Origin of the sequence: Psychromonas sp. SP041, assembly GCF_000470315.2 — a bacterium.
Classification (GTDB): Bacteria; Pseudomonadota; Gammaproteobacteria; order Enterobacterales; family Psychromonadaceae; genus Psychromonas.
The window spans coordinates 1-84,373 of the sequence record NZ_CBRF02000019.1 but is presented as its reverse complement, the minus strand read 5'-3'; the positions used below and the strand labels follow the sequence as shown (position 1 = coordinate 84,373).

Annotated in this window: 71 protein-coding genes and 1 riboswitch; of the genes, 36 read left to right on the top strand and 35 right to left on the bottom strand. The window is 36.4% G+C overall.

From position 1 onward, the window contains the following. The 3 genes from SP041_RS12125 to SP041_RS12115 all read left to right on the top strand — a co-directional run. Positions 1-4,484, top strand: a 4,484-nt coding sequence (locus SP041_RS12125; protein ID WP_137297864.1) for a VCBS domain-containing protein, incomplete at its 5' end; no start/stop codon positions are given. A 103-nt stretch (positions 4,485-4,587) separates the two neighbouring features. Continuing rightward, the gene (locus tag SP041_RS12120; RefSeq protein WP_025563567.1) at positions 4,588-5,928 is read left to right on the top strand and encodes an HlyD family efflux transporter periplasmic adaptor subunit; all 1,341 of its coding nucleotides are present in this window, start codon (positions 4,588-4,590) and stop codon (positions 5,926-5,928) included. Further along, a complete protein-coding gene (locus SP041_RS12115) occupies positions 5,928-8,045 on the top strand; it encodes an HlyD family efflux transporter periplasmic adaptor subunit (protein ID WP_025563568.1) in 2,118 nt (705 codons plus the stop codon). Before SP041_RS12120 ends, SP041_RS12115 begins: the two co-directional genes overlap by 1 nt. A 164-nt stretch (positions 8,046-8,209) precedes the next feature. Here the strand turns inward: SP041_RS12115 and SP041_RS12110 are convergent, their stop codons facing one another. Beyond that, positions 8,210-8,557 carry an antibiotic biosynthesis monooxygenase gene (locus tag SP041_RS12110; protein WP_025563569.1) on the bottom strand — a complete coding sequence of 116 codons (348 nt, stop codon included), beginning with the start codon at positions 8,555-8,557 and terminating at the stop codon, positions 8,210-8,212. A 371-nt stretch (positions 8,558-8,928) separates the two neighbouring features. Here SP041_RS12110 and SP041_RS12105 point away from each other — a divergent pair, with 371 nt between their 5' ends. Both SP041_RS12105 and SP041_RS12100 read left to right on the top strand, forming a co-directional pair. Beyond that, the gene (locus SP041_RS12105; protein ID WP_025563570.1) at positions 8,929-9,864 is read left to right on the top strand and encodes a slipin family protein; all 936 of its coding nucleotides are present in this window, start codon (positions 8,929-8,931) and stop codon (positions 9,862-9,864) included. Positions 9,865-9,874: 10 nt separating this feature from the next. Further along, positions 9,875-10,330, top strand: a complete 456-nt coding sequence (locus SP041_RS12100; protein WP_025563571.1) for an NfeD family protein — start codon at positions 9,875-9,877, stop codon at positions 10,328-10,330. 471 nt (positions 10,331-10,801) lie between these two features. Here SP041_RS12100 and yeiP read toward each other — a convergent pair whose 3' ends face one another. The 3 genes from yeiP to SP041_RS12085 all read right to left on the bottom strand — a co-directional run bounded on the left by yeiP (position 10,802) and on the right by SP041_RS12085 (position 14,030). Further along, positions 10,802-11,368, bottom strand: coding sequence for an elongation factor P-like protein YeiP (yeiP, locus tag SP041_RS12095; protein ID WP_025563572.1), 567 nt, complete (start codon positions 11,366-11,368; stop codon positions 10,802-10,804). Between the two features lie 23 nt (positions 11,369-11,391). After that, a complete protein-coding gene (locus SP041_RS12090; RefSeq protein ID WP_025563573.1) occupies positions 11,392-11,718 on the bottom strand; it encodes a TusE/DsrC/DsvC family sulfur relay protein in 327 nt (108 codons plus the stop codon). A gap of 116 nt (positions 11,719-11,834) precedes the next feature. Continuing rightward, positions 11,835-14,030 (bottom strand): FUSC family membrane protein, encoded by a 2,196-nt coding sequence (locus SP041_RS12085; protein ID WP_025563574.1) that lies wholly within the window; start codon positions 14,028-14,030, stop codon positions 11,835-11,837. Between the two features lie 299 nt (positions 14,031-14,329). Between SP041_RS12085 and folD the strand changes: the two genes are divergently transcribed. Beyond that, positions 14,330-15,184 (top strand): bifunctional methylenetetrahydrofolate dehydrogenase/methenyltetrahydrofolate cyclohydrolase FolD, encoded by an 855-nt coding sequence (gene folD / locus SP041_RS12080; protein ID WP_025563575.1) that lies wholly within the window; start codon positions 14,330-14,332, stop codon positions 15,182-15,184. Positions 15,185-15,274: 90 nt separating this feature from the next. Here the strand turns inward: folD and trxB are convergent, their stop codons facing one another. Next, a complete protein-coding gene (gene trxB / locus SP041_RS12075) occupies positions 15,275-16,225 on the bottom strand; it encodes a thioredoxin-disulfide reductase (protein WP_025563576.1) in 951 nt (316 codons plus the stop codon). A 180-nt stretch (positions 16,226-16,405) separates the two neighbouring features. Then, on the bottom strand, positions 16,406-19,453 hold the full coding sequence (gene rne / locus SP041_RS12070) for a ribonuclease E (RefSeq protein ID WP_025563577.1): 3,048 nt from the start codon (positions 19,451-19,453) through the stop codon (positions 16,406-16,408). Between the two features lie 327 nt (positions 19,454-19,780). On the opposite strand from rne, the gene rluC reads away from it, so the two are divergent. The 3 genes from rluC to SP041_RS12055 all read left to right on the top strand — a co-directional run bounded on the left by rluC (position 19,781) and on the right by SP041_RS12055 (position 22,482). After that, a complete protein-coding gene (gene rluC, locus SP041_RS12065; protein WP_025563578.1) occupies positions 19,781-20,719 on the top strand; it encodes a 23S rRNA pseudouridine(955/2504/2580) synthase RluC in 939 nt (312 codons plus the stop codon). Between the two features lies 1 nt (position 20,720). Beyond that, positions 20,721-21,365, top strand: coding sequence for an HAD-IA family hydrolase (locus SP041_RS12060; RefSeq protein WP_025563579.1), 645 nt, complete (start codon positions 20,721-20,723; stop codon positions 21,363-21,365). 139 nt (positions 21,366-21,504) lie between these two features. Then, positions 21,505-22,482 carry a glycosyl transferase family protein gene (locus tag SP041_RS12055; protein WP_081695356.1) on the top strand — a complete coding sequence of 326 codons (978 nt, stop codon included), beginning with the start codon at positions 21,505-21,507 and terminating at the stop codon, positions 22,480-22,482. Positions 22,483-22,877: 395 nt separating this feature from the next. On the opposite strand, the gene SP041_RS12050 is transcribed toward SP041_RS12055, so the two are convergent. The 3 genes from SP041_RS12050 to SP041_RS12040 form a co-directional block, all read right to left on the bottom strand. After that, positions 22,878-23,759, bottom strand: coding sequence for a CsiV family protein (locus SP041_RS12050; RefSeq protein WP_025563581.1), 882 nt, complete (start codon positions 23,757-23,759; stop codon positions 22,878-22,880). Positions 23,760-23,778: 19 nt separating this feature from the next. Next, positions 23,779-27,258 (bottom strand): transcription-repair coupling factor, encoded by a 3,480-nt coding sequence (gene mfd / locus SP041_RS12045; RefSeq protein WP_025563582.1) that lies wholly within the window; start codon positions 27,256-27,258, stop codon positions 23,779-23,781. A gap of 92 nt (positions 27,259-27,350) precedes the next feature. Next, entirely contained in the window at positions 27,351-27,908 is a 558-nt protein-coding gene (locus SP041_RS12040; protein WP_025563583.1) for a PilZ domain-containing protein, read from the bottom strand. Between the two features lie 377 nt (positions 27,909-28,285). Between SP041_RS12040 and SP041_RS12035 the strand changes: the two genes are divergently transcribed. The 3 genes from SP041_RS12035 to lolE are packed head-to-tail and all read left to right on the top strand — an operon-like array spanning position 28,286 to position 31,429. After that, the gene (locus SP041_RS12035) at positions 28,286-29,512 is read left to right on the top strand and encodes a lipoprotein-releasing ABC transporter permease subunit (protein WP_025566185.1); all 1,227 of its coding nucleotides are present in this window, start codon (positions 28,286-28,288) and stop codon (positions 29,510-29,512) included. Further along, the gene (gene lolD / locus SP041_RS12030; protein WP_025566184.1) at positions 29,505-30,188 is read left to right on the top strand and encodes a lipoprotein-releasing ABC transporter ATP-binding protein LolD; all 684 of its coding nucleotides are present in this window, start codon (positions 29,505-29,507) and stop codon (positions 30,186-30,188) included. The genes SP041_RS12035 and lolD overlap by 8 nt, the downstream gene beginning before the upstream one ends. Then, entirely contained in the window at positions 30,188-31,429 is a 1,242-nt protein-coding gene (lolE, locus tag SP041_RS12025) for a lipoprotein-releasing ABC transporter permease subunit LolE (protein WP_025566183.1), read from the top strand. Before lolD ends, lolE begins: the two co-directional genes overlap by 1 nt. 34 nt (positions 31,430-31,463) lie before the next feature. On the opposite strand, the gene SP041_RS12020 is transcribed toward lolE, so the two are convergent. From SP041_RS12020 to yegQ, 13 genes are all read right to left on the bottom strand, one after another. Continuing rightward, on the bottom strand, positions 31,464-32,063 hold the full coding sequence (locus SP041_RS12020) for an arylesterase (RefSeq protein ID WP_025566182.1): 600 nt from the start codon (positions 32,061-32,063) through the stop codon (positions 31,464-31,466). 332 nt (positions 32,064-32,395) lie between these two features. Then, a complete protein-coding gene (locus SP041_RS12015) occupies positions 32,396-33,055 on the bottom strand; it encodes a Bax inhibitor-1/YccA family protein (protein ID WP_137297863.1) in 660 nt (219 codons plus the stop codon). A 426-nt stretch (positions 33,056-33,481) separates the two neighbouring features. Then, positions 33,482-34,234: a triose-phosphate isomerase gene (tpiA, locus tag SP041_RS12010; protein WP_137297862.1), complete on the bottom strand. Its 753-nt coding sequence runs from the start codon at positions 34,232-34,234 to the stop codon at positions 33,482-33,484. 173 nt (positions 34,235-34,407) lie between these two features. Next, positions 34,408-35,337 (bottom strand): tRNA 2-thiocytidine(32) synthetase TtcA, encoded by a 930-nt coding sequence (gene ttcA, locus SP041_RS12005; RefSeq protein WP_137297861.1) that lies wholly within the window; start codon positions 35,335-35,337, stop codon positions 34,408-34,410. A 273-nt stretch (positions 35,338-35,610) separates the two neighbouring features. Then, the gene (locus SP041_RS12000; protein ID WP_137297860.1) at positions 35,611-37,464 is read right to left on the bottom strand and encodes a GGDEF domain-containing protein; all 1,854 of its coding nucleotides are present in this window, start codon (positions 37,462-37,464) and stop codon (positions 35,611-35,613) included. 258 nt (positions 37,465-37,722) lie between these two features. Continuing rightward, positions 37,723-38,502 carry an ATP-binding cassette domain-containing protein gene (locus tag SP041_RS11995; protein ID WP_137297859.1) on the bottom strand — a complete coding sequence of 260 codons (780 nt, stop codon included), beginning with the start codon at positions 38,500-38,502 and terminating at the stop codon, positions 37,723-37,725. A gap of 2 nt (positions 38,503-38,504) precedes the next feature. Beyond that, complete coding sequence (locus SP041_RS11990; protein ID WP_137297858.1) at positions 38,505-39,515, bottom strand: oligopeptide/dipeptide ABC transporter ATP-binding protein; 1,011 nt, start codon at positions 39,513-39,515, stop codon at positions 38,505-38,507. Continuing rightward, positions 39,515-40,405 (bottom strand): ABC transporter permease subunit, encoded by an 891-nt coding sequence (locus SP041_RS11985; RefSeq protein WP_137297857.1) that lies wholly within the window; start codon positions 40,403-40,405, stop codon positions 39,515-39,517. Before SP041_RS11985 ends, SP041_RS11990 begins: the two co-directional genes overlap by 1 nt. Next, a complete protein-coding gene (locus tag SP041_RS11980) occupies positions 40,392-41,369 on the bottom strand; it encodes an ABC transporter permease subunit (RefSeq protein WP_137297856.1) in 978 nt (325 codons plus the stop codon). Before SP041_RS11980 ends, SP041_RS11985 begins: the two co-directional genes overlap by 14 nt. Before the next feature lies 1 nt (position 41,370). Next, on the bottom strand, positions 41,371-42,975 hold the full coding sequence (locus tag SP041_RS11975) for an ABC transporter substrate-binding protein (protein WP_137297855.1): 1,605 nt from the start codon (positions 42,973-42,975) through the stop codon (positions 41,371-41,373). 133 nt (positions 42,976-43,108) lie between these two features. Beyond that, on the bottom strand, positions 43,109-44,383 hold the full coding sequence (locus tag SP041_RS11970; protein WP_137297865.1) for an MATE family efflux transporter: 1,275 nt from the start codon (positions 44,381-44,383) through the stop codon (positions 43,109-43,111). 56 nt (positions 44,384-44,439) lie between these two features. Beyond that, on the bottom strand, positions 44,440-44,688 hold the full coding sequence (locus SP041_RS11965; RefSeq protein WP_137297854.1) for a YfhL family 4Fe-4S dicluster ferredoxin: 249 nt from the start codon (positions 44,686-44,688) through the stop codon (positions 44,440-44,442). 33 nt (positions 44,689-44,721) lie between these two features. Continuing rightward, a complete protein-coding gene (yegQ, locus tag SP041_RS11960; RefSeq protein WP_137297853.1) occupies positions 44,722-46,065 on the bottom strand; it encodes a tRNA 5-hydroxyuridine modification protein YegQ in 1,344 nt (447 codons plus the stop codon). Between the two features lie 267 nt (positions 46,066-46,332). Here yegQ and proQ point away from each other — a divergent pair, with 267 nt between their 5' ends. The 3 genes from proQ to SP041_RS11945 all read left to right on the top strand — a co-directional run bounded on the left by proQ (position 46,333) and on the right by SP041_RS11945 (position 50,700). Further along, positions 46,333-46,962, top strand: coding sequence for an RNA chaperone ProQ (proQ, locus tag SP041_RS11955; protein WP_137297852.1), 630 nt, complete (start codon positions 46,333-46,335; stop codon positions 46,960-46,962). Between the two features lie 12 nt (positions 46,963-46,974). Next, on the top strand, positions 46,975-48,969 hold the full coding sequence (gene prc / locus SP041_RS11950; protein WP_137297851.1) for a carboxy terminal-processing peptidase: 1,995 nt from the start codon (positions 46,975-46,977) through the stop codon (positions 48,967-48,969). A 69-nt stretch (positions 48,970-49,038) separates the two neighbouring features. After that, positions 49,039-50,700 carry an AMP-binding protein gene (locus SP041_RS11945; RefSeq protein WP_137297850.1) on the top strand — a complete coding sequence of 554 codons (1,662 nt, stop codon included), beginning with the start codon at positions 49,039-49,041 and terminating at the stop codon, positions 50,698-50,700. Between the two features lie 185 nt (positions 50,701-50,885). Here the strand turns inward: SP041_RS11945 and SP041_RS11940 are convergent, their stop codons facing one another. Beyond that, positions 50,886-51,626 (bottom strand): UDP-2,3-diacylglucosamine diphosphatase, encoded by a 741-nt coding sequence (locus SP041_RS11940; RefSeq protein ID WP_137297849.1) that lies wholly within the window; start codon positions 51,624-51,626, stop codon positions 50,886-50,888. A 5-nt stretch (positions 51,627-51,631) separates the two neighbouring features. After that, positions 51,632-52,126 carry a peptidylprolyl isomerase gene (locus SP041_RS11935; RefSeq protein WP_025563144.1) on the bottom strand — a complete coding sequence of 165 codons (495 nt, stop codon included), beginning with the start codon at positions 52,124-52,126 and terminating at the stop codon, positions 51,632-51,634. A gap of 287 nt (positions 52,127-52,413) precedes the next feature. On the opposite strand from SP041_RS11935, the gene cysS reads away from it, so the two are divergent. After that, complete coding sequence (cysS, locus tag SP041_RS11930; RefSeq protein ID WP_025563143.1) at positions 52,414-53,811, top strand: cysteine--tRNA ligase; 1,398 nt, start codon at positions 52,414-52,416, stop codon at positions 53,809-53,811. A 188-nt stretch (positions 53,812-53,999) separates the two neighbouring features. On the opposite strand, the gene SP041_RS11925 is transcribed toward cysS, so the two are convergent. The 6 genes from SP041_RS11925 to SP041_RS11900 form a co-directional block, all read right to left on the bottom strand. Then, positions 54,000-54,170, bottom strand: a complete 171-nt coding sequence (locus tag SP041_RS11925) for a DUF2496 domain-containing protein (protein WP_081695337.1) — start codon at positions 54,168-54,170, stop codon at positions 54,000-54,002. After that, complete coding sequence (gene priC, locus SP041_RS11920) at positions 54,163-54,726, bottom strand: primosomal replication protein PriC (RefSeq protein ID WP_025563142.1); 564 nt, start codon at positions 54,724-54,726, stop codon at positions 54,163-54,165. The genes SP041_RS11925 and priC overlap by 8 nt, the downstream gene beginning before the upstream one ends. Beyond that, positions 54,711-55,493 carry a TSUP family transporter gene (locus tag SP041_RS11915; protein ID WP_025563141.1) on the bottom strand — a complete coding sequence of 261 codons (783 nt, stop codon included), beginning with the start codon at positions 55,491-55,493 and terminating at the stop codon, positions 54,711-54,713. Before SP041_RS11915 ends, priC begins: the two co-directional genes overlap by 16 nt. Before the next feature lies 1 nt (position 55,494). Beyond that, positions 55,495-57,552, bottom strand: a complete 2,058-nt coding sequence (gene dinG, locus SP041_RS11910) for an ATP-dependent DNA helicase DinG (protein ID WP_025563140.1) — start codon at positions 57,550-57,552, stop codon at positions 55,495-55,497. 161 nt (positions 57,553-57,713) lie between these two features. Continuing rightward, positions 57,714-58,349 (bottom strand): two-component system response regulator NarL, encoded by a 636-nt coding sequence (gene narL, locus SP041_RS11905; protein ID WP_025563139.1) that lies wholly within the window; start codon positions 58,347-58,349, stop codon positions 57,714-57,716. Positions 58,350-58,456: 107 nt separating this feature from the next. Then, positions 58,457-59,968: a histidine kinase gene (locus tag SP041_RS11900; protein ID WP_025563138.1), complete on the bottom strand. Its 1,512-nt coding sequence runs from the start codon at positions 59,966-59,968 to the stop codon at positions 58,457-58,459. Between the two features lie 268 nt (positions 59,969-60,236). Next, positions 60,237-60,387, top strand: a riboswitch (molybdenum cofactor riboswitch). On the opposite strand from SP041_RS11900, the gene moaA reads away from it, so the two are divergent. From moaA to modC, 14 genes are all read left to right on the top strand, one after another. Continuing rightward, on the top strand, positions 60,378-61,355 hold the full coding sequence (moaA, locus tag SP041_RS11895; RefSeq protein ID WP_037048114.1) for a GTP 3',8-cyclase MoaA: 978 nt from the start codon (positions 60,378-60,380) through the stop codon (positions 61,353-61,355). (Overlaps the previous riboswitch by 10 nt.) Before the next feature lie 176 nt (positions 61,356-61,531). Further along, positions 61,532-61,999: a ferredoxin-type protein NapF gene (napF, locus tag SP041_RS11890; protein ID WP_240791462.1), complete on the top strand. Its 468-nt coding sequence runs from the start codon at positions 61,532-61,534 to the stop codon at positions 61,997-61,999. 73 nt (positions 62,000-62,072) lie between these two features. Then, positions 62,073-62,348 carry a chaperone NapD gene (locus SP041_RS11885; RefSeq protein ID WP_025563135.1) on the top strand — a complete coding sequence of 92 codons (276 nt, stop codon included), beginning with the start codon at positions 62,073-62,075 and terminating at the stop codon, positions 62,346-62,348. Continuing rightward, positions 62,345-64,840 (top strand): nitrate reductase catalytic subunit NapA, encoded by a 2,496-nt coding sequence (gene napA, locus SP041_RS11880; protein WP_025563134.1) that lies wholly within the window; start codon positions 62,345-62,347, stop codon positions 64,838-64,840. Before SP041_RS11885 ends, napA begins: the two co-directional genes overlap by 4 nt. 118 nt (positions 64,841-64,958) lie before the next feature. Further along, positions 64,959-65,426, top strand: a complete 468-nt coding sequence (locus SP041_RS11875; RefSeq protein WP_025563133.1) for a nitrate reductase cytochrome c-type subunit — start codon at positions 64,959-64,961, stop codon at positions 65,424-65,426. Positions 65,427-65,441: 15 nt separating this feature from the next. Beyond that, positions 65,442-66,020: a NapC/NirT family cytochrome c gene (locus SP041_RS11870; protein ID WP_025563132.1), complete on the top strand. Its 579-nt coding sequence runs from the start codon at positions 65,442-65,444 to the stop codon at positions 66,018-66,020. Between the two features lie 335 nt (positions 66,021-66,355). Beyond that, positions 66,356-66,994 (top strand): molybdenum cofactor guanylyltransferase, encoded by a 639-nt coding sequence (locus SP041_RS11865; protein WP_240791461.1) that lies wholly within the window; start codon positions 66,356-66,358, stop codon positions 66,992-66,994. Between the two features lie 143 nt (positions 66,995-67,137). After that, the gene (gene moaB / locus SP041_RS11860) at positions 67,138-67,656 is read left to right on the top strand and encodes a molybdenum cofactor biosynthesis protein B (RefSeq protein WP_025563130.1); all 519 of its coding nucleotides are present in this window, start codon (positions 67,138-67,140) and stop codon (positions 67,654-67,656) included. Next, positions 67,656-68,138, top strand: coding sequence for a cyclic pyranopterin monophosphate synthase MoaC (gene moaC / locus SP041_RS11855; RefSeq protein ID WP_025563129.1), 483 nt, complete (start codon positions 67,656-67,658; stop codon positions 68,136-68,138). Before moaB ends, moaC begins: the two co-directional genes overlap by 1 nt. Positions 68,139-68,147: 9 nt before the next feature. After that, on the top strand, positions 68,148-68,396 hold the full coding sequence (locus SP041_RS11850) for a MoaD/ThiS family protein (protein WP_025563128.1): 249 nt from the start codon (positions 68,148-68,150) through the stop codon (positions 68,394-68,396). After that, a complete protein-coding gene (moaE, locus tag SP041_RS11845; RefSeq protein ID WP_025563127.1) occupies positions 68,397-68,849 on the top strand; it encodes a molybdopterin synthase catalytic subunit MoaE in 453 nt (150 codons plus the stop codon). 388 nt (positions 68,850-69,237) lie between these two features. Beyond that, positions 69,238-69,957: a molybdate ABC transporter substrate-binding protein gene (modA, locus tag SP041_RS11840; protein WP_025563126.1), complete on the top strand. Its 720-nt coding sequence runs from the start codon at positions 69,238-69,240 to the stop codon at positions 69,955-69,957. Then, a complete protein-coding gene (gene modB, locus SP041_RS11835) occupies positions 69,957-70,643 on the top strand; it encodes a molybdate ABC transporter permease subunit (protein ID WP_025563125.1) in 687 nt (228 codons plus the stop codon). The genes modA and modB overlap by 1 nt, the downstream gene beginning before the upstream one ends. Next, positions 70,636-71,715, top strand: coding sequence for a molybdenum ABC transporter ATP-binding protein (gene modC / locus SP041_RS11830; protein WP_025563124.1), 1,080 nt, complete (start codon positions 70,636-70,638; stop codon positions 71,713-71,715). Before modB ends, modC begins: the two co-directional genes overlap by 8 nt. Before the next feature lie 62 nt (positions 71,716-71,777). On the opposite strand, the gene SP041_RS11825 is transcribed toward modC, so the two are convergent. Together SP041_RS11825 and SP041_RS11820 are read right to left on the bottom strand one after the other, a co-directional pair. Beyond that, positions 71,778-72,656, bottom strand: coding sequence for a U32 family peptidase (locus SP041_RS11825; RefSeq protein WP_025563123.1), 879 nt, complete (start codon positions 72,654-72,656; stop codon positions 71,778-71,780). A 36-nt stretch (positions 72,657-72,692) separates the two neighbouring features. Continuing rightward, on the bottom strand, positions 72,693-73,706 hold the full coding sequence (locus SP041_RS11820) for a peptidase U32 family protein (RefSeq protein WP_025563122.1): 1,014 nt from the start codon (positions 73,704-73,706) through the stop codon (positions 72,693-72,695). A gap of 208 nt (positions 73,707-73,914) precedes the next feature. Between SP041_RS11820 and SP041_RS11815 the strand changes: the two genes are divergently transcribed. Together SP041_RS11815 and SP041_RS11810 are read left to right on the top strand one after the other, a co-directional pair. Further along, on the top strand, positions 73,915-74,451 hold the full coding sequence (locus SP041_RS11815) for an SCP2 sterol-binding domain-containing protein (protein ID WP_037048109.1): 537 nt from the start codon (positions 73,915-73,917) through the stop codon (positions 74,449-74,451). Between the two features lie 96 nt (positions 74,452-74,547). Then, a complete protein-coding gene (locus SP041_RS11810; RefSeq protein WP_037048107.1) occupies positions 74,548-74,850 on the top strand; it encodes a YkgJ family cysteine cluster protein in 303 nt (100 codons plus the stop codon). Positions 74,851-75,094: 244 nt separating this feature from the next. Here SP041_RS11810 and epd read toward each other — a convergent pair whose 3' ends face one another. After that, entirely contained in the window at positions 75,095-76,114 is a 1,020-nt protein-coding gene (epd, locus tag SP041_RS11805; RefSeq protein ID WP_025563119.1) for an erythrose-4-phosphate dehydrogenase, read from the bottom strand. 490 nt (positions 76,115-76,604) lie between these two features. Between epd and SP041_RS11800 the strand changes: the two genes are divergently transcribed. After that, positions 76,605-78,185, top strand: coding sequence for a BCCT family transporter (locus SP041_RS11800; protein WP_025563117.1), 1,581 nt, complete (start codon positions 76,605-76,607; stop codon positions 78,183-78,185). 712 nt (positions 78,186-78,897) lie between these two features. Here SP041_RS11800 and SP041_RS11795 read toward each other — a convergent pair. Next, positions 78,898-79,614 carry a 3'-5' exonuclease gene (locus SP041_RS11795; protein WP_025563116.1) on the bottom strand — a complete coding sequence of 239 codons (717 nt, stop codon included), beginning with the start codon at positions 79,612-79,614 and terminating at the stop codon, positions 78,898-78,900. Positions 79,615-79,623: 9 nt separating this feature from the next. Beyond that, positions 79,624-81,501, bottom strand: coding sequence for a DUF294 nucleotidyltransferase-like domain-containing protein (locus SP041_RS11790; RefSeq protein ID WP_025563115.1), 1,878 nt, complete (start codon positions 81,499-81,501; stop codon positions 79,624-79,626). A 310-nt stretch (positions 81,502-81,811) separates the two neighbouring features. Between SP041_RS11790 and SP041_RS11785 the strand changes: the two genes are divergently transcribed. The 3 genes from SP041_RS11785 (at position 81,812) to SP041_RS11775 (ending at position 84,157) form a co-directional block, all read left to right on the top strand. Further along, positions 81,812-82,507, top strand: a complete 696-nt coding sequence (locus SP041_RS11785) for a CDP-alcohol phosphatidyltransferase family protein (protein WP_025563114.1) — start codon at positions 81,812-81,814, stop codon at positions 82,505-82,507. Further along, entirely contained in the window at positions 82,500-83,432 is a 933-nt protein-coding gene (locus SP041_RS11780) for a phosphatidate cytidylyltransferase (RefSeq protein WP_025563113.1), read from the top strand. Before SP041_RS11785 ends, SP041_RS11780 begins: the two co-directional genes overlap by 8 nt. A 71-nt stretch (positions 83,433-83,503) precedes the next feature. Further along, positions 83,504-84,157: a lysophospholipid acyltransferase family protein gene (locus tag SP041_RS11775; RefSeq protein ID WP_025563112.1), complete on the top strand. Its 654-nt coding sequence runs from the start codon at positions 83,504-83,506 to the stop codon at positions 84,155-84,157. The last annotated feature ends 216 nt before the right edge of the window (positions 84,158-84,373 follow it).

Sequence of the window (84,373 nt, the reverse complement as noted above, 5' to 3'; positions counted from 1 at the left end):
TTAGCTTCACGGCAACTGATCCTGATGGCCAAGCAGTGACACAAGCAATTGTATTTACTGTTAACCCAGTAAATGATGCACCGACCTTAGCGGATGTGACGACTGCCATTGCTGATACAGCAGCAGCGGATAGCTTCGATGCAACTACCGGTACGTTAACAGCAAGTGATATTGATGACACAGCCTTTACTTACGACTTCACTGACGGCACTGATACCCATGTGGGTACGTACGGAACATTAACTTTAGCAAGCGATGGCAGTTACAGCTTTGCGCCAAACGCAGGAGCGATTGATGCGTTATCAAGCGACACCACTGAAACCTTCACGGTCCGTGTCACTGACAGTGGCGGCGATACTGGTATTGATAATGCGTTAAGCGATACTGCGACGTTTACGATAGATATTACGGCAGTGAATGATACGCCTGTTGGTAGCACAACTATTCCTGACCAAACACAAAACGAAGACTTTGCTGATTACACAGTTGATTTAAAAAATTATTTCTCTGATGTTGAAACCTCAACAGATGAGCTAATTTATAGTGCAATAGGTAATGAAAATATTGGGATTAGTATCGTTGATGGTATTGCAACTATTAATAGTACAACTGAAGATTTTACTGGTGTTGAAACCATTACTTTCTTTGCAGAAGATGCTAATGGTTCATTAGTATCACAAGATGTTACATTTACTATTACACCTGTTAATGATGCGCCAACTATTATCATCGATGATGTTGAAGGTGAGATCGTTGCTGGTGAGCTTAGCGATAGTGGTTCAATTTCATTTGCTAATGCTGATGAATCAGAAACATTAACCGTATCTGATCAAGTTGAATCTATTGTTGCCTCTTCACAAAATGGTGACTCAATTTTACTAACAGAGGAACAAGAAACTCAATTAAGTGATGCATTTACTATTATTACAACAAGCTTTAATAGCAGTGAAGGTATTGTTAATTGGGATTATACATTACCTGAAGGTCAATTAGACTTCTTAGATGAAGGTGAGTCAGCAACTGCTACGTTTACAATCACAGTAACGGATGATTTAGGCACTGCTTCGAGTCAAAATATTAGTATCACATTATCAGGTACTGGCGATACACCCGTTATTCAAGCAATTGATGTTGTTGGCGGCGTTACTGATGGTGCAGAAACACTTAATGATAGTGGGTTTATTACATTTACTGATGCGGATTCATCTGCAACATTAGATGCAACGGAAACAATTAAAGCGATCACTGCTTTAGATAGAGATGGTGAATTACTGGTACTCACCGGTGATCAACTAAGTAATATCAGCAATGGTTTTAGTATTACAGAACCTGCATCAAATACGAATGATGGTACTGTCAATTGGGATTACTCATTAGCTGATGATGTATTAGCGTTCCTCGGAGAGGGCGAAGAAATTACAGCCGTGTTTACTATTATTGTTACTGATAATAATGGCGAAGAAGCGAGTCAAGATATTACACTTACTTTATCTGGAACAGGTGATAAGCCTGAAATCCAAGTAGTTGATGTAGTAGGAGAAATAACTGACGGACAACTTAGTGATAATGGTTCAATTACCTTTACTAATGATGATTTATCAAATCGTCCTATTGCCTCGGATATCGTTAAAGGAATTGAGGCATTTAATGTATCAGGCGAAGCACTTACATTAACTGAAACTCAATTGGCTGATATTGGTAATGCATTTAGTGTGAGTGAATTATCATCAAATACCAATAATGGCACAGTAAATTGGGATTACACTTTATCTGAAGGTCAACTCGACTTTTTAGATGAAGGGGAAACAGTTACTGCGACATTTACTATTATTGTCACCGATGACCTCGGTACCACAGATACTCAAGATGTGGTTGTAACGTTAACAGGAACTGGGCATCATCCTGAGATTCAACCTGTAGATATAGAAGGTGAAATAGTCGATGGCCAAGGTGGATTAAATGATAATGGCTCTATCACCTTTACCGATGTTGATTTATCAGCAATATTAAACGCGTCAGAGGTAACGAAATCAATTACCGCTGCGATTATTAATGGCGAAGAGTTTTTATTAACCGACGCTCAATTAGCTGAGATCTCAAATGCATTTAGCCTTACTGAGGGAGAGTTAAATACTAATGAAGGTACAATCAATTGGGACTACACTTTAGAAGATGGCGCATTAGCATTTTTAGGTGAAGGCGAAACAATAACCGCTGTATTTACTATTATTCTGACTGATAATAATGGAGGAACTGATAGCCAGGATATTACTATTAGTATGACTGGTATTGGTGACTCCCCACAAATAGATATCGTTGATGTTACTGGTGAAATAGCCTCAGGAGAGCTAAGCGATAGTGGGTCTATTACCTTTACTAACGCAGAGCTATCAGAAACAGCTGTTGTGTCAGATAAAATTAAGTCTGTTATAGCGACGACTGAGGATGGTGAATTAATTGCCTTGTCCGATGAGCACTTTGCTCAATTAAGTGAGGCATTTAGTATTATAACAACTAGCTTTGATAGTGGTGAAGGCGTTGTTAATTGGGATTATACATTACCTGAAGGGCAATTAGACTTCTTAGATGAAGGGGAATCTGCAACTGCCACTTTTACTATTATTGTGACAGATGATTCGGGAGCAGCAGCTAACCAAGATATAACTATTACGTTATCTGGTTCAGGAGATGCGCCTGTTATTCAGCCAATTGATACTGTTGGTGAAATTGTTGATGGAGCAGAGACACTTACAGATAGTGGTTCGATTACCTTCACTGATGCTGATTTATCGGGAACCTCTGATGCAACAGAAGTGACGGAAGCGGTTGTTGCATTAAATCAAGCAGGAGAAGTACTCACATTAACCGAAGCGCAATTAATCAGTATTAGTAATGGTTTTAACATTACAGAAGCTGATTCTAATACCAATAACGGGACAGTTAATTGGGACTATGCCGTATCACAAGATACGTTAGCATTTCTAGGTGAAAATGAAACGGTTACTGCTACCTTCACTATTATTGTCATTGACAACAATGGTGAAGAAGCTAGTCAAAATATAACCGTTACATTAACTGGCACTAATGATGTCCCAGAGATACAAGTTATTGATGTAGTAGGTAATATTGTTGATGGAGAAAGTATCAATGAGAGTGGAACGATTACGTTCACTGATGCTGATTTATCTGCTACTGCTACCGTTTCTGAAGCGACGAATTCACTCAGTGTGACGAGTTCAGATGGTGAAGAGATCCTTCTAACACAAGAACAATTAACTGAATTCAGTAACGCATTTACTATTTCTGAAGATCCATTAAATACAAATAATGGCATAGTTAATTGGAATTATACATTAGCTGATGGAGCAGCCGCTTTTCTTGGTGAAGGTGATGTTATTAATGCAGTGTTTACCATTACCGTCATGGATAATAATGGAGAAGCAGTTACTCAAGATGTCAGTATTAATTTGGTTGGTAGTAATTCATCAATTGTTGTATCAAATGATAATATAGACCTTTCTGAGTTAGCATTTGGTACTGATTTAACAGTAGATGTATCATCACAATTTACAGATATCGATTTAACCGATGAAATTTCATTTGAGGTGTCAGGTTTACCTAATGGATTGGTCTTTGATCCACAAACAGGCGTGATATCTGGCAGCTTAGATGATATCGGTGTCTTTGATATTGTAATAAGTGCTAGCGATGGATCTGAAGTAGTTAACAAAGAGTTTTCAATTGAAATAATTGCTCCATCGATCGTTGTTCCAGATATTACTGAATCTACTTCAAATGATACGCCATTCATTGCAGAGGAAGCAGGGGAAAGTGATAGTGGATCATTTAATACTAATTCGGACTCTGTTGATGCAAATGAACTTGAGATAGACATTGTTAGAGAAGGGAATGATGAAGAAATAGCCACTGAAGTGGTTGTATTAGATGAGGTTGCCTCTACTAATACATTACAAGCAGACTTCAAAGGAAGAGCTTCGGAAGGAATTGTTAGAAGCGACAATGTCATTGTTTCTGTTAATGAGAGTGGTCAGATTAGTTTTGACGATACTGTTGAAACAGTGGATTTCAAACTTCAAAAAATTGGTTTTGAATCAGGTATCATTACTATTGATATCAGTGATGATTATCGTTCACAACAGGAAGTGTACACGGGTAGTTATGGTGAAGAAGGTAAAGCTTTACCAGATGGTTTATTTATCAACTACTTGACTGGGCAAATTTCGGGCACTATTCCGGATGAGATTTTAGATGAAGAGGGCAATGTTGAATTAATTATTTCTGCTTATAATGATTCAACAAATGAGACACGAATTTTAATCATTAAAATCAATATGGAGCAAATAAAACAAATTACTACTGAGTCAGATAATTCAGCTTATGTGCCATTGAGTGAGCAATTGAATATGCAAAACGACAAAGTTAATCAATATGGCCATGATTTAGAAAAATTATTTAGTGCGTAATCAATAACTTGAACTATGCTTGAAGATACGGTGCTTTGACGTTTATCGCTGAGCACCGTCTCTATGTTTAACATGTTAATTCAACTTATTGAAAGGGCTTAATTTGAAAAATATTGCTCAACTATTACAACTTGAGGAAAACTGTCGTAACAGCGAAGAGATAAAAGAGCTAGCTTATATTATTGTCAATGAAACCAGAGAACTGGTGTCGTACGATCAAGGGATATTATTATCACATATGGATAATAAGTTAACTGTTGAAGCTATTTCAGATGTATCAGTTGTTGAAACAACATCTCCATTCACGCAATGGATTAATGATGTCGCTAAACGCTTAGTTAAACTTGATAGTTCATCGTCTTTACGTGTTGTCAATGTAGAGAAAGATTTAACCGAACAACAAAAAACTGAAATGAAAGATTTTAGCCCAATGAATTTGTTATGGGTGCCGTTAAAAATGACACGACAAAATATCGAAATTGAGTATTATCTTCTTTTATTTAAAAATACTGTTTGGCAAGATAAAGAAAAAGCACTGCTTAAACATATTGCATCTTCTTACCGTTATTTCTTATTCTCATTATATAAATCTAATTTTAAGCTTTGGCGTAGAAGTAGTTCTTTCATCAGCAAATATGCCAAATTTTTTGTCATCATTATTATTTTACTGATGTTCTTACCCATAAGACTTACTGTTTTATCACCGTTAGAAGTCAAAGCTAAAGATCCTGTTGTTGTTACGTCTCCATTAAATGGAGCTGTAGATACAATTACAGTACTACCTGATCAAGTAGTTAAAAAAGGTGATTTATTAGTTAAATTAGAAAGTGTAGATTTTAAAAATAGTTATATTATTGCAGAAAGAACGTTTGAAGTCGCGAAGGCTCAATTACATACAACTAAGCAGAACAGTTTTATAGACTATAAATTAAAATCTAAAATTGCTGGTTTCGAAGCCGAAGTTAAATTAAAAAAAGCTGAAATGGACTTTGCTAAAATTCAATTTGATAAAACGATTATTAAAGCTGAAGATAATGGCACTATTGTAATTAATGACCCAAATGAATGGAGTGGTAAACCTGTTGTTGTTGGTGAAAAAATATTGCTAATTGCAAATAAACAGAAGATACAAATTCAAATAATGCTACCAGTGACGGATGCCATTTTTTTAAATGACAATGCACTAGTTAAAATATTTTTCGATAACGATCCGTTAAATACTTGGAATGGCAAAATATCTCAAATTTACTACGAGCCTGAATTAACCCCACAAAGCATCTTATCTTATAAAATTATTGCTGACTTTGATCAGATTGATGAAAATGGGTATATCCCTAAAATTGGCCTTAGAGGGACGGCTAAAATATATTCAGACAAAGTTACCTTATTCTTTTATTTATTTAAGAAACCCATTACTTCAATAAGACAATGGGTTGGTTGGTAATGGAGCAAGTAGACGAACCTGCTCTTCCTAAATTGAGACAAGATTTAAAAGTTCTCGAAACTTCTGCTGGCGAAGATGGATCAAAAAGGTGGTTACTTTTTGATCCTATTCAAAATAAATATTTTACAATTGCCATTGATACTTTTCAGTTGATTTCAAAATGGGATAATAATAAAACGGCTAGTGAATTAATTGCTGACTTACTCGTTCAAGGTTATGAACTTGATCAAGCGAGTTTAGATGTGTTTATTCAATTCATTGTTGGTAGTGGATTAACCGTTACCGATAACTACCAAGGTGTTTTAAGACTGATAAATGTAGGTAATCGTAACCATCGTAATGCTTTTAAATGGTTATTACATAATTACCTTTTTATTAGAATTCCCCTTTTTAAGCCTGATAGATGGCTTAGTAAGCAGTTACCTACTGTCACGTTTTTTTATAGCCAACTTTGGCAGAGTATTGTCTTCCTTATGGGATTTATCGGGGTTTTCTTAGCTTTAAGAAATTGGGATGTTTATATAACGACATTTCAATCCTTCTTTTCTAAAGAAGGATTATTCTTCTACATCATTTCCCTCATATTCATAAAAAGTCTTCATGAGCTGGGACATGCTTTTTCTGCCAAAAGGTATGGTTGTAAAGTGCCTTCGATGGGTGTTGCATTTTTAGTATTATTTCCTGTGTTGTACACGGATACAACAGATTCTTGGAAGTTACGATCAAGATATCAACGTTTAAATATAGTGTTAGCCGGTGTAAAAGTAGAATTATATATCGCCATGATCGCTACTTTCCTTTGGTCATTTACACCTGATGGCGTTTTAAATAGCATTTTGTTCATGCTTGCTACAACAAGTTGGATCACTTCAGTGTTATTAAATATTAGCCCATTTATGCGGTTTGATGGTTATTACGCTTTGTCAGATTGGAGTAATAGTGAAAATTTGCAACCACGTTCTTTCGCAATGGCTAAATGGTATATCAGAAAAAGAGTATTGGGTTTAGTAGAAGAAGCACCTGAATATATTAATCGCGGTAAACGTAATTTTTTTATTATTTACGCAATATTAACAGCAATATATAGATTCTTTTTATTCTTAGGTATCGCTATTCTAGTTTATTATTTTGCGTTTAAAGTATTAGGTATTATTCTTTTTATTGTTGAAATAATTTGGTTTATATTGTTGCCAATATATAAGGAGTTAACCATCTGGTGGAATAAAAGAGATAAAGTCTCACTCAACAAAAATAATGTAATATCGATGCTCGTTATTTTAACTATTCTTCTTGCCCTTTTTATTCCTTGGAATAACAAAGTTTATTTACCTGCTATTTTACAAGTTAAAAACTATGCTGATATTTATCCTAGTAAAGATGCACAAATTACTTCGATAAATTTTAAAAGTGGAGAGCAAGTAAAAAAAGGTGATGTGTTAGTGACGTTGAACTCTCCAGTTCTATCGTTATCTATTGAAAAAAATAGACAACAAATATCATCTATCAAACAGGAGTTGAAAAAAAATGCGAGTTCAAGAGAGGTCTTGTCACAAAGCTATTTATTAGCAGAGAGTCTAGTACGTAAAGAAAAGGAACTAGAAGGGTTACTTGAACTGAAAAATAATTTGACCATGACAGCGCCTTTCGACGGGTACATTTATTTTAATGATAGCTATAACGTTAACCAATGGGTAAATACTAAGCAATCTATCCTGTCAATTTATAATGTAGATGATTTAAAGATAAGGGCATTTTGTCCGGAAAATAGAATAAAAGATATTGATATTACATCTACGTCCTACTTTGTCTCCAATATTGATGAAGTAGATACAATAGAAGCTGATATTTATTCTTTGTCTCAAGTTTCAACACCTTATTTATCTTACCTTGAGCTAAGTTCTGAATATGGTGGTGATATAGCAACGAGAAATGATGCACATAAAAGAATGTATAGTGAAGATGCCTATTACCAAATAAATGCAAATGTACTTAATAATAATAGATTATTTAAAATGAGAACCAAAGGTACGTTGGTTGTAAGTGGTGTTAGACGTAGTGTTGCTGAAATATTTTTTGTAAAAACAATGTCTGTGTTAATAAGAGAAAGTGGTTTTTAAGCGCTAATATATTTATAAAGGATATAAAGCAGCTGAGATTGGTTACATATCGTTAATAACTAACTTAAAAGCTTACTTACCATATAATACCAAGCGCCTGTAGATATTATTTAGTATTATATGGTAGGTAATAACTTACCTTTATTTAAACATTACTGTCTAGATTATAAATTAGGTGCGTCATAATTTTTTGGTTGATCGCTATATACACATACATTGTGAGATTCGACTAAGCCATCCTCTGCAACACATTGTTGTTCAAAAAATGCAACAATCTCTTTGCGCTGACAGTGCGCTTCAAAAGCCGTTTTATTTGCCCAAATTTCATTAAATACTAAAGGAAAACTTTCTCCTGCCGCAAAGTCACTTTGTATATGACGGGTTGCTAAGTATTGAATACAACCATCTTCTCGTTGTGAGTTAGGCTCAAGTGATTGTAGTATTTTAAATAATGCCTCTTCTTGACCAGGTTTGGCTCTAAACATTGCAATGCAGTAAATTTTTTGTGACATGTTACTTTCCTAATAAAATGGGTGTGATAGTTAGATATCTTTAATGTAAGGGGATCCTATTCGCTTTAACCTCGCTTATTTCAACTTAAGTATTTATGTGACTTTTATGTCGATAATCTGCGTATAGTATTAATTGTAATGAGAATCTGATTGATAATGATATCTTGCCATACCTGCTTTAAGCTTTGATGTTGACGGATTATTGCCATAGTTTGACATAAATAATGGCAACATAAAAACTAATGTAGTGCACGAATCACAATATTTAAGTGCAACATTTTATGTTAACGATAGAGAGTAATGAGTTGTGTTATTTAATGAGGCAACACGTTATTATCACTTAATTATATAATTTTACTAAAGGAATTAATATGGACCTCTTATTTGAATACATCTTCAATATACAAGTTTTTATCCTAGTGTTAGTTGTTATCATCTTAAAAAAATCAATTATCTTTGTGCCACAAAATCGTGCCTTTTTAATTGAACGGTTTGGTAAATATCAATCGACTCGTGAAGCAGGTCTAAACTTTCTTGTTCCTTTTATTGACCATATTGGTGCAGATCGTTCGTTGAAAGAACAAGCTGTTGATGTACCAAGCCAAAGTGCTATCACTAAAGACAATATTTCGTTAAGTGTTGATGGTGTGCTGTTCTTCAGAGTGCTAGATCCACATAAAGCAACTTATGGTATCGATGATTATGTTTTCGCGGTAACGCAGTTATCACAAACAACGATGCGTTCTGAATTAGGTAAAATGGAATTAGATAAAACGTTCGAGGAACGCGATGTACTGAATACTAATATTGTTGCATCAATCAATGAAGCAGCAGGCCCATGGGGTATTCAAGTGTTACGTTATGAAATTAAAGATATTGTGCCACCGGCAACCGTGATGGAAGCGATGGAAACACAAATGAAAGCGGAGCGTGTTAAACGAGCTCAAATTTTAGAATCTGAGGGTGATCGTCAAGCGGCTATTAACGTTGCTGAAGGTCAAAAACGTTCAGTAGTCTTAAAAGCAGAAGCTGAAAAAGAAGAACAAGTACTGCAAGCTCAAGGTGAAGCAGAAGCGATTATTGCTGTTGCAACGGCTCAAGCAGAAGCATTAAATCGAGTTGGTGAAGCTGCTAATACTGACGCAGGTCAAAAAGCTATTCAGTTAGATCTAGCGACTAAAGCGATTCAAGCTAAAGCTGCCATTGCTAAAGAATCATCAGTGGTATTATTACCTGATAGTGGTAATGATGCGGCGTCTATGGTTGCACAAGCAATGACCATTATTACTAGCTTAAATAAAAAATAAAGGCTGATATATGGAATATATTCTTTTACATTTACCGCAGGCTTTAGTGGTACTGGGTCTTATTCTTTTAGCAATTGAAGTACTGGTTTTGGGGTTTTCAACATTCGTTTTATTTTTTGTTGGGTTCGGTACGATTATTACTGGTATTTTGATGGTACTTGGTGTTTTACCGGCGACGATGCTTAATGCTTTATTGGCAACCGCTATTATATCGACAATCGTTGCTTTAATTAGCTGGCAACCGATGAAACGATTACAAAATAAAGGTGAAGTGCACCAAGTAAATAATGGCATGATTGGCGAGCAGTTTACATTGTCTGAAGATCTTTTAATGGGAAAAACGATTAACCATCGTTACTCAGGCATTGATTGGAAAGTGAAAGCAAATGAACCTTTGAGCGCTGGCACTGAAGTAAAAATTACGGCTATGCAAGTGGGTTTATTGACCGTTGAACAAGTTATTTAGGTTGTAAATATTGTAAATGTAGAAATATGGCACTGTTGTACTTAATAACACCAAACTACAACAGTGCCTGAAATATACAGTGTTATGACGTAAACAAGTGGTTTACGTTGTATCACTTTCTTACCGTTAATCCTGCTTATTTATCCTTTCTTTTGTAAAAACTAATTTTTAATACAACTTAATATTCTTTCACTTTCTTTTTAGCTCTTTGTTTTTAAAACCATCTTATTTAAAGGGATTGTATGTCGAAGGAGGTACTCGTTGTGATTTTATACTCATTTTAATTTTTCTATAAAAATGATTTAAAGAGTAGGGCGTTGACATTTATATATAGAAGGTAAATGTAAGTAGATAAGCGTGAAATGGCTATAAAAAAGCCGATAAAATTATCGGCTTATGAAGGTTAATCAACGCATTATCTGCAAGCTTTCTGGTGAACAAAACGAGCTTACAAAATAGCGCTACATGAGGTTATGCACGGCCCATGAATTTCTTTTCGGTTGTATTAACACGGATTTTGTCGCCCGTTGAAATATGCTCAGGTACTTGCACTGTTAAGCCAGTTGATAAAATAGCTGGTTTTGTACGAGCAGTTGCAGAGCCACCTTTAATAGAAGGGTCTGTTTCTACAATCACTAAATCAACACTTGCCGGTAATTCAACACCTACTGGTGCACCATCAACAATAACAACTTGTAAACCTTGTGTATTTTCATCAATAAATAAAACTTCATCAGCGATGCTGTCTTTATTTAAGTTGTATGGCGTGTAATCTTCGCTATCCATAAAGACTAGTTCATCACCATCAAGGTATGAAAACATAACATTACGGCGAATTAAGTCTGCTAATGTAAGCATGTCACTGTCTTTGAATGTTTCATCTGTTTTTGCACCAGAAACAACATCGTACATACGCATACGATATAAACTACCGCCTGCACGACCTTGAGGTACTGAACGTTCGATGTCTTTAATAATGTAAACACTGTTGTTAAATTCAACTGCAGTATTCTTTTTGATATCACTTGCCTTAGGCATATTAACTTTCCTTTATATTGTGCTTATATACATCGCGCTGGTTTAGGTAAACCAGCAATTTTAGTGGCTTGCTTCGCTGGGCCATCTGGGAATAATCTGTATAAATAACGGCTATTGATTTTTTCTTTACCGTATTTGTTTTGCATCGCTTTGACCAGTGCTCGAATTGCTGGTGAAGTATTAAATTGCTCATAAAAATCACGAACAAAATAGATAACTTGCCAGTGTTCATCTGTCATTGCTATCGTTTCTAATTGTGCTATTGCATCTGCTAATGCTACATCCCACTGTGTTGAGTCGAGTAAGTAACCTTGTGCATCTGTTGCAATTTCTTGACCATTAAATATCAAGTCTAATTCCTTTACCTAGTGAGCGCTTTATTGGAGCAAAATTCTATATTAAAAGTGATAAATTGCCTATCCTAAAAAGAGCAATCTTTTACATTGTTTACACTTGTACAAGTTATTCAGGCAAGCGAAGGTGATTCGCGCTGTGCTCTACGTTCAATTTTTTGTAAAAGTGCTTGTATATCTAACGCGGTAAAAGCAATCAATCGTAATTGTTCAACAATTAATTTAGATTCATCTGACATTGTCTCTTTATATAATTGAAATGACTCAATTTCAATTTTTTCAATCGCAGTCTCTTTTAATTCAGGGCGGTAGGTATATAAAATTTGCTCTGAAGTGGCGACAAAAAGTTGCTTTAATAGCGCTAAATCCTGTTCTGATTCAATCTTATGGCGATGTGAAGAGAGGGCTGCAATATAGCAATTTAATGCATCACAACGATTAACTAAACCAAAGACTTCTTGTTTTAGATGTTGTTTTGAATTAGGTTCAAAAAGCATGCTCTGCCAAGCAGAAGTCAATGCAGCATCCGATTTGAATGATGCAAACCGAGTTTGGCGGAATATAATGCTTTCACTTCGCCCAAACTGATATTGCTGTGCTATTTGTTTAAAATAACGACTACTATTGAGCAAATGATTATTTACTAAAGCAGGGAAGCGTTTGAATTGCCAATCAGGGTAAATAAAGCTAATCGCTAAAAAGCTTAATACACAACCAATTAACGTTTCATAAATGCGTGCGTATAAAACATCAATACCGGAAGGAGCCAGGAGATTAGTTAATATCATTACAAATAAAGTAATAAATATAACGGCTAAACCGTAATTTGTTCGTACGTAGTTAATGAATAAGAATGCTGAAACGACCATTAATATTGATTGTAATATCTCATTTTCAATCATGATAAAAACTGGAAAGCTCAGTAGTATGCCTAATAGTGTACCAAAACTTCTCAATGTAAGACGTTTACGTGTTTCACTGAAACTAGGCTGACAAACAAATAACACGGTTGATAGGATCCAAAAACCATTGTTAAGTTGAAACTGCACTTGGATAAGGTAAGCAATTACTAATGAGAGACTAATACGCACGGCATGTTTAAATACCGGTGTTTTTTGTTTATAGGCTTTTCGGATTGTTTTCCAGAAGTTAAGAGGTTGCTTTTTCTCGCTATCGACAACAATCACTGGGTTTTCTTTATTATTAATAGTTAAAGAATGCAGCAGGTTATCTATCCCATTCAGGTTGTCGTAAATAGCTTGTAAAGCTTGCATGGCCTCTTGATTATTATCGAATAATTGTAATTTTTGTTTTAATACATAAAGTTGATCAGCAAGGGCTTCTATTGTCCACTTTAAACGACGTGAATGTTGGTATCGTTTTTTTTCACTAATATTTGCCCCTACTTGATGACAATCGGTACTTAATTGTAAAAGTAGTTGGTGAAACCCTTCTAGTATTTGGCTTCGACCAAAGGTATTTTCTAATTGACTATATAAATATTGGCTAGCACTAATACGCTCATGAATTTGTTCTGCGACTAAATAATATTGGTTCAATAAACTTAATTCTTGTTGTCGTCTATTCGCTTTGTATTGACCTTTTATCATGCTTTTAGAGGATTCTAAACGCGCCATAATACTGATGTTTAAAACGGCTAGTTTCTGTCTCGTATCAATAATGGCTTGTTTGGAATTGCCTTTTTGTGCATCAAATAAGTCTGACTTTTGTAATTGATATCGGCTTATCGCATAAAATAGCTGTGAGAGTTGTTCTCGCAAGGTTCTGTTAGGACTTAAATGCGACCAATAAATCGCAAATAAACCATACCAGAGTGCGCCGATAGCTAATAAAAGAGGTTGTTCAAACCAAACGACGTTAGCTTTGTGCCCTATCATGGTATAGATAGCGATTAAAATCGCACCAAAACCAATCTTAGTATAATGCGTCCCAAGACTTGCTAACATCATAAAAGCAAAGCTAGAAATACCTAAACCGAGGGCAAAAAAAGTAGGGTAGGGTAATAACAATTCAACACTTGAGGCTGCAATAAAGAAGCAAGCGATAACCGTCGCAATGAATTTCTTTCTCTCCTTAGTGTTTTCATCAACTTCAACAATCGCACTGGCCATTACACCCAAACAAAGTGACAGTGAAACCGCTAAATTAGATTGTTCAAATAAGCCTAGATGAAAGTCAAATAATGCAGGTATAAAGGTGCATGCCATTGCAATGACAACACGAAATCCAGAGTGTGCGTTAGAGTCAGAAATTAATCGTCTAAGCATTAAAGCAAAAGAGTATTGCATGTACTATTTCTCATTAGCGTGGTTAATAGCAATCAGTGTCGGCACAGGATCATTGCTATTGATAAAATACTTGGGTTAAGTGTTAATAACCTATATCGAGCTCGTATAGTTAACTTATCATCATTATCGATGACTTTATAAAGCTGAATCACAGCATAAAAAAAGGTTGTGAATCAAAGAGTTGATTTTAACCTTAATTCTTAAGCTTAAGTTACTAATTTTTGTATCTTTGATGTGACATTTTAAGTGAGTTTTGCGACAATAGCGTCGAATTTTTTAACTAAAAAGAGTAATGTTTGATGTCTGCACAAATCATTGATGGAAAAGCGATTGCTGCTAAGGTTACTGATAAAGTAGCTATTGGGGTTCAAGCCCGTAAAGACAAGGGGTTACGTGTACCTGGTCTGGCTGTAGTGTTAGTGGGCGGAGATCCTGCTTCGCAAATTTATGTACAAAGTAAACGCCGTACCTGTGAAAAAGTAGGATTCACTTCTAAAGCATTCGATTTACCAGCAACGACATCTCAACAGGACTTATTAGCACTTATCGATGAACTGAATGAAGATTCAACGATTGATGGTATTTTGGTGCAATTTCCATTACCTGAAGGTTTGGATGAAACATCAGTGATTGAACGTATCAAACCAAGTAAAGATGTCGATGGCTTTCATCCTTACAATGTTGGCCGTTTAGCACAACGTATTCCATTATTAAGATCATGTACACCACGCGGAATGATCACGATGCTTGAGTCAATTAATATTGATTTACATGGTAAACATGCGGTTGTTGTTGGTGCATCAAACATTGTGGGTCGCCCAATGACATTAGAGCTTTTGCTCGCAGGTTGTACAACAACGACGTGTCATCGCTTTACTAAAGACCTTGAATACCATGTACGACAAGCTGAGATATTAGTCGTTGCACGTGGTAAAGCTAACTTTATCCCAGGTGACTGGATCAGAGAGGGCGCTGTTGTCTTAGATGTGGGTATTAATCGTTTAGAGAACGGGAAAATCACCGGTGATGTAGATTTTGAAACGGCAAAAGAAAAAGCGGCTTGGATTTCGCCTGTACCTGGTGGGGTTGGTCCAATGACAGTTGCCACGTTAATTGAAAATACATTATTCGCTTGTAACGAATATCATTCTTAAAATGAATAGCCATTAAAATAAAAAAGACTGCAAATGCAGTCTTTTTTTATATTTGGCTGTGTATCTAAATATCTCTCAATGATCTAGGATTTATAGATTATCTAAATATCTTTCAGCATCTAACGCAGCCATACAACCCGTTCCTGCAGAAGTGATTGCTTGACGGTAAATATGGTCAGAAACATCACCCGCAGCAAATACACCTGGAATAGTGGTTTGAGTTGCGTTACCTTCACTACCTGTTTGTACTTTCAGGTAACCGTGATTCATCTCTAATTGATCAACAAACATATCAGTATTTGGTTTATGACCAATAGCAATGAATACGCCCATTACTTCTAATTCTTCAGTTTTATCAGATAATGTATCTTTTAAACGTAAGCCTGTTACGCCCATATCATCACCTAATACTTCATCTAAAGTACGGTCTGTATGTAACACGATGTTACCGTTTTTAACTTTTTCGTTTAAACGGTCTAATAAAATTTTCTCTGAACGGAATGTAGTACGACGATGTACTAAATGCACTTCAGAAGCGATGTTAGAAAGGTATAGCGCTTCTTCAACAGCGGTATTACCACCACCAACAACCGCTACTTTTTGATTACGGTAGAAAAATCCATCACAAGTTGCACATGCCGAAACACCACGCCCTTTAAATGCTTCTTCTGAATCTAGACCTAAGTAACGTGCAGAAGCCCCTGTTGCAATGATTAATGCATCACAAGTATACGTGCCTGTATCACCTTTAAGTGTAAAAGGAGGCTTAGTTAATTCAACTTCGTTGATATGATCAAAAATGATCTCAGTATCAAAACGTAAAGCATGTTCTTTCATACTTTCCATTAAACCTGGACCTGTCATATCAGCTGCACCGCCTGGCCAGTTTTCAACTTCAGTTGTCGTTGTTAATTGTCCACCTTGTTGCATACCTGTAATTAATACTGGTTTAAGGTTAGCACGAGCTGCATAGACGGCAGCTGTATAACCTGCAGGGCCTGATCCTAAAATCAATAATTTGTTATGTATAGTTTCGCTCATATCGTTACCTTGAATAATGAAAAAACAGATCAGCTAATGTGTCATGCTGACCTTAATAATTAATAAATTATGCTAATACTAAACTTTTAGCACATAAACTTCAGTAAAAAAAAACGGATACTTCATAGAAATATCCGTTTTTATTAATAGGTATCACCTACTAAAATGTTACCTACTAAGTTATAGCGATGTTTTTACTGTGTCACTACTTGCTTTATTACTTGCAAATGAACTACCAGCTTGTTGTGTTGCTTTTACAATTGCTTGGCGTTCTGTTGCTGCAACAATTGTAATCTCTTTAGATAAATCTAATGGCTCTGAGATTGTCTTCACCGTTGCTGATGTAGATTGACCTTTAGCGATACTAACTGTTCCACTTTTACTTGCTGGCACTGTCGTTGCTTTAGGTGCTTCAGTTGCTTCAGTTTTTGCAGGCGTCACATTGACTTCTTCTGCTTTAACTTCAACTTCTTCCACTTTAGGAGCTTCAACAGCGGCTTCAGCCATTGCTGGTACTTCAACTTTAGGCTCTTCAGTTTTTGTCTCTTCAACAGCTGCTTCAGTAACCGCAGGTGCTTCAACTTTAACTTCTTCAACGATAGGTGCCGTTGTTTCAGTGGCAACAGGAGTAGCAATTTCTTCTACTTTAGCTGTTGTTTTAGCTTTTTCTACTGGCAAGATCTTTTGTGCTTGTGTCACAGGAGATTGCTCAGCGATTTGTTGAAGTTGTTCAACTTCTTGCTGTGGTGTTTTATTGTCAGCAGTTTCATCAACTGTTTTAGCAACGGGAACGGTTGCTTTTACATTTGCTGTATCAGAGTCTGAGTTCGTATCCGTTTCTGGGTAACGACTTGTCACTGCTTGAGCTTGTTGATCATCTTGCTGATCACGCTTGTTACGTTGTCCATTATTACGTAAATAACGAGAACGACGCTGCGGAATCTCAACAGGTGTGTAACCTTCATCATTTGATGATGGTACGTTATCTGTAGTCTCTGTTTCAGCTGAGTTGTCTGCAGTAACAGGCGCTTGATTTGCTTCAACTTTTTTAGCTGCTTCAGGTGATTTTCTCACTTTAGCTTTAGGCTTTTTAGTGTCAACGTTTGCTTTAGGCTGAATTGTTACATCTACATTAGTATCAGCTACTTCTGAGTTGTTATTTTCAACTGTGCTTTCTGCTACGTTTTCAGGCTGTTGAACACGAACTTTTTTACGCATGTTACGACGTTTGCGACGAGCCACAACCACTTCTTGAGTATTCGTCTTTTCAGTACTTTCTGGAGAAGGTTTTACTTCATTCTCATACTTTTTAGTTTGTTGTGTTGGTTTACGATCCGAAGGCTTACGATCTGAAGGTTTACGGTTACCGCGACGTTCAGTTGAGCTATCCGCTGGTTTTTCATTGCGGTTACGGTTTGGGTTACCTTTCGTATTACGAGGGTTACGCGGAGTACGGTTCGGTTCAGTTTTTGGTTCGGGTTTTGCTTGAACTTCTGTTTTAGCTTCAACTTTTGAATCGTCACTGAAGAATTTCACTATTGCATTAATAACCTTAGTGACTAAAGACTCTGAATTATCAGGGGCTTTTGTTACTGGTGATGCTTTAGTTTCAACTTTAGCAGCAGGTGTTTCTTTAGTTGGTGCACTAAATCCGCTTAATAAAGGCTCTTCTAGTTCTTCATGCTCTTTTTGAGCAATATTAGGAACATAAACTGTATGTTGCTTTTCTAACGCATCGTAATTGATGTCTTCTTTACCATCTTTACGTGTACGTTTAACTTCGAAATGAGGCGTTAATAAGTTTGCATCAGGTACGATGTAAACTTCACATCCATGACGGTTTTCAATTTTAGCCACTGCTTTACGTTTTTCATTAAGTAAATAAGCAGCGACGGCAACGGGTACTCGAGCTTGGATTTGAACTGTATTTTCTTTTAAGCCTTCTTCTTCAATTAAACGAAGAATAGCTAAAGATAATGAGTCATTATCACGAATAGTACCTTGGCCATGACAGCGAGGACATACACGAGAAGCTGATTCACCTAGAGAAGGGCGGATACGTTGACGAGACATTTCCATTAAGCCAAAACGAGAAATTCGACCTAATTGGATACGTGCTCTATCTTGACGTACTGATTCACGCATTCTATTTTCAACTTCACGTTGATGGCGAGCAGGTGTCATATCGATAAAATCGATAACCACTAAACCACCTAAATCACGTAAACGTAGTTGACGCGCGATTTCTTCTGCTGCCTCTAAGTTCGTGTTGAATGCTGTTTCTTCGATATCACCACCACGTGTTGCACGTGCAGAGTTAATGTCGATAGAGGTTAATGCTTCAGTCGGGTCAATGACAATTGAACCACCAGACGGTAAACGTACTTCACGTTGGAAAGCTGATTCAATTTGGCTTTCTACTTGGTAATGTGTAAATAGTGGGATTTCACCTTGGTATAATTTAAGGCGATTTACGTAGTCTGGACGCACCATTTCGATATGACTTTTAGCCGTTTCAAATGTTTTTGCGTTATCGATAACAATTTCACCGATATCACGACGTAAATAATCACGAATTGAACGTACAATGACGTTACTTTCACGGTGAATTAAAAAAGGAGCTGATTTAGTTTTTGACGCTTGGTCAATCGCTTGCCAATGATTAACAAGGACATTTAAATCCCATTCTAATTCTTCAGCTGATTTACCAACACCAGCAGTACGAACGATTAAGCCCATGCCATTTGGTAGTTTAAGGTCGGATAAAGCGGCTTTTAATTCAGAACGTTCATCCCCTTCGATACGACGAGAGATACCGCCAGCACGTGGATTGTTTGGCATTAATACTAGGTAGCTACCAGCTAAACTAATAAAGGTAGTTAAAGCTGCACCTTTATTGCCACGTTCTTCTTTTTCAATTTGAATAATAACTTCTTGGCCTTCTTTAATAACATCTTTGATGTTAGGGCGGCCTTTGAATGAATATCCTTCTGGGAAGTAGTTGCGAGCAATTTCTTTAAGCGGTAAAAAACCATGGCGCTCAGCACCGTAATCTACAAATGCAGCTTCTAAACTTGCTTCAACACGTGTGATTTTACCCTTATAAATATTTGCTTTCTTTTGTTCGTGACCAGGACTTTCGATATCAAGATCATACAGCTTTTGCCCATCTACTAGGGCTACACGTAACTCTTCTGCTTGAGTTGCGTTGATTAACATTCTTTTCATTTGTGAACTCTTGTTTAATTTTTTCGTTGTTTTTATATGTACTAACTGTTTTTTGCATGCTGACCTCATGTCTGGTTATACAATCTCTCGACTGGAAGTATTCTGAGGTGCGTTAAAAGCGGATACAAAAAATGTTAAATCAAAATTAATTTAACATGGCAGCGTTACATTCTAATCATTTGATTTGCTTTCATAATAGCTATGCCTACCAGCGACTTTATAGTCATAAAATCACGAGGCATTAACTTTGTTATTGTCGCATTTATATCTACTTACAAGCAACAAAGTTTTTATATATTATGCGATCAGGCGTGATAAACTTAACGAATGGAACAGATAAATCACTCAGTACGCATTATTGACATCGCTCAAGAAAATGCACAACAACGCATCGATAACTTTCTTCGCTTACATCTTAAGGGCGTGCCTAAAAGCATGATCTATAGAATAGTGCGTAAGGGAGAAGTTCGAGTAAATAAAAAACGCATTAAACCAGATTATAAATTACAGGTTGGCGACAGTGTTCGTATCCCGCCTGTTAAAGTTGATCCTGACAATGCGTTACCGTCACCTAAACTTAACATTATTAAGAACTTAGAGTCAGAGATTGTTTATGAAGATGAAGGTTTAATCATTCTTAATAAACCATCAGGACTCGCCGTTCATGGTGGAAGTGGTTTGGACTTTGGCGCCATCGAAGGATTACGCGCATTACGACCTGACGCTCGATTTTTAGAATTAGTACATCGTCTTGATAAAGCAACGTCAGGGTGTTTATTAATTGCTAAAAAACGCAGTGTGTTACGTGCATTACATGAACAACTTCGTCAAAAAACCATGAAAAAGCAATATTTTGCTTTAGTAAAAGGGCAGTGGAATATAAAAGACCGCTTAGTCCGTGAACCTCTATTAAAAATTCCTCAAGATTCCGTGGTTAAAGTGAGTCCGTTAGGAAAAGCATCAGAAACACATTTTAAAATTGTTCAACGTTATGACGGTGCTACATTAGTTGAAGCGAGCCCAGTGACTGGCCGAACACATCAAATTCGTGTTCACGCGGCTTGTAAAGGACATAATATTGCTTGTGATGAACGTTACGGCGATAAAACCTTTGATAGTAAAATGAAAGCATTAGGGTTGAATCGACTATTTTTACATGCAGCTCATATTACTTTCTTTCACCCTGTGCTTGAGAAAAGAATGACCGTAAGTGCGCCACTTTGCCCTCGTTTAGAGGAATTATTAGAGAAGTTACAGCGAAGCTAATATGAGATATCAATTAATTATTTTTGACTGGGATGGAACCTTAATGGATTCCATTGATAAAATTGTTCTGTGCATGCAACAAGCTGCCAAACAGCAAAAGCAAACAATACCTGCAGAACAGGCGGTGAAAAATATTATTGGTTTAAGTTTATTAAAAGCGATGCAACAACTTTTTCCAAACGGTTCATTAACTGAACATGCGTTATTAGTTGAAGCGTATCGAGATCAATATAATAGAATGCATGACATCGACACGCCTTTTTATGATGGTATTGCTGAGTTATTAATTAATCTGAAAGTACAAGGGTATACGCTTGCTGTTGCAACAGGTAAAGGGCGTAATGGGTTAAACCGCATGATGAGCAAAACAAATACTGAACATTTGTTTTCAGCCACAATATGCGCTGATGAATCTAGTTCGAAACCAGATCCATCGATGATTTACGCCTTATTAACAGAATTGAATATAAACCCATCGGAAGCTTTGATGGTGGGTGATTCAAGTTATGATTTAGATATGGCTGCTAATGCCAGTGTAAATAGTCTAGGCGTTAGTTATGGCGTGCATGGTCGCGATATCTTAATGTTGTCTAAACCCGTTGCGGTTGTTGATTGCTTAGCGACGCAACTATATGACTACATTTAATCACTGTTTTTAACTGTGCTGTGACCGGATCATTAGTCAATAGCTGTTACTGACAAATAGTTAATAGTTAATAGTTAATTGTTAGTCGATCTTTTAACTTACGTCTTTGTGAAATATTCATCGATTAAAAGGAATGATAATGTTTAGTGAATATATTAAATTAACGGGTCGTGGTGAAAAAGGCCGTCGTCCTTTAACCATGGATGAATCAAAACAAGCCTTAACTGATTACTTAAATGGCGATGCTACTTTATTACAGTTAGCTGTATTGTTGATGTTACAACGTGTTCGTTGTGAAACTCCCGAAGAAGCTGCCGGCTATATTGCAGCACTGCGTACTAAAGTTTCAAATGATTGGCATAGATTAACACCTGATCTTGATTGGCCATGTTTTGCGGGCAAAAAAAGACAGCCACCTTGGTTACTGTTAGCCGCTAAGTTGCTTGCTGCCAATGGCGTGAAGATATTTTTACACGGTCACATGACGGTTGATTTAGTGAAATACCAAGTTGAGTCAGCCTGTCCTTTACTTAACATTGCTATTGCCGACACACCTGAGAAAGCTAAAATTGCGTTAGAAAATGATTCATTGGTGTATGTGCCTTTATCAGCTTATTGCCCTGAACTCATTGAATTATTGGCACTACGCGAGCAAGTTGGTTTACGTACTCCACTTAATACGGTTGCTAGAAGCGTCAATCCAAGTAATGCGCCCTACAGTATTCATGGCGTATTTCATAAAAGTTATGAAAAGATTCATGCACAAGCTGCATTATTAAATAATGAACACAGCATTATTGCATTCAAAGGAGAAGGTGGAGAAAGTGAAGTTAATCCTCGTGTTTCTACTTTGGCTTGTGGTGTAACGCAAGTAAATGGAAAAGCTCAATACGTTGAGCAAGATTGGCCAACGTACTTAGAAGATTTTTCAGGTGCTCATACAGAAGTGTCTGCCGAGTACTTGTTGAAGGTTTGGAATAAAGAGATTGAAGATGCTTATGGAGATGCTGCTGTTATCACTACTGTTGCAATGGTATTAAAGCAAATGCAGCCCGATAGTTCGCAAGATGAAGCATTACAAAAAGCAAAAAAACTATGGGAAAGTCGAACGGTTTAAGGCTTTCCAGTGAGTGTAGAAATAAAAAAGGAAGCTAATTAGCTTCCTTTTTTATGATAGCCCTGACTTATCTTAAATAAGATTTATTATATTAGAGCTCGTAGATTAGGCTTATTATATTACACCTGTTACCGCTCAAGGAGCTTTATTCAGTTGTTAGCTTGGACTTCAAATCAAGGCGCAACATGATGGCAATGTCGATTCCTTATTGAAGGTTGCAACGCAGAGTTGGTTTTAAAGCTAACAACCCAGTGGGAAAGCGGTAAAGCAAACACATTGGTTGTTATAAATTGTCGATTTAACCCGTTAGAACTTCCTCTTTCTACCTAGCATCTGTTCACTTCACTGCTTTATGAATTATGCACCTTGAATGGTAACGGGTATAACTTTAAAAACTATCTTCGTATCTGGATAATAATACCAAAGAGAGGGTGGTCTAAATAATGAATTTCACCGCTCTTTAAACGTCTTGTTTGATCAAACAACGTTTCTGTTATTACTTTCTCTGTTCTAACATTTCTTTTAGGAACGGGTTCTTGAGCAACAACTTCTGCCGTTGCATCCGTATCAACAGTTGGCGCTTCAGTTGCTAGTACTGATACTGATGAAGAGACTGGTTTTTCTGTTTCTGTTCTAACAATGAGCTGTGCATCTATTTGTAAATAATGTTGAACATAAATCAAAAAATTACCATCTATTTCATATAGATCTTGTAGGGTTTCATCTTTTTGTAGTGACGCTAATACATCTAACTTTTTAGAATCTGCTGTCAGTTCATTTGATACTGTTGTTGCTTGTGCTTTTTCAAGCTTAGCTGATTGAGGCATATCTAATGCATAGTTTTTACCTGCAAACAAATGAATAGGTAATGCATCTTGTTTATTTTGAATCGGCATACGCCATGCAGTATGTAATAGTGGCGTAAATAATTGATGATTATTAAGTCTTCTAAGTTGCTCTTTAAGTCTTAACTCTTTTAATAATATAAGTCTATTGCCTTCCTTTACCATTTCATTATCAGTTATTTGAACTGGGTTTTGTTTATGTAAGCAAGGTTGTCCTGCTAAACAACTTGTTGCAGGCTCTGCTTTAATGACTTCTAGGCGATCACGTTGTTTTAAATAAACATTATTCTGATCTAACTGTTCACTGACATTTTTTACATCAACATTGCGTTTAAAGACAATAATTTCAACATCAAACCAACGATCTCCTGCTTGTACATTAAATGAACATGTTGTTGCGATCAGTAATGGTAAAATATAACGTAAATTCAAAGCTTATCCTTTCTGGGATTTATTTAATTAGGTGTAATTTAAAGCTATCAAGTAATTGTTTCAACCAATTTAGGCGCTCTGCGCTATTTTCTAGTGCCATGGTGAATTTCAGTTTACTTGGACCGTCTAGTTTAAAGGTATTTGATTGAGTTTGCAGTAACGAAACAAGAAACATCGGCTCTACTTTTGAATGTTCAGTAAAGGTAACTGCACCACCTAAAGCATGTGCTTCAATGCGTGCAATGCCCAGTTTTGAGCAACGTTGTTTGATAGCGGTTACCGCAACTAAGTTTTTTGTTGAGTCAGGCAACAAGCCAAATCTATCAATTAGTTCAACTTGAATCTCATTTAGTTCATTATTATTTTTACTATTCGCAATACGTTTGTATAAAGAAAGGCGCATATTAACGTCTGGAATGTAATCATCTGGTATCAGTGCCGGTATACGTAACTCAACCTCTGCTTGTGTGGCTAACAGGTGTTCTAAACTTGGTTCTTGGCCATTACGTAATGCATCAACTGCTTGATTTAGCATATCCATGTAAAGGTTAAAGCCGATACTGGTTATCTGACCTGATTGTTCGTCACCCAGTAATTCACCTGCACCACGAATTTCTAAATCGTGCGTTGCTAAGGTAAACCCCGCACCTAATGTGTCTAATGAGCTAATTGCTTGTAAACGTTTTTTAGCATCTTTAGTCATTAATTTCGGCGTTGGTGTTAATAAGTAAGCATAAGCTTGATGATGTGAACGGCCCACTCGACCACGTAATTGATGCAATTGAGCAAGACCTAAGTGATCTGCTCTGTTAATAATGATGGTATTGGCTGTTGGAATATCAATACCTGTTTCAATAATAGTGGTACACACCAAAACGTTTTGACGCTGATGATAAAAATCTGACATGACGCGTTCAAGTTGTTGTTCATTCATTTGACCATGCGCAACTGAAATACGGGCTTGCGGTAATAAAACTTGTAAGTCGGCTGCCGCTTTTGCAATGGTTTCAACATTATTGTGTAAAAAATAAACTTGTCCACCGCGCATAATTTCACGAGTGATGGCATCGCTAATCGTTTGATCTGTTTTTTGTTCAACGAATGTTTTGACTGCTAAACGTTTAGCAGGTGGAGAAGCAATAATGGATAAGTCTCGCATACCATTCATAGACATGTTTAATGTTCGTGGAATAGGTGTCGCAGTTAACGTTAGAATATCAATTTGAGCACGAAGGCGTTTGATTTTTTCTTTTTGACGAACACCAAAACGATGCTCTTCATCGATGATTAATAAGCCTAAATCGGCAAACTTAATACCATCACTTAATAGTTTATGGGTACCTATTAATATATCGATTTTACCTTCAGCGGCTTCTTGCAAAATAAGCTTCTGTTCTTTTGCTGTTTTAAAACGAGATAACACTTCTATTTTAACTGGCCAGTTAGCAAATCGGTCACGAAAATTCTCAAAATGTTGCTGTGCAAGAAGCGTTGTTGGGACGAGCAAAGCAACTTGTCGAGCATTATCCGTCGCCATAAATGCAGCTCGCATTGCAACTTCTGTTTTACCAAACCCTACATCACCACAAACGAGCCTATCCATTGGTTGTGATGAACACATATCGGAAATAACAGAGTTGATAGAAAGTGCCTGATCATGCGTTTCTTCAAAAGGGAAGTCATCACTAAAGGCGGCGTAATTAGCTTGATTAAATTGGTACTTAAAACCTTTTTTCGCCGCTCGTTGTGCGTAAATTTCAAGTAACTCAGCGGCGACATCACGTACTTTTTCAGCAGCACGTTTTTTAGCTTTAGCCCAAGTATCATTACCTAATTTACTAATGGGTGCTGTTTCAACATCACTGCCACTATAACGTCCAATAAGGTGTAAGGAGGTTACTGGAACATATAATTTGTCACCTCGAAGGTATTCAAGTGTTACAAATTCATTAATGCTGCCTGATACTTCAATCGTTTGTAACCCTAAATAACGTGCAACACCATGGTCTATATGAACAACAGGTTGACCTACTTTTAATTCTGCGAGGTTACGTACTATATGTTCAGAGCTTTCTTCACTTTGATTCTCTTTATTTTGACGTCGACGTTGCGTAATTTTGCTGCCAAGTAATTCCGTTTCAGTAATAAAAGCAAATTGACTGTCGATAATTAAAAAGCTGTTCTCAACACGGCTAACGGTAATAGACACTTTATTTTTATTTTGATGGCATTCACTAATGCTATCGACTGATTTGATGGATAATTTAAGTGGGCTTAATAAGGTTAATAACGCTTCTTTACGCCCAGCTGACTCAACACTTAATAATACTTTACCAGGAAAGTCGTCAATGAAAGCTGCAATGTTGGCCAGTGGGTTTTTATCTTTATGATGAATTTTTATATCTGGCAGGGTTGTTAACGGTAAATTAGTTTTACCTGCTTTAGGCGCTGCAAAAGAATCTTGTTGTAATTGATATTTAGGAAATTCATTTAAACGTTTAAAGCATTGTTCTTGTCGTAAATAAAGGGCGATAGGCTGCAGTAGAGGGCGTAATAAATCAACGCCTCGTTCTTCAAAGCGGTGTTCTATGGTTTTCCAAAAACTATCAATGGCACTATTAATATCACCGACAATACACAGACGAGTATGTTTAGGAAGATAGTCAAATAAGGTGGCGGTTTCATTAAAAAACAGCGGTAAGTAGTATTCGATACCTGCCGGTAAGTTGGATTGAGATATTTGCTGGTAAATAGAATCCGCACTAGTTGATACTTTTGAAGTGAATTTCTCACTATAAGCTGTTTTAAAGTTGGTAATCGCTTGTTTATCCGTTGCAAATTCATGCGCAGGTAACATTTTTATCTGTTTTATCGTTGGTAATGAGCGTTGTGTTTCAGTATCAAAAGGACGGATCGAATCAACTTCATCATCAAAGAAATCAATACGATAAGGTGTATTACTGGCCATTGGGTAAATATCTAACAACGATCCTCTTGCACAAAACTCACCATGCTCTCGTACTTGATCGACTGAGTAATAACCCGCTTCTTGAAGTTGCTCTCGTAGTAATTGTAATTCTAACTTTTGCCCTGTGTTAACGACTAAAGTATGTTGTTTTAAATAACTTGGGGGTGCTAGTCTCAATAATAGAGTCGTGACTGGCACAATCAAGATACCGTCTTTCATCGAGGGTAATTGATATAAGGTTTCTATCCGTGTTGAAATAATATCTTGGTGGGGTGAGAAGTGATCGTAAGGCAATGTTTCCCAATCAGGGAATAATTTCACTTCAAACTTACCTTCAGCAAAATAAAGTAACTCTTGATGCAACTTAATGGCACTAGGCGTGTCATTAACCACAACCACTAATGGCGACTTCTGTGGATTAGCTTGAGCACATTGATTAATGACAAAGCTTTGACTACTGCCAACTAAATTAGCAAGTTGTTGTGTGTCAGTAGAAGATTTTAAAGGTTGTATATCGAGTAAATTATTCATATTATTGACTTATTTTCACTGTTTTTTTGCTAATTATGAGATGTGTTATCTAACTTTTTGTACTGAGTTATTGATGATTTAACGTTCTAAATCTAAGTGTTTAATTCGCGTTGTTTTGCTCTGTTTTTTAGTTGTTGTGATTGTACATGTAGACTCGCTCTAATTAATAATTCACGGTCTTGTTCACGTATAAATGTGTATGTAAACGCGTATTCAGAGTCATTAATGTTTGACACTGTTGCATAACAGTAGATAGCAGAAGATTCTTCAGGCAAAAATATTTTAAGCCTAATATTGTCATCTATTTTCAATGTGTTGTTGTTTTTTATGATAATACTACCGGCACTAAACTTAATGGTTTGGTGGCGAGATTTTTCATCATCTTGTTGAGTCAGTACATAACTCAGTAACGTATTTATTTTTTGGTTTTGTGCCTGTAGATAATTCCATAGTGCTTGTGTATTATCGCTGTTTAATTTTAACGGCGCTAAAATGCTGGCATCTGCTTTTGCAAGATCGCTTGCCATTCTGAATGGCCCAGGGATCTCATCTTCAAAAGCGAATTGGTTAAGTGGTAAGTCGCATTTATCAATTGATTTTAAATTGATTGAAAGAGCATGTTCTACTAAAAAATATTCATTATTGTTCATATCTACAAACCAGGCTGTTATTGAATGATACAGAAACACCTTATTGTAGGAGTTTTGTCTGTCTTAGCGAATAAAGATACATTAGAATGGCCTCCATTAAAATGTAATCAACAAGTTAAGTCTAGATTTAGCGCTATTAATGTTGATTGTTGGCGGATAACGCTATTTTAATAACAATCATGCTTTATACCAATGGAATTAAATAAGTGATCAGAGATTGCGCAGGAAAAATTAACACTAATAAGGCGTGAGTTGTAGGGGATAGTTGTTCTCACTTCAAAACTCACAACGCAGTTAGGGGTGATTTTAACCAGCAAGAATGATCACCTTATTAATTCTTTTGGTATTATTAAGACAACTAAAATAAAAAGGTAACTATGTTTTATCCTTTGAGTGTATTTATCGGTTTGCGATATACAAAATCTAAACGTAATAATCAATTTGTGTCGTTTGTTTCTTTATTTTCCACTGGTGGCATTATTTTAGGCGTTTTAGCCTTAATTACTGTTTTGTCTGTAATGAATGGTTTTGAAGGTGAGTTAAAACAACGCATTCTCGGTGCGATCCCTCATGCAAAGTTAACTAATGAATCTCAAACTATTAATAACTGGCAACAACGTATTGATTCAATCCCTAACGATCCTTTAGTCGTCAATATTGAGCCGATGATTAATACGGAGGCCATTTTACAAAGCAAAACAGGGCTACAAGGCATCAAGATAGAAGGCATCTTTCCTGAAAAGTATGGCAGTCAAACAGTAAAAAATAATATTATTGTCGGTAGCGTTGATGACTTACAGGCTAGTGAATATAACATTATCATTGGTGATCAGCTTGCCAATAAACTAGGTGTTCGTTTAGGTGATAAAGTCAGAGTAACGTCGACAAGAGGTGTTCGATATACACCACTTGGTCAAGTACCTAGCCAACGTAATTTTACCATCGCAGGTTTCTTTAATGTAGGCTCTGATGTTGACCAATATCTGGTGTTAATGCATGCGCAAGATGCGGCTCGTTTGATTCGCATCGGCACCGATCAAGTGACGGACTTACGTTTTTATTTTACAGAACCTTTTGCTGTTGAATCTTGGGTGCCTCCTACGCTTGAAAAGGAAGAAATGATCGTCGATTGGCGTAGCACACATGGTGAACTTTTTGCTGCGGTCAAAATGGAAAAAAATATGATTTGGTTATTGTTATGCCTAATCATTGCCGTCGCTGCTTTTAACATATTATCTTCTTCGGTTATGGTGGTGACAGATAAGAGCGCAGAAGTTGCGATTTTAAAAACCTTAGGCATTCAAGCTTCAACTATTAATCTCATTTTTATTATCCAAGGCGCATTTAGTGGCATTATCGGTGCATTAATAGGCACCGGTTTAGGTTTGTTATTAAGTACTTATATTAATGAAGTAATGGCATTTCTAGGGTTACATTTATTAGCGAATGCCTCTGGTGGCGCTCGACTATTACCCGTTGTACATGAACCAATACAAATAGTCTCAATCATGTTTGGTGCTATGTTTTTAAGTTTATTAGCTACTTTATATCCTGCTTATCGCGCAGGTAAAGTGAGCCCAGTAGAGGCATTAAGATATGAATAATTCAATAATAGTATGTAATGATTTAAGTAAAGTTTATCAAGAAGGGCGCTTAGCGACACCAGTATTACAGGGGGTCAACTTATCCGTTAATCAAGGTGAGTTATTGGCGATAGTCGGAACATCTGGTTCTGGTAAAAGCACACTCTTACATTTATTAGGTGCATTGGATGCGCCTACTACCGGTAATATTGTATTCAATGGTAAAGATATACATCAATTGTCTTCAAAACAGCAGTCAAAATGGCGTAATCAAGAATTAGGGTTTGTTTATCAATTTCATCACTTGTTATCGGAATTTAGTGCACTAGAGAATGTTGCAATGCCACTATTGATTGCTGGTGAATCAATAAAATCAGCACAAAAAAAAGCCACTGAGTTGTTAGATAGAGTTGGGTTAAGTGAGCGTATTCAGCATAGGCCTTCTGAGTTGTCTGGTGGAGAAAGACAGCGTGTTGCGATTGCACGCGCTTTGATCAATAAACCTTCTTTAGTACTTGCAGATGAACCCACTGGTAATTTAGATGCTAAGAGTGCTGAATCTGTTTATCAATTACTAAAAGAACTCAATACGGAATTTGGCACCGCATTTATTGTTGTCACACACGACCAACAGTTAGCGAATAAGCTAGATAGACAGTTATATATGAGTAACGGCATTTTAAAGGATACGCAATAATGTTTAGGCCTTTATCGTTATTTGTTGGTTTACGTTATAGCAAAGCCAAACATAAAAATAAGTTTGTTTCCTTTATTTCAATGGCGTCTATTTTTGGTATTGTTTTGGGCGTCGCGGTTTTAATCGTCGGCCTTTCAACCATGAACGGTTTTGAAAATGCGTTAAGGGATAAATTATTATCCGTGATCCCGCATGCGGAATTAGAAGTCGTCAAAGGTGATTTTGAGGATGAAACTAACATCCTTGAACAAGTAAGGTCTCATCCTGGAGTAACTGGTGCGAGCCCTTATATTGTGATGAATGCTTTGCTACAAAACAATATTAAGATGAAAGCCTTACAAATGAGGGCGATCACACCTGAAACGGAAACTCAAGTTACCGCCGTTGAAAAGTATATTAAACAAGGTGGTTGGGAATTATTATCAACCACTGACAGCAGTATTATTTTAGGTGAACCTGTTGCTAAGGAACTTGGTTTAGCTGTCGGTGAGCATGTAACCCTATTGTTGCCTCAAACTGGCAGTGATAAGTTAAGAGCGCCACGTAAATTTATGTTTACATTAACTGGCACGTTTAAAATGGGTGGTCAGGTCGATAGTACATTAGGTTTTATCCATATTAATAAAGCTAAAGAAATGCTTAATCTTAATCATGCTACTGGTATCGCATTTAAGGTCGATGATGTTTTACAGGCACAGGTATTGTCGAGAGAAGTGGCTTATAGCATCCCTGTTTATATGTATATAAAGAGCTGGATCACCAGTCAAGGTTACCTTTATCAAGATATACAAATGGTTAAATCATTGATGTACGTGATTTTGCTCTTAGTAGTAGCTGTTGCTTGTTTTAATATTGTATCTACATTAGTAATGGCAGTTAATGAAAAACGTGGAGATATTGCCATCTTAAAAACAATGGGGGCTGATAAATGGTCTTTACGCGCTATCTTTATTGTTCAAGGTGCCTTTAATGGGTTAGTGGGATGTATTTTCGGCGCTTTACTTGGCGTGTATTTAGCCATCAACTTAAGCAGTATTTTTAGTACTTTTGAAGAGTTGTTAGGACGAAAATTGCTTTCTGGTGATATCTATTTCATTGATTACTTACCGTCGCAACTAGATTATAAACAAGTATTTATTATTGCTGGTGTCGCCTTTGTGATGAGTGTTGTTGCAACAATTTATCCTGCTTGGACGGCCAGTAATATTGAGCCAGCTAAAGAGTTAGGTTACAGCCATTAATCTTTAACTATAAAATAATTTAAATGGTGCGTTACTATAACGCACCATTATCTTCTAATAAGGCATAAACAGCTTCTGCAATTAAGCGGTAACCTTGGGCATTAGGATGTATTGCATCACTGTGTAATGAAGGTTTCTTTAAAACATCTTTAATAATGTCATTTTCTAATGGGATATTATATTGCTCTGCAAGTTCTTGGTATTGTTTAATATCAGGTAAGAATAAAGACGCGCCCGGTACTGAAATAAGTACGACTTGTATGTCTTTGCTTTGCGCCATTTCAATCATCTGAGCTAGATTTTCTTTCATACTGTTTAAGTTTTGCTTTTTAAGCACATCATTACCACCATGACATAGAAGCAATAGTTGTGGTTGATGTTCATCTAATAAAGCACCTAATCGCTCCAATCCTTGTTTACTCTTTTCTCCACTGATCCCTGCATTAATAACTTCCATGTTCGATAGTTGACTAAGTTGTTCTGGATAACTTTGCGCTGTCGCTGCACCATAGCCATAAGTTAAACTATCGCCGAAAGCTAAAATAGGTTGTTGGTTATTAAGAGGAGTAAGCAGCTCTGAATTACCACAAGCCGTCAATAAAAGAGTAAGAACGATAGAAAGCAATTTTTTCATTAATTAGTATCTCGTAGTAATTTCTTTGTATACATCAAGTCGGCTCATTAGTGTTAATGAAACACTTATACCAATAGAATTAATAAGGTGATCATTCTTGCTGGTTAAAATCCCCCCTAACTGCATTCTGAGTTTTGAAGTGAGAACAACTATCTTCTACAACTCACGCCTTATTAGTGTTAATTTTTCCTGCGCAATTTCTGATCACTTATTTAATTCCATTGGTATTAATAAAGTATTGATAAAGGTGATAGTAAATTATAGGCAAAAAAAAGCGTACTTTACAGTACGCTTTCTATTAATAAGCTTTTCATAATACTTAAAGCTAATGATTAATCGTCTAAAATACCAAGAATACTTAATAAGTGTACGAAAATGTTGAAGATATTTAGGTATAAAGAAACAGTTGCACGAATGTAGTTGGTTTCGCCACCGTTAATGATACGACTTGTATCAACTAAAATTAAACCAGACATAATCATAACAACAACACTACTGATGACTAATTGCAGTAATGGAATTTGTAAGAAAATATTTGCAATGATTGCAACAATAACAGCAATCATACCTGCCATTAAAAAGCCGCTCATGAATGAGAAGTCTTTACGTGTTGTTAATACATATGCAGATAGAGCAAAGAAGATAATGGCTGTTGTGCCTAACGCTTGCATGATTAATGCAGGGCCATTTGCCATGGTTAAGTAGTGGTTTAACATATTACCAAGTGATGCACCCATCACACCTGTAAACATGAATACCCAGAATATTCCTTTACTAGAATTAGCTGTTTTTGAAACAACAAATAAAAGGCCAAAACCAACTAGCATTAAACCTAATGATGCCATTGGACCGATGCCAACCATTGTTGCTATTGTTGCTGTAACAGCACTAAATGCTAATGTCATGCCTAATAACATGTAAGTGTTCTTTAATACTGTATTAATTGAAACACTAGCGCGTTTAGGCTTGGTCATATTAATTGAAGAATTCATAATGTACTCCAGTTGATGAATTATAATTAATAACATCATAACATCAGATTTTAGCTTGTGCAGTGTTTTTGTTTTAGATCATAAAATAGTGTTAATTTTTATTGATAGGTTGTGAGATTAGCTTGTTTTAGAAAGAGTTATAAAGAAGCTAAAGGTAAAAATAAGAGAAGAGCGTAATAAACCAAAGTAATATTAACTCCGATAAATAGCTGATCTATTTTGTTTGCTAAAATAACTCACTTCTTTGTTGTAAATTTTGTAAAGGGAGCAAAAATTTACTTCAATTTACGCGTCGAATTGAATTATTTTTCTGCGCCAAATTTAGATCACATACTTAACGTAATTGGTATCAGAAGGGAAAGTAGAAATAAAATGATAAAAGGCACATTAAAGTGCCTTTTATCATTTTAGTGTTATTGAAAGGGCTTATTTAGCGCCTTCGATAATACCAACAAATTCTTCAATCATTAGTGCTGCACCACCTACTAAACCACCGTCAATGTCTGCTTGAGCAAATAGCTCTTTTGCACTGTTTGCTTTAACGCTACCGCCGTAAAGGATTTGTACTTTTTCAGCAACGACTTCACTTTGTGCTTTTAACCAATTACGGATATGTGCATGAACTTCTTGTGCTTGCTCAGAGGTTGCAACTTTACCCGTACCGATTGCCCAAACTGGTTCATAAGCAATAACTGCATTTTCAAGTGCAGCAATACCAGCAACTTCAATAACTGCTTTAAGTTGTGTTTCAACAACTGCAAATGTTTTGTCAGTTTCACGTTCTTCTAGCGTTTCACCAATACATAAAACAGGTACTAAACCGTGTGCTTGAATTGCTACAAATTTAGCAGCAACAACAGCATCTGTTTCATTATGGTATTGACGACGCTCAGAGTGACCTACTAAGCTGTATTTAGCGCCAAACTCTTTAACCATTACTGGTGAAGTTTCACCTGTAAATGCACCAGCAACATTTGTGCTTACATCTTGAGCGCCAAATTCAATGCTGCTGTTTGTAGTTAGGTTCGCAACTTGTTCAATGAAAATTGCTGGCGGACATACTGCTACTTCAACATTAGTCGCAGCGTCTGCAGCACTTTCAATGCCTTTAATTAGCGTAGAAACTGATTCTTTTGTACCGTTTAGTTTCCAGTTACCCATTACAAGAGGTGTTCTCATGTTTGACTCCATTATTATATTAAAATTGAATGCTTTTCTGGTATTTTTGTAATTATAAATTACTTCACTTACCAATACTTGATCTATCCGAGTAAATTATCTGTTATCTCCTCTAAATACAAGCAAGCGTTGACTGAAAGTCTTATTTTTTATTGTGTTCAATCAATAATGTATTAATTTACTTCGGTAAATAGCACAGCTGGTTGCTGTTTATAAAAGTCATTGTTTAAATCTTCGTCAATTACTGCTGGTTGAGCAAAAGACTCTTTATCAAACGCAAGATCGCCACCATCAATAATACCCGAGTCTTTAGTGATAGATTTAAAGTCGTATAAACTCGTATCTGCTAAATGTGAAGGCACTACATTTTGTATCGCAGTAAACATGGTTTCTAATCGACCTGGGTATTTAACATCCCATTCATTTAACATATCTTTAGTTAATTGGCGTTGCAAGTTAGGCTGAGAGCCACATAGGTTACAAGGAATGATAGGAAACTGTTGTAATTTGGCAAAAGCTTCAATATCTTTTTCTTTACAGTATGCAAGAGGGCGGATAACAACATGTTCGCCATTATCTGAGACCAATTTTGCCGGCATTGATTTCATTTTTCCTGCAAAAAACAAGTTCAGCATCATCGTCGCCAACATATCGTCGCGATGATGACCTAATGCAATTTTCGTTGCCCCTAATTCTTTTGCTGTTTTATATAAAATACCGCGACGTAAACGAGAACAAAGGCTACAAGTGGTTTTACCTGGCTCTAATTTTTCTTTCACAATGCTGTATGTGTCTTGCTCTACTATTTTGTAATCGACACCTAATTGGTCAAGGTATTCAGGCAAAACGTGTTCAGGGAACCCTGGTTGTTTTTGATCGAGGTTAACGGCAATAATATCAAACTTGATTGGGGCTACTTTTTTTAATTGGCTTAAAATCTCCAATAAAGTATAGCTATCTTTACCGCCAGATAAACAAACCATGATTTTATCGCCATTTTCGATCATATTGTAATCGGCAATCGCTTGACCTGTTTGTCTGCGCAACACTTTGTTTAATTTTTTAAGGTCGAATAATTCTTTGTCTGAAAGTTGTTGCGTCATGGTAAGCCTTGTTTAGAGAGAGTAAAAACAAGGCGCATTGTATAAAAAGAGGGGAGTGAATGTAAAGAGCTGGCTAATAGCAATCAGTATAAATAAGCCATCTGTTTGATTGATCAAAATAACGTATTTGCATGTTGTAAATGTAATTAAAGAAAGCAAGTGATTAACTTATTTTACACTGTTAATTAACTTACTTTTATCCTCTTAATTTTTAGAAACTCTATCGTGTGAAATGAGTAACTAAAACAACAAATTCAATTAAACTGTATCAGTTTACAACTCAGTTGGACGGGCAATCAAGAAACCTTGTACCCCATCAATATACATGCTTTCTAGTATCTGTCTTTGCTCTGGGTTTTCAATGCCTTCTGCGATGACCTGACACTCCATACGCTGTGCAACATCGATGATCATGCGGATGAATTGTTGATTTGAACTATCATGTTCAAGATCAGCTACTAAGCTTGCATCAATTTTAATGTAGTCGGGTTTTAATTCTTTAAATAAACTAAATGAACCAATACCTTTACCAAAATTACAAATCACTGAGTGGCTACCGACTCTTTTTAACATATCAAAAAAGCGCTTGCTAGACGCTAAATTGCTGTCTAATAATCGTTCCTGTATTTCAAAAAACAATGAACTGGCAATATCTGGTTCTCTTAATAACAACCGTTCTAACCAAATAATAAAACTACTATTTTGTATCGCAGTAGAGCTTACATTAATTCCCCAACGTGTATTAGGTTTGGCTTTACCGCGGTAATTAGAAATCACTTTCTCAAGAATTATCTTCTCAAGTTTAATAATGGTATCAGTCCTTTGTGCCATTGAAAAAACAGTGCTTGTTGGAATAGTATTATCATTATCACCGATGAATCGAGTGAATATTTCTTGATAACCTTTCATGTTGCGATGTACTGCCTGAACGGGTTGCTGTAAGAAAGAAAATGAACGTTTTTCCATAATGTCTATAATTACTGCACGCCAATATTTTTCGCCCAGATCGAACTCTTGGTTGTTGTTTTTACTATCTTCAAATGCCCACGCATTTGAACCGCTAATTTGTGCTTTAGCTAGCGCGATATCAGCACGGGCTAAGACTTGCTCTGGTAATTGGTTAGAAGATATCGATGTTACACCGTTAAAAGCAACACTTTCTAAATCATTAATAGATTGATATTGGTCGAATTTTATTTTTAATTCATTACTGAATTTTTGGGCATTAGTGATACTCATGTTATGTGCTATGACGGCAAAATCTGAACCGCTAATTCTGAATACATTTACATTTTTAAATTTAGCGGCAACATCACGAATAATATTCGCGATACTGAGTATATATTCATCACCTTGTTGCGACCCCCGAGTAATATTAACCGCTGATAATTCAAATATTCTTATAATAGAAAGTATTGCATGTTGTTGTTGATACTCATCAGATAAAAATTGTGTTAATTCTTTACGGAATGCATGGCGATTACTTAGTCCAGTTAAATTATCCATCGTTGCTTGGCTGGTTAATTTTATGATTTTTTCTTCTTTTAATTGAAGCTGTATTTCAAATAAATGCCTTTTATCTTCAATGTGTTTTGAAACTGTCTTAAGAGGCGACTTTTTAGCTTTATTATTAATTATTTCACCCACGATCATGCGTTCAATATAGTTAAACAGTCTAAAGTAGATAATATTATTAAATAAGAAAGTGAGTAGTAAGCCGCCTACAATTGAATAAACAATGTTTTCATACAACTGGTAAAGATTGATATTCGCTGCTGAGTATTCAATGATTTGATTTGTCGTTGTTGATACTTCTAAAGATTCGGCAATAGGTAATAATTTATGTGCGAAAGAGATCACTCCTGACTCATTATCAAATGTAAGAGGCGAAGACAGTTGATCATTGCTTATCTTGATGTAACTAAACTTATCAATATCTATCACTTCAGTAAGCTGATTTAATGATGTGATATCAGGTAAAGAAGATAATTGCTCACTCTCACTTAATAATTGCTGTTGATGTAATAGGCTTGTATTAAACATTGCTTTGGCAGCAATAGTTAATGTAACAACTAGAACTATAAAAAATAGGCTAGAGGCCCAAAGGCTGTGTTTGAAATTATTCAAGTAGGGTGCCTCTTGATGTGATTAGACTTTGGAAAGTGGCTGCTTAATTTTATTACACTACACTATTTACATTAATTATTTAATTTTATTGCTCACCATTAAACCTCTATTTTTAGTAAGGCTTACAATTAGTTACAAAATAGTTGAAAACTGATAAAAGTGTTTGCTATAAGACAACTGCAAAAGGTAAATATTGATAACTATAATTAAGCTATAAGGTAAAGTATCTTTTTTTATGATAATTTTGTCAACTATAAGTTACTTTCTGTAGTCTGGTTGGTGCGTTAATAGTAAATATTTTGTTTGTTCTTGTTGAGGGTGTTCACAAATAGTTGCTGTTGGACCTTTTTCTATTATTTTCCCCTGATGCAATACCATAATTTGATCACTCATGTGTTTGACTAAATGCATGTTGTGAGCAACAAAAATATAACTTGTTCCTTTTTCTCTTTGAATTTTAAGTAACAAGTTAACTATTTTAAACCTTAGTGAGATATCTAACGTCGTTAAAATTTCATCCGCTAAGATAATGTCGGGGTCTAAAATCATCGCACGCGCAATGGCGACTTGATGCTTTTGAACACTTGATAACATATTAGGAAAGAAAGCTAAATAATCAGGTAATAACCCAACTAGCTTTAATGTTTCAATAATTTTATCATGTCGTTCAGTTGCATTCTTATTAGTATTTAATTCTAAAGGCGCATTGAGGATTTTACCTACCGTCATTTTTGGATTTAATGAACTGCTTGGGTCTTGAAATATCATACGAACAGATAAACATCGTTGCTGAGAACTAAGAGATTCGAGCGGTTCTCCTTTTATGAATATATTACCTGAAGTTGCTTTTAATACACCCGCGATGGTTCTCACTAAAGCACTTTTTCCTGATCCACTTTCACCGACCACTGCTAATGTTTGTCCTGCTTCTATACTAAAGCTAACCGGGCCATAGGCTACTTTTTCACGCGTGGTAAATAACCCAGAAGGTTGTGTGAAACTTTTACAAAGATTAGTAACTTTTAATAATGACGGCATAATTAACTCAGTTTGATTGGGTAATGGCAGCGAAAACTATGACCTTTTTTGATCGTCAAGGTAGGATTTTTTACACAAATACGTTGTGCTCTAGGACACCTTGGCCCTAAACGGCAACCAATGGGTAATTGATTTGAAGAGGGAATGTTACCCGGCAGAGTATAAAGTTGTGCTTTATGCTCATAGATTTCTTCATTATTGATCATTGTTTTAAGCATCGCTTGCGTATAAGGATGCATTGCTGAACCCATAATTTGCTTATACGAACCGGATTCTACTGTTTGCCCACAATAAACTAAGGTCATGTAATCTGATATGCCACTTGTATTGGCAAAATTGTTACTTAATATGAGTAATGTCGTATTGTTTAACTGATTAAGCTTGTACAACAAACGGAATATTTGTGATTGTGTTACCGCTTCCATTGAGGTTGTCGGTTCATCGGCAATAATTAATCGAGGGTTGTTAGCAATCGCCATCGCAATCATGACTTTTTGACATACCCCTTCAGATAGTTGATGAGGGTAACAATTTAAAACCGCCACATCATTTTGAATGCCTACTTTATGTAACAATTCTTTAATTTGTAAACGTCTTGATGAAATATGAGCACGCTTTATTTTACTTAAAATACGTCTGAAGCGTTGCTGCATTGTTTTTTTAGGTAAAACCGATTCTATTTGAGTATGTATTTTTTGACTGGGATCTAAGTAAGAACTCGGCTCCTGAAAAATCATTGATATCTCAGTCCCTAGAATCTGACGTCGCTCTTTTTGTGATAATTTTGATAGGTCTGTTTTACCGAGGAACATGCGGTCAGCCGTCACCGTCCAATTACTGTTATGTAACCCTAATATAGCTTTAGCAATGAGGGTTTTTCCTGAGCCTGACTCACCGATTAAACCGTGTATTGAACCATCGACAATATTTAAAGAGGCTTTGTCGATAACACGAATTTTGCCCTGTGCCGTCTCAATATCAATACTTAAATTTCTGATATCTAATAAAGCCATTACTCTTCTCCTTCAATAACAGCGTGGCGAAGACCTTCTGCAAAAATATTCACGATAACGATCACGAGGAAAATAGCTAAGCCCGGAAAGGTCACTAACCAAGGAGATAGATATATAAGCTCCATACTGTTTGCAATTAATGAACCTAATTCTGTTTGTGGTAACTGTGCACCAAAACCTAAAAAACCTAATGTTGCAATTTCGATAATAGACATAGTGAATAAGCGATTAAGGATAGTAATCGTTGGTTCTAAAATATTAGGTAAAATGCCATAGCGAAATAACCGTGTTTTTGTCGCACCGTCTAATTGCAAAGCAACGATGTATTGTTTACTTAATTCTTGTTCAATGACAATGTAGCTGGCTCGTATAAATTGAGGTAAGAGTGAAAGTCCAATGGCAATTAAACAGTTGGTATAACTAGGTCCAAAAATAGTAATTAATATTAATGCAGAAAGTAAAGAAGGTATCGCTAACAGAGCGTCTAATAAATGATGTAAAACACTGGCTTTAACGCCTTTAGTTAACGCTGCGCCTGCACCAATTACCATGCCTAAAAAAGCGACAAAAAACGTAATAGTTAAAGCGCCACCTAAGGTGAATTGTAACCCCTGAAATAAACGAGATAGTGTATCTCTTCCTAAATCATCAGTGCCCAATATATGGTTTATATTACCACCTTTGGCCCAATAGGGCGGGAGTAACATGCTCTCAGGGTCTTGTGTTAGGGGGGAATGTGGCATAAACCAAGGTGATAAAATTGAGGTTGTAATTAATATAATCATCAACCACATTGCGACGACAGCAATGCTTTTACCTTTAAAAATAGACCAGATATAACGCAATGGAGATTGAATTTTATCTTCATTAAACCCGTTATTTATCAACATATAACGAACCTCTTCTTAGTGGGCTAATGAGTACCATAACGATTTCTGTGGCGATACTGAATATTAAAATAAAGCCGGTGATAATCAGCATACCTGCAGGAAGCACGAGATAATCACCAGATTTTAAAGAAATGAATAACCATTTTCCAATACCGTTTAGGTTAAATACAATTTCTACCGTCATGGCAAATGAAAGAATAGTACTTAATTGTAAACGTAATTGGGGAATAATGGGTGGTAATGCGTTCTTCAGTGCATGAGTGAAAACGATTTTAGTTCTTGAAAAACCTTTAGCGTAAGCCGTTTGTATATAGTTGCTGCGCATCACCATGGTCATCGAGTGACGTGTCAAACGGACTATCTCCGCAATTAAGAAAAAGGATAAAACCAACGCCGGTAATATCAAGTGGGCAACGCGGTCAATAAACGCGAAAAACCCATATTGTTCAGTAACCAATAAAGTATCAATTAATAAAAAACCTGTGACTACTGGGATGTCATACACTAAACTTAAATTACCATCAACGGGTAAAATATCACCTCCGATACTCGGTAATAAAATAGCCATCACACCGACCCAAAACACAGGTAGTGCAAGGCCGATGATAGCAATAGTCATGATCATATAATCAAGTTTTGTATTTCTGAATAACCCTGCAAGTAATCCTAGCGGAATCGCCATTAAGCTTGAAAATAATAAAGCAACAAAACAGAGCTCTAATGTAGAAGCAAAAAATACGAGTCCGCGTTTTAGTAAACCTTGTTGATCAATAGAGGAATAACCAAAATTACCATTTATAATCTGCCATAGATAAGAAAAATACTGTGCAATATAATTTCTTTGATCTAACGTTGTCGTCGCGTGACTGATTGTCACAGTACGATCAATCATAAAAGCAATAATAGTTAAAATAAGCGCAGTGATTAATAGTAGGTTTAAACGTCTGATTAAAAATGACAGCATATTAATTCAAATCTTGTTTAATGGCATTCTGAAAATTAATGCCGGTTAATGGATTCACTTCTACATTCAAGATCGATTTTGAAATCGCATCTAATCTTAAAACATGTGCAATAGGTAAGTACGGACGTTGATTAAAAACTTCATCTTGGATGTGATAATAGTTTTTAATGCGTTGTGCGAAATTAGACTCAGTTAATGATTGGTCTAACAATACTTGTGTATTAGGAGAGCACCAGTTACTGCTGTTTCCTGTTTCTGGAGTAGAGTTACAACTGAGTAATGGTCTAAATATACTATCAGGATCATTAATATGGACGTTAATTCCCGTTAAGTAAGTATCGTAATTTCCACTGTCTAATTTAGCTTTTAATGCGATTTCATGTAAATCATCGATACGGCTTTTAACGCCAACAGCCGCTAAATTTGCTTGAATTAATTCAGCCGTTTTATGAAAGTTAGGATTAAATACATCGGAGCTATCAGATAGTAAAATGCGTAGTGTTTGTGAAAAATCAAAGTGTAGATCTTTTAATGTCTGCTCTGCCTGTTCAGGGTTAAATAAATCGTTATCAAAACGAGGCTTTAATGCCCATGATTGTTTACTTAATAATGTTTCTGTCTGTATTGCGCTCTGAAAATAAACAGCGTTTAAAATAGTTTCTGTATCGACAGCTTGTGCTAAGGCTTGTCTAATTTTAGGGTTTTTCAGCTTATCTTGTTGAGTATTGAATGCCCATAATGAAATGTTCGCGGTAGATTTACTGTTTAAAGTGATTTCTTTATTGTGACTAATGGTTTCTAACTGGCTAGCAGCTGGGTATGAGATAGCATCACATTCACCAGATAACAATTTAGTATAACGTTTTGTTGCGCTTGGGTTAGTGAAAAAAATGAGATTTTCGATATTAGTCATCGACTGCCAGTAAAGATCATTTTTGGTATAACGAATAGTACCGTTATTATCAAAGCTCTTAAATTTAAATGGTCCTGTGCCGATCGGCTGAAAATCAATTTTTTCTGGATGTCCTTCTTTTAGTAACTGTTCACTATATTCTTTAGAATGAATGACTGCGTAATGTGCTGCTAAATTAGCAATCAAAGTGACATCTGGCTTTGATAGAACAAACTCAACGGTATGTTCATCAATTTTATTTATTGCAGATAATAAATTAGTAAAAGGGTGGTTGTAAAAGTAATTTACTGATTGATTATTAACAGTATGGTAAGGATTCGTTACATCCAGCATGCGATTAAAACTAAACAACACATCGTCTGCATTTAAAAACCTTGTTGGCTGAAAGTAATCGGTTTCATGAAAACTGATATTATTACGTAATGTAAAACGATAACGAAGTTTGTCATCGCTACGTTCCCAGCTTTTTGCTAAATCAGGCACAAACTCATTGGTTTTAGAGTCGATTTTTACTAAGCGACTAAATATTTGATGAGTTGTTGCATCTAAGCTCGCGATGTCATCGCTTATTTGGGGATTAAATGAGGTCGGCTGACTATCTGTACAATAGATAAGCGTATTTTGTGTCAGCGCTTTATTTTGATAACAACCACTGAGGCTGACAATTAAGAACAATAAGCATATTAAACGCATAGTGTTTGCTATTCCATTAGAGTAATAAGGCTAATTTAACATTTGATAAGCTGAAATAAAATATTAAATATCATAAGGATAGGTTAACTCGGTAATTTAATGAAATTAATACAATAAATTCGTTCGTATTGAGTTAATTATAATCTAATTTACGCAGTATTCGGTAGCATATCATAATTGCCATGATAGCAAATATAACACTGCCTAATGCTTGACCGATCAGTATTCCTTGAGCACCATAATAATAAGCGCCAATACTCACAAAAGGGATTGTGCCTAACGACATTTTTGCGAGATTAAGGGAGCTTGCTATTTTCGGGTGACCCACATTATTTAAAAATGACATCGCCACTAAATTCATGGCAACAAAAATAAAAGTAATGCTAATATATTGGCAGAAAAACCGAATCATAATAGCTGCGCCATCTTGTGCATTAAATAAGGTAACCAAATACTCTTGTAATAAAGAAAGTACTAATGCCAATACAAAGACATATTTAATAATAAAATTAAGTGATTGGTTTAATGTTGTTTTAACGCGTTTGAATTGCCTTGCACCAATGTTTTGACTAATGATTGGCCCTATCGCACCTGGCATCGCAAATAGCATCATAAAAACAACAGGGATTAATCGACTAATGATAGCCCAGCCTGCCACAAAGCTTGGTCCAAATTTAGCTATTTCATAAGTAATGTAAAGTTGACTAAGCGGCGTTGCCATTTGTGTTAGTGACACGGGGAGTGCGACTTTTAAAATAAATTGAGCTTGCTTTTTAAACGCTGTAAATCCAACTTTCGTTATAAATTTAGCTTTGATCAATAAATAATAAGCCGCCAGTAATAACATCGCGCTTTTAGCCATCAAGGAAGCAAAAGCGGCACCTTTAAGATCCTGTTCAAAATAAAAAATCATTAACGGGTCAAGAATAATATTAACTACGCCCGCGGTAATCGTGCAATACATACCTAATTTTGCTTTGCCTAGTGCGCGCAATGTTGAGGTTATTTGCATACCGAGTGCAATGATAGGAAATGCAATAAGCGTGATACTTAAATAATCACTTGCTGCTCGTAATTCGTCACCTTTAGCGCCTAATAATGTTAATAAGGTATTTGCGTTACAAAAAATAAGGAAGCTAACTAATAAGCTAATAATAAAGGTGATCACATAACAAGTCATTGCTGCTTGTTTAGCTTGTTGTTCTTGTTGCTGACCAATCATTCTTGCGACAACAACTGAGTTTGCAATCATCATTGCGATGGTAATAGACGTTGTGAAAAACAAAATTGCAGCAGCGTAGCCAATGGCAGATAAAAGCAGAGGTTGATTTAATAAACTAATAAAGTAGATATCGACAAGATCGACAATAAAGAAAACACTCAGTCCAATTACATTGGTGAGTGCCATTTTTATAATGTGTTCGGAGATATCTCCTTGTGTAAATTTAGCGGTTAACGACACCGTCAATTAACGTATAAACTAGCGAACTTATCTAACAACTGTTCTTGTGTTTCTTTGTTGTTCGGGTCAACGATAATACAGTTAATAGGGCAGACAGCGACACAAGTTGCTTTTTCATAAAAACCAACACATTCAGTACAAAGATCTGAGTTTATTTCATATATTTCTGCACCAAATGTTATTGCTTCATTTGGGCATTCTGGATCGCACATATCACAATTGATACAGCTATCTTCTATTAGCAGCGCCATTTTATAGTAGTACCATTTTATAACTAAGCCATCTTATTTAGAGTGCGGATTGCGGGTGTCATTACCTTGAGCAAGGTTACGCATTAGTAAGCCGTGGTTCAAATCAATTTCTTTTGGTACGGGTATATATAAAGTATGGCCAGAGCCTGGCGCAACATCGACTAATTCGCCTTTTCGGTTATGTAGCTCTTCAAGTTTAAAGTTGATATTACCTTGTGGTGTCATTAATTCTAGTTTGTCACCCACTAAAAATTTGTTTTTAACGTTAACTTCAGCAAGTCCTTGAGCATTACGGCCCATTATTTCGCCTACAAATTGCTGCGTGTCACTTACTGAATATCCAACATCATAATTTTGATACTGGTCATGAGTATGGCGACTTAAGAAACCTTCGGTATAACCACGATGCGCCAAGTTTTCTAAAGAACTCATTAATGATGGATCAAAAGGGTGGCCAGCGATTGCATCATCCATTGCTTTACGATAAATCTGCGCTGTTCGTGCACAATAATAAAAGCTCTTGGTACGCCCTTCAATTTTTAATGAATGAACCCCTATTTTTAAAAGGCGCTCTACATGTTGAATCGCCCGTAAATCTTTCGAGTTCATAATATACGTGCCATGCTCATCTTCAAAAGCAGGCATATATTCACCAGGGCGACCTTGTTCTTGCAACAAAAATAGTTGGTCTGTTGTTTGTCCGCTACCTAAAGTAGGTTCAGCAGGTTGAATAGCAACAATATCACCGGTTTCATTTTCTTGGGCTTCATGCGCATCGTATTTCCAACGGCATGAATTAGTACACGTCCCTTGATTTGGATCGCGTTTGTTAATATAGCCAGATAATAAACAACGCCCAGAATAAGCCATACATAATGCGCCATGTACAAAAACTTCAATTTCAATCTCAGGACAGTGGTAACGAATATCTTCTATTTCATCTAGTGATAGTTCACGAGACAAAATAACGCGCTCAATACCTTGTTGATACCAAAATTTAACGGTGGCCCAATTGACTGCATTCGCTTGTACGCTCAAATGAATAGGCATATCAGGGAAAACATCACGCACCATCATGATTAAACCAGGATCGGACATAATTAATGCATCTGGTTTTAAATCAACAACGGGCTTCATATCACGAATAAATGTTTTTAATTTAGAATTATGAGGCTGTATATTGCAAACAACGTATAATTTTTTACCTTGAGCATGCGCTTCATTAATGCCAATCTGTAACTTCTCGATATTAAATTCATTATTTCGAACACGTAAAGAGTAGCGAGGTTGACCTGCGTAAACTGCATCTGCTCCATAAGCAAAAGCGTATCGCATGTTCTTTAATGTGCCTGCTGGTGATAATAATTCTGGTTTCATCGGTCTCTCTTTAATGATAATCAAGTCGTAACATCGTAAAATTAATGTAAATATATTACTTGTTTTTATAAAAAAGGTGTAGAAGAAGCTGATAAACCTTAACTTTTCATAATAAATATCAATAAATTGACGGGAATAGGTTCCTATAACAATAATTCGGTTCACATTTAATAAACGCAACACTATACTACCGAGTAATTTTCTTAATGATAATCAGAGATTTACTCTGGATATCTTTCAACATCGTTTTTAAATATTAGGTTTTACATGGAAATCACAGAAAAGTTTACAAATAACAAACAAATCATTGCCTTCTTAACAGAACAGTTCCCAGCTTGTTTCATCGCTGGTTCAGAGTCTGCAAAACCATTAAAAATTGGTGTGTTCCAAGAATTAGCGGCTCGTCTAGAAAACGAAACGCGTGTAAGCAAAACACAGCTTAGAGGCGCGTTACGTCAATACACAATGAGCTGGCGCTACCTTCACTGTGTTAAAGCAGGTACTAAACGTATCGACTTAGACGGTGTAGAAGGTGATGAAGTGTCACAAGAGCATGCTGACCACGCTCAATTGTCACTAAAAGAAAGTAAAGAAAAAGCATTTGCTAATAAGAAAAAAACAGAATCAAATAAAGCACCTGCTCGTGCTGCTAAGAAAGTATCTGTACCAAGTCGTAAAAAAGATGCGCCTAAAAAAGCAGCTAAAAAGCCTGAGATTGATTTAAGCCAATATAAAGAAGCTAACCATAATGAACTAAAAGTGGCACAATCAGTCAAAGTTCTTTTAGGTAAGACTCCAGTCTCTGCAACCGTAGTAGAAATTTTAAAAGAAGAAGTACAAGTACAACTAGACTCAGGAATGGTTGTGAAAGTTAAAGCTAAGCATTTAATCGTATAAAAGGTCTTTTTAATGAAAAAACTCTTTCGTCATGCATTAATTCTCTCTCAGTTATGTTTTGTGGGGGCGACATTTTCCGCCACCGATAGTGTCTCTTTAAAAGATATTCCACAGTTGAAGCAAGAATCTCAACATGCAAAAGTGGCGAAAAGAGTGAGCGACTTATTCAGTCGCTCTCATTACAAATATATTCCTTTAGACGACGAATTATCTGCCAAGGTATTTGAACGTTATATTGAACAATTAGACTTTAATAAACAAATTTTCATGCAAAGTGATATTGATGATATGAAAGCATATCAATTCACTTTTGATGATAATTTGAAGTTTGGTCAATTAGATTCAATCTACGCAATTTATCAACTTAACTTAACACGTCGATTTGAACGTTTTACTTATGCATTATCTTTATTAGACAATGAAATTAAGTTCGATACAGAAGAAGAGTATCAATACGATCGAAGTGATGCAGCTTGGGCTAAAGATAAAACAGAGTTAGATATGCTTTGGCAAGCTCGCGTTAAATCGGATGCCCTGACATTAAAGTTATCTGATAAAAAGTGGCCTGAAATTAAAACGTTACTAACTAAACGTTATAATTATGCTCTGAAGCATTTAACGCAGACTGAAAGTGAAGATGTTTTTCAAACTTTCATGAATGCTTATGCATACACCATTGAACCGCATACAAGTTACTTATCGCCTCGTAATGCTGAACGTTTTAAAATGGAAATGAATCTTTCTTTAGAAGGGATTGGTGCCGTTTTACAACTTGAAGATGATTACACTGTTGTTCGCAGTCTTGTCCCTGGCGGCCCTGCAGATAAATCTAAACTATTGTTAAAAGATGACAAAATAATCGGTGTCGGCCAAAAAGGCGAGAAAATTATTGATGTTGTTGGATGGCGTTTAGACGATATCGTTGAATTAATCAAAGGCCCGAAAGGCACAACGGTTCAGTTACAAATTCTATCGGGTAAAGCTGGCGATGTTAATAAAGTCATTAATATTGTGCGTGAAGAAATTCACCTTGAAGACAGAGAAGCTAAATCATCAGTAGAAGTAATTGATGGTAAAAATATTGGCGTTATCACTATTCCAAGCTTTTACATTAAGCTTAGTGAAGATGTTGACCGTGAGTTAGCTGCATTAGCTAAAAAAGATGTTAAAGGTATTGTTATTGATTTACGAAACAATGGTGGCGGTGCATTAAGCGAAGCAACATTGTTAACAGGATTATTTATAAAAACAGGCCCTGTTGTGCAAGTGAGAGATAGTCGTCAAGAAATCTCTGTGCAAGTAGATGATAACGAATCTATCTCTTATGACGGTCCTTTAACCATATTAATTAATCGTAATAGTGCTTCTGCATCAGAAATCTTTGCTGCTGCATTACAAGATTATGGTCGAGCGATTATTATTGGTGAGCAAAGTTACGGTAAAGGGACGGTTCAACAACATCGACGTATTGCACGTTATTATGATACTAATCAAGATGCTGTCGGTTCAGTGCAATATACAATTGCAAAATTTTACCGAATTAATGGTGGAAGCACACAAAATAAAGGTGTGATTCCTGATATTGCTTTCCCAACTGCGATCGACCCTAAAGATACAGGCGAAAGTTTAGCGAAGAATGCGTTACCGTGGGATAATGTTAAATCAGCAAAATATAATAAAGTTGATGATCTGCAAGAACAAATAAAAGAGCTAACATTAGATCATAAGACACGTATTAAAGATGAAATTGAATTTGGTTATTTAGCCGATGACATTAATGAATATAAACTTGAAAAAGATAAAACGAGTATTTCATTAGTTGAAAAGGATCGCGTTTCTGAGCGAGAAGCAAATGAAGTCGATAACCTAAAACGCACGAATGAACGTCTTAAACGTGCAGGTTTAAAAGAAGTTAAATCATTAGATGATATACCAGATGATTTTGAACCTGTTGATGCATTTTTAATTGAAGCTGGCCACATCACTTTGGATTATGCCAACCTATAGATAATTGTTCGGTATTAAAATAAAAACCGACTTCTATAGTCGGTTTTTTTATTTTAGTAGGAGTTGATTATGTTTAAACCTTGGTTAGATAAATATCCACCTGGTATTAGCAGCGATATTAATGAAAAAACACTAATCAACTTAGTTGATATGTTTGAACATTCATTCGATGAATATGCAGATCACATTGCTTTTATCAACATGGATGAAACGTTAACCTACAGAGAGCTAGAGTCACAATCGCGTGATATAGCCACTTATCTACAACAAACCTCTCAATTATCAAAGGGCGACCGCGTTGCGGTAATGATGCCTAACCTCTTACAATACCCTATTATTTTATTAGGTATATTAAGGTCAGGCCTAGTTGCTGTTAATGTTAACCCTTTATACACCGCTTCAGAATTAAAACACCAACTTAACGATTCCGGAGCTAAAGCAATATTTATCGTTTCTAATTATGCACAGACATTAGAAAGCATTGTTAAAGAGACTGACATTGAGCATGTAGTCTTAACTAAAATTGGTGACGCATTACCACTGATGAAGCGTAAATTAGTTAACTTTATTGTCGCTTATGTCAAAAAAATGGTGCCTAAATTTAAATTACCAAGTGCGAAAAGTTATCGAAATGCGTTAAAAGAGGGCGCAAAAGGTCAATATATTCGTCCTGTTATTAACTTAGACGATATCGCATTTATACAATATACCGGAGGGACAACGGGGTTATCTAAAGGAGCTGTTATGTCTCATCGAAATATGGCGGCAAGCCTTGCACAAGCAGATGCAGTCTTTGGGTTAACGATTGAACAAGAAACAGAAATGATTGTTACTGCCTTACCTCTTTACCATGCTTTTGCGTTAACTGTAAATTGCTTGTTCTTTATTAAAAGAGGGGCTACCAACTTACTCATTACCAACCCACGCGACTTAGATACCTTCATTAAAACCTTAAGTAAATATAGATTTACTTACTTTACTGCGCTTAATACATTGTTTAATGCATTATTAAATCACCCTAAAATAAATACCGTTGATTTTTCTCATTTAAAAATCACGTTAGCGGGTGGGATGGCAACGCAAACCAAGGTTGCTAAACAATGGAAAGAAGTGACAGGAAGTACGGTTATTGAAGGATATGGATTAACTGAATGTGCACCGATGGTCAGTGTTAATGCTTATAATGTTGATGTACATGATGGTTCTATCGGACTGCCTATGCCAGGAACTGATTTGCGCTTAATCAATGATAAAAATGAGATTGTCGATACCGTTAATTGTGTCGGCGAAATCGAAATTAAAGGCCCGCAAGTCATGGTCAGTTATTGGAATAGCCCAACTGAAACTGCAGAAGCCTTTAATGATGGTTGGTTTAAAAGTGGTGACATAGGATTGTTTAATGAAGAGGGACTTCTGTATTTGGTCGATCGTAAAAAAGACATGATATTAGTCTCTGGTTTTAATGTTTATCCTAATGAAATTGAAGATATAGTGGTTCAATTGGACGGTGTACTTGAAGCTGCTGTTATTGGGATTGAAGATGAAGCAACGGGGGAAAGAGTTAAATTGTTTGTTGTATTAAACGATCATAAGGTTACCGTTGGAAACATTAAAACCCATTGCGCAAAGTATTTGACGCGCTATAAACAGCCTAAACAAATAGAAATTGTGACCGAGTTGCCTAAAAATAATGTCGGAAAAGTATTACGACGTTTATTAAAAGAAAGGTAAGAGTATTTATAAAGTGAATAGGATTTATCCATAACTAAGAATTAAGAATTAAGAATTAAGAAATAAGAAATAAGAATTAAGAAATAAGAAATAAGAAATAAGAACTAAGAATTAAAAATAGAAAAACGAGTTAATTTATATTGTTTAATAAATTAACTCGTTTGCTGACTGTAAATAACCCTGTGTTACTGCTGGTAATAATCTATCGGTAAAATCACTAACTCAACACCCTCAGGGTTAGCATCAACAAAACTCAAGTTTGTATACCAATCCCCTACATCAAACCTTTGTCCTGCTTGCTCATTAACCGTAAAGTCATGAATAAAAGCTTGATGAGTATGACCGTGTATTAAACGTTGTACTTTATGATGTTCCATTAAGCGAATGACTTCTTGTTCAGTGACGCCCATCATATTAGTATTTTTATACACTTTTTTAGATTGGCTCGCCGTGCGGATTTTCCATCCAATACGTTTACGCAATTTTAACGGCAAGCAGTTAAATATGAATTGCAATATTGGATTATGAATGACTTTGCGCATACGTTGATAATTTTTATCAAATAAACAAAGTGTATCGCCGTGCATGATTAATGTTTTTATACCGTATAAATCTATTTCAGTGTGTTCAGGTAACAAGGTCATTGAAGCTTGTTTTGCATAACGTTTACCGATCATAAAATCACGGTTTCCGTGTATATAAAATATTTTAGCATTATTCTTTTTAGCAAAACTGGTTAGCTTTTGCGCCACTTCATCCATTAAAGGTGTGTGTTCATCGTCTCCAATCCATACTTCAAACATGTCGCCTAAAATATAAAGCGTTTCTGCATTAGTTGCTTCTTTTTCAAGAAAAGCAAAAAGCGCATCCGTGATATGACGGTGATTCTCGCTGAGATGTAAATCTGCAATGAATAAAGTGCGCATAATAACTACGCTACTGTAACGCTAGTGATAACAACATCATCTAGTGGCACATCTTGATGTACGTAATGTGCGTTACCTGTTGCAACACCTTTGATTTTATCGACTACATCTTCACCTGCGGTTACTTTAGCGAATACACAGTATCCCCAACCATCAGTTGTTTCTGATTTAAAGTCTAAGAATTTATTATCACCAACATTGATGAAGAACTGAGCTGACGCTGAATGTGGTTCCATCGTACGAGCCATTGCGACAGAATATTTAACGTTTGATAAACCGTTGTTTGCTTCATTTTTAATTGGTTTTTGGCTATCTTTTTCTTCCATACCCGGTGCGAAACCGCCACCTTGAACCATAAAACCATCGATAACACGATGAAAAATGGTATTGTCGTAATGACCACTTGTTGCATATTTAATGAAGTTAGCAACCGTTTTCGGTGCTTTTTCTTCATTCATTTCTAATGTGATGTCGCCAAAGTTTGTGTGTAAAGTAATCATTATAAAATCCTATCCTAAAAAGAGCCTTATTGTACCTTAATAGCAATGAAATTAAAAAGAGGCTCAATGCCACGTATCCAAATCGATTACTCGTTAGTGATGATTTTTAAAGAAAAAGAACTCTCTTTTTTGTTTGATACTGGGTTAATATCTATTTTGTAGCATAATACTTGAGCAGTTAATGACTGCCTTCGATATAACCTGTTAATTCATTAAATACAAAGGGTGAATTTGTCACTTTAGCAGGTTAGAATAAGCCTTTTTACAGTAATCGCATTGGATGGAAAATGTTAAAAATATATAACACACTAACTCGTAGTAAAGAACAATTTAAACCCCTTGTTGAAGGCAAAGTGGGAATGTATGTGTGTGGTGTTACCATCTACGATTATTGTCATATAGGTCACGGCCGTACATTTGTTGCTTTTGATACTGTTGCTCGCTACTTGCGTTTTAGTGGTTACGATTTAAATTTTATTCGTAATATCACTGATGTTGATGACAAGATCATTAAACGCGCCAATGAAAACGGTGAAACGTGTGACCAATTAACAACTCGATTTACTGATGCAATGCATGCTGATTTTGATGCATTAAATATGATCAGACCCGATATTGAGCCTCGTGTGACTGACCACATGCCTGAAGTGATTGAAATGGTAGAAGCGTTGATTGCTAAAAATCATGCGTATGTTGCTGATTCTGGTGATGTACTTTTCTCTGTTTCATCTTTCCCTGAATATGGCCAATTAAGTGGGCAAAATTTAGAGATGCTACAGGCTGGTTCTCGTGTTGAAGTAGAAGACAGTAAACACGACCCGCTTGATTTTGTTTTATGGAAAATGGCTAAACCTGGTGAACCTGCGTGGTCATCTCCATGGGGAGAAGGGCGTCCAGGTTGGCATATCGAATGTTCAGCGATGAACAAAAAACATCTAGGTGAAGTCTTTGATATTCACGGTGGCGGTTCGGATTTGAGCTTCCCACATCATGAAAATGAAATTGCACAGTCGTGTTGTGCACATCATGGCCAATACGTTAATACTTGGATGCATTCAGGTATGGTACAAGTCGATAAAGTTAAAATGTCTAAATCATTGAATAACTTTTTTACGATTAAAGATGTATTAGATGTTTATGACAGTGAATCAGTGCGTTATTTCTTAATCTCTGGTCATTACCGTAGCCAATTAAATTACTCTGAAGATAATTTAAAGCAAGCTAGAGCAAGCCTAGAACGTCTATACACAGCAATACGCGATGTTGATGTTACTGACATTACAACGTCAGATGATACCGTTAAAGAAAGTAAGTTTTATCAAGGTTTTGTTAAAGCAATGGATGATGACTTTAATACGCCTGAAGCATTAGCCGTATTATTCGACCTCGCTAAAGAGCTTAATCGTGTTAAATCAAATGACGCAGAAAAAGCAATACAGTTAGCAAGTATGTTAGTTAAGTTTGCTAACGTACTGGGTTTATTAACGCAAAATCCAGATCATTTCTTGCAAGGTGATAGCGGTTCAGACGACCAAGCAGCTGAAATAGAAGCGTTAATCGTTCAACGTAATACAGCAAGAGCGAATAAAGATTGGGCGAGTGCAGATGATGCTCGTGATAAATTAGCCGCTTTAAACGTCGTACTTGAAGATGGTGCTAACGGCACAACTTGGCGTAAAGTTTAAGCATTGTAAATTATAAGCTATCTAAAGACAGTAGATAGCTTCCAGTACCAACTAAGTCCTTGTCATAAATAAGGACAAGATTGCAAAAAAGGAGAACAATTGTTCTCCTTTTTACTTCTATTTCTACTTCTATTTTTTATTACTTACTTTTTTATGCGCTTTTAAACATTTCATTTATTCTGAATAGGTTATTTCTTTCGCTTATTTTTAAAGTCTGCTAATACAATTTCTAACGCTTGAATCGTTGTTTCTAATTCAAGTTCATTTTCTTCTAACAGTTGTATTAAATCGACTGCTAGTTTTATTTCTTCTGGTGCAGTTTCTAGACTGGTACTTTGTTCATTTTTACGGTTAATCATTGTCTAATGCTTCCATCTTAAATTCTAATGATTGTGTGAACTCATTACATTTTTGATAACGTTCTTTGAGTACGCCGACTCTGGTTTTATGTATTTCTTTATGTGCACTAGTCGCATCTCGATAAAGGGTATTTTCTTCATCTATCATGGCTAACAACCTTTTTTCATATTGATACTGGCGTTGTAACTGTTGGTATACTTTTTCTTGCTGTGTGGAATAGCGTTTATATAAACCTTCCGCTTTTCCTGCATCCAACTGATTCACAATATTCAATAAAGCTGAAAATTGATTGATAAACTTTTCGCATTCATAATTGATGATGGTATTACCCATGTCTTTGGTAATAACGTGTTTTAAATGTTCAAAGGTGGTATGGATTTGTTGGCAGTAACCAGACAGGGTTAAGCTACTCGCATTAAATAAATGTACTTCAAAACGAAATGATTTATTTTCTGATAAAGTGACTTTATTATCCCACTCCCGACAACGCAAACTAAGCGCTTCAAGCTGTGTAAATAAAGCGTTTAAGTGTTTTAAGTCTATTGACTGAACCATGCATTATATCCAAGGTTAATGGCCATTATTAACACAATAATAATGAACAAAGGGCGAATAAACTTAGCGCCGAAATAAATAGCGGAATGGGCGCCAATAAAAGCGCCTAACATTAAACAAGCACCCATGGTTAAACCGATAAACCAATTGACTTGACCAAAGTATATGAAAATTAACAGTGAAACAAAATTACTGGTAAAGTTCATTGCCTTTGCGATACCGCTGGATAACAAAATATTTAAACGGTACAAACGCATATTTGAAATAACCCAAAATGCACCCGTTCCTGGGCCTGATATTCCATCATAAAACCCTAAAATAAGCCCCTGAATTCGTTGTTTAACTTTTAATAAGGGCGTTTGCTCGGGCAAGATAGCATTATCAATTTCTTTGACTCGGCTAAATAAAGTATAAATAGCGGCGGCTAATATCACTAACGGTAGAAACTTATTGAGGAATTCTGTAGAAATGTAATTGACCAAAATTGTGCCACATAATGCACCAATAAAAGTACTATAAAAACAATGTTTCCAAAACTGTGGATCAAATAACTTCTTTCTAAAGTAAGTGAAAGCCGCTGTACCAGAGGCAAAGCTTGCAGATAGTTTATTGGTTCCTAGGGTTAAATGTGGCGGTAAACCAACGCTTAATAAAGTAGGGACGGTTAACATTCCACCTCCACCTACCACAGCATCAATGAATCCTGCAGCTAGGCCTACTAATGCTAATAGCATCCAACTGTTTGGATCTAATGCAAACTCAGTCATCTTATTTCTCTACGTTTAAAGCAAAAGGAGGAAGGGAATCGATTAAGCTTTTGCCATATCGCTTGGTAACAACTCGTTTATCTAAAATAGTAATTTTTCCTGTATCCTCTTCTTTACGAATTAATCGGCCACAAGATTGTATTAATTTTTTACTGGCCTCTGGGATAGTTATTTGCATAAACGGATTACCGCCTTTCGATGTTATCCATTCTGCATGGGCTTCTTCGACAGGAGAGTCTGGCACAGCAAAAGGCAATTTAGTAATCATAAGGTTGGTTAGGTAATGCCCAGGAAGGTCTAACCCTTCAGCCAAGCTACCGGTACCAAATAAGATACTCGTTAACCCTTGATCACAGTTCTTTTTATGAGTGGTGATCATTTTAGTACGCGATGTTTCACCCTGTACTAACAAAGACGTTGGAAACTTTCGACGTAATTTGTCTGCGACCAAGTTCATTTGCCAATACGAAGCAAATAAAACTAAGTTACCTGCTTTGTCCTCTATACGTTGAGCAATATTATCGATTAATTCGTTATCAAAACCTTTCTCTGTTGGGTCATACTTCATCTTCGCCACATTCAACGAGATAGCAGGGTAGTCAAATGGCGATTTTAAGCGCAAGTATTGAGTGCCGTCATTATTTTTTAAGCCAGCTTGACGCATAAAGTAATCAAAACTGTTTAATGAGGTTAACGTTGCTGAACATAAAATGACACCTGCCGCTTGTGACCACAACATATATTCTAATAAACCACCGACTTCTAATGGGCTCGCACAGAGTGTGAATCCATCATTTTCATTGTTTACCCATGCCGCAATAGGAGCTTGATTTGTTGCTCGGTCTTTTAATAACATTTTCCATAATGCTGCTAAGTTTTCTAAGCGCTGAATATAGAAACCTGTTTCAATTAAAATTGGTTCAGCATCTGATAACTTAATACTCGCGTCTTTTAATTCTTCAGAGGTAATATTTGATAGCTTATTAACGGCACTTAAACATTTTTTCGTTTCTTCTTTTAAACTAATTAATGCATTAACAATCGGTTGTGGTACTTCACCCATCGAAAATCGATATTGGTTTGATTTATTGTAATCGAGTGGGTTATCTCTAAAATAGAGCTCAATACTTTTTAAGTCATTAACCATTTCGTTAGCACTTTCTAGCATATTAATACCAGGCGTGATGGTCGTTTGACGATGCACCACTCGGTTAACATGGGCACTGACTTGTTTTATTTTTTTAAGCCAATCTTGGCTGGTTTTAATGTTGACGTTTGCACTTGAAAAATCACGCGAAATTTTTGGTAAGTGATGTGCTTCATCCAGTACATAAAAACAAGCATCTGGTTCAGGTAAAATAACACCGCCACCTAACTCTAAATCAGCCAACAATAATGCATGGTTCACCACAATGACGTCTGCTTTATTGATATTATCTCGAGCGCGATGAAATGGACATTGACGATGATTCGCTAAGGCTTTTTTACAACTGTGTTTATCTGAAATGATTTGTTGCCAAATACGACGAGGAATAGGCATTGGCCAACTGTCTTGATCGCCATTCCATTTTCCGTCTAAATATGCATTTTTTAGTTTAGCTAATAATTCAGTATCGCCAGCCTGCGGCTTTTCTGCGAACAATAATGTTTGCTCTGGATCATTCGCTTGGAGATTTAATAATTTATGCTCACAACAGTAGCGTTGTCTGCCTTTTGCTAACGTAAAGGTAAACTTATAATCGCTATGCTGAAGAAAGAAGGGCAGCTCTTTACTGATTAACTGCTCTTGTAAGGTAACCGTTGCAGTTGAAATAATAAGCTTTTTGTTGAGTCTTAATGCGACCGGCAAACCCGCTAAAATATAAGCTAATGATTTACCAATACCTGTACCTGCCTCGGCGACTAATATACGACGTGACTTGTCATAATTCCCTGCTAGCACTTTTGCTATTTCTGCGACTAAATAGTTTTGAGCTTTACGCGCTTTGAATTGCGGTAATGATTGAGTAATAAGCTCGTAGTTAGTGCGAATTTCTTTTTTGAGTGAGTCTGAAAGCATAAATTTTTTGTATTCTCGGTGCATTAACAAACAGAATAGTAAACGAACAAAAGCAAAAAACCTTTATTTCGGGAGTTTACCAAAATAAAGGTTATTTAGCTGAGATAATATCGCTATATGTTATTTCATAACACCGATTTACTTTCTAATGTGAGCGTTTATTACTTGGGTTGCTCTAAGAATAATACTGCTGCTTCAACACGAGACTTAATTGCTAATTTTTTAAGTAAGCTTTTAACGTGTACTTTTACAGTCCCTTCTGAAATATTAAGATTTTCAGAAATTTCTTTGTTACTTAATCCTCGTGAAATTTCTTCCATGATTTGATTTTCACGGCGTGTTAATGTCGCGATTTTCTCTCTAATGTTGTTTTCTTGATCTAAACAATCTAAATATTGTGTTAAACCTTCACTCACCACTAATTTACCTTGTTGGATACGGTGTAAGCTATCCAATAAGATTTCTGGATCGGTATCTTTTAATAAGTAACCGTCAGCCCCTTGGTTGATTAATGAAATAACATCTTGTTTAGCATCAGATACCGTTAAAATAACAATTTTACTGGTGATACCATCATTTCGTAATGCTTTAAGCGTTTCTAAACCGGAAACCGCTTTCATGTTTAAATCTAACAACACCATATCAGGGTGTTGTTTCTTTACCATGCTGACAGCTTCGATACCATTGGTCGCTTCGTCGATAACAACAAAGTTCGGGTCAATACTTAATAGTTGTGTAATGCCTTTGCGCATAAGGGGATGGTCATCAACAACAATAACGGTAGATACATTGCTCATTTGTGATTCCTTTACTGGTAATATTTAAATTAAACATACTAAATCAGTATAAATGTGAATTTAAGAAAATAATAAACATGAAATATAAATGATTTTTTAATAAAAAGCTAAATTTCAAATATAAGTTTTATTTCTGTGCCGACGGGTAAGTTTTTGATTTCTAATATACCATTGAGCTCATTTGCTCTTTGGTTCATGATTTCTATTCCATAATGGTTATCTTTACCTGGTTTTTCTTCTATTCCTACACCATCGTCACAAATAGTAATAATAACCTTTTGTGTTGCAATTTTTTGGTCAATAACCACACAATTAATAACAATGTTGTCACAATTTGCATGTTTCATCGCATTTATTATGGCTTCTCTTATTATTTGTAATAAATGTATATGTTGATTGGCATGGGTTTGGAAGTTGGATTCAAATAATCCTAATTGGATTTTTGCTGCTGTTTGTTTTTGTAATTGAGACGTCATGATTAACACCGCTTCTTTAAAGTCAGAAACACTGATGTTTAATCTGAAAGTAGAAAGTAATGAACGAAGTTGCACATAAGCATCGGTAACCGCTTCTTTAATATTACCTACTGAGCTTTTAACTTGTTCACTGTCGGCATTTGAATCAATTTGACGATTTAATACCGTACATTGTATTTTAAGGAATGAAAGGGCCTGTGCGATAGAGTCATGGAGCTCACGAGCAATAACACCTCGCTCATCCATTAATAATAGTTTTTGTTCTTGTAAGCTGTATTCTTCTTGATATAAAGCACGGGCTAACAAGCTGCTAAAGCTAACGATGATAGATGTGTTTTCATCTGTTGCGATTGCTTGAATATAGTTTAAATAACCATAAGGTTCGCCATTAATAATAATAGGGATACGTTTGTTATTTTGATTTTCAGTTGCACAGCCATAGTCACTGTCTATCTGCACACCGTTTACAAGTTCTAAACATAATTTTGTCAGGTTAGTTTGTTTTGCTAATGCGTTTAACGCTTCAATAATAATAGGGTGAGTTAATTTAACCGTACTTAGCTTTTGAGAAATAGTGAATAAGAATTGAATACTTTCATTGGCACTTTCTAATTCAGTTTTTTTATCGAACACTTTCTTTTGCATGGCCGCAATTAAAGACTCAAGCTCTGCTGACATGCTTTTTAAACCCGTTGAAAGTACACCAATTTCGTTTGAATGATCTAAAAACTCAACATTAAAATGATGGTTAGAAATTGACAGAACATTTTCTTCTAATTGATTAAGTGGTGTGACTATGTATCGACGGCAATAAACTAATAGAAATAATGAAATAAGTAATATAAATAAAAAGACGACTATTTGAGAAATGAAGATAACCGACGCTTCTTTTTCTAACAGGAGGTCATACTGTTTCACCGTCAACATAATGTTATCGACTAAATTTTCTAGTTGTATGTCTAGTTTAGCATCTGAGAGTTCACTGAATTTTTCTTGTAGTGTTAATAATTGAAACTTTAGCTCTGTGTTTGCCGTGGAAATATGAGTAACATCAAAAAATTTCTTTTCGAGTAACTTATTCGCAAGCCGTGGTGAGAACTTATTAAACGAAGTAACGATGTCATTGCGATCGACTTTCTTCATGTTGATGAAGTTTTGGGTTTCATGTTTGAGAATAACCAAATTTTTAATTGCTTCCCTATTAATATTTTGGCTATGCGTTGTCGTAAGGAAAATAAAAATATGAGATCCTGATATGATTAATATCAGTAAAGCGATCGTTGTAATCACTTTCGTAATAGAAAGTGAATGAAATAGTAGATTAATCTTCATACATAGTTAAGACATAGTTAAGAATTGTAGGTAACATGTTGATTGAGTTTCCGTTATTAAAGGAGGCTTATGTCATTTATATTTAATTTAGCTCCGAGCTTATATCGCTAACTTTAACATATTTTTTTAAATATGCGATATAAGCCGCTTAACTGATAAATGGTTAAGAAGGGTAAACTTAGAAATGGGTTTGCCTCCCGTGTTTGGAAAGGAACTGACCATGCAACTAGTTGATAAGTATCATCGAAAATTTGAATACTTACGCTTATCTATTACTGATGAGTGTAATTTCAAATGTAATTATTGTTTGCCAGATGGCTACCAACGTACTCATCAAAAGCAATTTTTGTCACAAAATGAAATACAAAACCTAATTAATGCTTTTGCAGAATTAGGCACCAGTAAAGTGAGAATTACAGGTGGAGAACCGAGTTTACGTAAAGACTTCCCTAATATCATCGAACAGATAGCGAATACTGATGGTATTAAGAAGGTGGTGACAACCACTAATGGGTTTAATTTAAGTAAACATGCCGAAGATTGGTTTGAAGCTGGACTAAGTGCCATTAACGTCAGTATAGATAGCTTGGATGCCAATACTTTTAATCTTATTACGGGTAAAAATATTTTCCATAAAGTAATGGAAGGTGTTGATGCTTGTATTACTGCGGGCTTTGAACAAGTCAAAGTGAACAGTGTATTAATGAAAGGGTTAAATGATAACGACCTCAGTACATTTTTAACTTGGATAAAAAAACAACCAATACAACTCAGATTTATTGAGTTAATGCAGACCGATGATAATGCAGAGTTTTTTAATCGGTATCATCTCTCTGGTCAAAGCATTAAAGATGTCTTACTAAGTCAACAATGGGTTCAAAAAACGCGACATGCTAACGATGGCCCTGCGGAAGTTTTTTCACATCCTGATTATTTGGGAGAGATCGGTTTAATAATGCCTTACAGTAAAGATTTTTGTGATAATTGTAATCGATTACGTGTTTCTGCTGTTGGACGTTTACACCTTTGTTTATTTGGTGAAGATGGCGTTGATCTTCGCCACTTGTTACAAAATAGTGCTGATAAAGCAGAGTTAAAATCGACTATTTTAGCCGCTTTAAAAGAAAAGAAATCCTCACACTTTCTTGATCTAGGGTTAACAGGCGGTACTCCTCACTTAGCGTCTATCGGCGGTTAGTTACTCATTTGCTTATAATTTCTCCGCTTTTGCGGAGAATGTCTAAATACCTCATAAATTCACTTGATCCAAATCAAGCAACATCCAATCAGTCTCACTTCATAAAATAGTTCTGCTACAGTTACACTTATCTTATTTTACATTAAATTAACATTTATTTTATGCCTATGGTTGACATGCAAAAGCGCAATTTATTTCGACGTAAATCTGAGCTTATTATTAATAATTTAATGCCGTGGATTGATGACAAACAGCAATTTTTGGATAGCTGTACTCAATGTGGACACTGCATAACAAGTTGCCCTGAAAATATTATCTTAAAAGGAGACGGTGGTTTCCCTGTGATTGATTTCTCATTGGGAGAGTGCACCTTTTGCGGCAAATGTGCTGAAAGTTGCCAAGAAGATATTTTTACACCAATAACAGAGCAAGCTTGGCATAAAAAAGCAGTGATTAGCGATGCCTGTTTAGCACTTGAAAACGTGTATTGCAGAAGTTGTGGGGAAAGTTGTCCTGAAGAAGCGCTACATTTTAAAATTGGCATTAATGCAGTTCCAGAAATTGATTTAGAAAAGTGTAATGGCTGTGGCGCCTGCTTTTCACCTTGCCCAACAAGCGCAATTAATATTGAAGAAAGTAGATGATGCCATCAGATGATGGCAATAAAAATAGAAAGTTAGGTAAGGGAAAGGTGAAGACAGTCAATGAGGAAAGTAAATGAGAACAGATGAATTGCATATATCGAGCTTAATTGTTCATGTTAAGCCTGAAAATATATCAAACCTTAAAACTTGCATTGAAGAGTCACAACAAGCGGAATTGGTCACGGTCACTGAAAAAGGTAAAGCCATTGTAGTGATAGAAGCTGCAAACCAACGAGAAATAATGAAGTGTATTGATAATATTAATGACATAGACGGCGTTGTACATACGAGTCTTGTTTACCATGAGTTTGAACAATCTACGCAAAATAACAGCGAGGAAGCACAATGAAATTTACCAGACGTGATTTTATGAAAGCACAAGCAGTGGCTGCTGCAGCAACGGCAGCAGGCATTGCATTACCTGTCTCTGCGAGCAATATTATTGCCAGTAAAGATGCTACTAAAATCAAATGGGATAAAGCGCCATGTCGATTTTGTGGTACAGGTTGTGGTGTGCTAGTAGGGACACAAAATGGCAGAGTGGTCGCTACACAAGGTGATCCAGAAGCACCTGTTAATAAAGGACTTAACTGTGTAAAAGGCTATTTTCTTTCTAAAATAATGTACGGTAAAGACCGCTTAACAACCCCCTTATTAAGAATGACCAATGGCGTCTATGATAAAGAAGGCGAGTTTGAACCTATCTCTTGGGATGAAGCTTTTGACATCATGGCTGAAAAATTTAAAGCCGCTTTAAAAAAGAAAGGGCCAACGTCAGTAGGTATGTTCGGTTCTGGTCAATGGACTGTGATGGAAGGTTATGCTGCGAGTAAACTATTAAAAGCAGGTTTTCGCAGTAATAATTTAGATCCTAATGCGCGTCATTGTATGGCCTCTGCCGTAGGTGGGTTTATGCGTACCTTTGGTATTGATGAGCCAATGGGTTGTTATGATGATCTTGAAAATGCTGATGCCTTTGTCTTATGGGGATCAAACATGGCAGAGATGCATCCAATTCTATGGTCGCGCTTAACCGATCGTCGCTTAAGTAATCCCGATGTACGCGTGCATGTATTATCTACCTATACGCATCGTTCTTTTGAGCTTGCAGATAACGGGATGATTTTCACGCCTCAAACTGATTTAGCGATTCTTAACTTTATTGCAAATTACATTATTAAAAATGATGCGGTTGATAAAGACTTTATCAAAAAACACATTAATTTCCGTAAAGGTACTACAGATATTGGTTATGGCTTACGTCCTACTAATCCTTTACAAGCGGCGGCTAAAAATCCTGACTCAGGTGCTTCAACGCCAATGTCATTTGAAGAGTTTGCTGATTATGTTTCTGAATTTGATGTCGAGTATGCTGAAAAAATGTCAGGCGTACCTGCTGATAAACTGATTAAACTTGCCAAAATATACGCTGATCCAAACATTAAAGTAACGTCATACTGGACCATGGGCTTTAACCAACACACTCGTGGTGTGTGGGCTAATAACTTAATGTACAACGTGCATTTATTAACAGGCAAAATATCAAAACCAGGTTCAGGTCCGTTTTCTTTAACGGGTCAGCCATCTGCTTGTGGTACTGCTCGTGAAGTGGGTACGTTCTCGCATCGTTTGCCTGCAGATTTAGTGGTTAATAATCCTAAACATCGTGCTATCGCTGAAAAATTATGGAAATTACCGGAAGGGACTATTCCTGCTAAACCTGGATATCATGCCGTTTTACAAAACCGTATGTTAAAAGATGGCAAATTGAATGCTTACTGGGTGATGTGTAATAACAATGTGCAAGCGGCTGCCAACATTAATGAAGAAGTTATTCCGGGTTACAGAAATCCAGAGAACTTTATTGTGGTATCAGACCCGTATCCAACCGTCACGGCGCAACTCGGTGACCTTATTTTACCGACAGCAATGTGGGTTGAAAAAGAGGGGGCTTACGGTAATGCCGAACGTCGTACACAAGTATGGCATCAACAAGTTAAAGCGCCTGAAGGTGCGCAGTCTGATTTATGGCAAATGATGGAGTTTGCTAAACGATTCAAGATTGAAGAGGTTTGGAGCGAAGATTTGATCGCTAAAATGCCAGAAGTTAAAGGCAAAACCATGTACGACGTACTGTATCGAAATGGCAATGTTGATGCATTTAGCTTAGATGAAATCAAAGATGATCAACTAAATGATGATGCGCGTCATTTTGGCTTTTACGTTCATAAAGGTTTATTCGAAGAGTATGCAAGTTTTGGACGTGGCCATGGTCATGATCTCGCACCTTATGATAGATATCATGAAGAACGTGGCTTACGTTGGCCTGTGGTGAACGGTAAAGAAACACAATGGCGTTTCAGAGAAGGTTCTGACCCTTATGTAGAAAAAGGAACCGGCTACCAGTTTTATGGGCATGCAGACAAAAAAGCGGTTATTTTTGCTTTACCTTACGAGCCACCTGCAGAATCTCCAGATGAAGAATATGACTTATGGTTAAGCACTGGACGTGTACTTGAGCATTGGCATTCAGGCTCGATGACAAGACGTGTACCTGAATTGTATAAAGCATTTCCAGATGCAGTTGTATTTATGCATCCTGATGATGCACAACAACGTGGCTTACGTCGCGGGGATCAAATTGTGATGGCGTCAAGACGCGGTGAGCTAACGTCTCGTGTTGAAACGCGTGGTCGTAACCGTCCGCCTAAAGGCTTAGTGTTTATGCCTTGGTTTGATGCAAAGCAGTTAGTCAATAAGATAACGCTGGATGCAACTGATCCATTGTCAAAACAAACTGACTATAAAAAATGTGCCGTTAAAATCACTAAAAAAGCCTAATTAAATGCGGTATTTATAATGCCGCTTAATTATATGATTGAGCACTTATTTAAATTTAGCGCACTTTGTTACAACGGATAACTTATTCATATCAGTTGTAACAAAATGGAGAAAGAGTATGAAAAAAATATTAACAGCGATCTTCACTGCCTCTGTCATCGCATTTTCTTCGCCTGCTGTGTTTAGCACAGAAGAAGTTGTTTTAACTCATAATGGTGGCGTGCCCTCGTTACGTGGTTTAGTTGAAGTTTCAGATGTAAATAAAGCAGAAGCTTTAAAAAAAGTACCACGTGAACAACACTTGATTGATCGAAATTATGTGCAACAACCGCCTTTAATTCCTCACTCTATTCGAGGTTATCAGGTGAATTTAAACGCGAATAAATGTTTGTCATGCCATAGCTTTAAAAATGCCGGTGCGATGGGGGCAACGAAAGTAAGCGTCACGCACTTTATTACACGTGAAGGTACAACATTGTCAGATGTGTCACCTCGTCGTTACTTCTGCTTACAGTGTCACGTAACGCAGGCAGATGCTAAGCCGTTAGTAGATAATACATTTACCCCGGTTGATTCGTTACGCTAAGCAGGAGCACAAAATATGCTTAAACTATTAAAGCGTTTATGGGTGATCATGAAGTCACCTTCAACAGCCTCGTTTGGCTTTATCCTGGTCATTGGTTTTCTAGGAGGCATTATCTTTTGGGGTGGGTTTAATACTGGAATGGAGGCAACTAATACAGAAGCCTTTTGTTCAGGTTGTCATGCGCCTATCGTAAAAGAAATTCGTGAAACCATTCACTATTCTAATCGTTCAGGAGTGCGTGCTATTTGTTCTGATTGCCATGTGCCACATAAATGGACTGATAAAATTGTGCGTAAAGTACAAGCATCAAAAGAATTGTTCGCATTTGCAATGGGGACAATCGATACTGATGAGAAATTTAAAGCACGTCGTGCTCATTTAGCTAACCGTGAATGGCAGCGAATGAAAGAAAATAATTCACAAGAATGTCGTAATTGTCATCAATTTGAATATATGGACTTCAGTGAACAAGGTAAACGCAGTGTAAGCCAACATTCAACAGCGCTTGCCTCTGGTGATAAAACCTGTGTTGACTGCCATAAAGGGATTGCACATCAATTACCTGATATGAAAGGTATTGAAGGCTGGCAGTAATAAGTAACACTCTATTTGGCAATTGAGTACGGAGTAAATTGATTATTTAGTGTTGATGACTCAATGTTTATTACTCTCAAAACAATGATTTGTTCAGCTTAAATAAATAGTTGAACAGATCAGCAACGTAGTTGTTACAATGGTTTAGATACTAAAATTGGTGTTTTAATCAATAAAAAGGGGCTTATAGCTCCTTTTTTGTTTATGGTATAAAGCGAGTTAAACGATGTACAACGTTGAATAAGCTATTTATCGTGATTGGTATGATATTGAAATGCTCCAATTTAATAGCGATACAGAGCAAAGTAAGTATAGTTTTATTTTTTAGTATGGAAGTGCATGAAAGTGTATGGAAATCATTAGGTGTTGATGTGAAAATTGCAGGTGTTGTTTTAGCGGGTGGACAGTCATTACGAATGGGGCGAGATAAAGCGACGCTAACTATTGCACAACAAACTTTATTGGAACGAAGCGTTGACCTATTACATCGCGTTGGGTTCGACGATTGCTTTGTAAGTGGACAATATGAAGGCTTTGATTGTATTGCTGATCAACAAACTGACTTAGGCCCAATTGCAGGAATTGCGGCATGTGCTAAGCAGCTTTATCATGATTATGACGCAATGTTTATTATTCCTGTCGACATGCCGTTATTAGCTGAACAAGACTGCCGTTATTTACTACAGTATTTTCTGACATTAAACACAACAAATACTGAGTTATCGATCCCGCAGGGTGTTTACTATCAGAAAACAACCTTTCCTATGTTGCTCACATTAAACCAAGCGTTGTTAGATTATTTAGCTGACGTTGTTACTACCACCAATAAAAAACACCGTTCTTTGTATCGCCTACTTGAATCCCTTGATATAAAAGGGTTTAATCAAAAAGAAGAAAACGCATTTCGATTTGAAAATACGAATACTCCGGAACAATGGCAACACTGCTTAACCCTATTACGTGCGATGCAATAAACAATGTAATCAAGGCCATACCCAATTAAGCAAAGCAATGCCAAATAAAGCAATACCAAATAAAGAAAAGTGATACTAAATAAGAACAAAAAGAATTAAACAATATAATCGTGTATTTTAGAATGAGATCAACAAGGATTAATATGAGTCATTTATCAAGCCAAGAATTTACTGCTGCAAAAATTGCAGTGTTAACAGTTTCCGACACGCGTAATGAAACGACTGACACATCAGGTGGGTATTTAGTTGAAGCGTTAACGACGGCAGGTCACCAACTAGTCGATAAGACAATTGTCATTGATGACCCGTATAAAATCCGCGCAATTGTGTCGCAGTGGATTGCAGATGAGAAAATTGAAGTTGTGTTAATCACAGGTGGAACTGGTTTTACAGCCCGTGATACAACGCCTGAAGCGGTATCTGTGTTATTTGATAAACAAGTAGAAGGATTTGGTGAGTTATTCCGCGCTGTTTCTTATCAGGAAATTGGATCTTCAACGATCCAAAGTCGTGCATTAGCGGGTTTTGCTAACAATACCGTTATTTTTTGTATGCCTGGTTCTACTGGTGCTTGTAAAACAGCTTGGACTAAAATAATTGAAGAGCAAATCAACGCTCAACATAAACCATGCAACTTTATGCCGCACCTAGGAGCTAAATAATGTCTGCTACTTTTACCCATATTAACCAAGATGGTAAAGCTAATATGGTTGATGTCACAGCAAAAGAAGTGACGGTTCGTCAAGCTATTGCTGAAGCCTATGTCGATATGTCAGCAGAAACCCTAGCATTAATTGTTAATGGTCAACATCATAAAGGTGACGTATTTGCCACTGCTCGCATTGCAGGCATCATGGCCGCTAAAAAAACATCAGACATTATTCCATTATGCCATCCACTTGCCTTAACTAAAGTCGAAGTGAATATCACTGCAGAGCCTGAATACAATAGAGTACGTATTGAAAGTCTCTGTAAATTATCGGGTAAAACAGGTGTTGAAATGGAAGCATTAACGGCTGCATCGGTCGCAGCATTAACTATTTATGATATGTGTAAAGCGATTCAAAAAGACATGGTTATTTCCGCTGTGAAGTTGTTAGAAAAAACAGGTGGAAAATCTGGCCACTTCAAAGCCGCAGAATAGGGTTGTTAAATGATTAAAGTACTTTTTTTTGCCAAGCTGAGCGAACAACTTGGTTGTCGAGAACTACAAGTCGATGCGACTGCCGTTGAAAATACTGATCAGCTATTTCAATATTTGATTGAACACAAAGCTGAGTGGAGCACTATTTTAACGTCACAGCTTTGTTTGAAAGCTGTCAATCAAGCGATGGTTAACGACAATGTGTTATTAAAAGACGGTGACGAAGTAGCTTATTTCCCACCGGTGACAGGCGGATAAATGATCAGTGTTCAAGAACAAGACTTTAATCAGCAAGAAGAATACGACCGCTTAAAATGTAAAACATCGGTCGGTGCCATTGTGACTTTTACAGGCTTAGTACGTGATATTAATAATGGTCAAAGTGTTAGCGATTTATCGTTAGAGCATTACCCTGGTATGACTGAAAAGTGCTTAATAGACATTGTTGAACAAGCAAAACAGCGTTGGAACATTATTGAGTCGACTGTGATTCATCGTGTAGGGCACTTGGCTATTTCAGACCAAATTGTATTTGTTGGTATTGCCAGCCAACATCGTGGGGATGCGTTTGCTGCCTGTGAATTCATCATGGATTACTTAAAAACTCAAGCACCATTTTGGAAAAAAGAAACCATGTCGAATGGCGAAACTCAATGGGTAGATGCTCGCGAAGTCGATCAAGATGCGCTGTCTAAGTGGGCTGTTAAATAAAACAGTAAACTAATTCACGTGGTGATTTAGTTGCAATAATAGGCTTTTTATTAATCGGTGCACTATGTTGTTTTACTATATTGTTTTGCTATGTGGTGCCACTGTATGATGCTGCTATGTTTTATTGTTTAATGGCGCTTTTAAGTGGTTAATACGTTTCATCGTAAAGTGATTTGGTTTTATTTTTCTAAGTTATGTTTTAAGTGGCAGATTCAAGTTATGTTCGAATCAATTTTTGAATTCACTTTGTTACTGTATTCACTTTCTTACACCGCCCTCTATGCTTGATTGGTTCTAGTTTAAGGGATAGAGTTCTCCACCTCTGTATTTGAACCCTTTTTTTTGAGCATCGCCATTTTGAGCATTTCCATAAAGGTTATTAACATTAATGAATAAATACCTAAGCATTATTCTTTTTATATTCACTGGTTTAGTCAGCCTCCAAAGTCATGCTGCTTTAAACGTTGCAGTCGCTAGCAACTTTAAATTATTAGCATTAGATATTGGACAACAATTTTCTAATAAATACGCTATCGACGTTAATATCTCTAGCGCTTCAACGGGCACGTTGTACCAACAAATATTACGTGGTGCTCCTTTTGATCTATTTTTATCAGCAGATCAAAAACATATCGATCTATTAAAAGCAGAAAACAAAACAACACAACCAGACTTTATCTATGCACAGGGGCGTTTAGTATTTTGGCAACCCAATGCTTTAAGCAATCCTACAATAGATGATTTTATGGCTTACACAGGTCGGCTCGCCATCGCAAATCCTAAGTTTGCTCCTTATGGTATTGCTGCACAGCAATCGCTTGAATTTACACATAAATGGCAATCTCTGCAGTACATACAAGGTAATAACATCAACCAAGCTTATCAATTTGTAGAATCGAAAAATGTTGTTGCAGGGTTAGTATCGTATGCCGCAGTACTACAAAAAAATCAACAGCATTATTTGTTAATTCCCACTGCATGGCATCAACCATTAATACAATCAGGTATCGTACTCAATGATAAGAAGTTAAAGGAAGCTAATTTGTTTCGAGACTTTTTACTGTCTAAGGAAGTACAACAACAGATTAAATCTCAGGGTTATAATTAATGCTAAGCGCTGGAGATTACCAAGCAATTTGGTTAACCCTTAAATTAGCGAGTTTGACTACGTTATTGCTGATGATCATTGCTCCTCCTTTGGCGTGGTGGTTAGCGCGCAGCCAAACAAAAATACGTCCGCTAATAGAATCGCTTGTCGCCTTACCTTTAGTATTACCTCCCACTGTTTTAGGCTTTTATTTATTAATCGCTTTTTCTCCAGAACATTTTTTAGGCGAATGGTGGTTGAGCTTTAACGATACTTCATTGGCATTTTCATTTACTGGTTTAGTGATTGCTTCAGTGATCTACTCATTACCCTTTGTTGTTCAGCCTTTGCAAAGTGCTTTTGTGCATTTAGACAAAAGCTATTTAGAAGTCAGTGCGACACTTGGTTATGGAAAGTATGAACGGTTATACAAAATAATATTTCCAATGTTATTACCTAGTTTTATTATTGCTGGTGCATTAGGTTTTGCACATACCATTGGCGAATTTGGTGTGGTGTTGATGATTGGTGGTAACATTCCTGGGGAGACGCAAGTGTTATCTATTCTCTTATTTGATCATGTTGAATCTCTGCAATACAGTTCAGCGCATCAACTTTCTTTCATCTTATTAGCTTTTTCGACCTCTTTGCTGGTGGTGATATATGGGTTCCTGCAAAAACGTCAACAGAGAGTGTTAAATGCTTAAATTTAATATTCAAAAATCCTTTAAAGGGCAAGACAAGCACAGTAAAGATTTACACTTTAAAGGTGAAGTTGACTTATCCGGTGTGTGTACCATTTTTGGTGATTCTGGCGCAGGTAAAACCACGTTATTACGTTGTTTAATAGGGTTAGAAAGCTGTACGGGTAATATTACCTTTCAAGGACAACAGTGGTTAGGATCTAATGGTAATAACAAGATCCATAAGTTAGCAGTGGAAGATCGGAACATCGGCGTTGTCTTTCAAGAACCCAGGCTATTCCCGCATTTGAATGTGCAACAAAACTTGGAATTGGCAGTACGAAAAGCAAAAAACAGCACGTTTACCATTCACCATTTAGCAGAAAAATTAGGTTTTTCAGATCTTTTATCACACCAAACAACTCAGTTGTCTGGTGGGCAAAAGCAACGAATTGCCATCGCTCGCGCGTTATTAACTAATCCTGCATTATTAGTCATGGATGAACCTCTTTCATCGTTAGATGTGACCAGTAAACGACTACTATTACCTTTTTTAAAGCAGGTAAGTGAACAAATTCCCATTCTTTATATTACTCATTCAGAGCATGAGCTGTTTTATCTTAGTAAACAGATGTTGTTGGTTAATGATGGTCAAGTTGAAGCGATTGGTGAGCCACAGAAGCTATTTTTAGATAGTCATCTATCGTTGATAAAGTTTGCACAACAAGGATTAATTTTAACGGTCTTAGTGAAAGAATATGATCAACAAGAAGCGTTGATCAAAGGGTGCTTAGACGGTCAAATATTGTATGTTTCTGCAGAACAAGCACCTACCACATCGCAAATACAAGTAAAAATAAACAGTCGTGATGTGATTGTTGCGCTTAAGCCTATTGAAGGGAGTTCGTTATTAAACTGCTTATCAGCGCAAATAGTCGACTTCTCTCAAGACAACCAAAAAGCAGTGGTCTTGACCTTACAAGTACAATCACAATCAATTTATGCGTACATTACGCTACGCTCGTTTAACAAACTTAACTTAGCGATTGGAAGCCATGTTTATGCTCATGTTAAAACCATGAGCATAATTAATTAATGTGTTAACTAATGCATTAGCGAATGTATTTACTGGTTAAGCGCCCTTAAAGTAAATCAACATTAACCTTGTAAAGAAAGGCCTGCAATTTGATGCCAATAACCATTACATTGTAAGTTATCGTGCTTAACGTATTGCTCTGCACCTAATATCTTTTGTTTGAACTGATGTAATGTGGTTAAGCTATCCATAGAGCTTGGGCTAACGCGTGCGACATCAACGAGACCTGTCATACTTTCAATATCATTGAGTAAGTTATAACAATAACCAGATTGAGTTTGTATGCCGTTCAGTACAAATACTTGTTGGCCTTCCTGAGTACTCGTCGCTCTTCCCTGTGGGTATTTGATACAACAAAGTTCGCAATCATCTTTCGCTTTATTTTCAGACCTTGCGGTAAAGCAACGTGCAGAATAAGCTAACGGTAAATGACCATGTGCAAAAACTTCTACTTCGAATTGACCTCTTATGCCCATTTTTTCTGCATCTGTTAATGCTTTTTGTAACCAGTCTCGGGAAAGTTCTACGGGCATAACCCAACGATGCATGCCTTTGTTTACAAATAACTTAAGCGTATGAGCGTTATAACAATTGATGGCAGGGCCGCAAACAAAAGGCACTTTCTTTTCTGATAACAATTGAATGCCGCCAATATCATTGGCTTCTACGGACATTTCTCCATTTTCACAAAGTTGTTTTAATACTTTGATTTCTGATGGGGCTTCTAATAACGCCATGCTCGATAAAACAATCTCTTTGCCTTGGTGATTGAGCTCTTTAGCTAAATTTATCCAATCACGCGCTTTCAATTCACGACGTTTGCTACAGACAGTTTCGCCTAAATAAATAATATCAGCATCGCTGCTCATGGCTTGTTGATAAAAGTCTTCGGTTGTTTGTTTTGGCCAATAATATAATAAAGGCCCTAATGATAATTTCATATTTAATCCTAACTTTGATGCGTTAAAATAGAGCGACTATTGCCAATCGCGATGATAAGCACCTAAGGTTGTTTGGCTACCTTCAGATACATTGGCTAAAACAGCATTCCAGTCAGCTTCTACTTTATAATCCGCTGGTGATTGTTTGTAGTTATCAATGGCCGCACGCCATACCTTAGTAATTTGCTCAACATAAGCAGGGCTGCGTTGACGGCCTTCAATTTTGACTGATTTGACGTTGGCCATAAATAATTCAGGCAATATGGATAAGGTATTCAAACTGGTGGGTTCTTCAAGCGCGTGGTAAAGGATCTTCTCTTCATTATCAATGCTATCTACGGTAAATTTGCCTTTACATAAAGTAGGGTAGCCAGCCTTTTCATTTTCTTGATAACGATCAATTAAAATATCATTGAGACGAGACTCCAGGCCTTTCTCTGTTTCTTGCCAACGAACATATTTAGCAGGCGAACAAGCGCCAACCGTATTGGGTGACTCGCCCGTAAAGTAAGACGACAAATAACAACGGCCTTCAGCCATAATACACAGGCTGCCAAAAGCGAAGACTTCTAAGTCGATAGACGTATTACGCGCTAATTGCTTTACCTGATGAAGCGACAAAACCCGAGGCAATACCACACGCTTTACATTAAAGTTTTGTTGATAAAAATCGATAGCGGCAGTGTTTGTTGCTGAAGCCTGAACCGATAAATGTAATTCTAAATCAGGGTACTTATTAGCTGCATAATCAAGTGTCGCAATATCGGCAATAATGGCGGCATTCGCTCCTAAATCCACACATTTATCAACGGCGTTAAACCAACGCTTTTCTTCGCCTGGGTGAGCGAATGTATTAATGGCTACGTGTAAATGTTTATTGTGATCACGTACATATTGAGCGCCTTTTGCGAGTTTTTTATCATTAAAGTTTAACCCTGCAAAATGGCGTGCGTTAGTATCATCTTTTAACCCTACGTAGACAGCATCTGCACCACAATCAATGGCGGTCTTTAATGCGGGTAAACTGCCTGCTGGACATAATAATTCCATACAATAACTCCATTTTTATTAATATCGTTATTGTAAAAAGTTATTTTAATTGTTTATTGATGTAGGGCATACAACTTACATTCATCATGATATTTTCAAAAAATAAGTATCAATAATAGAACGTATGTTGATTTAAACTAAGTTGTGGTTTTTACGAACGTTTATAATTTGTTTCTTATTTTAAAAGATGATCATTGAAAGGAATATCATGCTGATACCATTACGTAACAAACTATTGCAAAAGCTTGTGGTCATTACACCTCAATTCTTAGCGGTACCCAGTCAATTTATTCCATTTAGCGTGCAACAAAAATGTTTGCTCTCAATCATTAACCATATTTTTAAAGAAGCGATTGAAGACGATGATTTAGCTTTTTTAGAGGGGAAATGGTTAAAAGTGACGGTGACTGATTTGAAGTTAACGTGGTTCATCAGTTTTGATGACAATATTATCGTTAAAGATAAAGCAGAACAGACCGATGTGTCATTCAGTGCGACGCTGAATGACCTTATTTTAGTTGCTGGCCGCAAAGAAGATCCTGATACGTTATTTTTTCAACGTCGCCTAAAAATACAAGGCGATACAGAACTAGGATTAGAAGTTAAAAACCTATTGGATAACATTGAATTTGAGCAATTATCGCCATTCATTGAAAGAATGATCGTGACTTTGTCTGATTTGATTAAAACAGGTGTGTCGATACCAGTTTCGCCTGATACTAATGTGCTTAACATTAAAATTTGAAAGTAAAAATAAACTGTTGATCACAACAAGGTATCTTTTAAAGGCTTAGCGCTATAGGCTTAGCACTTTACATTTTAATAACTACATTGTGGATGAATGACTGACTCTAACCCTATAGCAATAAAAGAAGTAAATAGCCCTGATTTAACCTGTGCTAAATGCAATGCTGCGTGCTGCCAATTAGAGGTCATGCTAATCACGGATACCGGTGTGCCTGATCAATATATCGAACATGATCAGTGGGGTGGTGAAACGATGAAACGTTTAGATGATGGATGGTGTATCTGTGTTGACCGAGATACAAAGCTCTGCACTATCTATGAAAACAGACCTTGGGTATGCCGAATATTCGAAATGGGCTCTTACGAATGTAGTGTTGAATTTGTGGCGGCTAAATAAAGGTGTGTTAAAAAGACGTTTATTGAATGGCTGAAATAATAAACTGATCACTATCAAGTAGTTGACTGCAGAATAAAGCTTTAATGCTGTACAGAAGAATAGAAAGCATTGAATGTTGAATAAGACTTAAACGTGTATTAATAACACTATCAATTTATGCAGTTTAGGATTTTACGATTATTAATCAACCCTAATCTGCACCAACTTCATGAGTTCACCAACGCCATAACGATGAATCTGAAACTTACTGCTCTGATAATTTCTTTAAGTGTAAGCAAGTATCTAATAAACGATTAGCAAAACCCCATTCATTATCACACCACACTAATAGTTTAACTAAGTTGCCATCGCTCACACGTGTTTGAGTACCATCAATAATACAAGAGCGCGGATCATGATTAAAATCCACTGACACTAATGGCGCTTCCGTGTAACCCAAAATACCTTTTAGTTCACCTTCTGCTATCTGTTTTAAACATTGGTTTATATCAGCAATTGAAACGCTTTTATCAACGGTAATACTCAAATCCATGGCCGTGACATTAATGGTGGGTACACGTACGGCAATCGCTTCAAACTTATTAGCAAACTTAGGTAAAATTCGCTCTATACCTGCTGCTAGTTTTGTATCAACAGGGATAATTGATTGGCTAGCTGCTCGCGTTCTACGTAAGTCATGGTGATAAGAGTCAATGACGGGTTGGTCATTCATTGCCGAATGAATAGTGGTAATAGTGCCGCACTTAATACTGAAAGCGTCATCTAAAATAGCAATCACAGGAACAATACAATTGGTTGTACAAGATGCCCCTGAAATATATTGCTCTTTACCCGTTAATTGTTGGTGGTTAACACCATAAACAACCGTGGCATCGACATCTTGATCGGCTGGGTGTGAAAACACTACTTTCTTAGCACCCGCTAACAAATGTGCATCGGCATCCGCTTTTGATCCATAGATACCGGTACAATCAATAACGATATCAATGTCTAATGCTTTCCAAGGTAAGTCATTAATGTCTTTAAACGCTAATAATTGAATAGGGTGCTGCTCAATTATCAGTAAGTCATGGCTTTGTGTGACTTCGAAAGGAAAGCGTCCATGCGTTGAATCATATTGAGTTAGGTGACAAATCGCCTCGGGTGTCGCTAATTCATTGATCGCGACTATATCGATTTGTGTTTGATGATGACCTTCAAATAGTGCTCGTACAACACTACGTCCAATACGCCCATAACCATTTATTGCAATTCGAAGTGCCATTAACATTCCACATAAAAAAGGTAAAAAAGCATTGTAATGCCAAAACCATTAATTATCTATCATTTCCCTTAGTGTTGAGAAGGTTGTTTGTATTAATAAGGAGGTCTAATTAAGCAACAAGAACAATGAGTTATCGTTATCTTTTTTAGTCACAATATTTTTGATAAAACAGTTAAAGAAGTGAGCCTTGTTAGCAGCATCAAGACGTTTTTTATGTGTAACCTTTAAAGTCGATATCACCGTATATAAAATATTAGACAAGAGAATAGATAAGAACAAATGAGAGAGTATATATGACAATCCATTGTTATTTTTATTACCTTCTAATGGTCAGTTTTAGACCAATTTCAGATAAATATGAGCTAATTGATAATGTACCGCTGAAATGTGACATTGATTTTGCTATTATGTTTCACCGACATATGTTTGTTATTATGCATTCGGTCAAATGGATTAATAATGAAGAGCGGTATGCTCTAAATGAGGATTAATGAGTTTAAATAAAGATAAGTACAGTATCGATAACACCGATTACACTGTAGGTCAGGATAATGTTCAAAAATGGGGGTTTGATGTTCACAATCCTGTTTTTGGATTTAGTGCAGGTTTCATTGCACTGTTTTTAATTGCGATTATGTTAGTTGACCCTGAAGTTTCAAAAGCGGCATTAGACGGGTTAAAATGGCAAATTATAGGTATGTTTGATGGGCTATTTATGTGGTCTGCTAATATATTTGTTGTTTTCTGTTTAGCCTTAGTGGTATCACCTTTTGGTAAAATTCGCCTTGGTGGTGATGATGCTAAAAGCGATTACTCAACCATGTCTTGGATAGCAATGTTATTTGCTGCCGGTATGGGTATTGGTCTTATGTTTTGGGGGGTTGCTGAACCTGTTGCATATTTCACTGGTTGGTATGAAACACCATTAAATGTCACACCTAATACACCAGAAGCGGCTAAGCTAGCGTTAGGCGCAACCATGTTCCATTGGGGTTTACACCCTTGGGCAATTTACGGTGTTGTTGCATTATCATTAGCTTTCTTTGCTTATAACAAAGGTTTACCGCTTTCAATGCGTTCTGTGTTCTATCCTATTTTAGGTGATCGCACATGGGGTTGGCCTGGTCATATTGTTGATATCTTTGCTGTTATCGCAACCTTGTTTGGTCTTGCAACGTCTTTAGGTTTAGGCGCTCAACAAGCTGCAAGTGGTTTTCATCATGTATTTGGTATTGATGATGGCTTATTAACGCAAATCATCATTATTGTCGTTGTCACACTGTTAGCCGTTGTATCGGTTGTACGTGGTATTGATGGTGGTGTTAAAGTCATCAGTAACATTAATATGTTATTAGCGATTGTATTAATTGTTTTTGTTGCATTAGTGACAATGGCTGTTTCAATGGGCACTATTCCTACGACTGTAATGGGCTATATAGAAAACATTATCCCGCTAAGTAACCCGATTGGTCGTGAAGATGAAGCGTGGATGCACGGTTGGACTGTGTTCTATTGGGCTTGGTGGATTTCATGGTCTCCTTTCGTAGGTATGTTCATTGCACGTGTTTCACGTGGTCGTACGGTACGTGAATTCCTTATCGCTGTATTAATTATTCCAACGGTTGTCACCATTCTTTGGATGTCAGTGTTCGGTGGTGTCGCGATTGATCAAATCATTAATAACGTCGGTGAGTTAGGTGCAAACGGTTTAACTGAAGTACCGCTTGCTATGTTCCAAATGTTTGACCAATTACCATTTGGTAACATTCTTTCACTATTGGCTGTGGTCTTAGTATTGGTATTCTTTATTACCTCTTCTGACTCTGGTTCATTAGTTATCGACAGTATTACTGCTGGTGGTAAAGTTGATGCGCCTGTTCCACAACGTATTTTCTGGGCATTAATAGAAGGTGCTATCGCAATTGCATTGCTTTGGGTTGGCGGCACAAATGCTATCCAAGCACTACAAGCGGGTGCTATCTCAACGGCATTACCATTCACTATTATTCTGTTAATAATGTGTGTGAGTTTGTTGATGGGTATGCGTACTGAAAAACATAATAAAAGCTAGTTTGACTGCTACTAATTTCACTATTATTAGTTTAATAGGTAGCTTTCACTATTAGTTTGCAGCAATAGTTTGACTATTCGTTGTATTAAAGCGGAATCATTAAAAGTGATTCCGCTTTTTTTATGGGGTTTGTATTAGTAAGACTGAGTCAATGGGATGTATAGAACACCCTCAATTCAGTATAAGCAAAGCGATACAACACCGCTATATCCATAGATTTCTGCGTTAAATAATCTCTCAATACTCAATAACCCGTTATTGCTTCAATAATTCGCCTCGAACTGCGCAAAACTAACGGCACTGAATAGCAAAAATATAGCTTTATGCTTTTAAATCTAATGCCGCTTTCATTAATCAGAATTGAGGTTAGAAATTAAACTTAACGGTTATATGAAAGCTAATGCGATTGAAAAAAGTATCATTTAAAAAGTGCGATTAAAAAAGTGCGATTAATAAAAAGGAGGGGGTAAATTCAATAGAGGGATTTAGTGCTACAAAGACATGAGGCTAAACGGTGGTGCAACTGTGTGTCGTTTTATAGATGTGGTGTTTATAGAAGTGGCATTTTATAGATGTGGTTTATAGACGTTGCGTTTTATAGATATTGACTCTGGCTACACTTCTTCCAATCTATCTTTGATTCATTGGCTTTAAAGTATTACCTCATCGTCGCTCACGATAAGGAAATACTCATTTCAATGTTGTTTAAAGCTTATAACCAGATGTTTTTAATCGGTGTTTCAGGGCTGTAATAATAACTCACTTGCGCTTGTAATAACTCTGCAGTCGCAATCGCATCGGTTAATGCATCATGTGGTTGATAACCGGGTAAGTTATAACGCAGACGACTATTTCCTAAACGAATAGAACCTGGTCTTTTACCTTTCAGCCAATTAAAAAAGCCTTGTATTTGTTTATTCTGAATTTCAGCTTCAATTTGCATCGTATCAATCACTGGGAAAATAATCCCTTCATCAATCAATGCGCGTAAGTTTAAATCTAAAAAGTCACGTTCAATATTACGGTAATGTACCACCACAATCTTACCTGCTAATTCATCAAGTAACTGATTTAAAATACGTCTTAAATCAGGTGCACCTTTCAAGTCAGAATGAGTGATACCGTGGATAATCACTGACTCCTCCTCAAGCTTATCTTGTGGATTAACGTACCATTTTTTTGCTTGGTTACAGAATATTCTGTTTAAGGTAAAAGGCACTAAACCAATACTAATAATACTATTTTGTTTAGGATCTAAACCTGTTGTTTCAAAATCTAAAGCAACAAACTCGATGTCTTTTAACAAAGTGTCATCATGGTAAGTGCCTGTCTTATAGAATGTTTTGAGCCGTGAATCTTTACAGTTTTGCGCCTGTAACTGTAAATAAGCATTCCAATTTAAGATTTTTTTATTAGTAAAATTATGCATCTATAAACCTTAAAATTTGTTTGCTGTGTAACGATATTTTAAAAAGTTTTGAGCATTACTTAATACTAAAAATGCGTCCTTAAGATTACGTCTTTCAAGATCGGACATATTCTCTGGCTCAATATTATTATCAGGCTCAATGTCAGACTCAACATCCAATGATTGATGACGTAAACGTACTAAGGAGATTAACTCCATGGCATGCCTTAAATCAGCACCTTTAGATTTAGGCAATATACCCGCTTCAATAATATCTTCTAAACGATCAAAAGAGTTTTGAGATTGAGAACCGATCGCTAAAGCATGCACTCGAATTAAGTCAGCAAGTGGGGCTGTACCACGACGTTTTAGGTTGATGGAGTTGTTATGTCGTCCATCATTTTCCATTACAAAGTCTTTAAAGAAACCTAGTGGTGGTTTTCTATTAAGCGCATTACGCGCCATACAAGCAAGGAATCGATTGTTCTTTTTTGCTCGACGTAAAATAAAGGCATTAAGCTGTTCAGCCCATTTCACTCGACCATACACACCGGTTAAATCAAAGAAAATATTACAGTTTAATAATGCTTTAGGGTTGGGATTATCTATCCAGTCGGTAAAACAAGTTTCCCATTGCGTTTGCGTTTTACGATACTCTGGATTGGTCGCCATGATCTCGCCAGTACAATAAACATAACCACAGGCATCTAAGCCGTCACATACAAAGTGAGATAGCTTTTCAAAGTATTTGCCGTGTAACTTTTCATCGTAACTATTATCTAAAATCAGTCCATTATCTTGGTCTGTTACTAAGAGTTGCTCGTCACGTGCCATTGAACCCAACGCTAAAAAACAATATGGGATAGGCGGTGGTCCAAACTGTTCTTCTGCTAATTCTAATAAACGCTGCTTAAAGCTACGTCCAATTTCAGACATCGCTCGTCCAACCATGTGTGAATTGGCGTCTTCATTAACCATTCGTACAAAACAATCTTTTAATTGAACAGATAGTTGGGCTAGATCTTCAGTGCTTTGTTGTTGAAAAATACTGCTTACAAATAACAAACTGTTTTGAGACTCATAACGGATAATGTCAGAGACTTCAATTAAGCCGATTGGGCGCTTATTTTTCATAATAGGTAAGTGATGTACGTTATGGCGTAACATAATTAACATTGCTTCAAAAATATAGGCGTTATGATCTAATGACATTAACTCTGTAGACATCACCTCGGATACAGGTGTTTCAACACTTAAGCCAGAGGCAATTACTTTTGCACAAAGGTCATGCTCAGTAATTAAACCAACAAAACTGTAACCTTCTTGGTCATCAATACTTGGGTCTTTAATTAACGCGGCTGATTGGCTTTCTTCTGCCATTATTTTTGCAACAGATTGAATACTACTATCACTCGGTAAAATCAGCGGCTCTCTGGTTAATAAGGTTTTCACCTTAGAGGTCGTTAGTGCATTACCATTATCGCTTTTATTTTCTACTGCTTGTTTTAAGCGAGTGCTATCTTCCGCTTCTACAAAATCAGCGAAGCTTTCAAAGCGATCACATAAATCATAAAAAACAGAACCTGGAATGCAATATAAGAGGGTATCTTTGGTCGTTTTAGCGGGAAAACGGACTTTATTACTGGTTAATAAACCCATTTGACCAAAGAGTTTCCCTTGATCTAATCGGTTATAAAGGTTGCCATTACGTCTATAAATTTCAACTACGCCACTACGTATCATATACAGCTCATTAATATCATCTTTAAAGTCAATAATATTGGTTTCTGCACGGTAATAAGAAATTTCAACACTGCGTACAACATCAGCTAATGCTTCTTCGGGAAGTTGGTCAAAAGGGGCGTGTTGGCTGATAAAATCTTGAATTTCTAATAGTTCAACTTCCATGAGGAGCTCGATATATAGGTGGATAGATAATGATCTGATATTACACAACTTCTATTGACTATGTTAGTCGCGAGTTAATAAATACAGTCATTTTTTTAGCTGTTCAGTACATCATTTAATAGCAAAAATATTAGGTATAAAATCAATGTATTTGTTACTGGTATTTTACTCTCTAAATTTATAATCGTCTAAACAAAAGCTTAGATACCGTTAGCAAATAATTTAAAGTAATATGTCATAAAAATGTATATTAATGATTAAGTGATAATAGTTAAGTGGTTTTTACTAATCGGTTTTGTAAGGAAACAGAATGACAGACTCAGATGCTCGTCGCCCCCTAAAAGTTCGTGATTTAAAAATAATGAATCAAATCGCGATTGCTTTAAGTAAACGTAATATCTCCCCTAATCAAATATCAATCGCTAGTGTCTTTTTTGCGCTTTTATCTGGTCTATGTTTAATTGCTGTCGGTTCAGGCAGTAGCATTTGGTTGAGTTGGTTAGCCGCCATATTGGTTCAATGCCGATTATTATGTAATTTATTCGATGGAATGGTGGCGATGGAAGGCGGAAAATCAACGCCTTCAGGTGAGTTGTTTAATGATATTCCCGATAGAGTCGCTGACCCATTAATTTTGGTGTGTGCAGGTTATGCCATTGCTGTTTTTCCATGGGCAACAGAGTTAGGTTGGTTAGCCGGATTGTTAGCTGTAATGACAGCTTATGTACGCGTACTGGCTACGTCAATGAGTGCTCCGACTTTATTTACCGGACCAATGGCAAAACAACATCGAATGGCTATTATGACATTCGCACTATTGTTAATGCCATTTGAAGCACTTTTGTTTGATACTCAAGGTTATATTCTACTAATAGCATTGTTCAGTATTTGTATTGGTTGTGTGATCACTATATTTAACCGCAGCCGCGACGCTTACCAGTATTTAGAGTCACCTCAAACAACGGATCAAACCATTAATCAGAGTAAGGAGAACGATAATGTTTAATATACCGTTACACTCTTTTTATATGATGTTGTTTGTGATTTTTTTATTAATCGCAGGCTCTTTAATTCGATTACGTTTACAACGTAAAAACCCGTCTGTTGATTACACTGAGCTAAAACAGCGAATTCAATCTTGGTGGTGGATGATTGCCATTTTATTTGGGATCTTATTAGCACCAACCACTATTTCAATTACATTTTTTGCATTATTAAGCTTTCTCGCATTAAAAGAATTTTTCTCAATAATGCCTACGCGCCAAGCTGATAGGCGTGTTTTATTATGGGCATATCTAGCGATACCGGCTCAATATTATTGGGTTGAGACAGCTTGGTATGGCATGTTTCTTATTTTTATCCCTATTTACGTCTTTCTGTTTTTACCGATGCGAGCTGTTTTTATTGGCGAAACCAAAGGATTTATTCGTTCTTTAGGCACTATTCATTGGGCTGTAATGTTATCAGTACTGTGCATTAGTCATATTGCTTATCTGTTGCAACTGCCTGTTATTAATGAAGAAGCAGGAGCCTTAGGGCTTGTATTATTTTTGATTTTTATTACGCAGTTTAATGATGTATGCCAGTATATTTGGGGTAAAACGTTCGGAAAACATAAAATTATACCGAAAGTCAGTCCTAAAAAAACATGGGAAGGGTTTATTGGTGGTGTGGTGACCGTTACTATTATTTCAGGATTACTCGCACCTTATTTAACACCATTAACCATGGTGCAAGGGTTTGTCGCAGGGTCGTTAATTGCAGTGAGTGGGTTTGTTGGCGACGTGGTTATTTCATCGGTTAAACGAGATTTAGCCATTAAAGACAGTGGCACACTAATTCCAGGACATGGCGGGTTATTAGACCGAATCGATAGCCTTATCTACACTGCTCCATTGTTTTTCCACTTTCTATACTACTTATGCTACTAAGCTAAACCCTATAGCATCATTACAGAGCCTAATAGAACAATTAGGCTTAATAGCATTAACAAGGACAGTTTATGAATCGTTGTTTAAAAATACTATTTTTTGCACTATTAGTTAAACCAATGGTGTTGTTGGGGCTAGGGTTAAATATCTTTTTCAAAGCAAGGCTACCTAAAGCAGGTCCTGCGATGGTGGTGGCAAATCATAATAGCCATTTAGATACCCTAGTATTAATGAGCCTGTATCCACTCAGTCAGATCCATAAAATACGACCAGTCGCTGCTGCTGATTATTTCTTATGTCATAAAGTCGTTGCTTGGTTCTCTCTGAATATCATAGGTATCATTCCTATTCAGCGCAGCAATATACGAGACAAAGAAGCGCTCTTTGCTGAGTGCCATAAAGCATTAGACAATGGCGATATATTACTCATCTTCCCTGAGGGTTCTCGTGGAAAGCCCGAAGCGTTAAGTGCATTAAAACGAGGCATTCACCACATTATTAAACAACGTCCATCCTTAAAAGTCGTTCCCGTGATGATGCATGGACTTGGCCGAGCATTACCTAAAGGTGAAAGGGTGTTTGTGCCTTTTAACTGTGATGTGGTGATTGGTGAAGCGATTCCATTTGAAGAAGATGCCAAACAATATATTGACTCGGTTTATCATTCATTAAATGAATTATTAGCGTTATGCATGACACGTCAATCCATTGTGCTGGATGAATAAAAGTACTAATTGATTTGTATCTTAATATTTATAATCTAACAATAAAGGTTATGATTCATAATATTAGGAATAATCAATAATATTGTTTTTGGCAGATTCAAGTCTGAAGTGCATAACGACTAAGCAGCTATAGCTGCCATATGTTCAGCCATTAATTTGGCTGGCGTATTGTAATCTAATTTCTTTCTTGGTCTTTCATTGAGTTTCACTATTACA

What these genes read in the sequence shown, in the direction of transcription:
- napF (WP_240791462.1), top strand. Translation starts at nt 61,532, where the DNA reads ATGCAAAAGCGCAATTTATTTCGACGTAAATCTGAGCTTATTATTAAT.
- moaC (WP_025563129.1), top strand. Translation starts at nt 67,656, where the DNA reads ATGTCTGCTACTTTTACCCATATTAACCAAGATGGTAAAGCTAATATG.
- SP041_RS12060 (WP_025563579.1), top strand. Translation starts at nt 20,721, where the DNA reads ATGAGATATCAATTAATTATTTTTGACTGGGATGGAACCTTAATGGAT.
- modA (WP_025563126.1), top strand. Translation starts at nt 69,238, where the DNA reads ATGAATAAATACCTAAGCATTATTCTTTTTATATTCACTGGTTTAGTC.
- proQ (WP_137297852.1), top strand. Translation starts at nt 46,333, where the DNA reads ATGGAAATCACAGAAAAGTTTACAAATAACAAACAAATCATTGCCTTC.
- epd (WP_025563119.1), bottom strand. Translation starts at nt 76,114, where the DNA reads ATGGCACTTCGAATTGCAATAAATGGTTATGGGCGTATTGGACGTAGT.
- SP041_RS12105 (WP_025563570.1), top strand. Translation starts at nt 8,929, where the DNA reads ATGGACCTCTTATTTGAATACATCTTCAATATACAAGTTTTTATCCTA.
- SP041_RS12035 (WP_025566185.1), top strand. Translation starts at nt 28,286, where the DNA reads ATGTTTTATCCTTTGAGTGTATTTATCGGTTTGCGATATACAAAATCT.
- SP041_RS11820 (WP_025563122.1), bottom strand. Translation starts at nt 73,706, where the DNA reads ATGGAATTATTATGTCCAGCAGGCAGTTTACCCGCATTAAAGACCGCC.
- lolD (WP_025566184.1), top strand. Translation starts at nt 29,505, where the DNA reads ATGAATAATTCAATAATAGTATGTAATGATTTAAGTAAAGTTTATCAA.
- SP041_RS11935 (WP_025563144.1), bottom strand. Translation starts at nt 52,126, where the DNA reads ATGATTACTTTACACACAAACTTTGGCGACATCACATTAGAAATGAAT.
- SP041_RS12115 (WP_025563568.1), top strand. Translation starts at nt 5,928, where the DNA reads ATGGAGCAAGTAGACGAACCTGCTCTTCCTAAATTGAGACAAGATTTA.
- SP041_RS11915 (WP_025563141.1), bottom strand. Translation starts at nt 55,493, where the DNA reads ATGACTGAGTTTGCATTAGATCCAAACAGTTGGATGCTATTAGCATTA.
- SP041_RS11825 (WP_025563123.1), bottom strand. Translation starts at nt 72,656, where the DNA reads ATGAAATTATCATTAGGGCCTTTATTATATTATTGGCCAAAACAAACA.
- folD (WP_025563575.1), top strand. Translation starts at nt 14,330, where the DNA reads ATGTCTGCACAAATCATTGATGGAAAAGCGATTGCTGCTAAGGTTACT.
- narL (WP_025563139.1), bottom strand. Translation starts at nt 58,349, where the DNA reads ATGAGCAATGTATCTACCGTTATTGTTGTTGATGACCATCCCCTTATG.
- SP041_RS11885 (WP_025563135.1), top strand. Translation starts at nt 62,073, where the DNA reads ATGAGAACAGATGAATTGCATATATCGAGCTTAATTGTTCATGTTAAG.
- SP041_RS11900 (WP_025563138.1), bottom strand. Translation starts at nt 59,968, where the DNA reads ATGAAGAAAGTCGATCGCAATGACATCGTTACTTCGTTTAATAAGTTC.
- yegQ (WP_137297853.1), bottom strand. Translation starts at nt 46,065, where the DNA reads ATGAAACCAGAATTATTATCACCAGCAGGCACATTAAAGAACATGCGA.
- SP041_RS11980 (WP_137297856.1), bottom strand. Translation starts at nt 41,369, where the DNA reads ATGCTGTCATTTTTAATCAGACGTTTAAACCTACTATTAATCACTGCG.
- SP041_RS11875 (WP_025563133.1), top strand. Translation starts at nt 64,959, where the DNA reads ATGAAAAAAATATTAACAGCGATCTTCACTGCCTCTGTCATCGCATTT.
- napA (WP_025563134.1), top strand. Translation starts at nt 62,345, where the DNA reads ATGAAATTTACCAGACGTGATTTTATGAAAGCACAAGCAGTGGCTGCT.
- SP041_RS12100 (WP_025563571.1), top strand. Translation starts at nt 9,875, where the DNA reads ATGGAATATATTCTTTTACATTTACCGCAGGCTTTAGTGGTACTGGGT.
- SP041_RS11965 (WP_137297854.1), bottom strand. Translation starts at nt 44,688, where the DNA reads ATGGCGCTGCTAATAGAAGATAGCTGTATCAATTGTGATATGTGCGAT.
- mfd (WP_025563582.1), bottom strand. Translation starts at nt 27,258, where the DNA reads ATGAATAATTTACTCGATATACAACCTTTAAAATCTTCTACTGACACA.
- SP041_RS11985 (WP_137297857.1), bottom strand. Translation starts at nt 40,405, where the DNA reads ATGTTGATAAATAACGGGTTTAATGAAGATAAAATTCAATCTCCATTG.
- rne (WP_025563577.1), bottom strand. Translation starts at nt 19,453, where the DNA reads ATGAAAAGAATGTTAATCAACGCAACTCAAGCAGAAGAGTTACGTGTA.
- trxB (WP_025563576.1), bottom strand. Translation starts at nt 16,225, where the DNA reads ATGAGCGAAACTATACATAACAAATTATTGATTTTAGGATCAGGCCCT.
- yeiP (WP_025563572.1), bottom strand. Translation starts at nt 11,368, where the DNA reads ATGCCTAAGGCAAGTGATATCAAAAAGAATACTGCAGTTGAATTTAAC.
- SP041_RS11780 (WP_025563113.1), top strand. Translation starts at nt 82,500, where the DNA reads ATGTTTAATATACCGTTACACTCTTTTTATATGATGTTGTTTGTGATT.
- SP041_RS11940 (WP_137297849.1), bottom strand. Translation starts at nt 51,626, where the DNA reads ATGCGCACTTTATTCATTGCAGATTTACATCTCAGCGAGAATCACCGT.
- priC (WP_025563142.1), bottom strand. Translation starts at nt 54,726, where the DNA reads ATGGTTCAGTCAATAGACTTAAAACACTTAAACGCTTTATTTACACAG.
- SP041_RS11815 (WP_037048109.1), top strand. Translation starts at nt 73,915, where the DNA reads ATGCTGATACCATTACGTAACAAACTATTGCAAAAGCTTGTGGTCATT.
- moaB (WP_025563130.1), top strand. Translation starts at nt 67,138, where the DNA reads ATGAGTCATTTATCAAGCCAAGAATTTACTGCTGCAAAAATTGCAGTG.
- SP041_RS12055 (WP_081695356.1), top strand. Translation starts at nt 21,505, where the DNA reads ATGTTTAGTGAATATATTAAATTAACGGGTCGTGGTGAAAAAGGCCGT.
- rluC (WP_025563578.1), top strand. Translation starts at nt 19,781, where the DNA reads ATGGAACAGATAAATCACTCAGTACGCATTATTGACATCGCTCAAGAA.
- SP041_RS12020 (WP_025566182.1), bottom strand. Translation starts at nt 32,063, where the DNA reads ATGAAAAAATTGCTTTCTATCGTTCTTACTCTTTTATTGACGGCTTGT.
- SP041_RS11975 (WP_137297855.1), bottom strand. Translation starts at nt 42,975, where the DNA reads ATGCGTTTAATATGCTTATTGTTCTTAATTGTCAGCCTCAGTGGTTGT.
- SP041_RS12110 (WP_025563569.1), bottom strand. Translation starts at nt 8,557, where the DNA reads ATGTCACAAAAAATTTACTGCATTGCAATGTTTAGAGCCAAACCTGGT.
- SP041_RS11850 (WP_025563128.1), top strand. Translation starts at nt 68,148, where the DNA reads ATGATTAAAGTACTTTTTTTTGCCAAGCTGAGCGAACAACTTGGTTGT.
- SP041_RS11775 (WP_025563112.1), top strand. Translation starts at nt 83,504, where the DNA reads ATGAATCGTTGTTTAAAAATACTATTTTTTGCACTATTAGTTAAACCA.
- tpiA (WP_137297862.1), bottom strand. Translation starts at nt 34,234, where the DNA reads ATGAGAACACCTCTTGTAATGGGTAACTGGAAACTAAACGGTACAAAA.
- SP041_RS11925 (WP_081695337.1), bottom strand. Translation starts at nt 54,170, where the DNA reads ATGATTAACCGTAAAAATGAACAAAGTACCAGTCTAGAAACTGCACCA.
- cysS (WP_025563143.1), top strand. Translation starts at nt 52,414, where the DNA reads ATGTTAAAAATATATAACACACTAACTCGTAGTAAAGAACAATTTAAA.
- dinG (WP_025563140.1), bottom strand. Translation starts at nt 57,552, where the DNA reads ATGCTTTCAGACTCACTCAAAAAAGAAATTCGCACTAACTACGAGCTT.
- SP041_RS11870 (WP_025563132.1), top strand. Translation starts at nt 65,442, where the DNA reads ATGCTTAAACTATTAAAGCGTTTATGGGTGATCATGAAGTCACCTTCA.
- SP041_RS12085 (WP_025563574.1), bottom strand. Translation starts at nt 14,030, where the DNA reads ATGCAATACTCTTTTGCTTTAATGCTTAGACGATTAATTTCTGACTCT.
- modB (WP_025563125.1), top strand. Translation starts at nt 69,957, where the DNA reads ATGCTAAGCGCTGGAGATTACCAAGCAATTTGGTTAACCCTTAAATTA.
- moaA (WP_037048114.1), top strand. Translation starts at nt 60,378, where the DNA reads ATGCAACTAGTTGATAAGTATCATCGAAAATTTGAATACTTACGCTTA.
- moaE (WP_025563127.1), top strand. Translation starts at nt 68,397, where the DNA reads ATGATCAGTGTTCAAGAACAAGACTTTAATCAGCAAGAAGAATACGAC.
- lolE (WP_025566183.1), top strand. Translation starts at nt 30,188, where the DNA reads ATGTTTAGGCCTTTATCGTTATTTGTTGGTTTACGTTATAGCAAAGCC.
- SP041_RS11785 (WP_025563114.1), top strand. Translation starts at nt 81,812, where the DNA reads ATGACAGACTCAGATGCTCGTCGCCCCCTAAAAGTTCGTGATTTAAAA.
- prc (WP_137297851.1), top strand. Translation starts at nt 46,975, where the DNA reads ATGAAAAAACTCTTTCGTCATGCATTAATTCTCTCTCAGTTATGTTTT.
- SP041_RS11945 (WP_137297850.1), top strand. Translation starts at nt 49,039, where the DNA reads ATGTTTAAACCTTGGTTAGATAAATATCCACCTGGTATTAGCAGCGAT.
- SP041_RS11990 (WP_137297858.1), bottom strand. Translation starts at nt 39,515, where the DNA reads ATGGCTTTATTAGATATCAGAAATTTAAGTATTGATATTGAGACGGCA.
- SP041_RS11800 (WP_025563117.1), top strand. Translation starts at nt 76,605, where the DNA reads ATGAGTTTAAATAAAGATAAGTACAGTATCGATAACACCGATTACACT.
- SP041_RS11970 (WP_137297865.1), bottom strand. Translation starts at nt 44,383, where the DNA reads ATGGCACTCACCAATGTAATTGGACTGAGTGTTTTCTTTATTGTCGAT.
- SP041_RS11795 (WP_025563116.1), bottom strand. Translation starts at nt 79,614, where the DNA reads ATGCATAATTTTACTAATAAAAAAATCTTAAATTGGAATGCTTATTTA.
- SP041_RS12015 (WP_137297863.1), bottom strand. Translation starts at nt 33,055, where the DNA reads ATGAATTCTTCAATTAATATGACCAAGCCTAAACGCGCTAGTGTTTCA.
- modC (WP_025563124.1), top strand. Translation starts at nt 70,636, where the DNA reads ATGCTTAAATTTAATATTCAAAAATCCTTTAAAGGGCAAGACAAGCAC.
- SP041_RS12040 (WP_025563583.1), bottom strand. Translation starts at nt 27,908, where the DNA reads ATGAACAATAATGAATATTTTTTAGTAGAACATGCTCTTTCAATCAAT.
- ttcA (WP_137297861.1), bottom strand. Translation starts at nt 35,337, where the DNA reads ATGACGCAACAACTTTCAGACAAAGAATTATTCGACCTTAAAAAATTA.
- SP041_RS11995 (WP_137297859.1), bottom strand. Translation starts at nt 38,502, where the DNA reads ATGCCGTCATTATTAAAAGTTACTAATCTTTGTAAAAGTTTCACACAA.
- SP041_RS11810 (WP_037048107.1), top strand. Translation starts at nt 74,548, where the DNA reads ATGACTGACTCTAACCCTATAGCAATAAAAGAAGTAAATAGCCCTGAT.
- SP041_RS11790 (WP_025563115.1), bottom strand. Translation starts at nt 81,501, where the DNA reads ATGGAAGTTGAACTATTAGAAATTCAAGATTTTATCAGCCAACACGCC.